Source organism: Flavobacterium zhairuonense (assembly GCF_004352915.1).
Classification (GTDB): domain Bacteria; phylum Bacteroidota; class Bacteroidia; order Flavobacteriales; family Flavobacteriaceae; genus Flavobacterium; species Flavobacterium zhairuonense.
Genome location: NZ_SJSY01000071.1, coordinates 173,015 through 288,357, shown reverse-complemented (window position 1 = coordinate 288,357; position 115,343 = coordinate 173,015). Strand labels below are relative to the sequence as shown.

The 115,343-nt window shown below is 32.9% G+C and carries 103 protein-coding genes and 2 tRNA genes (2 of these 105 running past the window's edge); 39 read left to right on the top strand and 66 right to left on the bottom strand.

What is annotated here, in order from left to right:
• The 3 genes from dapB to EYY60_RS10270 form a co-directional block, all read left to right on the top strand.
• On the top strand, positions 1 to 572 hold the 3' portion of the coding sequence (gene dapB, locus EYY60_RS10280) for a 4-hydroxy-tetrahydrodipicolinate reductase (RefSeq protein WP_132989255.1). The gene continues 127 nt to the left of window position 1, outside the view; only the last 572 of its 699 coding nucleotides appear in the window; the start codon falls outside the window, past its left edge; its stop codon occupies positions 570 to 572.
• A gap of 70 nt (positions 573 to 642) precedes the next feature.
• A complete protein-coding gene (gene lepB / locus EYY60_RS10275; RefSeq protein WP_132989254.1) occupies positions 643 to 2,199 on the top strand; it encodes a signal peptidase I in 1,557 nt (518 codons plus the stop codon).
• Between the two features lie 87 nt (positions 2,200 to 2,286).
• The gene (locus EYY60_RS10270; RefSeq protein WP_132989253.1) at positions 2,287 to 2,901 is read left to right on the top strand and encodes a WbqC family protein; all 615 of its coding nucleotides are present in this window, start codon (positions 2,287 to 2,289) and stop codon (positions 2,899 to 2,901) included.
• 50 nt (positions 2,902 to 2,951) lie between these two features.
• Here the strand turns inward: EYY60_RS10270 and EYY60_RS10265 are convergent, their stop codons facing one another.
• The 7 genes from EYY60_RS10265 to EYY60_RS10235 all read right to left on the bottom strand — a co-directional run bounded on the left by EYY60_RS10265 (position 2,952) and on the right by EYY60_RS10235 (position 9,948).
• Positions 2,952 to 3,566, bottom strand: coding sequence for a tetratricopeptide repeat protein (locus EYY60_RS10265; RefSeq protein ID WP_132989252.1), 615 nt, complete (start codon positions 3,564 to 3,566; stop codon positions 2,952 to 2,954).
• 80 nt (positions 3,567 to 3,646) lie between these two features.
• The gene (locus EYY60_RS10260; RefSeq protein ID WP_162847871.1) at positions 3,647 to 4,699 is read right to left on the bottom strand and encodes an endonuclease/exonuclease/phosphatase family protein; all 1,053 of its coding nucleotides are present in this window, start codon (positions 4,697 to 4,699) and stop codon (positions 3,647 to 3,649) included.
• Positions 4,700 to 4,716: 17 nt separating this feature from the next.
• Complete coding sequence (locus tag EYY60_RS10255; RefSeq protein ID WP_132989251.1) at positions 4,717 to 5,577, bottom strand: rhomboid family intramembrane serine protease; 861 nt, start codon at positions 5,575 to 5,577, stop codon at positions 4,717 to 4,719.
• A 46-nt stretch (positions 5,578 to 5,623) separates the two neighbouring features.
• A complete protein-coding gene (locus EYY60_RS10250) occupies positions 5,624 to 6,373 on the bottom strand; it encodes a rhomboid family intramembrane serine protease (RefSeq protein ID WP_132989250.1) in 750 nt (249 codons plus the stop codon).
• Positions 6,370 to 8,301, bottom strand: a complete 1,932-nt coding sequence (gene mutL / locus EYY60_RS10245; RefSeq protein WP_132989249.1) for a DNA mismatch repair endonuclease MutL — start codon at positions 8,299 to 8,301, stop codon at positions 6,370 to 6,372. Before mutL ends, EYY60_RS10250 begins: the two co-directional genes overlap by 4 nt.
• A gap of 209 nt (positions 8,302 to 8,510) precedes the next feature.
• Entirely contained in the window at positions 8,511 to 9,083 is a 573-nt protein-coding gene (ribH, locus tag EYY60_RS10240; protein WP_132989248.1) for a 6,7-dimethyl-8-ribityllumazine synthase, read from the bottom strand.
• 85 nt (positions 9,084 to 9,168) lie between these two features.
• Positions 9,169 to 9,948 (bottom strand): tetratricopeptide repeat protein, encoded by a 780-nt coding sequence (locus tag EYY60_RS10235; RefSeq protein WP_132989247.1) that lies wholly within the window; start codon positions 9,946 to 9,948, stop codon positions 9,169 to 9,171.
• A 242-nt stretch (positions 9,949 to 10,190) separates the two neighbouring features.
• On the opposite strand from EYY60_RS10235, the gene recF reads away from it, so the two are divergent.
• The 3 genes from recF (at position 10,191) to EYY60_RS10220 (ending at position 13,222) form a co-directional block, all read left to right on the top strand.
• On the top strand, positions 10,191 to 11,270 hold the full coding sequence (gene recF, locus EYY60_RS10230; protein ID WP_132989246.1) for a DNA replication/repair protein RecF: 1,080 nt from the start codon (positions 10,191 to 10,193) through the stop codon (positions 11,268 to 11,270).
• Positions 11,271 to 11,409: 139 nt separating this feature from the next.
• A complete protein-coding gene (locus EYY60_RS10225) occupies positions 11,410 to 12,087 on the top strand; it encodes a DUF2461 domain-containing protein (protein WP_132989245.1) in 678 nt (225 codons plus the stop codon).
• 88 nt (positions 12,088 to 12,175) lie between these two features.
• Positions 12,176 to 13,222: a glycosyltransferase gene (locus EYY60_RS10220; protein ID WP_132989244.1), complete on the top strand. Its 1,047-nt coding sequence runs from the start codon at positions 12,176 to 12,178 to the stop codon at positions 13,220 to 13,222.
• Between the two features lie 33 nt (positions 13,223 to 13,255).
• Here EYY60_RS10220 and EYY60_RS10215 read toward each other — a convergent pair whose 3' ends face one another.
• Together EYY60_RS10215 and EYY60_RS10210 are read right to left on the bottom strand one after the other, a co-directional pair.
• Positions 13,256 to 13,993: a hypothetical protein gene (locus EYY60_RS10215; protein WP_132989243.1), complete on the bottom strand. Its 738-nt coding sequence runs from the start codon at positions 13,991 to 13,993 to the stop codon at positions 13,256 to 13,258.
• Positions 13,994 to 14,041: 48 nt separating this feature from the next.
• A complete protein-coding gene (locus EYY60_RS10210) occupies positions 14,042 to 14,869 on the bottom strand; it encodes a VCBS repeat-containing protein (protein ID WP_132989242.1) in 828 nt (275 codons plus the stop codon).
• Positions 14,870 to 15,015: 146 nt separating this feature from the next.
• Between EYY60_RS10210 and murB the strand changes: the two genes are divergently transcribed.
• The 7 genes from murB (at position 15,016) to EYY60_RS10175 (ending at position 20,777) form a co-directional block, all read left to right on the top strand.
• Positions 15,016 to 16,029, top strand: a complete 1,014-nt coding sequence (murB, locus tag EYY60_RS10205; RefSeq protein ID WP_132989241.1) for a UDP-N-acetylmuramate dehydrogenase — start codon at positions 15,016 to 15,018, stop codon at positions 16,027 to 16,029.
• A gap of 124 nt (positions 16,030 to 16,153) precedes the next feature.
• Positions 16,154 to 16,768: an FMN-binding negative transcriptional regulator gene (locus tag EYY60_RS10200; protein ID WP_132989240.1), complete on the top strand. Its 615-nt coding sequence runs from the start codon at positions 16,154 to 16,156 to the stop codon at positions 16,766 to 16,768.
• 83 nt (positions 16,769 to 16,851) lie between these two features.
• A complete protein-coding gene (locus EYY60_RS10195; protein ID WP_132989239.1) occupies positions 16,852 to 17,958 on the top strand; it encodes a glycosyltransferase in 1,107 nt (368 codons plus the stop codon).
• Complete coding sequence (locus tag EYY60_RS10190; RefSeq protein ID WP_132989238.1) at positions 17,949 to 18,500, top strand: RNA polymerase sigma factor; 552 nt, start codon at positions 17,949 to 17,951, stop codon at positions 18,498 to 18,500. The genes EYY60_RS10195 and EYY60_RS10190 overlap by 10 nt, the downstream gene beginning before the upstream one ends.
• Positions 18,501 to 18,658: 158 nt before the next feature.
• Positions 18,659 to 19,483, top strand: a complete 825-nt coding sequence (locus EYY60_RS10185) for an energy transducer TonB (RefSeq protein WP_132989237.1) — start codon at positions 18,659 to 18,661, stop codon at positions 19,481 to 19,483.
• Positions 19,484 to 19,593: 110 nt separating this feature from the next.
• Complete coding sequence (locus EYY60_RS10180; protein ID WP_132989236.1) at positions 19,594 to 20,331, top strand: DUF4184 family protein; 738 nt, start codon at positions 19,594 to 19,596, stop codon at positions 20,329 to 20,331.
• A 65-nt stretch (positions 20,332 to 20,396) separates the two neighbouring features.
• Entirely contained in the window at positions 20,397 to 20,777 is a 381-nt protein-coding gene (locus tag EYY60_RS10175) for a PH domain-containing protein (RefSeq protein ID WP_026727729.1), read from the top strand.
• Between the two features lie 53 nt (positions 20,778 to 20,830).
• Here the strand turns inward: EYY60_RS10175 and EYY60_RS10170 are convergent, their stop codons facing one another.
• Both EYY60_RS10170 and EYY60_RS10165 read right to left on the bottom strand, forming a co-directional pair.
• The gene (locus EYY60_RS10170) at positions 20,831 to 21,721 is read right to left on the bottom strand and encodes a M48 family metalloprotease (protein ID WP_132989235.1); all 891 of its coding nucleotides are present in this window, start codon (positions 21,719 to 21,721) and stop codon (positions 20,831 to 20,833) included.
• Positions 21,722 to 21,923: 202 nt separating this feature from the next.
• Positions 21,924 to 22,793 carry a M48 family metalloprotease gene (locus EYY60_RS10165; RefSeq protein WP_132989234.1) on the bottom strand — a complete coding sequence of 290 codons (870 nt, stop codon included), beginning with the start codon at positions 22,791 to 22,793 and terminating at the stop codon, positions 21,924 to 21,926.
• A 299-nt stretch (positions 22,794 to 23,092) separates the two neighbouring features.
• Between EYY60_RS10165 and lipA the strand changes: the two genes are divergently transcribed.
• From lipA to EYY60_RS10150, 3 genes are all read left to right on the top strand, one after another.
• On the top strand, positions 23,093 to 23,959 hold the full coding sequence (lipA, locus tag EYY60_RS10160) for a lipoyl synthase (protein WP_132989233.1): 867 nt from the start codon (positions 23,093 to 23,095) through the stop codon (positions 23,957 to 23,959).
• 103 nt (positions 23,960 to 24,062) lie between these two features.
• Positions 24,063 to 25,061, top strand: coding sequence for a type I glyceraldehyde-3-phosphate dehydrogenase (gap, locus tag EYY60_RS10155; RefSeq protein WP_132989232.1), 999 nt, complete (start codon positions 24,063 to 24,065; stop codon positions 25,059 to 25,061).
• Between the two features lie 25 nt (positions 25,062 to 25,086).
• Positions 25,087 to 27,261: a tetratricopeptide repeat-containing hybrid sensor histidine kinase/response regulator gene (locus tag EYY60_RS10150; RefSeq protein ID WP_132989231.1), complete on the top strand. Its 2,175-nt coding sequence runs from the start codon at positions 25,087 to 25,089 to the stop codon at positions 27,259 to 27,261.
• A 48-nt stretch (positions 27,262 to 27,309) separates the two neighbouring features.
• Here the strand turns inward: EYY60_RS10150 and lpxK are convergent, their stop codons facing one another.
• The 3 genes from lpxK to EYY60_RS10135 form a co-directional block, all read right to left on the bottom strand.
• Positions 27,310 to 28,323 carry a tetraacyldisaccharide 4'-kinase gene (lpxK, locus tag EYY60_RS10145; protein WP_132989230.1) on the bottom strand — a complete coding sequence of 338 codons (1,014 nt, stop codon included), beginning with the start codon at positions 28,321 to 28,323 and terminating at the stop codon, positions 27,310 to 27,312.
• A gap of 88 nt (positions 28,324 to 28,411) precedes the next feature.
• The gene (locus EYY60_RS10140) at positions 28,412 to 28,609 is read right to left on the bottom strand and encodes a Txe/YoeB family addiction module toxin (protein WP_235832315.1); all 198 of its coding nucleotides are present in this window, start codon (positions 28,607 to 28,609) and stop codon (positions 28,412 to 28,414) included.
• A complete protein-coding gene (locus EYY60_RS10135) occupies positions 28,585 to 28,827 on the bottom strand; it encodes a DUF2683 family protein (protein ID WP_132989229.1) in 243 nt (80 codons plus the stop codon). The genes EYY60_RS10140 and EYY60_RS10135 overlap by 25 nt, the downstream gene beginning before the upstream one ends.
• A gap of 107 nt (positions 28,828 to 28,934) precedes the next feature.
• On the opposite strand from EYY60_RS10135, the gene EYY60_RS10130 reads away from it, so the two are divergent.
• The 5 genes from EYY60_RS10130 to rluF all read left to right on the top strand — a co-directional run bounded on the left by EYY60_RS10130 (position 28,935) and on the right by rluF (position 33,160).
• Positions 28,935 to 30,029 (top strand): Nif3-like dinuclear metal center hexameric protein, encoded by a 1,095-nt coding sequence (locus EYY60_RS10130; RefSeq protein ID WP_132989228.1) that lies wholly within the window; start codon positions 28,935 to 28,937, stop codon positions 30,027 to 30,029.
• Between the two features lie 3 nt (positions 30,030 to 30,032).
• On the top strand, positions 30,033 to 30,812 hold the full coding sequence (locus EYY60_RS10125; RefSeq protein ID WP_132989227.1) for a zinc ribbon domain-containing protein: 780 nt from the start codon (positions 30,033 to 30,035) through the stop codon (positions 30,810 to 30,812).
• Between the two features lie 160 nt (positions 30,813 to 30,972).
• Positions 30,973 to 31,833, top strand: coding sequence for an alpha/beta fold hydrolase (locus EYY60_RS10120; protein ID WP_132989226.1), 861 nt, complete (start codon positions 30,973 to 30,975; stop codon positions 31,831 to 31,833).
• 58 nt (positions 31,834 to 31,891) lie between these two features.
• Positions 31,892 to 32,239, top strand: coding sequence for an antibiotic biosynthesis monooxygenase family protein (locus EYY60_RS10115; RefSeq protein WP_132989225.1), 348 nt, complete (start codon positions 31,892 to 31,894; stop codon positions 32,237 to 32,239).
• A 102-nt stretch (positions 32,240 to 32,341) separates the two neighbouring features.
• Complete coding sequence (gene rluF / locus EYY60_RS10110; RefSeq protein WP_132989224.1) at positions 32,342 to 33,160, top strand: 23S rRNA pseudouridine(2604) synthase RluF; 819 nt, start codon at positions 32,342 to 32,344, stop codon at positions 33,158 to 33,160.
• A gap of 51 nt (positions 33,161 to 33,211) precedes the next feature.
• Here the strand turns inward: rluF and EYY60_RS10105 are convergent, their stop codons facing one another.
• From EYY60_RS10105 to EYY60_RS10055, 11 genes are all read right to left on the bottom strand, one after another.
• Complete coding sequence (locus EYY60_RS10105; protein ID WP_132989223.1) at positions 33,212 to 34,606, bottom strand: DUF4153 domain-containing protein; 1,395 nt, start codon at positions 34,604 to 34,606, stop codon at positions 33,212 to 33,214.
• Between the two features lie 58 nt (positions 34,607 to 34,664).
• Entirely contained in the window at positions 34,665 to 34,955 is a 291-nt protein-coding gene (locus EYY60_RS10100; protein WP_132989222.1) for a winged helix-turn-helix domain-containing protein, read from the bottom strand.
• Between the two features lie 4 nt (positions 34,956 to 34,959).
• Positions 34,960 to 35,598, bottom strand: coding sequence for a hypothetical protein (locus EYY60_RS10095; RefSeq protein WP_132989221.1), 639 nt, complete (start codon positions 35,596 to 35,598; stop codon positions 34,960 to 34,962).
• A 137-nt stretch (positions 35,599 to 35,735) separates the two neighbouring features.
• On the bottom strand, positions 35,736 to 36,662 hold the full coding sequence (locus EYY60_RS10090) for a magnesium transporter CorA family protein (protein ID WP_132989220.1): 927 nt from the start codon (positions 36,660 to 36,662) through the stop codon (positions 35,736 to 35,738).
• 94 nt (positions 36,663 to 36,756) lie between these two features.
• Entirely contained in the window at positions 36,757 to 37,641 is an 885-nt protein-coding gene (locus tag EYY60_RS10085; RefSeq protein WP_132989219.1) for a bifunctional 5,10-methylenetetrahydrofolate dehydrogenase/5,10-methenyltetrahydrofolate cyclohydrolase, read from the bottom strand.
• A gap of 145 nt (positions 37,642 to 37,786) precedes the next feature.
• The gene (gene ffh / locus EYY60_RS10080; protein ID WP_026727748.1) at positions 37,787 to 39,139 is read right to left on the bottom strand and encodes a signal recognition particle protein; all 1,353 of its coding nucleotides are present in this window, start codon (positions 39,137 to 39,139) and stop codon (positions 37,787 to 37,789) included.
• Between the two features lie 395 nt (positions 39,140 to 39,534).
• Positions 39,535 to 41,217, bottom strand: a complete 1,683-nt coding sequence (locus EYY60_RS10075) for an MBOAT family O-acyltransferase (protein WP_132989218.1) — start codon at positions 41,215 to 41,217, stop codon at positions 39,535 to 39,537.
• 1 nt (position 41,218) lies between these two features.
• On the bottom strand, positions 41,219 to 42,637 hold the full coding sequence (locus EYY60_RS10070) for a GDSL-type esterase/lipase family protein (protein ID WP_132989217.1): 1,419 nt from the start codon (positions 42,635 to 42,637) through the stop codon (positions 41,219 to 41,221).
• On the bottom strand, positions 42,630 to 44,111 hold the full coding sequence (locus tag EYY60_RS10065; RefSeq protein WP_132989216.1) for an SGNH/GDSL hydrolase family protein: 1,482 nt from the start codon (positions 44,109 to 44,111) through the stop codon (positions 42,630 to 42,632). Before EYY60_RS10065 ends, EYY60_RS10070 begins: the two co-directional genes overlap by 8 nt.
• A 275-nt stretch (positions 44,112 to 44,386) precedes the next feature.
• Entirely contained in the window at positions 44,387 to 45,466 is a 1,080-nt protein-coding gene (locus EYY60_RS10060) for an HmuY family protein (protein ID WP_132989215.1), read from the bottom strand.
• Positions 45,467 to 45,483: 17 nt separating this feature from the next.
• A complete protein-coding gene (locus EYY60_RS10055) occupies positions 45,484 to 47,589 on the bottom strand; it encodes a TonB-dependent receptor plug domain-containing protein (RefSeq protein ID WP_132989214.1) in 2,106 nt (701 codons plus the stop codon).
• A 104-nt stretch (positions 47,590 to 47,693) separates the two neighbouring features.
• Here EYY60_RS10055 and EYY60_RS10050 point away from each other — a divergent pair, with 104 nt between their 5' ends.
• Positions 47,694 to 48,599: a DUF6607 family protein gene (locus tag EYY60_RS10050; RefSeq protein ID WP_132989213.1), complete on the top strand. Its 906-nt coding sequence runs from the start codon at positions 47,694 to 47,696 to the stop codon at positions 48,597 to 48,599.
• Positions 48,600 to 48,679: 80 nt separating this feature from the next.
• Here the strand turns inward: EYY60_RS10050 and EYY60_RS10045 are convergent, their stop codons facing one another.
• From EYY60_RS10045 to argS, 5 genes are all read right to left on the bottom strand, one after another.
• Positions 48,680 to 50,152, bottom strand: coding sequence for a RagB/SusD family nutrient uptake outer membrane protein (locus EYY60_RS10045; RefSeq protein ID WP_132989212.1), 1,473 nt, complete (start codon positions 50,150 to 50,152; stop codon positions 48,680 to 48,682).
• A gap of 4 nt (positions 50,153 to 50,156) precedes the next feature.
• Positions 50,157 to 53,324: a SusC/RagA family TonB-linked outer membrane protein gene (locus EYY60_RS10040; protein WP_132989211.1), complete on the bottom strand. Its 3,168-nt coding sequence runs from the start codon at positions 53,322 to 53,324 to the stop codon at positions 50,157 to 50,159.
• A gap of 347 nt (positions 53,325 to 53,671) precedes the next feature.
• A complete protein-coding gene (locus EYY60_RS10035) occupies positions 53,672 to 55,174 on the bottom strand; it encodes a SusD/RagB family nutrient-binding outer membrane lipoprotein (RefSeq protein ID WP_132989210.1) in 1,503 nt (500 codons plus the stop codon).
• Positions 55,175 to 55,183: 9 nt separating this feature from the next.
• Complete coding sequence (locus EYY60_RS10030) at positions 55,184 to 58,387, bottom strand: SusC/RagA family TonB-linked outer membrane protein (protein ID WP_132989209.1); 3,204 nt, start codon at positions 58,385 to 58,387, stop codon at positions 55,184 to 55,186.
• 507 nt (positions 58,388 to 58,894) lie between these two features.
• Positions 58,895 to 60,673, bottom strand: a complete 1,779-nt coding sequence (argS, locus tag EYY60_RS10025) for an arginine--tRNA ligase (protein WP_132989208.1) — start codon at positions 60,671 to 60,673, stop codon at positions 58,895 to 58,897.
• Between the two features lie 322 nt (positions 60,674 to 60,995).
• On the opposite strand from argS, the gene EYY60_RS10020 reads away from it, so the two are divergent.
• Positions 60,996 to 63,413 (top strand): TonB-dependent receptor domain-containing protein, encoded by a 2,418-nt coding sequence (locus tag EYY60_RS10020; RefSeq protein WP_132989207.1) that lies wholly within the window; start codon positions 60,996 to 60,998, stop codon positions 63,411 to 63,413.
• A gap of 84 nt (positions 63,414 to 63,497) precedes the next feature.
• On the opposite strand, the gene EYY60_RS10015 is transcribed toward EYY60_RS10020, so the two are convergent.
• Positions 63,498 to 64,169: a copper homeostasis protein CutC gene (locus tag EYY60_RS10015; protein ID WP_132989206.1), complete on the bottom strand. Its 672-nt coding sequence runs from the start codon at positions 64,167 to 64,169 to the stop codon at positions 63,498 to 63,500.
• Between the two features lie 114 nt (positions 64,170 to 64,283).
• On the bottom strand, positions 64,284 to 65,291 hold the full coding sequence (locus EYY60_RS10010; protein ID WP_115889760.1) for a 3-oxoacyl-ACP synthase III family protein: 1,008 nt from the start codon (positions 65,289 to 65,291) through the stop codon (positions 64,284 to 64,286).
• A gap of 262 nt (positions 65,292 to 65,553) precedes the next feature.
• Here EYY60_RS10010 and EYY60_RS10005 point away from each other — a divergent pair, with 262 nt between their 5' ends.
• Complete coding sequence (locus tag EYY60_RS10005) at positions 65,554 to 67,965, top strand: S9 family peptidase (protein WP_132989205.1); 2,412 nt, start codon at positions 65,554 to 65,556, stop codon at positions 67,963 to 67,965.
• A gap of 125 nt (positions 67,966 to 68,090) precedes the next feature.
• On the opposite strand, the gene EYY60_RS10000 is transcribed toward EYY60_RS10005, so the two are convergent.
• From EYY60_RS10000 to EYY60_RS09990, 3 genes are all read right to left on the bottom strand, one after another.
• Complete coding sequence (locus EYY60_RS10000) at positions 68,091 to 69,041, bottom strand: ABC transporter ATP-binding protein (RefSeq protein WP_132989204.1); 951 nt, start codon at positions 69,039 to 69,041, stop codon at positions 68,091 to 68,093.
• Between the two features lie 106 nt (positions 69,042 to 69,147).
• On the bottom strand, positions 69,148 to 69,843 hold the full coding sequence (locus EYY60_RS09995) for an OmpA family protein (protein ID WP_132989203.1): 696 nt from the start codon (positions 69,841 to 69,843) through the stop codon (positions 69,148 to 69,150).
• Positions 69,844 to 69,862: 19 nt separating this feature from the next.
• Positions 69,863 to 70,372: a lipocalin family protein gene (locus EYY60_RS09990; protein ID WP_132989202.1), complete on the bottom strand. Its 510-nt coding sequence runs from the start codon at positions 70,370 to 70,372 to the stop codon at positions 69,863 to 69,865.
• A gap of 202 nt (positions 70,373 to 70,574) precedes the next feature.
• Here EYY60_RS09990 and htpG point away from each other — a divergent pair, with 202 nt between their 5' ends.
• The 3 genes from htpG to EYY60_RS09975 all read left to right on the top strand — a co-directional run bounded on the left by htpG (position 70,575) and on the right by EYY60_RS09975 (position 74,242).
• A complete protein-coding gene (gene htpG, locus EYY60_RS09985; protein WP_132989201.1) occupies positions 70,575 to 72,458 on the top strand; it encodes a molecular chaperone HtpG in 1,884 nt (627 codons plus the stop codon).
• Positions 72,459 to 72,581: 123 nt separating this feature from the next.
• Positions 72,582 to 73,388, top strand: a complete 807-nt coding sequence (locus tag EYY60_RS09980) for a hypothetical protein (protein WP_132989200.1) — start codon at positions 72,582 to 72,584, stop codon at positions 73,386 to 73,388.
• Positions 73,389 to 73,519: 131 nt separating this feature from the next.
• Complete coding sequence (locus EYY60_RS09975) at positions 73,520 to 74,242, top strand: DUF4369 domain-containing protein (protein ID WP_132989199.1); 723 nt, start codon at positions 73,520 to 73,522, stop codon at positions 74,240 to 74,242.
• 69 nt (positions 74,243 to 74,311) lie between these two features.
• On the opposite strand, the gene EYY60_RS09970 is transcribed toward EYY60_RS09975, so the two are convergent.
• The 8 genes from EYY60_RS09970 to idi form a co-directional block, all read right to left on the bottom strand.
• Positions 74,312 to 74,767: a hypothetical protein gene (locus EYY60_RS09970; RefSeq protein WP_132989198.1), complete on the bottom strand. Its 456-nt coding sequence runs from the start codon at positions 74,765 to 74,767 to the stop codon at positions 74,312 to 74,314.
• Between the two features lie 206 nt (positions 74,768 to 74,973).
• Positions 74,974 to 75,047 (bottom strand) — tRNA-Thr (locus EYY60_RS09965).
• 108 nt (positions 75,048 to 75,155) lie between these two features.
• Positions 75,156 to 75,229 (bottom strand) — tRNA-Thr (locus EYY60_RS09960).
• A gap of 76 nt (positions 75,230 to 75,305) precedes the next feature.
• On the bottom strand, positions 75,306 to 75,572 hold the full coding sequence (locus tag EYY60_RS09955) for a hypothetical protein (RefSeq protein ID WP_012022371.1): 267 nt from the start codon (positions 75,570 to 75,572) through the stop codon (positions 75,306 to 75,308).
• A 57-nt stretch (positions 75,573 to 75,629) separates the two neighbouring features.
• On the bottom strand, positions 75,630 to 76,598 hold the full coding sequence (locus EYY60_RS09950) for a type I phosphomannose isomerase catalytic subunit (protein ID WP_132989197.1): 969 nt from the start codon (positions 76,596 to 76,598) through the stop codon (positions 75,630 to 75,632).
• Between the two features lie 63 nt (positions 76,599 to 76,661).
• Entirely contained in the window at positions 76,662 to 77,120 is a 459-nt protein-coding gene (locus tag EYY60_RS09945; protein ID WP_132989196.1) for a peroxiredoxin, read from the bottom strand.
• Between the two features lie 3 nt (positions 77,121 to 77,123).
• On the bottom strand, positions 77,124 to 77,534 hold the full coding sequence (locus tag EYY60_RS09940; protein WP_132989195.1) for a 6-carboxytetrahydropterin synthase: 411 nt from the start codon (positions 77,532 to 77,534) through the stop codon (positions 77,124 to 77,126).
• Between the two features lie 22 nt (positions 77,535 to 77,556).
• Positions 77,557 to 78,084: an isopentenyl-diphosphate Delta-isomerase gene (idi, locus tag EYY60_RS09935; RefSeq protein ID WP_132989194.1), complete on the bottom strand. Its 528-nt coding sequence runs from the start codon at positions 78,082 to 78,084 to the stop codon at positions 77,557 to 77,559.
• Between the two features lie 294 nt (positions 78,085 to 78,378).
• Here idi and msrB point away from each other — a divergent pair, with 294 nt between their 5' ends.
• Positions 78,379 to 78,933 carry a peptide-methionine (R)-S-oxide reductase MsrB gene (gene msrB, locus EYY60_RS09930; protein WP_132989193.1) on the top strand — a complete coding sequence of 185 codons (555 nt, stop codon included), beginning with the start codon at positions 78,379 to 78,381 and terminating at the stop codon, positions 78,931 to 78,933.
• 8 nt (positions 78,934 to 78,941) lie between these two features.
• Positions 78,942 to 79,553 (top strand): peptide-methionine (S)-S-oxide reductase MsrA, encoded by a 612-nt coding sequence (gene msrA / locus EYY60_RS09925; protein WP_132989192.1) that lies wholly within the window; start codon positions 78,942 to 78,944, stop codon positions 79,551 to 79,553.
• 77 nt (positions 79,554 to 79,630) lie between these two features.
• Here the strand turns inward: msrA and EYY60_RS09920 are convergent, their stop codons facing one another.
• Positions 79,631 to 80,068, bottom strand: a complete 438-nt coding sequence (locus EYY60_RS09920) for an META domain-containing protein (RefSeq protein WP_132989191.1) — start codon at positions 80,066 to 80,068, stop codon at positions 79,631 to 79,633.
• 251 nt (positions 80,069 to 80,319) lie between these two features.
• Between EYY60_RS09920 and EYY60_RS09915 the strand changes: the two genes are divergently transcribed.
• The 3 genes from EYY60_RS09915 to EYY60_RS09905 all read left to right on the top strand — a co-directional run bounded on the left by EYY60_RS09915 (position 80,320) and on the right by EYY60_RS09905 (position 83,733).
• Positions 80,320 to 81,723, top strand: coding sequence for an aminopeptidase P N-terminal domain-containing protein (locus EYY60_RS09915; protein WP_132989190.1), 1,404 nt, complete (start codon positions 80,320 to 80,322; stop codon positions 81,721 to 81,723).
• A gap of 534 nt (positions 81,724 to 82,257) precedes the next feature.
• A complete protein-coding gene (locus tag EYY60_RS09910) occupies positions 82,258 to 82,635 on the top strand; it encodes a cupin domain-containing protein (RefSeq protein ID WP_132989189.1) in 378 nt (125 codons plus the stop codon).
• Positions 82,636 to 82,773: 138 nt separating this feature from the next.
• A complete protein-coding gene (locus EYY60_RS09905; protein WP_132989188.1) occupies positions 82,774 to 83,733 on the top strand; it encodes a quinone oxidoreductase family protein in 960 nt (319 codons plus the stop codon).
• 329 nt (positions 83,734 to 84,062) lie between these two features.
• Here EYY60_RS09905 and EYY60_RS09900 read toward each other — a convergent pair whose 3' ends face one another.
• Positions 84,063 to 85,622 carry an NAD(P)/FAD-dependent oxidoreductase gene (locus EYY60_RS09900; RefSeq protein WP_132989187.1) on the bottom strand — a complete coding sequence of 520 codons (1,560 nt, stop codon included), beginning with the start codon at positions 85,620 to 85,622 and terminating at the stop codon, positions 84,063 to 84,065.
• Between the two features lie 257 nt (positions 85,623 to 85,879).
• Between EYY60_RS09900 and EYY60_RS09895 the strand changes: the two genes are divergently transcribed.
• Positions 85,880 to 86,119, top strand: a complete 240-nt coding sequence (locus EYY60_RS09895; RefSeq protein WP_132989186.1) for a hypothetical protein — start codon at positions 85,880 to 85,882, stop codon at positions 86,117 to 86,119.
• 89 nt (positions 86,120 to 86,208) lie between these two features.
• On the opposite strand, the gene EYY60_RS09890 is transcribed toward EYY60_RS09895, so the two are convergent.
• The 3 genes from EYY60_RS09890 to recQ are packed head-to-tail and all read right to left on the bottom strand — an operon-like array spanning position 86,209 to position 89,595.
• Positions 86,209 to 86,631 (bottom strand): hypothetical protein, encoded by a 423-nt coding sequence (locus EYY60_RS09890; RefSeq protein ID WP_132989185.1) that lies wholly within the window; start codon positions 86,629 to 86,631, stop codon positions 86,209 to 86,211.
• A 4-nt stretch (positions 86,632 to 86,635) separates the two neighbouring features.
• On the bottom strand, positions 86,636 to 87,391 hold the full coding sequence (locus EYY60_RS09885; RefSeq protein WP_132989184.1) for a hypothetical protein: 756 nt from the start codon (positions 87,389 to 87,391) through the stop codon (positions 86,636 to 86,638).
• 8 nt (positions 87,392 to 87,399) lie between these two features.
• Entirely contained in the window at positions 87,400 to 89,595 is a 2,196-nt protein-coding gene (gene recQ / locus EYY60_RS09880; RefSeq protein WP_132989183.1) for a DNA helicase RecQ, read from the bottom strand.
• 88 nt (positions 89,596 to 89,683) lie between these two features.
• On the opposite strand from recQ, the gene EYY60_RS09875 reads away from it, so the two are divergent.
• The 4 genes from EYY60_RS09875 to lptB all read left to right on the top strand — a co-directional run bounded on the left by EYY60_RS09875 (position 89,684) and on the right by lptB (position 92,777).
• Positions 89,684 to 90,649: a KpsF/GutQ family sugar-phosphate isomerase gene (locus tag EYY60_RS09875; RefSeq protein WP_162847870.1), complete on the top strand. Its 966-nt coding sequence runs from the start codon at positions 89,684 to 89,686 to the stop codon at positions 90,647 to 90,649.
• Positions 90,649 to 91,464: a twin-arginine translocase subunit TatC gene (gene tatC / locus EYY60_RS09870; protein ID WP_132989182.1), complete on the top strand. Its 816-nt coding sequence runs from the start codon at positions 90,649 to 90,651 to the stop codon at positions 91,462 to 91,464. Before EYY60_RS09875 ends, tatC begins: the two co-directional genes overlap by 1 nt.
• Entirely contained in the window at positions 91,457 to 91,807 is a 351-nt protein-coding gene (locus EYY60_RS09865) for a carboxymuconolactone decarboxylase family protein (RefSeq protein ID WP_132989181.1), read from the top strand. The genes tatC and EYY60_RS09865 overlap by 8 nt, the downstream gene beginning before the upstream one ends.
• Positions 91,808 to 92,036: 229 nt before the next feature.
• A complete protein-coding gene (lptB, locus tag EYY60_RS09860; protein WP_012022391.1) occupies positions 92,037 to 92,777 on the top strand; it encodes an LPS export ABC transporter ATP-binding protein in 741 nt (246 codons plus the stop codon).
• A 77-nt stretch (positions 92,778 to 92,854) separates the two neighbouring features.
• Here lptB and EYY60_RS09855 read toward each other — a convergent pair whose 3' ends face one another.
• Both EYY60_RS09855 and EYY60_RS09850 read right to left on the bottom strand, forming a co-directional pair.
• Positions 92,855 to 93,709 carry a glycoside hydrolase family 25 protein gene (locus EYY60_RS09855; RefSeq protein ID WP_132989180.1) on the bottom strand — a complete coding sequence of 285 codons (855 nt, stop codon included), beginning with the start codon at positions 93,707 to 93,709 and terminating at the stop codon, positions 92,855 to 92,857.
• Positions 93,710 to 93,720: 11 nt separating this feature from the next.
• The gene (locus EYY60_RS09850; protein ID WP_132989179.1) at positions 93,721 to 94,431 is read right to left on the bottom strand and encodes a CDP-alcohol phosphatidyltransferase family protein; all 711 of its coding nucleotides are present in this window, start codon (positions 94,429 to 94,431) and stop codon (positions 93,721 to 93,723) included.
• Between the two features lie 246 nt (positions 94,432 to 94,677).
• On the opposite strand from EYY60_RS09850, the gene EYY60_RS09845 reads away from it, so the two are divergent.
• Positions 94,678 to 95,745, top strand: a complete 1,068-nt coding sequence (locus tag EYY60_RS09845) for a putative type IX sorting system protein PorV2 (protein ID WP_449404171.1) — start codon at positions 94,678 to 94,680, stop codon at positions 95,743 to 95,745.
• Positions 95,746 to 95,784: 39 nt separating this feature from the next.
• Positions 95,785 to 96,921, top strand: coding sequence for a lipoprotein N-acyltransferase Lnb domain-containing protein (locus tag EYY60_RS09840; protein ID WP_132989178.1), 1,137 nt, complete (start codon positions 95,785 to 95,787; stop codon positions 96,919 to 96,921).
• Positions 96,922 to 96,924: 3 nt separating this feature from the next.
• Here the strand turns inward: EYY60_RS09840 and EYY60_RS09835 are convergent, their stop codons facing one another.
• From EYY60_RS09835 to EYY60_RS09760, 16 genes are all read right to left on the bottom strand, one after another.
• Positions 96,925 to 98,316, bottom strand: a complete 1,392-nt coding sequence (locus EYY60_RS09835) for a sugar transferase (protein ID WP_132989177.1) — start codon at positions 98,314 to 98,316, stop codon at positions 96,925 to 96,927.
• A gap of 63 nt (positions 98,317 to 98,379) precedes the next feature.
• Entirely contained in the window at positions 98,380 to 99,726 is a 1,347-nt protein-coding gene (locus EYY60_RS09830) for an O-antigen ligase family protein (protein ID WP_132989176.1), read from the bottom strand.
• 8 nt (positions 99,727 to 99,734) lie between these two features.
• Positions 99,735 to 100,835, bottom strand: coding sequence for a glycosyltransferase (locus EYY60_RS09825; protein ID WP_132989175.1), 1,101 nt, complete (start codon positions 100,833 to 100,835; stop codon positions 99,735 to 99,737).
• 3 nt (positions 100,836 to 100,838) lie between these two features.
• Positions 100,839 to 101,960: a glycosyltransferase gene (locus EYY60_RS09820; protein WP_317128859.1), complete on the bottom strand. Its 1,122-nt coding sequence runs from the start codon at positions 101,958 to 101,960 to the stop codon at positions 100,839 to 100,841.
• Between the two features lie 2 nt (positions 101,961 to 101,962).
• Positions 101,963 to 102,967 (bottom strand): hypothetical protein, encoded by a 1,005-nt coding sequence (locus tag EYY60_RS09815; RefSeq protein ID WP_132989174.1) that lies wholly within the window; start codon positions 102,965 to 102,967, stop codon positions 101,963 to 101,965.
• A gap of 75 nt (positions 102,968 to 103,042) precedes the next feature.
• Entirely contained in the window at positions 103,043 to 104,038 is a 996-nt protein-coding gene (locus EYY60_RS09810) for a glycosyltransferase family 2 protein (RefSeq protein WP_132989173.1), read from the bottom strand.
• A 2-nt stretch (positions 104,039 to 104,040) separates the two neighbouring features.
• Positions 104,041 to 105,579: a glycosyltransferase family 2 protein gene (locus EYY60_RS09805; RefSeq protein WP_132989172.1), complete on the bottom strand. Its 1,539-nt coding sequence runs from the start codon at positions 105,577 to 105,579 to the stop codon at positions 104,041 to 104,043.
• A gap of 11 nt (positions 105,580 to 105,590) precedes the next feature.
• Positions 105,591 to 106,739: a glycosyltransferase family 4 protein gene (locus tag EYY60_RS09800; RefSeq protein ID WP_132989171.1), complete on the bottom strand. Its 1,149-nt coding sequence runs from the start codon at positions 106,737 to 106,739 to the stop codon at positions 105,591 to 105,593.
• A 3-nt stretch (positions 106,740 to 106,742) separates the two neighbouring features.
• Positions 106,743 to 107,624 carry a hypothetical protein gene (locus EYY60_RS09795; RefSeq protein WP_132989170.1) on the bottom strand — a complete coding sequence of 294 codons (882 nt, stop codon included), beginning with the start codon at positions 107,622 to 107,624 and terminating at the stop codon, positions 106,743 to 106,745.
• Positions 107,624 to 109,057, bottom strand: a complete 1,434-nt coding sequence (locus EYY60_RS09790) for an MBOAT family O-acyltransferase (protein ID WP_132989169.1) — start codon at positions 109,055 to 109,057, stop codon at positions 107,624 to 107,626. The genes EYY60_RS09795 and EYY60_RS09790 overlap by 1 nt, the downstream gene beginning before the upstream one ends.
• Positions 109,058 to 109,087: 30 nt before the next feature.
• Positions 109,088 to 110,158 carry a glycosyltransferase family 4 protein gene (locus EYY60_RS09785; protein ID WP_235832314.1) on the bottom strand — a complete coding sequence of 357 codons (1,071 nt, stop codon included), beginning with the start codon at positions 110,156 to 110,158 and terminating at the stop codon, positions 109,088 to 109,090.
• Between the two features lie 13 nt (positions 110,159 to 110,171).
• Entirely contained in the window at positions 110,172 to 111,566 is a 1,395-nt protein-coding gene (locus EYY60_RS09780) for a glycosyltransferase family protein (RefSeq protein WP_132989168.1), read from the bottom strand.
• A gap of 21 nt (positions 111,567 to 111,587) precedes the next feature.
• Positions 111,588 to 112,463: an N-acetylneuraminate synthase family protein gene (locus tag EYY60_RS09775; RefSeq protein WP_132989167.1), complete on the bottom strand. Its 876-nt coding sequence runs from the start codon at positions 112,461 to 112,463 to the stop codon at positions 111,588 to 111,590.
• A gap of 59 nt (positions 112,464 to 112,522) precedes the next feature.
• On the bottom strand, positions 112,523 to 113,677 hold the full coding sequence (locus tag EYY60_RS09770; protein ID WP_132989166.1) for an acylneuraminate cytidylyltransferase: 1,155 nt from the start codon (positions 113,675 to 113,677) through the stop codon (positions 112,523 to 112,525).
• Between the two features lie 40 nt (positions 113,678 to 113,717).
• Positions 113,718 to 114,638: a glycosyltransferase family 2 protein gene (locus EYY60_RS09765; RefSeq protein WP_132989165.1), complete on the bottom strand. Its 921-nt coding sequence runs from the start codon at positions 114,636 to 114,638 to the stop codon at positions 113,718 to 113,720.
• 188 nt (positions 114,639 to 114,826) lie between these two features.
• Positions 114,827 to 115,343 carry the 3' end of a glycosyltransferase family 1 protein gene (locus EYY60_RS09760; RefSeq protein ID WP_132989164.1) on the bottom strand. It continues 731 nt past the right edge of the window, so the window shows 517 of its 1,248 coding nt (coding positions 732-1,248); its start codon lies beyond the right edge, outside the window; its stop codon occupies positions 114,827 to 114,829.

Below are 115,343 nucleotides of genomic sequence, written 5' to 3'. Positions count from 1 at the left end.
ATGTTGCAATTGACTTCAGCGTTCCTACTGCAGCTGTTGATAATATTTCAAGTTGCTTTCACGCAAATGTTCCTGTAGTTTCTGGAACTACTGGCTGGCTAGAGCACTATGATGAAATGATTGCTCTTTGTAATGAAAAAAAGGGAGGCTTTATCTCAAGTTCAAATTTCAGTTTAGGTGTGAATATTTTCTTTGGATTAAATGAATATTTAGCCAAAATCATGAATCAATTTGATTCGTATAAAGTCACAATGGAAGAAATTCACCACATTCACAAACTTGATGCTCCAAGCGGAACTGCTATTTCATTAGCACAAGGTGTTATTCAAAACAGCAATTACGAGAAATGGACTTTAGACGAAGCGAAATCAAACGAAATTCGAATTGAAGCAAAAAGAATTGGAGAAGTTCCTGGAACACATACTGTAAACTACAATTCTCCAATTGACAGCATCGAAATAAAACATACTGCTCACAACCGCGAAGGTTTTGCTCTTGGAGCCGTTATTGCTGCTGAATGGTTAGCAGGAAAAACAGGTATTTACACAATGAAAGACGTATTAAACCTATAATAAAACTGAATTACGTTTAAGATTTTAAATCACAAAAAATCTTAAGCTTCAAACTTTAAACAAAAACATTATGACACTATATTTTTGGTTTGTCTTTTTCCTTGCGGTACAAGTGATTCATTTTATTGGAACATGGAAATTGTACCAAGCAGCAGGAAGAAAAAGCTGGGAAGCTGCTATTCCAGTTTACAATTCAATTGTTTTAATGAAAATAATCAGCCGTCCAACTTGGTGGACTTTGTTGCTTTTCATTCCAATTATCAACTTAATTATGTTTCCTGTTATTTGGGTTGAAACTTTAAGAACATTTGGAAAAAAATCAACTTTAGATACTTTTCTTGGAATTTTCAGTTTAGGATTCTATATCTATTACGTTAATTACACTCAGAAACTAGAATATCACGCCAATAGAGATTTAACACCAAAAAGCAAAACCGCAGACACGGTTAGTTCATTACTTTTTGCAATAATCGTTGCTACATTGGTACACACCTATGTTGTTCAGCCTTACACAATCCCGACATCGTCTCTTGAAAAATCTTTACTTGTAGGAGACTTTTTGTTTGTAAGCAAATTAAACTATGGTCCAAGAGTCCCAATGACAACAATTGCCCTGCCAATGGTTCATGACTCTATCCCATTAACAAAAAGCAAATCTTATTTAAAATGGCCACAATTGCCTTATTTCAGACTTCCTGCTTTTGAAACTATAAAACGAAATGATATTGTTGTTTTTAACTGGCCAGTAGATACCGTACGTTATTTTCACGAACCAGAAGGAAGACCAGGCGTTATTAAACCAATTGACAAAAAATCAAATTACGTAAAAAGATGCGTAGGTATTCCTGGAGACAGCTTGTCAATTAAAGACGGATTTGTATTCATTAACGGCAAAAAACTAATTTTACCAGAAAGAGCAAAACCACAATATTCATACACAATTGCTTTTGATGGAAAAACTCCAGTTGACTTACAATCTTTAGTTAAAGAATTAGACATCACTGATGGAGGTTATTTCAAAAATGAGAAAACTAGAGACACTCTTGTTTTAGGAGCTTTAACAGAAGCAAGTGCAGAACGTTTCAGAAGCACTCCTGGAGTTCTTTCAGTTACAAGAATAATCGACAACACAAGCGACAACAGAATATTTCCACATGTTGAGAAATGGAGTCAAGACAATTTTGGCCCTATCTATATTCCACAAGCAGGAAAAACAGTTGCTTTGACCAATACATCTTTGCCATTTTACAAAGAAATTATTACGAATTACGAAGGAAACACTTTAGAATTAAAAGGCTCTAAATTCATCATAAACGGCAAAGAAACCAACAGCTATACCTTCAAACAGAATTATTACTGGATGATGGGAGACAACCGTCATAACTCTGAAGATAGCCGTTACTGGGGCTACGTTCCAGAAAATCATATTGTTGGAAAACCTGTTTTCATCTGGTTAAGCTGGGATACTAACGGAAGCGGAATCAACAAAATTCGTTGGAGCAGAGTTTTCACCACTGTTGATGGCGAAGGACAACCTCAATCGTATTTTAAATACTTCTTAATCCTTCTTGCTCTTTATTTCGTTGGAGAATTCTTCTGGAGAAAAAGAAAAGAAAACAAAGCATAAAAAACGTTAATTCGTTAAACTGGTAAATCGTTTAATCGTTTCTCAAAAAGGGCGATTAAACGATTTACCGATTAAACTAAAATCATAATGAACTCTATACTACTTCCTACCTATTTTCCATCAATAAGCCACTTTGCCGTTATGGCTCAATCTGAGACTATTACTTTTGAAATGGAGGATAATTTTCAGAAGCAGACTAACAGAAACAGAACTTATATCTATAGTCCAAACGGAATTCAATTATTAAATATTCCGGTAAAGCATTCAAAAGCAACGCATCAAAAAACAAAAGATATTTTGATTGAAAATGAATTTGATTGGCAAAAACAGCATTTTAAATCGCTTGAAGCAGCATATAGAAGCTCGCCTTTCTTTGAGTACTTTGAAGATGATATCGTGCCAATTTTCGAAAAAAAACATGCTTTTTTAATGGATCTTAATTTCGAAGTTTTTGACATCGTTACAAAATGCCTTCGAATGAAATTAGAATTCGGAAAAACTGTTGAATATTTTCACGAAACACCAAATTTAGCCGATTTCAGATATTTAGCAAACGGCAAAAAAGATGCTAATACATTCGAAAAATACACTCAGGTTTTTGATGACAAACACGGTTTTATAAACAACTTAAGCGTTTTGGATTTGCTTTTCAACGAAGGCAAGTTTGCAATGGATTATTTAAAAAGTCAGAAATTAATTTGAGTTAATACGCCAATTTCCCAAATCTGTTTAGTAGATATGCAAAGTAGTCTTTATTTACAATACTTTTCTATAGTATCCCGACACCTTTGCCCATTTATAACCCATAGCTCGTCAGCTTTATTTAAGTCAAAACAAGCCCCATCTCTATCTCCTATTCTTAATTTAGCGATTCCTCTATTATAATAAGCTTCTGAAGCCATATCACTATGTATTTCTATTGCTTTCGTGCAATCGCTGATTGCACCTTTGTAATCTTTTAAATAATATTTAGCCAAACCTCTATCAGAATAAGCCACCCACGAAGTTGGCTGAAACGCTATAGTTTTTGTAAAATCATTTATTGCTCCTTGATAATTAGCTAAATCAATTTTGACAAGCCCTCGATGGTAATAAGAGTAGCAACTATGAGAATCTATCTCTATTGCTTTAGAAAAATCTATCATTGCTCCATTATAATCTCCTAAAATATGCTTTTCAATTCCTCTTCGACGATAAGCCTCTACAAAAGTCTTATCTAATTCTATTGCTTTAGAAAAATCTAAAAGAGCTCCTTCATGGTTTTCCAATTCACTTTTTTCTATTCCCCTATTATAATAATCCGACTCATCCATACAAGAAACAGCGGCAATAAAGACAAAAATAATGAGAACCCTTTTTAACTTCATTTTGTAGTTGTTTTATTTTCAGTTTTGTCAGTTTTTCACTTTCTGTCTTAGTTAACGACAATTTGGCGAATTACTTTCTACTAAAACTGATCTATTGAAAGTCTTGTCATTATAGGATAATGATCTGAATTTTCGAAATCCGGAAAACTTTTAAACTGTTTTACTTTCATTTTAGTGTCCGTAAAAATGTAGTCAATTCTTGCTGGATAATATTTAAACTTATAAGTTGCTCCAAAGCCTTCTCCTGCTTCTTCAAAAGCATCTTTAAGCTTTCCCTTAATATTTCGGTAAACGTATGAAAACGGACTGTTATTCATATCTCCACAAATAATAATTGGATATTTGCATTTTTTGATGTGCTCCTTAAAAATTTCAGCTTGTTCTTGCTGTTGGGTAAATCCTTTACTGATTCTTGCATAAATACGCTGTGATTTCTTCTGATTTACGCTATCAATATCATTCGAAATATCACTTACATCTGGAGATATTTTAATAGATTGCAAGTGCATATTATAAACACGAATAATATCTTTTCCGCGTTTAATATCAGCATAAACAACATTATTATCCGATTTAGGAAAAACAATATTTCCTTCATCGATAATCGGGAATTTTGAAAAAATGGCCTGGCCCGTTTTAATTTGATTTCCGTCTATGAAAATATAACGATGTGGATATACTTTCAAATCCAAATGCGCTGAATTTGAATATTCCTGAATACATAAAATATCAGGATCCTTTTCATCTATAAAGGTTTTAATATTCTCCGGAATATCATCGCGATCCAGCCATTTAAAAACATTAAAAAGACGCACATTATAACTCATAATTGAAAAGTCTCTTTCATCTTTCACATATTCTTTTGCCGAAAATTTATAAAACTTGCTGATAAAGGTAATTCCCATCAACAAAACCAATCCAGACAAAATAAGGCGTTTTTTAAACTGAATTGCCCAATACAAAAAGAAGAAACCATTTGCGACAAAAAAAGCAGGCATAAACAGCGTAAGCACCGATAAAAGCGGAAAACTTTTAGGTGCTAAAAAAGGTAAAATATAAATGCTAAACGTTAATACGGTAAGCACTATATTCAAAAAGAACATTATTTTATTAAACCACGAAAGGTTTTTCATATTATTTGCTAAAAGGATTATTTTCCAGCTCTAAATAGAAACTCTTTTTCTTCTTTTGTCAGACAATCATAACCAGATTGGCTAATCTTGTCTAAAATTTCATCAATTTGCTGCTGCGTTTTGTCTTTCGTAACAATTCTTGACGAAGTTTTTTCCGTAGGTTTTTTGTAATTCTTATGAACTTTTGTAAATGGGGTCGTTGGGGATTTTCTAAAAAGATTAGCAAAAAAGTCTAATACTTTAGAAACGATGGTACTCAAATCAGTACCATTTTGAAGCAGTTTTATATAAACAAATCCAAAAAATGCTCCAGCAAGATGCGAAATATGTCCGCCAGTATTCTCTAAACGAAGCTGCATTAAATCTAAAAGCAAAATAACTCCCGTAATATGCCAAAGCTTTACATTTCCAAATATTAGCAATCGAACATTCATTAATGGCTGATAAGTCGTTGCAGCTACCAAAATCGCCATAATTGCAGCGGAAGCTCCAACTATAGAAGCAGAAGCTCCTAAAACATAAAAACTTAATGCAAATATGATTCCTGAAAATATGGCCCCTAATATGTAGAGACCTAAATATTGCTTTTGATTAAAAAATGTCAGGAATAAATTACTGGCGAAATTCAAAACCAGCATATTAAACAACAAATGCATGAATCCAAAATGGAAAAACGCATATGTTAAAAACGTCCAAGGTTTGAACATAAAAACCTGCGGATCTGACGACAATGCAAGCCAATTAGGGAAATCAAATTGACCAATTGAAAATTTGTAGAAAACTAAAGAAATAAGAAAACAAGCAATATTCCAATAAATCACACGCATTGCGATGCCTCCCAATTTATATTGCAATTTTAAATCGTCTAGAATATTCATAAAGTCTTCGTTTCGTTTTTTAAAGTTAATAAATTAAAGTTAAAAATTAATTCCAACGATTGTTATTAAACTGATTTTTTTTCCAGTACCACATAATCATAAAACCAAAGAAAGCACCTCCAATGTGTGCATAATGCGCAATTCCTGATTCGATTCCCATTACCGAACTTCCGAAAATCCCAAAAAAACCATCGAACAAAAGCATATAAATTGGAACAAAATATTTTGCTTTTATTGGAATTGGAATAAACATAATTCCAAGTTCAGCATTAGGAAACATAAAAGTAAATGCCACAAGCAAACCGTAAATTGCACCAGACGCACCAATTACGGGTATAGAATATGCTTCAAAAAGATGTCTTAGCTGAGATACCGACAATAGTTCATTCCATCTTGTATTTATTTTGCCTTCATTAATTAATTGCAAAATTTCAGTTTTCTGAAAACCATTAGCTTGCAAAATATTTAAAGCATCTTGGTAGAAATAATAATTGACTGCAAAATTGACTAATGCCGCTCCTAAACCACATGAAATATAAAAAAACAAAAATTTCTTTCCACCCCAAAAATGTTCCAACGTCGATCCAAACGAATACAATGCAAACATATTGAAAGCAATATGAGCAAATCCGCCATGCATAAACATATGCGTAATAGGCTGCCAAAATCCAAATGATGGATTTTCAGGAAAATACAATGCCAAAAAATGCTCAGAAGCTGGCACTAACTGTGCACCAATAAAAAATATAATATTAATAATAAGCAGTTGTTTAACAACTGGAGTGATATTCATCATAAGGCAAACTTTTTATCTATATCTTCAACACGCATAGTGATAAAGGTAGGTTTTTGAAAAGGTGAAATATTAGGATCTTTACAAGCAAACAAACCATTTACGATATTATCCTGCTCTTTTTCGGTTAAATATGATCCTGTTTTAACCGCTAGACTTTTTGCCATTGATTTGGCAATTGTATCATTCTGACTGTAACTGCTCGCTGGAATTCCGTCTTGTAAATCGCTCAGCAATTGATCAATTACAATCGAAACTTCACTCTCGGTAATATTTACCGGAATTCCCGAAATCACAATATGATCTGTTTTGGCATCTTCAAAAATAAATCCTGTTGTTTCTAATGAAGGTTTTAACTCCTCAATCAATTTCATTTCGACCGTCGAATAAAATAAATCTAACGGAAAAAGCAATTGCTGGCTAGAAGCTTGATTGACAGTCATATTAAGCAAAAATTGTTCATACAAAATACGCTGATGCGCTCGTTGCTGATCCACAATAATCATTCCTGATTTAATTGGCGAAACAATATATTTTTTATGAATTTGATACGTTTTCTGACTCGCTTGCTCGATTTCGTCATCATTAAATAATGAAGAAGTTACTTCCTCGTTTTCGAATGTAAACGGCGAACTTTCTATCGCTTCTGGACTATCGGTATCCAAGCCAACATATAAACTTTCCCAGCTTACCGTTGGCTCAACTCTTTTCGAATAACCTGAATATGATGATCCCGAATACGAAGAACCAGAAGAAGATGATGAACCTGAGCTATAACCAGATCCCGAACTTCCTTTTGTATAATGCTGATTCGTTTTATCGTCCGTAAAAGGATTAAAAGTTCCATCAACTTGAATTGTTGGGGTTTCAGCTTCTAAATCTTTATAATGATATGGAGTGTCTAAATTGGCATCTCTCTCAAAATCCAAAACCGGAGCCACGTTAAATTGTCCTAAACTATGTTTGATCGATGCTCTTAAAATGGCATATAAAGCCGATTCATCGTCAAATTTAATTTCAGTTTTTGTTGGATGAATATTAATATCGATGGTATTTGGCGGCACTTGCAAGTATAAGAAATAACTTGGTTGCATTCCGTCTTTCAAAAGACCATCATAAGCCGCCATTACTGCATGATGCAAATAACCACTTTTTATAAAACGATCGTTCACAAAAAAAAACTGCTCTCCTCTACTTTTTTTTGCAAATTCAGGCTTGCATACAAACCCTTGGATATTTATAATTTCGGTATCCTCGTTTACAGGAACCAATTTTTCGTTGGTTTTGCCAGACATAATTCCTACGATTCTCTGACGATATCCTGCTGACGGAAGATTATACAATTCGCTTCCGTTATGATAAAAACTAAAATGAATATTTGGATGCGCCAGAGCTACACGCTGAAATTCATCCATAACATGACGAAATTCAACCGTATCTGACTTCAAGAAATTACGGCGTGCCGGAATATTAAAAAACAAATTTTTAACCGCAAATGATGTTCCCTTTGGCAAAACGGCCACTTCCTGCGAAACAAATTTACTTCCTTCAATCACGATATGCGTTCCCAGTTCATCCTGATCTTGCTTAGTTTTCATTTCCATATGAGCAATCGCTGCAATTGAAGCCAAAGCTTCTCCACGGAAACCTTTTGTGCCAAGCGAAAACAAATCTTCGGCCTGACGAATTTTTGAAGTAGCGTGACGCGCAAAACACAAACGGGCATCAGTAACTGTCATTCCTACTCCATTATCAATAACCTGAACTAATGATTTTCCGGCATCTTTAATAATCAATTTAATATCGGTTGCCTTCGCATCAACGGCATTTTCTAACAGTTCTTTTACGACTGAAGCTGGTCTTTGAACCACTTCTCCAGCAGCAATTTGGTTAGCAACGTGATCTGGAAGCAATTGAATAATACTCGACATTAAAAAATTTGGGTTAAAAGGTTTGTCTTTTGATTTTGATTAAAAACCTAAGATTGATATTGTTTGCGAACTCTGATTTTAAAAACCCGAGGTGTACAAATTTAATGAATTTTGGTTGTGATTTGGAATAGTCTTTGTCATAAAAAAAACAAAAAACCTATACTATTTTTACACAGTATAGGTTTTAGTATTTTTAAAACAATTGTGTTTTATTCGTTCTCGATTTTTCTTGGTGAATCTTCGATTTGAAGCGCGCCAGAAGTCAATAAAGGCTGATTGAAAGCATGAGCCATTGACGCCTGCTGACGAATATATGCCATTTTGATTGCAGCAATTGCAGCTTCAGTTCCTTTGTTGCCGTGAGCACCACCACTTCTGTCGATTGATTGCTGCATGTTATTATCTGTCAAAACACAGAAAATAACCGGAATATCCGTCTGAACATTCAAATCTTTAATTCCTTGAGTTACGCCTTCACACACAAAATCAAAATGTTTTGTTTCGCCTTGAATTACACATCCAATTACAATTACAGCATCAACATTTTGTGTCTGCAACATTTTTTTTGCGCCATAAATAAGCTCAAAACTTCCAGGGACATTCCATCTGATAATTTGCTGTGCAGGAACATCACAATCAACTAATGCATCAAAAGCACCATTATATAATCCTTCTGTTATCGTGTCGTTCCACTCAGAAACAACAATCCCAAATCGAAAGTCTTTCGCATTTGGGATTGTGTTTTTATCGTATTCTGATAAATTTTTATTTTCAGTAGCCATTTGTACTATTTTAGATTTTTGAATTTAAATTTCAGATTGCTAAAATACGAATCTAAAATCTAAAATCAGAACTCAAAAAGTATAATTATTGTGCTAATCCAATCAATACATCAACAGAAGCAGCTTCTGGCGTTGCATCAAAATTATCTTTGATATCGTTTAAATATTTTAAAGCATCTTCTTTTTGACCTAAAGCGATTGCTGTTTTAGCTGCTTTTAGCAAGAAACGAGGCGTAGTAAAATCATTTTTGTTAACCTCAGACGCTTTAATGTAATAGCTTAAAGCTTCTTTTTGATTGTTTTTTTGAGAGTAAGCATCTCCAATTGCACCAGTTGCCAAAGCTCCTAAAATTGCATCTTGAGACTTAAATTCTCCAAGATATTTGATAGCATCATCAAATTTCCCTGTATTCAAATATGCCATACCAGCATAGTAATTTGCTAAATTTCCGGCATCAGTTCCAGAATATTCATCAGCAATTTTAATGAATCCGAATTTACCTTCAGAACCGTTTAATGCCAATTTATACAATGAATCACTTGCAACACCGTCAACAGCTTTTTGAAAATTTTGCTGTGCAACAAACATTTCGTTTGCAGCTTCGTCTTGTTTTGGATTTTCAATAAATTTTTGGTAAGCTAAATAACCAATTGTAGCTACTGCAATACCAGCAACCAAACCAATAATGATTTTTTGATTTTTAGCCACCCAATCCTCAGTTCTTGAAGCTGTTTCATCTAATTTTGAGAAAACGCCAGCAGTTGTGCTGTCTTTTTCGTCAATAATTACTTGTTGTTCTTCAGTAACTTCTTTAACTTCCTTCTCTTTTGGTGTCTTATATCCTCTTTTATTGTAAGTTGCCATTTAAAAATTATTTAGTGAACGGCAAAAATAAAATTTTTCTTGAAACTGAGGCAAAAAAAATCAATTTTATCACTATTTTAAAAAAAATATTTTTCGAGTTCGCTTGTCCTTTCGCGGAAGCGTCAAAATAAATCGGCTGGAGGTTGCGCCAAAGCCAATTATATCAATAATTTTCGGTAATTTGCAGCCTCAAATTTTTACTGTCCAAAAACAGCAAATTTCATACTTGGAGTCCCTAAAAAATGCATTTAAACAAAATCTCTTTATTCAATTATAAGAACTTTTCAGAAGCAAGTTTTGATTTCGACATCAAAATCAACTGTTTTGTGGGGAAAAACGGCATTGGAAAAACCAATGTTCTCGACGCAATTTATCATTTGGCTTACGGAAAAAGTTATTTTAATCCGCTTGCAGTTCAAAACATCAAACACGGTGAAGAGTTTTTTGTAATTGATGCCGAATTAGACAAAAACGAGAGAACAGAACAAATTGTCTGCAGTTTAAAAAAAGGACAAAAAAAGATCTTAAAACGAAACGGAAAACCTTACGATAAATTTTCAGATCATATTGGATTTATTCCGCTCGTAATTATTTCGCCTGCCGATAGAGATTTAATTGTGGAAGGAAGCGAGACACGCCGCAAATTTATGGACAGCGTGATTTCGCAGCTTGATTCTGCCTATCTGCATGAATTGATAAATTATCAAAAAGTGATCACGCAGCGAAATGCGCTTTTGAAATATTTTGCGCTCAATCACACTTTTGACAACGATACCTTATCTATATATAATGAGCAGCTGAATGAATACGGGAAATCAATTTTTGAAAAACGAAAAGATTTTCTCGAGCAGTTTATACCTATATTTAACAGGCATCATCAAGCGATAACCGGATCCGAAGAAAATGTTCAGCTGGTTTACGAAAGTCATTTGTTTGAAAAAGATCTTTTGACGCTTTTGCAAGAAAACATTAACAAAGACCGAGCATTGCATTATACAACTGTCGGAATTCACAAAGACGATTTATCTTTTGAAATTGATTCGCATCCCATAAAAAAATTCGGATCGCAAGGACAGCAGAAATCCTTTCTGATTGCTTTAAAGCTGGCTCAATTTGAATTCCTAAAAAAACAAAGTGGCGTAAAACCCATTCTTTTGTTTGATGATATTTTTGACAAACTGGATGAAACTCGCGTTGCCAAAATTGTAGAAATGGTAAACAGTGAAACTTTTGGTCAGCTTTTCATATCGGATACGCATCCCGAAAGAACTGAAGCAATTGTAAAATCAACACATCAGAGTTATAAAATATTTAATTTGTAAAGTTTTTTTGCCACTAATTAAAACTTTGACAAAGTTTTGAACTTTGTCAAAGTTGATCGATATGCAATAAAAAAATTAGTGTAAATTCGTGCAATTAGTGGCGAACTAAAAAAAACAACTGCAATCAAAAACATAGAATATGCTAGCGAAAGAATCATTGCAATTTTTAGACGATTTAAAAAAGAACAACAATAGAGACTGGTTTCAGAACAATAAAAAACGTTATGAAATCTTCAAAAAAGACTATCATCAATTGGTAAGCGATTTTCTGGATGTTATGAAACCGCTAGATCCTTCTTTAGAATTATTAGAAGTTAAAAATTGCACCTTCAGAATCAATCGTGATATTCGTTTTTCTAAAGACAAATCACCTTATAAAGCACACTTAGGAATCTGGATGTCTGGCGGGACAAAAGGCTTAAACCGTGCTGGATATTATGTTCATATAGAGAAAGGTGCCAGTTTTATAGCAGGCGGATTTTATTCTCCTGAATCGGAAGATTTGAAAAAGGTTCGCAAAGAAATTGCTTTTTTCTATGATGATTTACAGGAAATCTTAAATGATAAAAACTTTAAAAAGGAATTTGGAAGTTTAGACATCAACGAAAACAATTCGCTGAAAAGCATGCCTCGCGGTTACGAAAAAGATCATCCTGCAATTGAGTTTTTGAAACTGAAAAGTTTTACAGCTACTCAAAAATACGATATCTCCGAAGTTACTCAGAAAGATTTCGTTTCAAAAATGAGCAAAAAACTGATTGCATTAAAGCCATTAAACGAATTCATAAACCGAGCTTTAGATACTGAAGAATTCTAAAAAAGATTAGATCGCCACGAATTTCACGAATTGACACGAATTAATTAGTGGAAATTTGTGAAATTCGTGGCGAAAAAACATTTTATTAATGAAAAGGAAAATACTTTTTCTTGGAGAATCTTACCGTGCTGACGCCATTACTTGGATGAAAGGTCTGAAAGAATTTGGCGACTTCGACATTATAACTTGGGAACTCCAAACCTCAAATAATCAAAGATTCAAACGTATTTTAGAGTATTTCTTTGCCCCGATTTCGATTCGAAAAATCATCAGAAAAGAAAAACCAGACATGGTGATTGCCGAAAGAACAACCAGTTATGGATTCTTAGCTGCAATATCAGGTTCAAAAACTATAGCAATCGCACAACAAGGCCGAACTGATTTATGGCCGGAAGAATCTAAATTGTATCCATTTAAAAAATTCATTCAGAAATATGCTTTCAAAAAAGCCCATTTAATTCACGCTTGGGGGCCTGTCATGGCAATTCACATGAAAGCAACTGGCGTTGATATGAACAAAGTTTTGGTTCTCCCGAAAGGAATTGACTTAGCACTTTTTACACCTTCAACAAATAATTCAAACAAAATTGAAGCTATTGTAACACGTTCACTTCAGCCAGAATATCGACATGATTCTATTTTGAAAGCTTTTGGAATTTTGAATCAAAAAGGAATTGATTTTTCATTGACGATTGTTGGCGACGGAACAAGATTGCAATCTTTGAAAGATTTAGCCAAAGAACTGCAAATTGAAAACAAAGTCATTTTTACAGGAAGAATTCCGAATACAGAACTTCCAAAATTGTTACAGCGATCAAACATTTACATCAGCATGCCAATTACCGAAGGTGTTTCGGCATCTTTGTTTGAAGCAATGGCTTGCAATTGTTATCCCGTAGTTTCTGATATTCCCGGAAACCAGAGTTGGATCACTCATCGAGAAAATGGCCAATTAATTGAAATTGACAATATTGAAATGTTAGCAGAAGAATTAATTTGGTCATTTGAAAATGCTGAATATAGAAATAACGCCATTCTTCGAAATAGAAAATTTGTAGAAGAAAATGCGAATTATGATAGTAATATGAAGGTTATTTCGGAGAAATATCATGAGTTGCTGGATTCGAGAAAATGATTTAACCGCAAGATTCACTACTAATATAAAGACTTAACTCTTCGTTTTTGGATAAGCTAAAGAAACCTTTTTCTTTATATTATCATAAACGACATAATGAAAATTGTCATTTTCTTTTAAAATAAAAACCTTACCATAAATTTCATTTTGAGTAAAAACAATTTTACAATTAGACAAATTGATTGTATTTATTTGATCTGAGCAATCTTTTATAATTTCTTCGGGCTGATTTTTATCTGTATTTTTCCAGACATAACCATATAATTTCCATTCGTTATGAAAAGATTCCATCAATTGACTATAAAGCATTTTATCTTTATCATCTTGTAAATCACCATTACTAGTAATTAATCGAATAGCATCATCACCTTCTTTATAAATATAAAAAACACCTAAATCTCTAATTATTTGGGATTTTTGTCTTCTCTCCTGCCCACAAAGAAGACCAAAAAAATTCACATCTTCTACAATCATGCGTACATGATAATCATCAAGCAATACATATGTGCCAGAAGTAAAAACAGAACAACCATCAGCGCATTCGACTGATTCATCGCTTAAAAACGTTCCATCTGAGCGAAAAGTTAAAATACGGCCATAAGGACGTTCTTTTTCCTTGACCAAAGAATAACTCCCAGAATCCCTGTATCCAATTATATCTTTTGTTTTCCATCTTCCTACGATATCAACTTGCGCATGAGAAATAACAGAAAAGAAAATATTCAAAATAAAAAAAAGAAAGCTTTTATTCTTAAAGATTGATTTCGACATAATTACGAGGCTATAATTAATTTCAAACTTACAAAAAACAAAGCCAAATTAGCAACCAACAAATATAAGAACACCAACAGGCTTAATAATTTTATTTTTATCTGCCGATTTTGACAAATAGAGTGTGAGACTCGAAACATTATAATGATTTGCCGTATCTAATATTAAATCTAATTTCCCATCACCATCAAGGTCTCCCGCAAAAACTACGCTAACCATTTGGTCATCAAAATTCTTTTTTGCCGTTAAAAGCTCTGTCATCACTTTTCCATTTCTGGAAGCTGTCAAATACAATTTATAATCAGAAACCACTAACCAATCTGAATCGGGATGTTCTTTTTTCTTTTTCCCAGTTGCAAATAATTTATATTGGGTTCCTAAAAACTGAAATTCGTAATTTTCTCCGGGGTAAACATTTTTAGGCAACTTTACAAATTCGACATTTCTGTCTGCAAAATCAGGCATTTTTTCAACCAAAATAACACAAGTATCCTTGATTTCAGTGGAAACTTCCCAACCTGTTTGCTCTGTTTCATCTTCATCTAGAACAGGATCAAAAGCATGATTTATCGAAATAGCTGTTTTAGAGAACAAATAATTATTTCCGCTTTTAAAAAGACCATACCAGATTTTCTTTTGTAAATTCGAATCAACTTCATCACCATGAAACAAACCTGTCCAAAGAATATTAGCCTTTAAAAGACTATCAACAGGATACGAATAATTATCAATTTTACTTTCTGCTGTTTCTACCTTCGCTTCTTTGGAAAGTCTAACATTTGATTTTGCAACACTTTTGACTTTAGTCTCAGATTTATTACAACTAATTTGAAAACCAATAATTAAAAAAAGCAGTATTTTATAACCTATTTTCATCTTAACAAAATAAAATTTCAGAATCAAACATACAAAAGTTAAATAGTATTAATAAATTTAAACATAACAAATAAAGATTAATTAACCGGCGAGGTTAGCAAAGTTTAAATTCATACTTTTGAACTCAGATTAAAAAAGCCTTTTATATGGAAATCCAATCCAATTTTTCTTTAAAAAACTACAATACTTTCGGCATTGAAGCCAAAGCAAAACAATTCGTTGCGGTACATTCTGTTGCTGAATTGAAAACCATTTTAGAAGAAAACAAAAACGAGAAAAAGTTTATTTTAGGTGGAGGAAGCAATATGCTTTTAACCAAAGATATTGACGCTCTTGTGATTCATATCGATTTAAAAGGAAAAGAAATAATCAAAGAAGATGATGATTTTGTTTGGGTTGAAAGTCAGGCTGGCGAAACTTGGCATGATTTCGTTCTTTGGACAATCGACAACGATTTTGGCGGATTAGAAAACATGTCTTTAATTCCTGGAAATGTCGGCACAACGCCAGTTCAGAATATTGGCGCTTATGGAACAGAGATTAAAGATACTTTTGTTTCTTGCGACGCCATAAATATCGAAACTCAGGAAACCAAAACTTTCACAAATGCCGAATGCGATTTTGGTTACCGCGAAAGCATCTTTAAAAATGAAGTAAAAGACCAATTCATTATTACTTCGGTTATATACAAATTGACAAAACACAATCATAAAATCAATACTTCTTACGGAGATATTTTGGCTGAATTGGCAAAAAACAACATTTCTGAACCAACATTAAAAGATGTCAGCAATGCTGTAATTACAATCAGACAAAGTAAATTGCCAGATCCAAAAGAATTAGGAAACAGTGGAAGCTTCTTTAAAAATCCGATTTTACTGAAATCTGATTTCGAAAAAATCCATCAAAAGTTTCCAGAAATGAAATTCTACGAAGTTTCAGATACTGAAGTTAAAGTTCCTGCTGGGTGGTTGATTGAGCATGCCGGATTAAAAGGAAAACGTTTTGGAGAAGCTGGAGTTCATAAAAATCAGGCTTTGGTTTTAGTGAATTACGGAAATGCAACAGGACAAGAGATTTTAGCAGTTTCTAAAGAAGTTCAAAAAACGGTTTTTGAAACTTTCGGAATTCAAATCGAAGCAGAAGTGAATGTGATTTAAAACACAAATTTCACCAATTGGCACAAATTTAAAATCATTGTCAGATTGAGCGAAGTAAAAGTCTTTCTGCATAAAAACCTTTGAACCTTTGCTTCTTTGAGCCTTTGAACCTAAAAAAGAAAAAATGTATACTCCAGACCTATACAAAAACGAAAATCAAGAAGAAATCAGAGCTTTTTTGAAAGAAAACAGTTTTGGAATTCTGATCAATCAAACTAACGGAAAATTATGTGCAACACATATTCCAATAGAACTTGAAGTTAACGCTGACGGAAAAGAAATTCTGCAAGGGCATATTTCTAAACTGAATCCGCAGGCAGAAGGTTTTAAAGAAAATGATCAGGTTTTAGCAGTTTTTACTGGTCCGCATAGTTATATTTCTTCGTCTTGGTACGATCATGAAAATGTGCCAACTTGGAATTATATAGCCGTACATGTTTATGGAAAAATCAAGATTGTAGATTATGAAACTTCGGTAGCACAATTAAAGAAACTGGTCGACAAATACGAAGCAAATTCTGAAAGGCCAATCCGTGTTGAAGATTTATCAGCCAAAACAATGCGTGAAGCAAGAGGAATTTACGGTTTTGAGATTGAAATCAGTGAAATTCAAGCCACTAAAAAACTCTCTCAAAATCGTGATGATTTTAATTATAAAAACATAATTTCGGAATTAGAAAAAACCGAAAACCCTCAGGCTATTGCTGTTGCAAAAGAAATGTCAAAATGCCGAAAGTAAATTGGTTTTGGACATTGAAAATTAGGAATTCATAAGTACATTTGCACTCGCAAGATTCAGAAATTAAAAGATATTAAAATCAGATGCTTACAATTTTATTTTACTTTTTTATTGCTATCGTTGTCGTACAACTTTTTTATTACTTAGGTGTATTTGGAAAGTTTGCTTTCGCTAAACAACAAGAAGTTACACAAAAAAAACTTCCAGTTTCAGTAATTGTCTGCGCTAAAAACGAAGAAGAAAACGTAAAGAAATTTATACCGCTATTAGCCGAACAAGATTATCCAGATTTTGAAATTGTTTTGATTGATGATGCTTCAAGAGATGAAACCTTGGAAGTTTTTGAAGAATTTGAACAACAATATTCAAATATTAGATTAGTTAAAGTTGAAAACAACGAAGCTTTCTGGGGAAACAAAAAATACGCGCTGACTTTAGGCATCAAAGCTTCTAAAAAAGAATACCTATTATTTACAGATGCCGACTGTTATCCAACATCAAAAAACTGGATCACATCAATGACTTCACAATTTACCATGAACAAAACTATTGTTTTGGGTTATGGTGGTTATGAAAAAATCGAGCGTTCGTTATTAAACAAAATCATTCGTTTTGAAACGGTTTTAACAGCAGTTCAATATTTGTCTTGGGCAAAAATTGGTTTGCCTTATATGGGAGTTGGAAGAAATTTAGCTTATAAAAAAGACGAATTCTTTAAGGTAAACGGTTTTATCGATCATATTCAGGTGCGTTCTGGCGATGATGATTTATTTATAAACCAAGCTGCTACTAAAGAAAACACAACAATTTCATATAATCCAGAAAGTTTTACTTATTCAAAACCAAAAGAATCTTATAAGGAATGGTTCAGCCAGAAAAGAAGACATGTTTCGACAGCGGAATATTATAAGTTTTTTGACAAAATGCAATTAGGCATTTTTTACACCTCACAATTATTCTTCTTTTTATTAGTTATACTTTTATTGTCTTTCCAATTTCAATGGATCGCTGTATTGGCAATATTGGCAACACGCTATACCGTTGCATGGACTGTAATGGGATTTTCGGCTGGAAAACTAAAAGAAAAAGATTTGAAAATCTGGTTTCCTGTTGTAGAGATAGTGCTGATATTCACACAAATTAATATCTTTATATCTAATATCTTTTCAAAACCGGTACATTGGAAATAAATTCTAAAATAGAAAAAGCAAAAAAAGGCGATCAGATCGCCTTTACTTTTTTATTAGATTTTTATTGGAATGAAGTTTACGGCTTTATGCTGAAACGCACCGAAAACGAAACCATTGCTGAGGATATTACCATAGAAACCTTCTCAAAAGCTTTTGACAAAATTGCCACGTATAATTCTGAATTCAAATTCAATACTTGGCTGATCAGCATTGCGAAAAACGTATACATTGATCTGCTTCGAAAAAAGAAATCAAGCCTTTTTATTGAAATTACCGATAGCGAAGATCAACAGGCATACAATATTGCCGACCCTACTCCATCTGCAGAAGATGCATTAATTAAAGAGCAAAATCTTTCTCGTTTGCTTTTATGCATCAAAGAATTAAAACCCCACTATCAAGAAGTTATTCAGTTGCGTTATTTTCAGGAAATGTCTTATCAGGAAATTGCAACTAAAATTGATGAGCCTTTAAGCAATGTAAAAGTAAAACTTTTGCGTGCTAAAAAATTATTGGCAGAAATCATTGAACGTAACAGATAATTTATTATCTTTAAGAAAAGAATAAAATATAATCATATTTTTTCTTAAAAAGCTAATTATCTAACATACTAAAACAACAACTTCTACGTTGTTTGCTAACAAACCCAAACCCTATTCGCGTATGATTTAAAGTTACTTAACCTTAAAATCCAAAAATCATGTCAAAATCAAGCATCTATGAAAGCAAGTGGACCGATCTTGTTTTCGAAAACAAAAACAAAGAGTATGGCGCGTATCAATTACGCCAAGAAAATTCTAAAACAACAGTTACCGCATTATTTATGGGACTGCTATTGATAGCTGCCTTGGGAAGTGCGTCGATGCTGATTAATAAATTAAAAACACATGAAATCGTCGAACATGAAATACCGCCGGGACCTTTAACACCAGTTAAAATCACGCCCGATTTGGTAAAACCTGCACCACCTGCACCTGTTGCACCTCCAACGCAAAGCGCTCCAGCTGCGCCATCGATCAATACGCAATTGGTAAATCCAGTTGTTACAGTGGCTTCTCAGGCGACGCCTGACATTGCAACAAACATTGAAAATCATGCTGTTGTAGACAATGTAGTACCTGGTGATGGATCAATTTCAAATGTAATACCGGGAAGCAACGGTGGAGAAGGAACTATTGTAGATCCTGCTCCGGTAGACAACACTCCTGTAAATTCGGCTATATTAGACAAAATGCCAGGATTCCCAGGCGGAATGGATAAATTTTACAGTTATGTTGGAAACAACTTTAGAAGACCAGAACTAGATGCCGAAATGACTCTTAAAGTTTATGTTTCTTTTGTAATTGAAAAAGACGGCTCAATAACTGACATCATGGTACAAAAAGATCCAGGTTACGGAATGGGCAAAGAAGCAATTAGAGTTTTAAAATCATTGAAAACAAAATGGACTCCAGGTATCTTAAACGGAAAACCTGTAAGAACAGCATATAATCTTCCGATTACAATTAAAACACAACCGGAATAAAATAATAATCGAAAAGTGGAAAAGCAGGACTTAGGTTCTGCTTTTTTTTTGATTTTACTTAATCAAATATTTTTATCTTTAAGTCTATTTTTACTTAAACCCAGAACCAAATGCCATTCACATTTGCTCATCCAGCAATAATTTTACCGCTAAAATATTTTCCCAAAAAATGGTTTTCTTGGACAGGATTAATTATTGGAAGTCTCGCTCCTGATTTTGAGTATTTTATTCGGATGAAAGTTCAGAGCAAATACAGTCACACATTTTCTGGAATATTTTGGTTTGATTTGCCATTAACAATTCTGCTGGCTTTTGTTTTTCATAATTTGATCCGAAACGATTTATTCTTAAATCTCCCAATTTTTTTTAAATCGAGAACAATTGCTTTTACAGAATTCAATTGGCCAAATTATTTTAGCAGAAATTTATTTATTGTTTTATTATCGGCAATCATTGGGATCGCTTCTCATCTTTTTTGGGATGCCTTCACGCATGAGAACGGTTATTTTGCAATCCATATTCCAAAGTTAAGAGACACTTTTGTTCTTTTTGGAAACAAAGTAACTTTTTGGAAGGCTGCACAACATCTAAGCACCATAATTGGAGCATTCCTCATAATAATAGTCTTTTTAAAACTTCCAAAAAAGCACTGCCATCAATCTCGATTAAATTCAAAATACTGGATTTTAATCATTGTTGCTTCAACAATTATCTTCGGATTAAGATTTCTAGTTTCTTTGAATATAAAAGCTTACGGAAACATAATTGTTTCTCTAATTTCATCATTTTTACTTTCGTTAATTATCTCTTCCTTATTAATTAAATCTGAGAGCAATCATAAAATTTAACAAATTCAATTACCTTTACGTCTCCTTAAAAGCAAAACAATTTTATTAAAATTAAAAACTAAAAAATGGGAATATTTTCTGCACTAATGGGCAACGCAGGTACTGTCAGCCAAGATGATCTATTAAAGAAATACGGTCAGCTTTTAACTGACAATGAAGAAATCGAAATGGGTTTCAAATTGATCCGTGATACTTTTATTTTCACCAATAAAAGATTAATTCTGGTTGATGTTCAAGGGATAACAGGAAGCAAAACAGAATACAAATCGATTGCTTACAAAAGCATTACTCGTTTCAGTGTTGAAACTGCAGGTACTTTCGATTTAGACGCTGAACTAAAAATTTGGGTTTCAAGCGAATTAAATCCGAGCATTGTAAAACAATTCAATAAATCTGTAAATGTTTATGATGTGCAGAAGGTTTTGGCACATCATGTTTTAGGATAATCTGTACAATAAAAAAACGGCAAATTTAAAATTTGCCGTTTTTTTTTAGAATATTATTTCTTCTTTGCCGTAGTTGTCGTTTTCTTAGTTGTTGTAGCCTTTTTTGTTGTAGTTGTTGTCTTTTTGGCTACAGGAACTGTATTGTCAATCTTCTGTTGCACATATGGCTTGTACAAACCATCTTTTTCTGCTCTTTTTTTCGCATCATCAGCTCTTTTAGCTGAATCTGGATGCGAACTCATCATTTGATCAAGAAAAGAAGCTTGGCTTCCTTCGCTCATTTTTGCCAAAATTCTAAAAGCAGATTCTTCAGCATTTACATCATAACCATGTTTTTTCATAAAATTATACGCAAACAAATCGGCTTCAGCTTCTTGTTTACGGCTAAACTTACTATCTACCATGGCGCTTCCAATTTTCCCTAACTGGCTATCCGTAACTGTGCTGATTTTTACAGATTGAGAAGATGCCCCATCAATTAAAGCTTCTTTTTGATAAGCTGCTCGCATAGCATCTCTTGTATCATTGTTTGCAACGTGCCCAATTTCATGTCCAATTACCGCAAGCAACTCATTATCATCCATAATATCCATTAAACCAGAATATACGCGAACACTTCCATCTGCTGTTGCAAATGCATTCACTTCTTTCAGTTTATAAACTTTATAATTCAGCGTATAGCCTTCACCCGAAGTATATTTTCCAAAAACCCTGTTTAATCTTAAAGTATAACCGTCGTTTGGCCCAGCAACTTCATTAGTAGAATCTAATTTACGTACTGCTTCTTTAGACAAAGCTGCCGCATCTGCATTAGTCAAGGTAAAACTAGTCACCCCTTTTTGAAGTGCGCCAATTGCTTTATCGCCCAAATTAATTTGTGCATTCATTTTAGTAAAAACCAATGCAGCAAACAATAATCCTGTTACTATAATTTTCTTTTTCATGTTTTATATGATTACAATTTAACAACAAATGTAGTACAACAAAATGCTTTTGTTTTCACACAAAGCTAGTTTTTTCAACAATTAAAGGTATAAATTTTATACGAGTTACAAGCAATATGTGTTTACATATTCATATAGAGACAAATAAAAAGCCGAGAGATTTTGATCAATCTGTCGGCTTTTTGATTTATGCAAAGAAAAATTACTTCTTTTTTGCAGTTGTTTTTTTAGAAACTGTTTTTGTTGTCGCTTTTGCGGCTACAGGTGCTGTATTGTCAATTTTCTGTTGCACATATTCTTTGTAGAGGCCATCTTTTGTCGCTCTTTTTTTTGCATCATCTGCTCTTTTTCCAGAATCAGGGTGTGAGCTCATCATTTTAGTAATAAAAGATGAATCAGCACCTTGACTTAAATTTTGAAGAATTCTAAATGCCGATTCTACTGCATTTACATCATACCCGTTTTTTTTCATGAAATTATACGAAAACAAATCTGCTTCAGATTCTTGTTTTCTGCTGTGTTTGCTATCAATCATGGCGCTTCCTAATTGTCCTAATTGAGAAGCTGTAAGAGTTTCCATTTTTCCTGATTGTGATGACGCGGCATCTAACAATGCTTCTTTTTTATAAGCCGCTTTTATTGCATCTCTTGTATCATGATTTACAACGTGCCCAATTTCATGCCCAATAACAGCAAGCAATTGATTGTCATCCATAACATCCATTAAACCTGCAAACACGCGAACACTTCCGTCTGCACAAGCAAATGCATTGATATCTTTCACCAAATAAACCTTATAATTCAAAGTAACTCCTTCACTAGAAATATGTTTCCCAAACAAACGATTTAATCGAATAGAATAACCATCTGTTGCAGGAGCTACAGGATTATTAGCATCTAATTCATCTATCGATTGTTTAGCCAAAGCCACAGCATCTGCATCGCTAAAAGTAAATCCTGAGACACCTTTACCTAAGGCTCCCATTGCTTTATCTGAAAGTATTTGCGCATTCATTTTAGTAAAACCAAAAACTGCGAATAAAACCCCTAATACAATAAATTTCTTTTTCATGTTTTTTTAAGCTATAAATTTGGCAGTAAAATTATTGTACTATTATTTTTACAATATCTTAAAAAGGCAAATTTGCATCAGAATAAGGTAAATTTTAATATTTCGAAAAAGCCAGCTTAAAAATCAACTTTTTAAGTAAAAAATTGAAAGATGAAACTAAAAACACATCTAAAGAAAAAACATTCTTATTTGAACTTGAAGCATTAAATTGAATAAACAAACATCAAAAGCAAACGAAAAGCAAATTAGCATCTTCAAATAAACTACATTCCGTATCTTTGTGTTTTGAATTTTGATATATGGAAACAGTCATTGAAAATATACCAACTGGAAAACCTAAATGGTTAAAGGTTAAACTTCCTATTGGACAAAAATATACTGAACTTCGTGGTTTAGTAGACAAATACAGCTTAAACACAATTTGTACTTCTGGAAGCTGCCCAAATATGGGAGAGTGTTGGGGTGAAGGAACTGCAACTTTTATGATTCTTGGAAATGTGTGTACACGTTCATGCGGATTTTGTGGCGTAAAAACCGGAAGACCTGAAACAGTTGATTGGGACGAACCTGAAAAAGTTGCACGTTCTATAAAAATCATGAATATTAAACATGCAGTAATCACAAGTGTTGACAGAGATGACTTGAAAGATGGAGGGTCTATTATCTGGATTGAAACGGTAAAAGCAATCCGAAGAATGAATCCTGAAACTACGCTTGAAACCTTAATTCCTGATTTTCAGGGAATCGAAAGAAATATTGACCGAATTGTTGAAGCAAATCCAGAAGTAGTTTCACACAATATGGAAACAGTTCGTCGTTTAACTCGTGAAGTTCGTATTCAAGCTAAATACGATCGCAGTCTTGAAGTTTTGCGCTATTTAAAAGAAAAAGGAATCAATAGAACCAAATCTGGTATCATGCTAGGTCTTGGTGAAACTGAAGAAGAAGTTTTTCAAACTATGAGAGATTTGCGTAATGCAAATGTTGATGTTGTTACTATTGGTCAATACCTTCAACCAAGTAAAAAACACTTGCCTGTAAAAGAATTTATTACTCCTGAGCAATTTGCGAGATATGAGAAATTCGGACTTGAATTAGGTTTCCGTCATGTTGAAAGCGGTCCTTTAGTTCGCTCTTCATACAAAGCACAAAAACATATTTTATAAATTTTAGGTTAATCGTTTAACTGGTTAATCGTTTAATCGCAAAGAGATTTAACGGTTTCAAACAAATAAACGATTTTAACGATTAAACGAATAAACCAAATAATTGAAAACAAGAATTGCTATAAATGGTTTTGGGAGAATTGGAAGAAATTTATTCCGTTTGCTTTTAAACCATCCTGAAATTGAAGTTGTTGCAATCAATGATATTGCGGACAACAAAACGATGGCACATTTAATAAAATATGACAGCATACACGGCGTTTTGCCTTATGCTGTGAGCCATAATGAAGAATCAATTATTGTGGACAACAAGCAGTATTTATTTTTTCATGAAAAAAGCATTTCTAATTTAGACTGGAAAAGCCATAATATTGATTTTGTAATAGAATCAACAGGAAAATACAAAACACACGAAGAATTAAATGCACATCTGGAAGCTGGAGCAAAAAAAGTTATTCTTTCGGCTCCTTCGGAAGTAGACACAATAAAAACTGTGGTTTTGGGTGTAAATGAAAACATTCTGGACGGAAATGAAAATATAGTTTCAAATGCAAGTTGTACGACAAACAATGCTGCTCCAATGATAAAAATCATTGACGAACTATGCGGCATCGAGCAAGCATACATTACAACTATACATTCGTACACAACTGACCAAAGCCTTCACGACCAACCACATAAGGATTTGCGCAGAGCTAGAGGCGCAAGTCAGTCAATTGTTCCAACAACTACAGGTGCAGCTAAGGCATTAACAAAAATTTTTCCTAAATTGCATCAAAAAATCGGAGGATGTGGCATTCGTGTCCCTGTTCCCGATGGTTCATTAACAGATATTACTTTCAATGTAAAGCGCGCTGTTACTATTGAAGAAATTAATAAAGCTTTTGAAAAAGCCTCAAAAACAAATTTAAAAGGAATATTAGATTACACAGAAGATCCAATCGTTTCTGTTGATATTATTGGCAATACGCATTCGTGTTTATTTGATGCTCAACTTACATCGGTTATTGATAAAATGGTAAAAGTTGTGGGTTGGTATGATAATGAAATTGGCTATTCATCAAGATTAATAGATTTGATTTTACTGATAAGAAAAACATAGATTCATTGTAAAAGCATTGCCATACATGAAATACCGAATTCTTATTCTTATTTGTTTTTTAAATTCATTTTTGTATTCTCAAACTAAAAAGAATACAGATAGCGTTTCCTATTACAATAAATTAGCCAATTCAAATCTCGATAAGCAAAAGTATAAACAAGCCGTTTTTTACACTAAAAAATCTATTGACTTTTGCCAAACCAACAATAAAACCGAAAATTTAGCCAATCAAACTTTCAAGCTGGGAAAAATTTATTACAACCAGCAAAAATATGATGAAGCACTAAAAAACTTTCACAAAAGCGTTTCCTTATTTGACAAAGTAAAGCCAACTTGCACTAAAATTTTGGCATTACATTATATTGGAGCCACAAACACTGCGCAAGGAAACTTTGAAATTGGCAATATCTATTACAAAAAAGCAGACAGTTTATTAAGAGAGCTAAAACTTGTTGATCATGCTGAAATTTTGGATTACCAAAAGGCAATGGCATTAAAAGCGGGCAAAAACTTACCACTATCAGTAAAGACTTTCCAAAAAATAGTAAACAAACCAGACAACCCAAAAATAATCAAAACCAAAGCCGATTCGTATTATCAGCTTGGATTGATCGAAACAACGCTGAAAAGAAATGATTCGGCTTTAGTTCATTTTGACAATGCATTAGATTATAGTGCCAAGAACAACAACTTGGCTCAAAAATCTAAAATCATACTTGCTATCAGTCAGTATTACAAAAAGAATCGAAACTTTGATCTTGCCTATTCTTATCTCGATGAGCATTACCAAATCGAAAACTATATTTTAAAACTGAAAAATGCAAAATTGGATTTCAATGATTTTGAAAAATTCAAAAAAACACAATCTATAAATAATACGCTGAAACGCGAAAGTGATCAAAAAATCCAGCTAAAAACCTATCGTTACTCAAAATTGGTAAGTATTTTAGCCATTGCATTAATTTCAATTTTATCGCTTTTAAGTTTGGCTTTATACAAAAACAATATTATTCGAAATCAGAATAATTTACTTTTAAGAGAAAAAAACAAAGAATTGATTCTTGCCAAAAACAAAGCAGAAAAAGCATCAAAAGCCAGATCTGAATTTTTGTCAACTGTAAGCCATGAACTCCGGACACCATTGAATGCGATCAACGGAATTACGCATTTGCTTTTAGAAGACAATCCAAAAAAGAATCAGTTAAAATACTTGGAATCTTTGAAATTTTCGGGCAATTATCTGACTACATTTATCAACGAGATTTTAGAAATCAACAAAATCGATTCTACAAAAGTCGAAGTTGAATACATCAGTTTCAATTTAAAAGAACTTTTATTCAACATCCAGAGTTCTCTTAAAGAATTGGCCGCTGCCAATAAAAACTATTTCAATCTTGAAATCGACGAAGCTATTCCTGATAATTTGATTGGGGACCCAACAAAATTATCTCAAATTATACTAAACCTAATCAATAATGCTTTAAAATTCACGCAAAACGGACATGTAAATGTGATCGCGAAATTGTACGCAATTGAAGAAGAAAATGCAACCGTTTATTTTGAAATCGTTGATACCGGAATTGGAATTCCAGAAGATAAACTGCAAACTGTTTTTGAAAGTTTTTCTCAAGGCTCTATTGAAGTAAACCGCAAATATGGCGGAACTGGCTTAGGATTAACTATTGTCAAAAAACTAATTGAGCTTCTTGGAGGAGAAATAAAACTTAAAAGTGAAGTGGGCAAAGGATCGACGTTTACCTTTAAGCTGAATTTCAATATTAATACTGAACCATTGGAAGCTGTCGAAGAAACCACCAAACTTTACAGCGACAAACAATTAGAGCACAAATCGATTTTATTGATTGAAGACAACAAAATCAATCAGATGATTACGCGCAAAATGCTGGAGAACAAAGCAATTTGTTGCGAAATAATTGATAATGGCGAAGAAGCTGTCGAACTTTTAAAAGTGAAGCGTTTTGATATGGTTTTAATGGATGTGCATTTGCCGGGCATTAACGGAACAACTGCCACAAAAATGATTCGAGAGTTTGACAAAACAACACCGATTATTGCTCTAACAGCAATTTCTCTTGACGAAAACAGAGACATGCTTTTATCTTTCGGAATGAATGACGTTATTACAAAACCTTTTGTTCCAGATGAATTTTATAGCATAATTGCTAAGTTTTTTGATTAACTAAGATGCTAAGTTACTAAGATGCTAAGACGCTAAGTTTTTAAGAAACTAAGTTTTTTTTATGTATTCTAAAATTGTCGCGTCAAAATTTTGCTGATGATTTATGAAAGTGCTTTTTATTGGCAAATAATACAATTGAGAAACCAATTTTGAATCTTTCAAACGAACATAATCTTTCTCGGTTGTTATTATTTTTCTTCCTTTTGCTTTTTCTTGAATGGATTCTAAATCTGCATCTGAAAAATGATGATGATCAGGGTAAGTCAAGCATTCATCATTTTCATTCTTTAAATAATCGAAGAATGGTTTCGGTTTAGCAATACCGGCTAAAAGTAATTTCGATTCTTGCTTGATTTTAGCAACCTCAACTTTTTCATTTTGCCCATAGATTATTTCATCATAATCTATAAAAGTAAAAAAGATTTGTTGCGAACAGCTTAATTTTAGTTTTAACCGAATTTCGGTTTGTTCTTCTTCAGATAAAATTTTAGGGCATTTTGTCACCACAATAATATTTGCTCTTGCTGCGCCACTCCTACTTTCACGCAAATTTCCTGTAGGCAACATAAAATCATCAGCATACAAATCATCATATGCACTTAGTAATATATAAAAACCGGCTTTGACTTTTCGATGCTGATAAGCATCATCGAGCAATACAATTTCAGGTTTTTCTTTCTGCGAAAGCAATTGCTGAATTCCGTTTGTACGATTAGCATCTACTGCTACCATTACATTTGGAAATTTTTGATAAAACTGAAACGGTTCATCGCCAAGAATTTCGGCATTTGAATTTTCATCCGCCAAAACAAAACCTTCCGATTTTCTTTTGTAACCACGACTTAAAGTAGCAACTTTATATTTGTCCGATAACAACCGTATTAAATATTCAATTTGAGGCGTTTTTCCAGTTCCGCCTACACTCAAGTTTCCAACCGCAATTACTGGAATATCAAATGAAGTCGATTTTAAAATTCCTTTGTCAAAAAGAAAATTGCGGATTGAAGTAATGAATCCGTATAAAATGGCAAATGGAAAAAGTAATTTTCGAAGTATGTTCATATCCTTATTTATCTGAATAATGACCTTTTGCTGAAACGACAAAAATTGTCACAGTATCATCTTCTAGATAATATATCATTCTGTCTTTTTAATTTATTCGTCTCGACCAAAAACCAGTAAGTTCATATTTTAAAGGCTCAGGATTTCCAATTCCTTCAAAAGGAGTTTCAGAAAGCTCTAAAAGAATTTTCTCAATATTTTTAATACTCTTTTTATCTCCTGATTTATAATGTTGAATAATATGTTTTTTTGCTAATTCTTTTATTTCAATCCTAAACTTCCCCATACGTCTTTAGGATTAATTTCTGTACTATTTTTACTTTTAGCTGATTTTAAAACCATATCAACAAACTCTGGATTATATGGACTTTCTTCCTCGTTCACCTGTCCATAAGAATCTGTTTCGACAATTTCAATACCCTCAACACCTTTAAAAAAAGCTTCAAACATCGCCATAAATGCTTTTCCTGCTTTAGTACGATCATTTATTTTTATTGTTGTCATGAGCTGTTACTTTAATATTACAAATGTACTAAATTTGTACTAAATATAATTTTCTTATACATTTAGTACAACTAATTGATACTAACACAAAACTCTGAATCACTCTAATGAAAATCAAAAATATAATCTCAGTCCTGGAAGAAATGTCACCTTTGGCTTACGCCGAGGATTTTGACAACGTGGGACTTTTAGTTGGCAATTCGGAAACCGAAAGTACAGGCGTTTTAGTTTGCCACGATGCCTTAGAAAATATAATTGATGAAGCAATTGCTAAAAATTGCAATTTGGTAGTTTGTTTTCATCCGATACTATTTTCTGGAATAAAAAAAATCACAGGCAAAAATTATGTTGAGCGCGCCATTTTAAAAGCAATCAAAAACGACATTGCTATTTATGCGGTTCACACAGCACTTGACAATCATTCGGCCGGCGTAAATAAAATTTTCTGCGATGCTTTGGGTTTGACAAATACCAAAGTTTTGATTCCAAAGCAAAATTTCATTCAAAAATTAGTGACTTATACCGTTCCCGAAAATGCTCAAAAGGTACGTCAAGCTTTGTTTGATGCTGGTGCAGGAACGATTGGGAATTATGAAAATTGCAGTTTTAATTCCAACGGAATTGGCACATACAAAGGAAATTCTGAAAGCAATCCTGTAATTGGAGAACGTTTTGAATTGACAGAAACGGAAGAAATCAAAATTGAAGTTACGTTTGAAAAGCATCTTCAATCCCGAATTTTAAAGGCACTTTTCGAAAATCATATTTATGAAGAAGTCGCTTATGAGATTTATAATCTTGAAAATTCACATCAGAATATAGGATTGGGAATGATTGGTGAATTTGAAAATGGAATGGATGAGAAAGATTTTCTGCATTTCGTAAAAGATAAAATGATTGCAGATGGAATTCGCCATTCCGCATTTTTAGGAAAAAAAATAAAAAAAGTTGCCGTTTTAGGCGGATCAGGAAGTTTTGCAATAAAAAATGCAATACAAGCCGGAGCCGATGCTTTTTTGACTGCCGACTTAAAATACCATCAATTTTATGAAGCCGAAAACAAGCTTCTTTTAGCCGATATTGGTCATTTTGAGAGCGAACGCTATACAAAAAACTATATTGTTGATTTTCTTCGAAAAAAAATTCTTAATTTTGCAATCATTTTATCGGAAGAAAATACAAATCCAGTTAAGTACTTATAGAATATGGCGAATACGAAAGAATTAAGTGTTGAGGACAAGTTAAGAGCAATATACGATTTACAGCTTATTGACTCTAGAATTGACGAAATCAGAAACGTTAGGGGAGAACTTCCTTTAGAAGTTGAAGATTTAGAAGATGAAGTTGCAGGTTTGAGCACTCGTTCAGAGAAACTGAAAGGTGAACTTGAGGTAATTGAGGAGCAAATCAAAGCAAAGAAAATTGCTATTGAGGAGCACAAAGAGGTTATTAAAAAATACACAAAACAACAAGAATCAGTTCGTAATAACAGAGAATTTAATTCTTTGACAAAAGAAGTTGAATTTCAAGAATTAGAAATTCAATTGGCTGAAAAGCAAATCAAAGAGATGAAAGCTTCTATCGAGCACAAAAAAGAAGTTATTTCTAATTTAAAAGAAAAACTTGATGCTAAAAGCTCTCACTTAAAACATAAAAAATCTGAATTAGACGCTATCATGGCTGAAACTCAGAAAGAAGAAGCTTTCTTAACTGAGAAATCTGCTGAATATGCTGCTCAAATCGAAGACAGATTATTAGCGGCTTACAACAGAATCAGAAGCAGTGTTCGTAACGGATTAGCTGTAGTTTCTATCGAAAGAGGAGCTTCTGCTGGATCTTTCTTTACAATTCCACCACAAACTCAGGTTGAAATTGCTTCAAGAAAGAAAATCATCACTGATGAGCACTCTGGAAGAATTTTAGTTGACACGCAACTAGCTGAAGAAGAAAAAGAAAAAATGGAACAATTGTTCGCAAAATTCTAAATATAAAGTCCCGATAAATCGGGACTTTTTTTTTGCACTTATTTTTTCGCCTCAAATTTCACTAATTATTCTTTTATCTATCATACTGAGAATAAAAAATTAGTGTTCATTTGTGCAATTCGTGGCAGACCTTTTTTTACCTTTAGAAAAAATTTAAGTTTTGGGAATTAAAAAAAACATTCGTTTCATCACATTAAAATCAGTTGGATCTTATATTAACTTTTTAAGTTATGTTCGTCCTCAAAAAGCTGTTGAACTTTCTTATGCACTCTTCAGCCAGCCTAGAATTGGCCGATTAAAAAAAGAAGAACTCCCAAAAGTTTTAAAAAATACCGAAACAGAAATTTTTCATCACAACGAGCATCATTTTCAAACTTATATTTGGAAGGGAAATGAAACCAAGATTTTATTGGTTCATGGCTGGGAAAGCAATGCTTCACGCTGGAAAAAAACCTTGCCACATCTTCAAAAATCGGGAAGCACTATAATTGCCATTGACGCGCCTGCTCACGGACAAAGCAGTGGAAAAGAATTCAACGTGCCTCTTTATGCCGAATTTATCAATAAAGCGGTCGAAAAATATCAGCCAGAAATCATTATCGGACATTCTATTGGTGGTGCAGCGTCTGTATATCATCAATATTTATTTCCGAATACGAGCATTAATAAAATGGTGATTTTAGGAGCGCCATCAGAACTGAAGACTTTGATTGACAATTATGTTTCAATGTTAAGTTTGAACAGCAAAATGTTTTCGCTTTTAGAAAGCAAATTCTTAGATCGATTCAATTTTAAACTTGAGGATTTTTCTGGGCAAAAATTTGCGTCAGAATTTAATATTCCGGGATTAATTGCGCATGATGTTTCAGATAAAATTGTTGCTTTTGAAGAAGGAAAAAAAATAGCCAGCAAGTGGAAAAACAGCAAATTTATTGAAACAACTGGCTTAGGCCACGGAATGCATGACGACGATTTATACGATCAAGTGATTGATTTTTTGTTTTCTGAAGGGACAAAGTAACAAATGGACAAAGGTTTTTCAAAAATCCAAAATTTGAATTCTAAAATCTACAATTAAAATGATAGCCGTAATTTTTGAAGTAATTCCTAATGAAGGAAAAAAAGAAGAATATCTAGATATCGCCGCGAGTCTGAAACCAGAATTAAGTCATATTGACGGATTTATTTCAATAGAACGATTTCAAAGCTTAAGTGATTCTGAAAAAATTTTGTCTTTATCTTTTTGGAGAGATGAAGCAAGTATCCAGCAATGGAGAAATCTTGAAATGCATCGTCACGCTCAAGAAAAAGGCCGAAACGGCATTTTTAAAGATTATCATTTACGAATCGCAACTGTAGTTCGTGATTATGGAATGTTTGAAAGAAATGAAACTCCAGAAGATAGTCGTGAGTTTCATCATCGATAAAGATTCTGAGATGCTAAGATTCTAAGCCTCTAAGTTTTTAAATCTAAAATCAATCCCGATAGTTATCGGGACTAAAATCATTTTTTTGCCTACTTTTGCAGTATGGAAGAGAATTTAAAACGTCTGAATAAATTCATTGGAGAAACTGGTTATTGTTCTCGTCGCGAAGCGGATAAGCTAATCGAAGAAGGACGCGTAACTTTAAATGGTGCTGTTGCCGAAATGGGAACCAAAGTTTCACCAGATGATGAAATACGCATAGACGGAAAGTTAATCGTGGAAAAGCACGAAAAAATGATTTATTTGGCATTCAACAAACCTGTTGGAATTGAGTGCACAACTAACTTAGAAGTTCGAAATAATATTGTCGATTATATCAATTATCCTAAACGTATTTTCCCGATTGGAAGATTGGATAAAGCCAGTGAAGGATTAATTTTCATGACCAATGATGGCGATATCGTAAATAAGATTCTGCGCGCAAGAAACAACCACGAAAAAGAATACACGGTTACAGTAAACAAACCTATTACAGAACGCTTTATTCAAAGAATGGGAAATGGAGTTCCGATTTTAGATACTGTTACCAAAAAATGTAAAGTGGAGCAAATCAGCAAATACACTTTTAAAATCATTTTGACACAAGGTTTAAATCGTCAAATTAGAAGAATGTCTGAATATTTAGGGTACGAAGTTACAGCATTGAAGCGTATCCGAATTATCAATATTTCATTAGACGTTCCGGTTGGTCGTTACCGCGATTTGACTGATGACGAAATAAAGGAATTAAATCAGTTGATAGAACCTTCGAGCAAAACCGAAGAAGCAAGTTTGCCAAAAGTTGAAGCTCCTGCTCCAACTCGAAGAAAAACTTTTATCTCAAAACATGATCCTAGATTTCGAAAAAGAGGTGATAATTAAACTGAATTCATAAAAAAATCCGAACTGCAAAACAGTTCGGATTTTTTATTTTTATTTTTTCTCTGTTAGAAAATCATAATATAAAGCTTTAGACAAAAATGTAGAATTTTGGTAAAAATCGACTAGTTCTTCTCGCTCCATTTCGGTTTTACCTCCATCTAAATGATTTTTTTCAAAATACGCTCTGCGTGCCTCTTCATTAAAATTCAAACTGCTTAAAAATTGCGCCGTTACTCCTTTATTTACAGAGATATTATAATTGGTAATTAGATTTCCCCAATTTACATAACTACAAATAAGAACGGTTCCGTAGAAATACCAAACCATTTGATTGACTAAATAAGCGTTTGTTTTTTGTTTTGAAATTTTCAAAAAAGTGTAAACCAAACCAATAATTGCTAAAACAAGAAAAGCATAAACTCCAAGGCGTTTGTAAGTCAAACCAAAAAACGAAACATATTCCGAATTTTTAATGATCGTACTTACAATCAAAATTCCATTTAAAAAAATCCAGATTTTAGCCAATGTTTTAAGAAGAGTTGCTTTTTTGTCAAAATTGAATCCACCTTTGAAATAAAACATAATTACGCCAACAGCCATTAAAATTGAAAGGATAACAGAATTTACTCTTTCATGCGTATCGGCACTCAATTTAGAAGCTTGCGCGGTAACTACTTCAAAAAACTGCTCATAATTATACGTTACGATAAAAACCAAAAGCATCAAATTCAGTAATCCTAAAGTAATTACACCGCTTTTTCTTTCGAAATCCAAATCCAAAAATGAAAATGTATTCTGATTTTTGACTTCGGCAATATTCTTAAATTCATTATCAAGAAGTTCATTTTTTTCATAACAAACTTCAGGAACCCAATAATTCCAAAAACTAAATGAAATATAAAAACCAGCAATACTCAACAGCAAAAACTGCGGCACATCAATATCTAATTGATAATCTGTAAAAAGAGAAGAAAAATGTTTGCTTCCAAAAGAATAGACAACGAAAAATAATCCTAAAAAAACAGCTGGAATCAAAACAAAAGCAACCAACTTTTTAGCAAAATTATTATGAATTTGCTTTTCTGGAAGCCATTGCTTGAAAATCCAAATACGTCCTAAAGAAGTTATTCCGTTTAAGATTATCAATGGAAAAATCTGAATGATTTTTAATTTATTTTCCTGCGTTTTGAATTGCAAAAATAAAATTGAAAGTGCCATTGCAAAAAAAGAAGCAGCATCTCCGTACCATCCAAAAGCAAGAGCAGACAAAACTGATGTCACTACCAAAATTAAATGTGTTCTTTCGGTAAATCGATCTTGAAAGAAATAACAAATAAAACCTGTTAAGACAAGTCCAAAAATAGACCAGTTCAGTCCTGGATCTTCTCTATAAAAAAGCAGTAAAAAAACAAAACTGCAAACGAAAATAATGTGGTGTTTTTTCATGGTTATTTAATTAAAAGTACTTTGTATTTCAAAGTTATTAGACAAAAAAATATAGTTATTAAGATTTCATTAATTTTTCAAGATAAGAAAGATGTTCTTTAAAAGCCGCACGTCCTAAAGCAGTTACTTGGTAGGAAGTTTTTGGCTTTTTGCCCACAAATTCTTTTTTAACTTCAATATATTCTGATTTTTCAAGAGCAGATGCATGACTCGCTAAATTACCGTCAGTGATATTCAAAAGGGTTTTCATCTCGGTAAAATCTACCCAGTCATTAACCATCAGAACGGACATAATTCCCAATCTGACACGGCTTTCAAAATCTTTATTTAGTTTATCAATAATTCCCATTGGGTTATTTGTATTTTTTGAACGCTACTAATCCGTATATGATATGAAGGACTCCAAATCCAATGATCCAAAATATCAATCCATATCCAATATAGAAAAGCGAAATACATCCTAAAACTAATTCCGAGAAACCTAAATATTTAATATCAGTGAAAGTATATTTTTCTGCATTTACAACTGCAAGTCCATAAAATATTAAAGTTGACGGCGCAATTAATCCATAATTTCCATGATAGATCAAAGCCAAACAAAATATCCCTCCCGCTGCAAGCGGAACAGCTAAATTAAACAACATATTTTTTGTTGCTGATGTCCAAATCGGCAAATTGTATTTTCGGCTTTTTCTAATAGTAAAAAAGGCTCCAAATACAAATGCGCAAACCAAAATTACAATTCCAATCCAAAATAGCTCTGACACCAAATCAACTGAATATGATCTGCTATAATCATTATTATAATTATTCCCAAAATCACTCCCATAATCAATACCATTTGCTTTAAATATTTGGTAAACATACAAACCGCCTATTAAAGCCGAAAGTCCTGCAAAAACTCCTGAAAGCCCGCTTAATGATATAAATCTTGAAGAACGCTCCATCATGGAACGAATATGTGCTAAATCTTCTTGGTGTTTCTGGTTCATAATAAAAGTACTTTGCAGTACAAAGTTATTATTTATTTTGAATTGGCAAATAAAAATCGAAAAATATTTTTCTCCTAAAAAATACTTGTACAGTTTTCAAAACTTATTAGGTTTTAAATTAAATCATTTTCTTCAAATTAAAACCATCGTCTTCTTTTAAAAAGAAATACGCCGATAGCCGATAAAACGATCGAAATCGAAAGAAGAATCCAGATTCCATATTTAATTTCTTCCAGGCCGTTAGGAACATTCATACCGTATAAACTGGCAATTAATGTTGGAATCATCAGAATAATAGAAATCGAAGTCATTTGCTTCATGATATTATTCATGTTATTCGAAATCACAGAAGCATATGAATCTACCATTCTTGTCAAGATATTGCTGTAAATATTTGCTGTATCTTGCGCCTGACTTAATTCAATTTCGACATCTTCTACTAAATCTATATCGTAATTTTCGGTTTGAATTTTTAGATTTTTGATCCGATGAAATAAAACATCATTTCCTTTTAATGAAGTGATAAAAAATACGAGACACTTCTCAATTTGAAGTAATCCCTGTAATTCTTCATTTTTAATCGATTTCTCCAGGTTATCTTCTGCCAGTTTAATTTTTTGATTGATTTGTTTAAGGTATTTCAAATACCAAACGCTTGACGAAAGCAAAAGTCTTAAAACGAGACAAAAATTATCGTTGATCTGAATGTGTTTTTTCTGAGAATAACGAACAAGGTCACAGATAATTTCGGTTCTGTAAAAACTGATGGTTACTTTGATATCACCTTTAAAAACAAATCCTAAAGGTATGGTGTAAAATGGTAATTTTATATCATCTCTTTTTATTGGAACGCGCAAAATTACTAATGTCCACCCATCCTCCGTTTCAATACGGGGCCTTTCGTCGATATCTTCAATGTCATTGTAAAAAGCTTCGGGAATTTGAAGTTCTTCTAATAAATATTTTTTTTCTTCTAACGTTGGTGATTCTACGTTAATCCAACAATTCGAACTCCATTCTGGAATTTCAAATAATCCGTCATTACTCTTAAAAAATGTTTTCATCTCAAACTCCGAATGTTTTTTAAATCACTTGTTGTAAAATCAAAAAGCCCATCTTTACGAGATGGACTTTCTGTATTGATTTTTATTTTTTGTATTATTTTCTTGCGCTTCTCATTTTACGAGCTAAAAGCGTATTTTTTAATAACATTGCAATTGTCATTGGCCCTACTCCACCTGGAACTGGCGTAATAAACGATGCCTTTTTGCTTACGCCATCAAAATCAACGTCACCTTTGATAACGTAACCTTTTGGATTTGATGCATCATCTACGCGAGTGATTCCAACGTCGATAACGGTAACTCCTTCTTTCACCATATCCGCTTTTAAGAATTCTGGAACCCCTAAAGCTGTGATAATGATATCTGCGTTTTTAGTAAATTCTGCTAAATCTTTAGTTCGGCTGTGTGTTAACGTAACTGTCGAGTCACCAGGATTTCCTTTACGGCTCATTAAGATACTCATTGGACGCCCTACAATGTGGCTTCTTCCAATTACAACAGTATGTTTTCCTGCAGTTTCAACTTTATAACGCTCTAACAATTCCATAATTCCAAATGGCGTCGCAGGAATAAAACTTTCCATTTCAAGAGCCATTCTACCAAAGTTAGTTGGATGAAAACCATCTACATCTTTATCTGGATCGATTGCTAATAGAATTTTTTGCTCATCGATATGCTTTGGCAAAGGCAACTGAACGATATATCCGTCGAGGTTATCATCTTCATTCAATTCTTTTATTTTTGCTAAAAGCTCGTCTTCTGTAATAGTTTCTGGCAAAGCAACTAAAGTTGAATCGAAACCAATTTCTTGGCATGACTTTACTTTACTTCCTACGTAAGTCAAACTTGCTCCGTTATTTCCCACTAAAACCGCTGCCAAATGAGGTACTTTTCCTCCAGCTGCTTTTATAGATTGAACCTCGGCTGCAATTTCGTTTTTAATGTCGTTAGATGTCTTTTTACCGTCTAGTAGTTGCATTGTGTGTTGTTTTGTTTCAGGTTTTAATTTTTGTTCAAAGTTTCATGTTTCAAGTTGAAAAACGAAACTCTTATATATTTAATTAAAAAAGTTTCAAGTTTTGGTTTCATAACTTGAAACCTGAAACTTGAAACTTTTAATTTTATTATCTCGGCATTCCTCCTGGCATTCCTTTCATGCCTCCCATCATTTTCATCAGATTTTTTCCGCCTGGACCTTGCATCATCTTCATCATTTTGCTCATTTGGTCGAATTGCTTCATCAGCTGATTTACTTGCTCGACTTTAGTTCCGGAACCTTTAGCGATTCTGGCTTTTCTTTTTACGTCGATAATGGCTGGCTTGCTTCTTTCTCCGGGTGTCATCGAATAAATGATCGCTTCGATATGTTTGAAAGCATCATCCTCAATTTCTACATCTTTCATGGCTTTTGAAGCTCCTGGTATCATTCCTACCAAGTCTTTCATGTTACCCATTTTCTTTACTTGCTGAATCTGCGTTAAGAAATCATCAAAACCGAATTCGTTTTTCGCGATTTTCTTTTGAAGTTTTCTAGCTTCTTCTTCGTCAAATTGTTCTTGAGCTCTTTCAACAAGCGACACAACGTCTCCCATTCCTAAGATACGCTCAGCCATACGTTCTGGATAGAAAACATCAATTGCTTCCATTTTCTCTCCAGTACCAACAAATTTGATTGGTTTGTTTACAATCGATTTGATCGAAAGCGCAGCTCCACCACGAGTATCACCATCTAATTTCGTTAAGATAACTCCATCAAAATTCAAGATATCGTTGAAAGCTTTTGCTGTATTTACAGCATCTTGTCCTGTCATAGAGTCTACAACGAACAAAGTTTCTTGTGGCTGAATCGCTTTGTGTACACGCGCAATTTCGTCCATCATTTCCTGATCTACTGCTAAACGTCCTGCTGTATCGACGATAACAACATTAAAACCGTTTGCTTTTGCATGTTTAATTGCGTTTTGAGCAATTTCTACAGGATTTTTATTTTCTGGTTCTGAGTAAACCTCAACACCTATTTGATCTCCCACAACATGCAACTGATTAATCGCCGCAGGACGGTAGATATCACAAGCTACAAGAAGTGGTTTCTTGTTTTTCTTAGTTTTTAAGAAGTTTGCTAATTTTCCTGAGAAAGTAGTTTTACCAGAACCTTGAAGTCCTGACATCAAAATAACAGTTGGATTTCCTGATAAGTTTACACCAGCAACATCTCCACCCATTAATTCTGTCAACTCATCTTTTACCAGTTTTACTAATAATTGTCCTGGCTGTAATGTTGTAAGTACGTCCTGACCAATTGCTTTGTCTTTTACTCTAGCTGTAAAATCTTTAGCAATTTTAAAGTTAACATCGGCATCAAGCAATGCACGACGAACTTCTTTTAAAGTATCGGCAACGTTTACTTCTGTAATTTTACCGTGTCCTTTTAATATATGGAACGCTTTATCTAACTTATCGCTTAAATTATCAAACATATTATTTTCTTTATTTGAAGTGCAAAGATAATCTAATTAGATATTTCAGGCAATTTTTATTTAGATGCATTTAACCGCAAAGTTCGCTTTAATTTAACCGCTAAGAACGCAAAGTATTACGCAAAGCACGCAACTTTTTTTTGCTCGCAATCCCGATAACTATCAGGAGCGAAGTCGCAAAGATTTTTCACGCAGATTTAAAAAGATTTAAGCAGATTTGCGCAGATCATTATTTAAAATCTAAAAAATAAATCTGCCAAAATCTGCAGAATCTGCGTGAAACAATAATCTTTCTAATCCTTTTATCCCGATAGCTATCGGGAGTGGCGATAATAAAAAAGCGCAAAGAATAAAACCTTTGCGCCTTTGTAACTATGTCACTTTGTAACTTTATTTTAGAATTGAAAGTATATAAACGGCTGTGAACCAGCAACAGCTGTTGCGTAAACAATCCAGTAAACAAAACCTAGAATGATAGCTTTTACCAAAATCGGTGTTTTATCAAAAACAGATTTCATTCCGTTTGTGAACGTTTCTGGCAAGAAATGCCAAACGTAACCGAATAACATTAATCCGAATACATTTTTGTAGCCAATGACAATTGTTTTCCAAAGTTCTGGTTCGAATGTTAATTGGCCGATATTATTGATGACTTGTAATGCCGTTTCGAAATCTCTGGCGCGGAAAAAGATCCAACAGAAAACCACAAAATGGAATGTGATTACTATTGAAAAGAATCTCCACAAGAAATTCGGTTTTTTATCTTTTTTGGATGGGAAAAGCTCCACGAAAATTTTATGAATGGCCAAAGCTAATCCGTGTAAGGCTCCCCAAACAATAAACTGTGCTCCTGCTCCGTGCCATAGTCCGCCCAAAAGCATTGTAGTAAACAAATTCAGATTCGTTACGAGAGTTTGTTTCTTTTTGCTTGAAAGCAGAAAAGATAAACAGAAAAGTAAAATGGAAACTCCTGCAACGATTAACGGAATTATACTCGTATTGTAACTAGTAATTCCCCAAACCAATAATCCGAAGAAGAATAAACTCGGAAATAAATATCCGGCGAAAGAACCTTCACGGTTTCCTCCCATCGAAATGTATAAGAAATCTTTTAGCCAAGTGGAAAGCGAAATATGCCATCTTCTCCAGAAATCGGTAATTGAAGTTGATTTATAAGGCGTTCTAAAGTTGACCGGCAATTTGAATCCGAGCAATAATGCAATTCCGATTGCCATATCTGAATATCCTGAGAAATCACAATAAATTTGAATTGCATAACCGTACGAAGCCATTAAATTTTCAAACGAAGTATAGCTCAATGGCGTATCAAAAACACGATCAACAAAGTTTACCGATATGTAATTTGAAATTACTGTTTTCTTAATCAATCCTCCAATAATCAAAAACAAGGCATTGTTCACATCTTGTCTTGAAAGATTTAATTTTTGATAAATCTGCGGAAGGAAATCTTTTGCACGCACGATCGGTCCGGCAACTAATTGTGGGAAAAACGAAACGAAAAATAAATACTCGATATAATTTTTTGTCGGTTTAATTTCTTCTCGGTAAATTTCAATGATATAACTCATCGACTGGAAAGTATAAAACGAAATTCCGACAGGAAGAAAAATATCATGAAGTGCATAATTACCATGAAACATATCATTGAAAGTCACAATCATGAAATTCATGTACTTGAAATAACCAAGCAATCCTAAATTTAAGATTACACTAATTATCAAATATATTTTCTTAGAACTTTCTTTTGTGGCTCTAAAAATAATTTGGCTCAAACCATAGTCAACAACAGATGAAAGCAACAAAAGCAAAAAGTAAACCCCGCTTGATTTATAGTAAAAGAAAAGCGAGAAGAGAATAACATAGGTTAATCTCAAATAAAATGTTTTGCGTAAAAAAGCATACACAAAATAAAAAACCAGAAATAATCCTAAGAATAAACCTGTATTAAATAATAGTTTTTCGTCTGGATTATAAATAAACCAGCTTTTAACTTGTTCTATTGTAATTGCACCAAAATTTTGGATGAACCAATCATTAATGCTATCTATTGTTATCAATTTAATTCTTTGATTTAAAATTATCGTATGCTTTTAACACTGCCTGCGCAAACAAATCACCTTGTTTTTCATATCCTTTTTTAGAATAATGAACCCAGTCTGGACCAATTAATTTCTGCGTTTTTAATTTTCGTATTCCGTCCATTCCTCCAAATTCATCGTATAAATCCCAAACGGCAAAACCATCTTTTTGTGCGATTTCCAAAATTTCTTTGGCGTAATCTCTTATATAAGTATTCGGCTTTCTTCTCAACAAAGATGGCGGTGGCGTCATCACGATTATTGGAACATTTATATTTTGAGATTTTATATTGCTAATAAATTCTCTTAAATGCTTGATATAACCTTCAACTTCTAGATGGTCATAACTTTCATTTGTTCCAAGCGAAAAAACAAGCAAATCTGGATGTACGGCTTTCAGCTGTTCAAAAAACAAAGGATATTTATTGTAATCTGAATATTTGGCACCATTTACTCCAATGCCGCTGTAAAGTATTCCTGGCGCATCTTTTTCTAATACAATTCCGTTCAATTCATATTTTGATGCTTCTTTATTCGGAACTAAATAAATTTTTTCTAAAGCTTTATCGGAATTATAATAATGGCAAAAAGAATCAGATTCTAGATTCAACGGGACAAATTCTGAACTTTTAATTGTTTTTTCTTTGGTTTCGTTTGTTGGAATTTTTAAAGTTCGACCTGCACGAATATTGTTTGATTTTAATCCGTTTGCTTTTTTAATCTCCGCAACCGATATGTTGTATTTGTCGGCAATAGTTGATATTGCTTCTCCTTTTTTAATTTTATGTGTAATTACTTTTTTCTCAGAAGATCGAATCAAATTGATTTGAGATGAAGTTGCCAAATCAAACATCGGCTGGTTTTGCGGTGTAATAATTTTAATCGTATTAAATTTATAGGCCAAATCCTTCACACGCAATTCAACAGCAAATCCGCCGTTGTCACGCCAAAGCCCAATCCCACTTAAACCAATTGGAGCATTTTTTGTTGGAAGAATATTTCGATAACTTTCCCAAGCTCGGTTCGAATAAAAACGCTCGTTATAAGATCCGTTTGTTTTTGCAAGCTGATACGGAAAAACCAAACCTCGACCTGCGTTTCCAAATTGCTGTTGCAGTTTTTTACGCACTTCATTAGTCATTAAATCGCCCTGAATATGCGAATCACCAACATGAACAATATTTATTTTCTGATTGTTATAGCTTTCATTTTCCTTCAATTTTTCAAAAAAATCTTTTAAAACTTTCGCATTATAAATTTGATCATCAGAAACTGGATCAGCCACTATTGAATCGACTTTGTGAATCATGTTTTTTGTTGTTGGAAGTGAATCTGTTTTTTGTGTCTTTTCATTTACAGAGAAAAAAAGGCAACAGAAAAAAATAATCAGTTTATTCATTTACACTATCATTTTTGACAGAAGTAGAATCTGCTTTGGTTTTTCGAGCTGCTCTTTGCTGATTCGCGACAGCTTCACGTTTTTCACGCAATATTTTATATTCTTCGTAACCTTTATTCAATTGAGTATATAATAAATTTCCGATTGCTTTTGCACCACGCTGATTAAAGTGCGTATAATCTTTATTGGCTTTAGCCGGAGTTTCGTCAACCCATTTCACCATCGATCCGTCGCCTCCCATCAAAGTATATAAATTCACAAAACCAGATTCTGTATCCAATGCATATCTTTTTTGAGATCTCATCAAAGGCACAACAGCTGAATCGGTCTTCATTTCTAAATCGTATTTAGTTGATTTATCAGCCGTAGAAACAATTAAAATCGAAACTCCCGGAAAAGATTCTTTTATTTTATTTACGGTTTTTGTCATTCCTCTTTCGTACCAATTATAATTTTTTGTTCCGTAGTTCAACACGTTTGTTCCGTAATGCAAAATAATCAAATCGTATTTCAGATTATTATTAAAACCTTGCATTACATTGGCATTAAACATTGAAATTGGCAAACCAGAATTTCCTCGTTGAGAGAAATTATCCACGTGAACACCAGCTCCATTGTCAAAATTGAATCCATAAATTGGAATAGAATCTGCACTTATGAAATTAGCTTTGAAGGCTTTTAGATGTCCTGAACTTACTTTTAAAGTGTTAACCAAATTATTCGGATTTAGATTTTTCTTCAAAGTATCTTTTCCTATAATGAAATTCACTTTTCCGTTTTTAGAAGCTCTTCCGTAAAATAAAGTCGGATTATCTAAAGTTGTAGAATATTTATTCGTTCCAGCTTCATATTGTACCCAAGTCGGGTTGGTTTTATCATTGGCAAAAAACACATGTCCGTTTACTCCAAAAGGGCTTGAAGGTTTTTTCACATTCAAATACGATTGTGTTTTCCAATTTTTAGAATAAGTAGATTTTACCGACCCGCGCGACGCTGCCGATTCTGAAGTTATTGGAACAAAACCAACACCGTTTCCTCCAAAACGTTCCTGATAATTCATTCTAACGTCTTGAACAATTAAATCACCATCAGTCATTGAATCACCATAATAAGCAATTCTAACATTTGATTCCGGATGCTTCTCTAATTGATATAATTTTTCGTAAAACGAAATCAGATATTGATAACCTTTGTAATTATCAAAAGTTTCAGATGGAAATTCAATTCCTTCTACATTTTCATAAACGATTTCTTCTTTTGCTTCGGCATCTTCGATTGCATCAAGACTATCGTTTGTACCTAAAGAATCTTTGGCAACAGCCTCTAAAAGCAAACTGTCGATCAATACATTTTTTGAATTCATTTTGCTTTCAGAAAAAATCTTATCTGGCAAAATTTGTTTGAATCCAATAAAAGCGACTAGTGCTAATGCAACAATGGCAAAAGACTGAAAAAAATATGATTTTGTATTCACTTGAAAATTTAAATTTTAAAGGATTATTCTCAAAAACTAATTTGAACGAAATTTCCTCTAATTTATTATGAAAAAATATGTGCAAAGATAAGATTAAAGCTTAATTAATAATTGTTTTTATAAACAAAGTAAAAAACAAAAAAAGAGGCCAGACGAATCTAACCTCTTTATCAAAAAAAATAAAAAAAACAAAGCTATTGATTAACTAAATATTGATATCGAATCATCATAAGTTAAAATGAAATGATCTTTTTAGATTTTTTCATTTTTAAGAATTATTTTAAGATTGCGTACTCTAAAGTAGTATTTCCTCTTAAACCTGCATCATTTGTCATAGCAAGGAATTTCACTTTGTAATAATTTCCAGCTGCATCTTTTACAACATAAAAACGATCTGTTCTAATGCTTGGCAATGAAGTTGGCCCACCACCATTTCTCCAGTTAGCTCCAATTACTCTTTGATCTGTTGCAGAAACAGTAAAGTTTGTTTCAACTACATCTGCTTTTGTAAAAGCCTCATAAGTTTTAACAGAGGTTAATACTTGGTAAGCTTGTGTTCCTCCTTTTGAATTTGTAGTAATAAAATCAGCATATCCGTATGTTACCTCACCACTTCCCATATTTAAGTAATTTGTAAAAGTTGTAAAATTCAAATCCCACTTTGTTTTTGCTGGTTCTACTGAAACACTATTACCTGAAACTAAACTAAAAAATGAAAAATTAAAGTCAGCATCTTTTGAGATTGTTTTTTCAGTAAAAGTCGTAGAAGTTAAGTCAGCATATTGAATTTTATATCCATTTCCACTTCTTAAGATTCTAACTTTTTTCCATCCTCTAGCTTCTCCATCAACACTTACTGAACCAACACCTGGTGTAGTAGTAGAAATTGCAAATCCTAGATTTACTAAATATACTTTATTGTCAGCATCTGTAGCAGAAATTTCAGCGATTGCTGTTCCGATACCTGCTCCTGCTCCTGCTAAAACTCCAGTTGGATTATCAACATATCCATTAGATGCAAGAGTTTCACCTGCCCCAACTGAAACATTTGCATCAGCCACCTGAGACAAAGTAATATCTGAAGTAGCTAATTTTTTCACTGCCATTTTAAGAGAACCATTGATGATTACTCTAAAATCTGAACCAGAAGAAAATCCTAAATCCCAAGATGCTCTGTTTACAGATTTAGTTTCTGCAGCACTTAAATCAAGATAAAGTTGATTTGGTTGGTTTGGCCCACCAACAGAAGTCTTTAAGGTTTCTCCCACTGTTGGGATCTCCACTTTATTATCGTCATCATTTGAGCATGATGCTAGTGACAGTAACGCGATTGATAAAAATAATAACTTTTTCATTGTATTCTATATTTATATTAAAGATTAAGGTTATATGCTAATTTTAAAAAGTAAGAACGCCCGTATGCAAGCATTACATCTGAGCCTGAAGCATGAGCTCCTGTATTGGCATTCGTTCTGTTTACATTAACTATGTTAAAAATATTTCTAGCGCCAAGGGTAACTTCTAAATGATTTTTGAAGAAATTTTGTCTAATTGAAGCATCAAGCCAGTTACTTGGATCAACTTCAGACAAAACAAAACCAGAACTTCCTTCGGTAAATTGCTGTGCTTTTCCGTTGTATTTATAATATCCCGAAACAACTGTTTTCCATTTTGGAAACATATAAGAAACACTCGCGTTTAAATTTAAAGTGTATAAAAATTCATCACTCATACCGTTATCTCCACTATCCATATTTTGAGAAACTCCAGCTAAAGTAGCGCCAATATTAAAAGTCAGATTGTCCAGCCTAAACTGATTGGTCGAAGAGAAGTTCCACATTCTGTATTTACTAATATTGATAAATTGATACATTGGACTTCCTGTATCTATATTATCTCCAACATATGCCTGATCGATTTTATCTTTTAAATCCAAATAACTCCCAGCAAATGTATTTGCCATTTGCAATCCAGATGAAAAAGCCGTTATTTTTTTGACACTCACTTCATAAGAAGTACTTTTTTCAGGAACTAAATTTTCATTTCCCACAAAAAAGTGGCCATCGAAAATTTGTTTTGAATATAATTCGTTAAAATTTGGTGTTCTATATCCAGTGCCAAAAGAACCTCTTAACTCTAAGCCTTTATCAAATAAATATCTCAAAGCAATTGAGGAAGCGTATTGATTGTCAAATTTTGACTGAGCAGAAAAACGTATTCCTGGTTTTATAGAAAATCGTTCTGTCGCTAAAATTTCTGCAGAAGCGAAAAAATCATAGTTTTCCAATGTTTTTTGAATCGGAACATAAACTTTGTTTGCCTCTTGAACTAGAGAAAAACCTTGATTGTTTACAAATTCGTATCCTAACTGAAAATCTAATGTTTTACTTTCAAAAAAGTTATTGAATGTTCCCATCGAAGAAAGCACTTCCATCGATTGGTCTTTTACCCTCAAATTAAGGGATTCGTCTCTGGTATATAAATTATATCTAAAATCCTCAATATCTCGTTCTTGCTTTTGATGTGTAACGGTAATATTATAATTTACTTGTGAAAACATTTTACCAATAGCATTCAAATTATTAAAATATCGATTTGTAAAATATCTGCTATCTTCAGCGTAACGATAAGGGGCAGTATTAAAACCAGATTGAACGGTACTATTATAATAATCTACATCTTCGTCTAAAAATTCAAATCGGTAAAAAAAACGGAAATTGCCTTTTTGATACGAAATCAAAGCCATACCATTTAATTGCTCTTTTGGCAACCAGCTGTATCCTCTAGTACCATCATTTTCTATATAATTTTTGCCGTTCTTATCTCCTAAATAACCCTGAAAATCATTTCTATTAATTCCAGCACTTACATACCAATTTTCATTAAAAGTATGTCCAATGCGCAAATTCTGAATATGCCTTCCTTCATCAAAAAGAGAATATTCATTGCCAACCGTTTCCTCTTGAGCGGCAACATTAATATCCCATTTATACTTCGAATATTTTTTTGTAATAATATTAAGAACACCGCTTACTGCATTTGCACCATAAACAACTCCCATTGCACCTTCTACAATCTCGATGCGTTCTACATCATTAAGGTTAATTTGCGAAAGGTCAGTGTTGTTTCCTAAACCACCCTCGTTAACCAATGGAACATTATCAACCAAAATTTTAAAATATTGAGCATCCAATCCAAATAATGAAACGGTCGAACGACCACTTGTCCCGCTTGGTGTAACTGTAATATTTAAATATTGATTTAACACATCTGATAAATTATTCGCTGCTAAATTTTTGATATCCTTATTAGAAATAACTCGAACATTGTATACAGATTTTTTTATAGATTGAGGCTCGATTTGACCAGTCACAACAACCTCAGAAAGTTTTTCCTGAGAGACAATGCTATCTTTTTGCTGAGCAAAAGAATATGTACAAAATAGAAGTCCAGCAAAAAGGGTAATTTTAATTTTCATTATTTTTATTCAGTCTTAATAATGGCGCAAATATATAAACTATTTTTATTTGTTCTAAATAAATTATATATATTTGCAAAAATTTAAAAACAAAATAATAAGTTATGATTACAAAAAGCCTCTATTTAACGGCCGTAATGGCTTTGACTTGTGGTCTTGGTTTCGCTCAGGACAAAAAACAACAAGACATTAAATCAATAAAATCAATGTGTGGTTGTTATGAAGTAAAATTCAATTTCACTGAAACATTTTCATATCCTAAAGATTCTCTTACTTATAAACCATCTGAAACTAAACACGAATCGGCTTTAGAATGGGTTCAATTATTAGATGATACTCCTAATAAAATTGTAATGCAGCATTTATTGATTGTGAGCGATGATATGATCATCAAACACTGGAGACAAGACTGGCTTTATGAAAACACAGACTTATATTCTTTTGACAAAGGAACTTCTTGGAAATATAAAAAATTAGATAAAAAAGCAGTTAAAGGGCAATGGACTCAAAAAGTATATCAAGTAGATGACAGTCCACGTTATGAAGGATCATCAACTTGGGTTCATGTTGACGGACAAGATTACTGGTCAAATGTTGCTGATGCGCCGCTACCAAGAAGAGAGCAAACAAAACGTAATGATTATAATGTTTTAAAAAGAAGAAACATTCATGAAATTACTGCTACAGGATGGAATCATGAGCAAGATAACGACAAATTAGTTAGAGATGACAGCGGAAAAGATGTTTTGTTAGCTCAAGAAAAAGGATTTGATGTTTACACTAAAGTTCCAGATTCTAAATGTGCTGCTGCTCAAAAATGGTGGGCAACTAATAAAGATCTTTGGAAAAATGTTCGTGACAAATGGCAAACTCTTTTTGACAGAAAACAAGACTTAAACTTAGAAGCAAAAGTTGATCGTAAAGCTTTATATTCTCTTTTATTTGACTTAAAACCAGATGCAACAAAAGCAGAGTCTGATGCTATTATCGACAAGTTCGTTAAGAAATAAAACTGTTTATTTTAGTAGTGAAAAAGCCGGAAGTATTGAAACTTCCGGCTTTTTTTTAAAACTATTTTTTATGCAAACAATTACAATTCATTTTGTTTAACTAAAGGATTTGCATCGATTTCAACTTTTGGAATCAACCATTGCCATCTTTTATCTGAAGGAGCGACAATTAAAACTCCATTTGTAATGCCTACATCATGATTTGCACCAGTTCTATCAAGAGAAGAATTAGTACGTTTTAAATCATAGAATCTAAATCCTTCTCCCCATAATTCAATTCTTCTCTGAAGTAAAATTTCATCAACTAATGCTTGTCCTGAATTTGTTGATAATGTATATGAAGGATTTCTTGTTTTTTCAAATTCGAAAAGTACTGCTGCAGCATCTCCGTTTCCAAGTCTTGCTTTTGCTTCCGCTTCTATTAAATACATTTCAGCAACACGCATATATGGAACATCACATCTACTATCTCCTGTACTTATGGCTAAAAATTTCTGGCTAGTATACGGAAATTTAGCAAAATTTGAAGGAAGTCCCAAAGCGGTATGATTTCCTGTTTTATCAAATATTGTAGAACGAACATCAGTTGTTGGAATCATGCTATAAAGCTTGCTGTTGATTGCTTTTGGACAAGAACGGATTACCGTTGAACTAAAATTTCTAGACATATAAGCTCCGAAATTTGCAAAATATGCCGTTTGCACTTCATTAATATGGCTTCCCCACATCCATTCTCTATTATTGTAATCGTTAAAACCTAAAGCATATTCTGTCATTTGCATTAAAATCATTCCTGCTCTGGCTTTATTAGCATAATCTGCTGCAATTGACCAATTTCCTTGAGTCAAAGCTACTCTAGCTTTCAAACCTTGAGCAACCTTCAAATCTAAATGTGAATTATTTGGTTTTGCGTAACCAATTAATAAAACATTCGCATCATCTAAGTCTTTGTTTATTTGAGCATAAACTTCTTCCACCGTTGAACGAGGGAATTTATCGTTTCCTACAGTCAGGATAAGCGGGATACCAAGTTGAGAATTTATTTCACCATTCACATATCTTTTGGCAAATAACTGTACCAATTGATAGTGACAAAATGCCCTGTAAAGCAAAGCTTGTCCTTTTACAATTTTCTTATCAGCATCAGAGCCGATTGCAGCATCTGTTGCATTTATTATTGTATTTGCATTTCGAATAATTCTATAATACGTTCTATAAGCAAAACGAAGTTCTGAAGAGTTTTCATTATTCATTGCACTCCAATTATAAATTGTCAAGAACCAGCCATTTGTAATTGGAAAAACCACATCATCACCGGCAATATCAATTTGTTCCATCAAACCACCTAAACCACCTTGACTCTGATCCTCATAACTTATGTATAAAGATCTATGAATGCCATTCAAAAGCGTCATTAAATTCTCAGTTGTTTTTGTTGCTCCTTCGTAATCAACAAATTCAGTTGGTTTTTTATCCAAAAAATCGTCAGAACATGCCCCTAAAAAGGTTAATGCTATAAATGCGAGTACTATTTTTATATATTTTGATTTCATAATGTTAAAAATTTAAATTCAATCCTAATGATATTACTCTTGATGGTATATATCTATTTTGAGTTGTTCCATTAAAAGTTTGAGTTGGATCCATTCCTTGGCGCTTTGTAAACAGCATTAAATTTTCTCCGTTAATATATACTGAAGCATTATCAATTTCGAATTTTGATATAAATTCTGAAGGTACTTTATATGATAAATTGACTTGTCTCAATGACAAATAATCAGAACCTATTAACCATCTATCAGAAGCTGCACTTGCTGGAGTATTTCTGTTAACATCCAATCGAGGCACATCAGTTATATCTCCAGGTTTCTGCCATCTTCTAAAAGTGTCTGTGCTTAAAGCTGATCCATAATTATTACCGGTATGCATTAAAACAGCATAATTTGTATCATACATTTGCCCACCTATCTGATATGTGCATATTACATCTAATTGAAATCCTTTATACTTAAATGTATTTCCAAAGCTTCCAAACAAATCTGGAATAGCCGAGCCAGCATAATGATAAAGCGCTTTATTTTGGTCAGTTGTTACATTTACTCCGTTTACAACTCGGAGTGAAGCATCTCCCGAACCAACAAATTTTGGATCTGCTACAAATAATGCGTAACCATCTGAAGGATCTACACCGTACCAATCTCTCAACCAATAATCATAAATTGAATGACCAACTGAAAGTTTTTTAGTTCCATCAATAATTTCTCCTTGAGGAAGTTTTGTAATTTTATTATTAATCGTTGAGGCATTAATATTTAAATTCCAAGAAAAATCATTAGTTTTAACAATAACACCATCCAAAGCCAATTCAAATCCTTTGTTAACCATAGAACCAATATTTTCTACTCTGTTGTCCAAACCAGAAGACAATGGGTTTGGTACAGAAAAAATTAATCCATCAGTGTTTCTATTATAATACTCTATACTTCCTTTTAATCTGTTTTTAAACAAACCAAATTCTAAAGCAAGATCTTTTTGAGTATTTACCTCCCATTTTAAATCTGGCGCTGCCGCGGCATAAGTTACAATACCTCCCTCGCTTCCATTATCATAACCTAAACTATAAGTAGGCTGGCTCACATAATAATTTAAACCATTAATTTTTGTACCTGCATCATTTCTGTCTCCAATTGTATGAGAATCATTACCAACTTGTCCTATTGAACCTCTTAATTTCAAATCATTGATCCAAGAATTTTCCTTAAGAAAATTTTCTTTAGAAAGTACCCACGCACCACCTAAAGACCAGAAATTACCCCAACGATTATTTTCAGCAAATTTTGATGATCCATCTCTTCTTAATGATGCTGAAAAAATATACTTGCTCATATAATCATAGCCAGCTCTCGAAAAGTATGACTCTGTTGCATAATTTCTTGTATAAGAAGTCAAGCCGGTGGTTGTTGCATAATTAACAAATTCAATGATATCTGGGGCTACTTGACCTGTTTTACTGCTACTTGTCCAGTTTGTTTCGTAATCGAAACTTTCATGTCCTAACAATACATTGAATGAATGCTCTCCGATTTTCTTCGAATAATTCAATAACTGATTGTATGTAATTCCTGTTAGAATTTTATCTTCTTTCGCCATCAAGCCAGTTGGCGCTCCATCTCCAATTTCAGTATTATAGGAATAAGTTCTATTTCTATATGTTTTATCAATAGAAGCATTTGTCGTGAATTTTAAATCTTTAGTAAATGAAATTTCAAAGAAAGTTCTAGCTGAAAGTGCCAATCCTTTTACCACATCAGTATCATTTAAAGTTTCATAAACAACGTTTCGTCCATTAGAAGCCCCTGATCCTCTAACTGTTGAATAAACGCGGTCACCATTTTCATCAAGTACATAATCGCCATTTGCTGTATGATCAAAAACTGGGTAAATTGGCCCCATTGTTCTTATTGTTCTAAATGGATTTTTGAATGAACTAGTATTTTCCACTCCATCTGTTCCTAATTTCGAATTGGTTAAAGTTCCTGAAATATTTACACCTGTTTTAAACCACTCTTTTAAACTTGTATTTAAATTCAATCTTCCTGTTGTTCTTTCGAAACCAGATTTTTGAATATATCCCTCTTCATCTAAATATCCTAAAGAAGCAAAATAATTTGATTTTTCTGATTTCCCCTGATAAGAAAAATCTACATTTTTTCGAACTCCTGCTCTTTCTAATTGTTTAGCCCAATCAAGGTCTTGCGGATATAACAATTTAGCATCAGGATTTAATTTTCCATCAGTGCCAACAATACTTCCGTTAGGAACGTTAAAAGGATTAGTTACCAATACAACAGGAACTCTTGCAGATGCATAAGCATTTGCTGCGTCAATTTGTGCTTGATTACCCATTGGGCGACTATTACGAATCGCTTCCCATTCTAAAGGATAATAATCAAGTGCATTTACTCTCGAATAATCTTTAATGGAACGTGAAGTCATCCCAGTACTTAAGTTTAATGAAAACTTATCTTTTTGTGATTTTCCAGATTTTGTTGTAATAATAATTACACCATTTGCCGCTTTTGAACCATAAAGTGATGTAGAAGAAGCATCTTTTAAAACGCTTAAACTTTCAATATCACTAGAATTCAAATTACTAATATCTCCCGCATATGGAACTCCATCGACAATATATAAAGGTGTATTTGATCCATTAATCGAACTAAAACCGCGAATCCTAACTTCTGGCGCTGCACCTGGCTGACCAGCTGAACTCTGAATTTGAACTCCTGATGTTGAACCTTCTAAAACGGAAAGTGCATTTGTCAAAGGTCTATTTTCAAGTTGGTCTGACTTTATTTGAGTAGCGGACCCAACATAAGAAGTCTTTTTAGCAGTACCATACGCTACTACAACAACTTCTTCAAGTTCCTTTCCATCTGCTTGCATTTTCACATTAATTACAGATCCTGAACCTATTGTTACAATATTATTTTTCATACCCATGTACGAAAAAACCAAAATATCACCAGTTTTAGCTTTGATAGAATATTTACCATCAAAATCAGACTGAACGCCAATGTTTGTCCCTTGCACCATAACATTTGCACCTGGAATTGGACCTGAACTGTCAGATATTATTCCGGAAACAGTTTTTTGTTGTGCAAAAATTAATTGCACTCCTGCTATAAAAAACAACAATACAATTCTTGTAATTTTTTGTTTCATTATTTTATTTTTTTTGAGTTATTGGGTGCAACTTAAAAATTTAAAATAATTTTAACAAGAATTAACGGTTTTTTTAACATAAAAAAGTAATCTTTTAACTACAATTTAGAAATGCAAAATTAATTTTTTTATGCTAATTAGTAAGAATTTTATTCTGTATTTAAAAAAGGCCAAGCTTAATAAACAAGAATTTACATAAATACATGAATTTTCATGAAAAATGTAAGAAGAAGTTTATGCAATCAGAAATGACAGTTATTAAAACAAAAACCGCCTGAAAAATTGATTCAGGCGGTCTTAGATCTCTACTAGAGATTTTCAAAAAACAATTAAAAATATTTTTTAAATCAATCTTTATCCCAAAATAATTTTGTGTCTAATTTATCACCGCCAATAGCATTTGCTGCGGCGTTATAATTTGTAGCATTTAAAGTCTGCTCTCTTATTGGATAAGCCATTCGGGATGGAATTTTTCCATTTGCAGCTGCATCAGCATTTGATGGAGGCACTAGTGCAGGGAAATTTAGTCGTCCTGTAAAAGTCCAACCTTCAAATCCTCTATTAAACATTGCATACCATGCCTGCTCGCCAATTTTCTGTTGCCAAGTTCCGATCGCTGTTGCATAAGCAACTAATGGTTGTGATAAATAGGCATTAGCTTCTGTCGAGGATACTCCCCAATCTTCCATAGAAGCTTTAATTGCATTATTATAATGTGATTCTGCGCTTCCATCAATAGCAATTCCCCTCTCAACAGCTTCCGCTAATAAAAACTCAACTTCAGCATAATCCAAATAAGTTCCTTTAAAATCTGGTGCTTGAATCTTATCACTTATATGAGTAAATTTTCCAAAACTATTTTTAACTCCAATTACACCTCCTTTATATGGTAAAGGATTTCCGTTTTCATCCTGTAAATTTTGTGCAAAGTATACCTTTGTTCTAGGGTCATTTTTAGCCACCAATGCATCCACAAATGGTTTAGCAGGCACGAAATCATGTCTTCCTCCAAAAACTAAGTCAACATAAAGCGGATTAGTATTAGGCACATTCGTTTCATACGATATTTTTGCATTATCAGCATTTGATGAAAATACGTTTTTTGAAGCAGAAAGAATCGCAACATCAGCAATCGAACTTTCCAAACCAGAAGCTTTGAGATTTATTCCTAGTTTCAATTTAACACTATTTGCAAATTTGATCCAAGAAGCCATATTGTCCCTGTAAATAACATCGGCATTACCAAAGGCAGGATATCCAATTTGAATGTTTTTAATGTTTTCATCTAATCGAACAATCAAATCTTTGTAAATATCTACTGCTTTATCATATTTTGGAAGATAATTCCCAGAACCTTTAAAAGCTTCTGAATAAGGAATATCGCCAAAAGTATCAACCAAAATTTGATACGAGTAAACCGTTAAAATATCGATTAAAGCAAGCTGATTTTTTTTAGTAGCAGTCTTCGCTTCAAACTCAGGATCAGAATCTAAAATCACTTCTTTTTCTATAAATGATTTCGCCATTACTAAGTCATACAAAGACCCATCATTATTTGTCGTACCTGCAAAATAAGCATTCCAGTGATTCCCTGAAATATTCCTTGTTGTCCATTGATAAACTGATTCATCAATATAAGTGGTTTCTGTCCATTGCTGATTTACAAGTCTAAATATATTTTTGTTAACGCTAGTATTTACAACTTGTTCAGCAATACCTTTTTCTGCACTAGTAAAAAGGGAAGAAGCCGGAACTTCTGAAGGATTTTTTTCATCCACATTTAAGTCGGTCAAGTCACTACACGAACTTGTAAGTGCTAAAACACTTAAAAAATAAACTATTTTTCTCATGATGTTGTTTTAAAATTTAAATGTTAAATTGAATCCTATATCCCTTGTTGTTGGCAATGAACCAACAGAATATCCTCTAGAATTATTTCCAGAAGACAATCCGCTTTCAGGATCAGCATAAGGCAAATGTTTGCTAATGATCCACAAATTAGACCCTAATAAACTAAAGGTTGCCGAATTAACAAATGTCCCTTCAAACATGCTTTTAGGAAAATTATACGAAATTGAAACCTCTCTTAATTTCACATAAGAAGCATCATACACAAATGCTTTTGCAGGCTCAGCTAAATAACCATAATTATTAGAATAGGTTCCAGGATTTTGTGACATTACTTTATTTGGCGAACCATCTGGGGCAACTCCCGGATTTAAGACACCTTTTTCGCGAATATCTCCTACGGCAGTTTCTTTATACAATCCAGTAGCTAAACCATAATACATATCCAAAGAAAAAATATCTCCTCCTTGTTGAGTATCAATTAAAAAACTAAACGAAACATTTTTATAAGTAAGACGATTTCTTAATCCGCCAATCCAATCTGGAGTAATATTTCCTATTGTATTGTCAGATGTTGTAGTAATCATATACTTACCTGTTGTTTGATCTACCGTTGGCTGGCCATTGGTGTAAACATAATCGGTTCCTTTTATACTTCCATATGCTTCATTAAGTGTTGCGTTGGTTGTAACCCCACCTTGAAAACTAGCTAACTGTAAATTTTCAATTCCTCCTGGCAATGAAATAACTTTACTTCTGTTATTAGACCAGTTTGCTGTAATATCCCAACTAAAATCTTTTGTTTTAACAGGTGTCCCTGTAATTTGAATTTCCAAACCTTTATTCTCAATATTTCCACCATTTACTACTGCATTTGTGTAACCAGATACAGAGGAAACTGCAGCAGAAACAATTTGATCCACAGAATTTGTTTTGTAATAAGTCACATCAAATCCTAAGCGTCTGTCAAGCATACTAGTTTCAAGTCCTACCTCAAAAGATTTAGTTCTTTCTGGTTTTAAATTTGGATTTTTATTTATGTTTGGTAAAGTGTACATCGATTGATTATCAAAATTAGAGCTTCTCACATAAGTGTTTCTAAGCTGCAAAGCATCTGCATCATTTCCTACTTCTGCATAATTCATTCTAAATTTTCCCAAATTCAACCATTCTTGTTTCATTAAATTCGAAAACAAAACAGATCCTGATACAGCAGGATATACATATGAATTATTTCCATTTGGAAGCGTTGAAGACACATCACGTCTTAAGGAAGCGTCTAAAAAGTAAGTATCTTTATATCCTAAAGATGCTTGAGCATAAATTCCGTTTACTTGTTTGGTGTATTTTGCTTCTTGCGGGAAAGGCAAGGCATATCTTGAATTTGATAATGCATATATTCCCGGAGTTACTAATCCTCCAATTGTTGATGAAAGAACACTCTCCTTATCATCTCTTCTTACATTCGCACCTAATATTCCCGTCAAACTAATATCTTCCCCAAATTTTTTATTAAAGTTCAACATGAAATCATAATTAACTTCTTGAAAATTATTATCGTTTCTTTGATAACCTGAATTTTCATCAACTGGAGACAATCCGAAACCTGACGCTATAGATCCTACAGCTCTTCTTTCTTCTTGAAGTTCTTTATAAGTATCTAATGACACACGACCTAACGCACTTAACCAATCTGTTATTTTATAATTAAGAGACGCATAACTGAACAAGCGTGTTCTACTGTCTGAAGAATAATTTTGATAACGAGTAAAATACGGATTGTCCCAATAAGCAGGTACTAATCCTTCAGGCGAGGTAGGGTCAGCCCAGTTCCAAGTAATGTTTTTACCTCCTGAAGCATTGTAAACATTTTGCAATTCTTTTAAATCAGTATTCGTTTGCCACCATTGTCTGAAATTACCAAGAATATTATCATTGTATCCTGTCGAGTTTCTACCAATAGTGTTTTGCAAAGTCACTGCAGCGTATGCATTTGCTGTTAGTTTATCTGTAATATTCTGGCTAAATCTAGCACTTAATTGATTCTTTTTCAATTCACTATTTGGTAAAATACCTGATTGAAGCGTATTTACATAGGACAGTGAAAGACTTGATTTTTCAGTAGCTTTTTCAAGAGACAAACTATTGGTATTTGTTTGCGCTGTTTTAAAAAAGGCAATAGGTCCATTTTCAGCAGCTTGCCAAGGTGTGGCTTTGTTATAATTTTTTGAATAAGGAGTAAAAGCATCCCATTGATATACTGGTTGTCCTGTAAAAGCATCTCCGTATGAAGCATCATTAGATGTATCTACTGTAGGAATTTTGCTTTCTGGGTCTAAAAACGAACTTCCAATTCCGTAACCTGACCCGTATTTATCCTGATATTTAGGAAATGTAGATTTATCAACCGTTCCAACTGTAAAATTGCTCGAAAAAGTAAAACCAACCTTTTTATCCTCTTTTTTCCCTTTTTTGGTAGTTACCATTACAACTCCATTTGCTGCTCTTGAACCATATAGAGCTGTTGCTGCGGCACCTTTAAGAATGTTAATACTCTCAATATCTTCTTGATTTATATCAGATACACTGTTTCCATAATCATAGCCTCCACGACCACTTGTTTGAGTAGTCGTATTATTATTTGTGTTATCTATTGGTACGCCATCAATTACCCAAAGCGCTTGATTATTTCCTGTAAGAGATTTATTTCCTCGAATCACAACATTTGTAGATCCTCCAAAATTTGTATTTCTCGAAACTTCAACCCCAGCTGCTTTTCCAGATAAAAGATTGGAAACATTCGTATTTCCTGCACCTCCGTCCAAATCTTTCCCTGAAATTTGTTGCGTTGCATAACCTAAGGATTTCTTTTCTCTTTTAACTCCCATTGCAGTAGTTACTACGACACCCTCAAGTTCTACAGAAGAATCAGTCAATTTTACATTAATAACCGAAGAACTCGCTGCAATTTCTTGTGTTCTCATTCCGATGTAAGTAAATACCAAGATTTGACTTGGAGAGACTTTAATTACATACTTTCCGTCAAAATCAGTTTGTGCTCCTAATTTTGTGCCTTTAACTAAAATGCTTACTCCCGGTAAAGGTATTCCGGCATTGTCCGTAACTATTCCTGTAATTTTTTTTTCTTGAGCAAATGATAATTGCATCATTAGAATAAAAAACAGAATAATCAATCTTGTAAATTTTTGTTCCATTATTATATTTTATTTGAATTTGAATGCAACTTATAAAATTTAAACAATTTTAACAAGAATTTTATTTTAATTAACATTAATAAATATAATACTATTACTACAATTATAATTAAAAGGTGAATTTTTAAAGGATATAACTTTTAAAAAGTGATTATGGATATTATGAAATCAAAAAGATTTGTAAGAATTCAAAAAACATTTACGTCAACAAAAAAAGAGATCCTTTTAGCTTCTATAAACATGAATGAAATAAGTGAATCAATGAAACCAAAAAACCGCCTAGATCATGTCTAGACGGTTTAATTCTCTTAGTTTTTATACTAAAAGCGTACTAATTCAAAATAGATAAAAATGACTAAGAGAGTTTTTATAAATGTTTTAATATTTTTATTGAAGCAAACTTAAATAAGAATTAAACTACAAAAACCCTCTTTAAGCCAAAAAAACAATAAAAAAAGCCAATAGTTAAAAAACTATTGGCTTTCCAAATTTTATAGTATCAATATACTACATTCTCTCAGGAACTTCAATCCCTAATAAACTGAATGCCGATTTAATAACTTCGGCTACTTTCTGAGAAAGCTGCACTCTGAAAATCTTTTTTGTCAAATCAACTTCACCCAAAATATGAACGGATTGATAGAACGAATTATATTCTTTTACCAAATCATAGGTATAATTTGCAATTAACGCCGGACTATGATTTTGTGCAGCGTTTTGAATAATTTCTGGGAAAAGTTCGATTTGTTTTACCAATTCTTTTTCTTTTTCATGAAGTTCTTCAATTGTTGTTTTTGCAGAAAAATCAAAATCGGCTTTGCGGATTATTGACTGAATTCTGGCATAAGTATATTGAATAAACGGACCTGTATTTCCTGCAAAATCAACAGATTCTTCTGGATTGAACAAAATACGTTTTTTAGGATCGATCTTCAAAATGTAATATTTCAAAGCTCCTAAACCAATTGTTTTATACAATTTAGCTTTTTCCTCAGCAGAATAACTGTCCAGTTTCCCTAAATCTTCAGAAATTTGTTTTGCTGTATCTGTCATATCCTGCATTAAATCATCTGCATCTACAACAGTTCCTTCACGGCTTTTCATTTTTCCAGAAGGTAAATCTACCATTCCGTATGACAAATGATATAAAGTTGAAGACCAATCGAAACCTAATTTTTTCAAGATTAAGAATAAAACTTTGAAGTGATGATCTTGCTCGTTTCCAACTGTGTAAACCATTCCTCCAACATCCGGCATATCTTTTATACGCTGAATTGCTGTTCCAATATCTTGCGTCATATAAACTGCAGTTCCATCAGAACGTAAAACAATTTTACGATCTAAACCTTCGTCAGTCAAATCAATCCAAACAGAACCATCAGGATCTTTTTCGAAAACACCTTTATCTAAACCTACCTGAACAACATCTTTACCTAATAAGTAAGTATTGCTTTCGTAGTAATATTTATCAAAATTAACTCCAAGATTATTGTAAGTTGTTGCAAAACCTTCATAAACCCATTCGTTCATTTTTTTCCACAGCGAAATCACTTTTTCGTCGCCAGCCTCCCATTTTTTAAGCATTTCCTGCGCTTCAATAATAATTGGAGCTTGTTTTTTAGCTTCTTCTTCTGTTTTTCCAGCTTCAATTAATTGGTTAATTTCTGCTTTGTAAGCTTTATCAAACTCTACATAATATTTTCCAACTAATTTATCCCCTTTTAAATTTGAGCTTTCTGGAGTTTCTCCGTTTCCGAATTTCTCCCAAGCCAACATCGATTTACAAATATGAATTCCGCGATCGTTGATGATCTGCGTTTTATAAACTTTTTTTCCAGAAGCTTTTAAAATTTCAGCAACAGAATATCCTAATAAATTGTTACGAACGTGACCTAAGTGTAAAGGCTTATTTGTGTTTGGCGATGAATACTCGACCATAATTGCCTTATCTTCTGGATTTGGAGTTACGTAACCAAATTTTGCATTGTCTTTTATTTCATTGAAGAAATTCAGATAATAACTGTCTGAAATAACAATATTCAAAAATCCTGATACTACATTAAAGCGCGCTACTTCAGAAACGTTTTCAACCAGGTAATTTCCAATTTTATTCCCTAATTCAGCAGGATTACTTTTAATTACTTTCAGTAATGGAAAAATTACCATAGTAATATCGCCTTCAAACTCTTTTCTGGTAGTTTGAAATTCGATTTTATCAACTGAAACATCAAATAATGCTTGAATTGCTTTTTGTATAGAAGGTGTAAGAATTTGTGATAATGACATGTAACTTATTTTAAAGTGAGCAAAGATACAGCTTATTCATCAATTACAGAAAATGAAAAACATATAAAATCGCACAAAACGTTCAGAATTTCTTAAAAAAGTCTTTTGGATGAATGTTAAAATTATCAAAAAATTAAAACGCTAATCTCCTACAAAACAACAAGTCACAAATTAAATTAAAAAATAATTAGCTTTTTCTTGTAACATATTAGATGTAAAAGAGTCTTAATAGTGACTTTGAATTTATTTAAAGCCAAAAAAAATCTAACAAAAACAAAAAAACAATCATCATCAATCAAATCAAAATAATCAATTACTTATTATGAAATTAAAATTCTTTCTGTTCGCATTATTCAGTTTAATTGCAACAGCACAGGCCCAGAATTCCGGGACAGTCTCGGGAAAAATTATCGAAAAATCGAATAACGCACCAATTTCTTATGCAACTGTTTCTATCAAAGAAAACGGAAAAGTGGTATCTGGTGTCAATACAGATGACAATGGTGATTTTACAATCAAAAATTTAGCTTTAAAAAGCTACACTATCGAAATTCAATATATTGGTTTCAAAAAATATGTTGGTTCATTAATTTTAAGCGAAAACAGAAAAACGGCTACAGTAAATGTTTCTCTTGAAGAAGAAGCAACACAGTTAAAAGGTGTAAATATTGTTGCTGAACGTTCGACAATTGAGCAAAAAATTGACCGTAAAGTAATCACTGTTGGTAAAGATTTGACTACTGCTGGAGCTTCTGCGTCTGATATTATGAGCAATATCCCATCAGTAAACGTTGATCAGGATGGAAAACTTTCGCTTCGTGGAAATGACAATGTTCGTGTATTAATCGACGGACGCCCATCTAATATTGACCCAGCTCAATTATTAAAACAAATTCCTTCAACTTCAATCAAAAAAATTGAGTTGATTACAAATCCAAGTGCTAAATACAATCCAGAAGGAATGTCTGGAATCATCAATATTGTATTGCATAAAAGTGCTAACACTGGTTTCAACGGAAGCTACAGTGGAGGTATAACTTTTGGAGAAACTGCAAAATACAATCAGTCACTTGACTTGAACTACAAAACTGGAAAAGTAAATTTCTTTGGAAACGGAGGTCAAAACTTTGGTACATATTACAACAAAGGAAGAATCCAAAGATTGGATCAAGATGTGGAACAAAATTTGAAAATTTCTAACGAAAACGACAATTATTTGTACAAACTAGGAATGGATTATTTGATTGATGACAAAAACACTTTGTCATTTTATACCAATCAAAACAAATCAACTGGAAATGGAAACGTAATTACTGATATTGATTACAATAACGCTGATCCAAATATTTTTAATATCTACCAAGATTCACATTATAAAGGACCAACAAAAACGGGAACTTATAATTTAGCGTACAAACATATTTTCAAAAAAGAAGGACATACTTTAGATTTTGAAGGTAACTACAGCGATACTAAAGCAGATCAAAATGCAAGCTTTAATACAACAACAACAAGACCTGATAACACTTCAAATAGTGTAATTTACAGCGATCAAATTGGTGATCAAAGAAAATTGAGCACAATAAATGTTGACTATGTAAATCCGTTGAACGATAAAACTACGCTTGAAGCTGGTGCTGAAGCTAGAATCACAAGAACAAACAACGATTACAACACTGGTAATCCATTAGTCCCTGTTGACGAAAGAATTTCAAACTATACTTACGACACTGATATTTACTCAGCTTATGTGACTTTTGGCCAAAAATTCAAAAAATTCAGTTACCAAGTAGGAACTCGTTTTGAAAGCTATAAAGTTCAAGCTAATTTAAATCACGGTCAGGACAAATTCAATGATGACTATATTACATTGTATCCATCAGCTTATTTGACGTATAATTTGAATGAGAAAAATGTTCTTCAATTTAGCTACAGCCGTCGTGTTGACCGTCCGAGTATTGAGCAGACAAAACCTATTCGTGAGTTTTCAACTCCGTTAGTAACTTCATATGGAAATCCTGAATTAAGACCTCAATTTACAAACTCAGTTGAAGTAAATTACACTAAAACTCTTGATAAAGGAAGCATTACAGCTGGTGTTTTCGTAAGAAGCATCAATGATCAAATCAGCAGAACTTTGAGCCCGGATCCAAATGATCCATCTGGATACAAACAAATTTTGAGCTATACAAACTACGATCACAATAGCGCTTATGGTTTTGATGTTTCGTTGAATTATAAGCTAACAAAATGGTGGGATATTCAACCATCGATTGATTTCTCAAGCATCAAACAGCAAGGTGTTGTATTTGAATTTGATCCTGCAACAAACACAAGTGCACCTCTTGAGCGTAGTGTAACAACTACAGCATTCAATGCTCGTATGAACTCAAACTTTAAACCGACAAAACGTTTAAGCTTCTTGTTATTTGGTTTTTACAGAGGACCAGTTGAAGATGTGCAGCAAAACAGACACGAAATGTACAAAATGGATATTGGTTCACGTTATACATTGTTAGACAACAAAATGAACATTAGCGTACGTTTTAATGATGTTTTCAAAACCATGAAATATGCTTTTGATGGAATTTACCCTTATCCACAAACAGGTCAGTTTTCTTGGGAAAGCAGAACAGTTTATTTAGGTTTGACTTATAACTTTGGTGGTGGAAAAATCAAAAACTTACAACGTAAACAAAGAGAAGATAACACTAATAAAGGTGGAGGCGGAATGTTTTAATCCCACTTTGATTAGTAGATTTTAATAGTTCTTGTAGAAAAGAAAAGCCTGGAGTATGCTAACTCCAGGCTTTTTTATTTTAGATTATAAAAAATTTCGCAATTCTTTTATTTCTTCGGGATTTGCAATTTCGGACTTATCTGTAATGGCTGATGAATGATAAAAAGTTGGAGTCAACTTATCTTGCAGTAATTTTATGTTTGAAGATCTTAAGCCTCCTCCCGGCATGATTTCGATTCGGTCTTTGGCTAATTTTTGAATTTGTTCTAAATCAAAAATTCCTTCTTCAACATTTTTTGCTTTTCCTGAAGTCAAAATAGTTTGAAAACCACATTCAATTACATCTTCAAGTCCTTTTTCAATAGAATCTACAACATCAAAAGCCCGATGGAAAGTACATGATAAAGGATGTGCCAAATGTACCAATTCTTTATTTTGACGCTTATTTACTTTTCCGTTTGGTTTCAAAATTCCGAAAACAAAACCATCAACTCCAAGTTTTTTATACTGCTTGATATCTTGTTTCATTTCTGTAAGTTCTTCATCAGAATAAACAAAATCACCGCCACGAGGCCTTATAATGACATGCATTTTTATTTTTACGCTTTCGCGGACTTTCACTACTAAAATCGAATTGGGCGTTGTACCCCCGAGTTTCATGTTTTCACATAGTTCAATTCTGTCCGCACCGCTTTCTTGAGCAATCAATGCCGATTCATAATTGAAACACGCTATTTCGAGCTGATTTTTTTTCATTTGATTCTTTTTTTGTCATTTCGTATGAAATCACAAGATTTGGGATATCAAAAATAAAAAAACCTGCTCCAAAAATGAAGCAGGTTTCAAAAAATATAATGTAAGATGATTATTTTACCATTTAATAATAGCACTTGCCCAAGTGAATCCGCTTCCAAAAGCAGCTAAAACCACAGTATCACCAGATTTTATTTTTCCTTGTTCCCAAGCTTCAGTCAAAGCAATTGGAATAGATGCTGCAGTAGTATTACCGTATTTCTGAATATTATTATGAACCTGATCATCTGACAATTTGAATTTATTCTGAATGAACTGCGAAATTCTCAAATTCGCCTGATGAGGAATCAGCATATCGATATCTGAAACCTGAAGACCATTTGCCTCTAAACCTTCGTTGATAACTTCAGCAAAACGAACCACTGCATTTTTAAACACAAATTGTCCGTTCATATAAGGATAATAACTTTCGTCATTTGGATCATTATCCGCAATAATATCCGTTACCCAACGCGCTCCCATTCCTGGTGCTTGCAACGCTAATTCTTCAGCATGTTGTCCCTCAGAATGTAAATGTGTTGATAAAATTCCTTTTGTCAAATCTTCTTCACGGCTCAAAACTGCCGCTCCAGCTCCATCTCCAAAAATCACCGATACACCACGTCCGCGTGTTGTCATATCCAATCCTGTAGAGTGAACCTCAGAACCAATAACCAAAATATTTTTATACATTCCGGTTTTAATATATTGATCAGCAACAGAAATTGCATAAACAAAACCAGAACATTGGTTTCTAACATCTAAAGCTCCAACAGTTCTCAATCCCAAATCTCTCTGAACCAAAACGCCAGGTCCTGGAAAATAGTAATCTGGACTCAATGTAGCAAAAACTACAAAATCAATATCTTCTTTAGCTACGCCAGAACGTTCTATTGCAATTTTAGCTGCTTTTACTCCCATTGAAGTTGTAGTGTCTTCTCCACGAATGATATGTCTGCGCTCCTGAATTCCAGTTCTTTCCTGGATCCATTCGTCGTTAGTATCCATAATCTTAGACAAATCATCGTTGGTTACAACATTTGAAGGAACATAATATCCTAAGCCCGCTATTTTTGAATGATACATATTCTTTTATTGTTTGTTAAAAATTGGATTGCAAATTTACGTATAGTTTAAAACATAAGCGTCCAAATTACTATTTTTTTCGTTATTAGCAATTTAATATATTTTAATTCTAAAGATCGTTAAAACTATTTCTTTTGAAAAAAATCATCTTTTTGCCAAAAACAATGAAAAATCTTTAAATTATGCTTTAAAATGTAACAAGATTAAAGTACTTTAGTCAAACATTACGAATACCATTTTTCAAACCCCTAAAATTCAAATTATGAAATTAAAGGTTACGCTGCTCTTATTTCTAAGCTTTGGCTTTTTTGCTTCTGCCCAAGAAAATTTAACCTACCAAAAACCATCCAAATCTATTTTAGATTTAGCCGATTACGAACGAGCTCCGACAGTATCAATGGATACTAAAAAGGAATATATGTTGCTAATGTACCGACCAACTTACAAAACATTAGATGACTTAAATCAGGAAGAATTACGTTTGGGAGGACTAAGAATCAATCCAATTACTAATATTTCAAGTTCTGTAACGTATTTAAACAATTTAAAAGTACGTAAAATCAACGGCAAAGATGAAGTACAAATTACAGGTTTGCCAAGCAATCCAAAAATCAGCAATATTTTATGGTCGCCAAATGACAAAAAAATAGTATTCTCGAATACTGTTGCAACAGGAGTTGAACTTTGGGTTATTGATGTTGCAACAGCAAGTGCTACAAAACTCACTGACGCTATTGTAAACGCAAATCTTGGAAATCCGTTTAGCTGGTTTTCAGACAATGAAACGATTTTAGTGAAAATGCTTCCTAAAAACAGACCAGCCTTATTAGATGCTAAAAAAGATTTGCCAACTGGCCCAATTATCTCAAATACTTCTGGAGAAAAATCTCAAAACAGAACCTATCCAGATATGTTGAAAAACAAAAATGATGAAATAAATTTTGAAAACATCATTACTTCTGAATTATACAAAGTAAATCTTAATGGAAATGCGACATTGTTTAAAGAAGCTGCAATGTTTGCTGGCGAAAAAATTTCGCCAGATGGAAATTACATTATGCTTACTACAATTCAAAAGCCATTTTCATATGTAGTGCCTTTGTATAGATTTCCTTCGAGAACAATCGTTTATGATTCAAGAGGAAAAGAAATCAAAACGGTAAATGAGGTGCCTTTGAGCGAAATTATGCCAAAAGGTTTTATGGCGGTGAGAAAAGGAAAACGCGAAATGACATGGAGAAACGACAAACCAGCAACATTAGCATTTGTAACAGCTTTAGACGAAGGTGATCCTGCAAAAAAAGTAGAATTTAGAGATGAAATTTTTCTTTGGGAAGCACCTTTTACAAACAATCCAACTTCATTAGCGAAAACACCGCAACGTTTTAGCGATGTTATTTGGGGGAATGACAATATTGCTGTAATCTCTGATGAATGGTACGACACAAGAAATACAAAAACGTATTTAATCAATCCTTCAAATCCAAGCGAGCAACCAAAATTAATCACAGACAGAAATTCACAAGATGTTTATTCTGATCCTGGAACATTTGAGACTAAGAAAAACGAATACAACAAATATGTATTAGCAATCGAAAATGATAATGCTTTCAGAATTGGAGACGGATTTACAAAAGCCGGCCAATTTCCTTTTATCGACGAATTCAATTTGAAAACTTTAAAATCGAAGCGTCTCTACACTTCTTCATATAAAGACAAAAAAGAAGACTTATTGGAAATTGAAGATTTTAAATCAGGTAAAGTTTTAGTTCAGATTCAATCTAAAAGCGAATATCCGAATTATTATTTCAGAAACATTAAAAAACAAAATAGTCTGACTCCAATTACTGCTTTTAAAAATCCTTTCGAAAGCATTAAAGATGTTAGCAAAGAAGTAATCAAATACAAACGTAAAGATGGCGTTGAACTTTCAGGAACTTTATATTTGCCTGCTGGTTATGACAAAGTTAAAAAAGAAAAATTGCCTTTATTAATTTGGGCTTATCCTGCAGAATACAAAGACAAAAACAGTGCTGGACAAGTGACTCAAAACTCAAATGAATTTACAGTTCCTTATTACGGATCGTTTGTTTATTGGGTCACAAAAGGATATGCCGTTTTAGATGATGCTGCTTTCCCAATTATTGGAGAAGGAACAACAGAACCTAATGACAATTTTATTACACAATTAGTTGATAATGCCGAGGCTGCAATCAACGCTGTAGATGCTTTAGGCTACATCAATCGTAAAAAAGTAGCAGTTGGCGGACACTCTTATGGTGCGTTTATGACAGCAAATTTATTGACACATTCAAATCTTTTTGCATGCGGAATTGCTCGAAGTGGTGCATACAACAGAACTTTGACCCCATTTGGATTCCAAACTGAACAACGCAACTATTGGGAAGTTCCTGAAGTTTATAATACCATGTCTCCATTTATGAATGCCGACAAAATGAAAACTCCAATTTTATTGGTTCATGGCGAAGCCGATAATAATCCCGGAACTTTTACTTTGCAAACAGAGCGTTATTTCCAAGCATTAAAAGGTTTAGGTGCCAATGCAAGAATGGTAATTCTGCCAAAAGAAGCGCATAGTTATGTAGCCAAAGAGAATATTTTCCACCTTCTGTGGGAACAAGATCAGTTTTTAGAGAAATACTTGAAAAATTAAATCCCTAATTTAATTCCAAAATTAAACCCGACAGGTTTTAAAAACCTGTCGGGTTTCTTATTTTAAAAATTATCTAATTTCCTAATTATCAAATTGACACATTTCCTAATTGACACATTTTCTAATTAAAGATAATTTAAGCCAAGAAATATTTCCTGTTCAAGAGGCAAGTCAATTTCGCTTTCAAAAAATATCAATTGTCTTTTAAAAACGGTTTCAATCAAATAATGATTTCCTCTAAAATAAGTCCTTCTGATTTTTACCGGAAGCTTTGATTCTGCAACCATTTTAAATTGATGCGGATAAACTAATGTTTTATGACTTTCATCTTCATAATCCAGTAATAAATGTGTTGAAACTTCATTAACTTCACCAAATAACGAAGCCACATATTTAGTTTGAGGATCTTCATAAATTTTTGTTGGGTCGCCTTTAGTGATCAATTCACCATTTCGCATTACAATTGCTTCATCGGCAAATGACAAAGCATCTGTGCTGTCATGAGTTGCAATGATACAGGTAATACCTTTTTGCTTTAAGTATCGAAACAAATTTCGACGTAAAGCATTTTTTCTAAAAGCATCAATCTGGCTGAAAGGCTCATCCAACAAAATCACTTCTGGCTCAAGTGCCAAAACTCGCACTAGAGCGACTCTTTGTTGTTGGCCTCCACTCAAAAATTTCGTTTTTACATTAGCAAAATTTTCCATTTCGACCATTTCCAATAATTCCTGAACACGGAGTTTTTTCATATTGGCAAATCCATTCGACAAGAACTTCCCAACATTCTCGGCAACAGTTTCATATGGAGACAAATCAAAATCTTGAGCTAAATATTTCATATACGGCATTCCGGGAATCAAATTGTATTTTGGTCCCAAAACTGGTTTTTCATCATAAAAGATCTTGCCTTCGTCTAAATCATACAAACCGTAGATAAGTTTAAGCAATGTACTTTTGCCACAGCCGCTTTCGCCTATGATAGCGATATTTTCTCCTTTATTTACAGTAAAAGAAACATTGTTTATAACAGGTTTATCGGTGTACGAAAAAGAAATATTTTGAATGTCGAGCATGAGTTGAATTTGAGAGTTCAAATTTACAATGTTTAATTTCTAAAGTCAAAAAAAAAGCTGCTTCAATTAAGAAACAGCTTTTAATAAATTTTATTGTCTTTTAAAACTATTTTCCAGCTTCGGCTTTAGCGTCATTTACCATTTTGTCATTTGCAGTAATAGCAAACTCTACACGACGGTTTTGGCTTCTTCCTTCTGGCGTATCATTTGTTGCAATTGGATCAGCAATTCCTAAACCTGAAGTTTTGAAGCGGCTAGATTTTAATCCTTTTGAAACTAAATAAGCTTGAACAGAAGCTGCTCTTTGTCCTGAAAGAGTCAAATTGTAATCTGGCTTACCTGTATTATCGGTATAACCAAAGATTTCGATATTAGTATCTCCGTAGTCGTTAAATACAGGAACTAACTTATCTAAATTTGCTTTTGCAGTAGCCGTCAAAGTTGATTTATTTGTATCAAAACGGACAGCATTTTCATTCAAAGTCAAGTGAATTCCTTCACCAACTCTTTCAACATCTGCACCTGGAAGCGCCTGATCGATTTCACGAGCTTGCTTATCCATTTTGTTTCCAATAAGAGCTCCAGTTCCCCCACCTACAGCAGCTCCAATAGCAGCTCCTAAGGCAGCATTACCACCGTGCCCTAAATTATTTCCTAAAATACCTCCAATTACCCCACCAGCAACTGCACCAATTCCGGCTCCTTTTTGTGTATTGTTTGCATTTTGCACAGATTCACAGCTAGTAAAAAAACTAGCTACAACCATTAAACAGCTTAGACCTAAAACAGTTATCTTTTTCATTTTCTATATTTTTTTAATATTAATTAGCTCTTTGAAATTGGTATACCACATCTTTAGTCTGACCACCAACATTAATGTTGTCGATTAACTGAAAAGAACTTTCAGTTACTCCCGCAACTTTAAGCAAATAACCATCTCTTACTTTCTTAGCTTTTTCACCTGCATTAAGAATTTTAAGAATAAACATTCCCTGATTATTGATACTCCAAACGATTGGCGAATTAAATGCTGTACAGCTAGGAGAATTCAAAGCCATTGTTCCTTTGTTGTTATTAGAAATAAAACTCCAAGTACTGCCTACAAAACATTTTGAATCGGCAAGATCAAATGAATTTACTTTGATATAATCAGAACCTGGATACGACACATTAGTTAATACCCAATTTCCTTTAAGTGCTACTTGAGTTGATTTGTCAAGTTTAGTTGAAAGTGTTGGCGCTTGCGCTTCAGTTGAAGCAGTTGTAGACGAAGCTGATTTACACGCAAAAAACATCGTGGCGATCATGCAAATGAAAATTATTTTCTTCATTTTGTACATTATTTAAGTTAATACTTACACGTTTAACAATTATTATACCACAAATATACGATTCGTTAGGATAATTTCTCTTCCAAAATCTATTTATTTTCTTTCAAAATTAACACTTCCGACATTTTGTCACCCAGAAAATAATTGGTATTCTATTTGAATAAATGAAAATCATCACATTAAACTCAAAAATTAAAAAAATATGACAACAGGTAAAATTAATGTTTCAGTAGAAAACATCTTTCCCTTAATCAAAAAGTTCTTATACAGTGACCACGAAATCTTTTTGCGCGAGCTGGTTTCAAACGGAACTGACGCTACTTTAAAATTAAAACACCTTATCAGCATTGGCGAAGCTAAAGTTGAATATGGAAATCCAATCATCGAAATCAAAATCGATAAAGAGGGCAAAAAAATCCATATTATCGATCAAGGTTTGGGTATGACTGCCGATGAAGTAGAAAAATACATCAACCAAGTTGCTTTTTCTGGAGCCGAAGAATTCTTGGATAAATACAAAGATTCTGCTAAAGATTCTGGAATTATCGGACACTTTGGTCTTGGTTTTTACTCAGCATTTATGGTTGCAGAAAAAGTTGAAATCATTACGAAATCATACAAAGACGAGCCTGCAGCACACTGGACATGTGACGGAAGCCCAGAATTTACTTTAGAGCCTGCTGACAAAACTTCACGCGGAACAGAAATTATTTTGCATATCGCTGAAGATTCTTTAGAATTCTTAGAAGATTCTAAAATCAGTGGATTATTGAGCAAATACAACAAGTTCATGCCTATTCCAATCAAATTTGGAACAAGAACAGAAACTCTTCCAAAACCTGAAGATGCGCCTGAAGATTATGTTAACGAAACTATAGAAGTTGACAACATCATCAACAACCCAACTCCTGCTTGGACAAAACAGCCTTCTGAATTATCTGACGAAGACTACAAAAACTTCTACAGAGAATTGTATCCAATGCAATTTGAAGAGCCATTATTCAATATTCATTTAAATGTAGATTACCCTTTCAACTTGACTGGTATTTTGTATTTCCCAAAGTTGGGTACAGACATGCAGATCCAAAAGGACAAAATTCAGTTGTACCAAAACCAAGTTTACGTTACAGATAACGTAGAAGGAATTGTTCCTGAATTCTTGACGATGTTAAAAGGTGTAATCGACTCTCCAGATATTCCATTGAACGTTTCTCGTTCTGGTTTACAAGCAGACGGTGCAGTTAAGAAAATCTCAAACTACATCACACGTAAAGTTGCAGATAAATTAAAATCATTATTCAACGAAAACCGTGCTGATTTTGAAGCAAAATGGAACGACATTAAAATCGTTTTGGAGTACGGAATGCTTTCTGAAGACAAATTCTACGAAAAAGCTGGAGCATTTGTTTTGTATCCAACTGTAGATGATACTTATTTCACTTTAGAAGAGTTAAAAGAAAAACTAAAAGAAAACCAAACTGATAAAGACGGCAAATTAGTTGTTCTTTATGCAGGAAACAAAGATGCTCAACACTCATATATTGAGGCAGCAAAAGAAAAAGGTTACGAAGTATTGCTTTTAGATTCTCCTATTATTTCGCATTTGATTCAAAAAATTGAAAACGACAATAGCAACTTGACATTTGTTCGTGTTGACTCTGATCACATTGACAACTTAATCAAAAAAGAAGAAAATGCAATTTCTAAATTATCTGATGACGAAAAAGCAGCTTTAAAAACTTCTTTAGAAGCATATATTCCAAAAGCATATAGCGTTCAGTTAGAAGCTATGGATTCGCAAGCAGCTCCATTCATTATCACGCAGCCAGAATTTATGCGAAGAATGAAAGAAATGAGCCAAACTGGTGGTGGCGGAATGTTCGGAATGGGAAATATGCCAGAAATGTACAATTTGGTTGTAAATACAAATTCTGATTTGGCTTCAAGCATTTTGAACACCGAAGACAAGACACATCAAGAACATTTGGTAAAACAAGCTTTAGACCTAGCTAAATTATCGCAAAACCTTTTAAAAGGTGAAGCCCTGACTGCTTTTGTAAAAAGAAGTTTCGAGATGATCAAATAAGATTTTCATCCTAAAATAACCTCAAAAATCCTGTAAGTTTTGCTTACAGGATTTTTTTATTGCAATTCATTTTTTTTGTTACATTTGAAGACCTTTAAAATCTAATCTTAAACAAAAACTACTATGAAAAAAATTGCCCTTTTAATCACAACTGTTTGTGTAACAGCACTTACTTACATTTCATGTTCAGGCGGTGATGACATTGCCAACCAAACAGACACTACGGCTGTTGGCGCATCAATTTCTATTGACGCTGCTAACGAAATGGACGTCAACACAGGATTATCTGTAACTAACAGCTCTGGAACATCAAAACCTGCAGGTGCTGTTTGTGCAACAATTACGGTTTCTGGAACATCTTACCCTAAAGTGTACACCGTAGATTACGGAACTACGGGTTGTATCGACAATCAGCTTACAAGAAAAGGAAAATTAAAACTTACACTTACTGGACCAGTAACTACTACAGGAAGCAAATTGACAATTGAAAGAATTGATTATTCGATTAATGGAATTAAGCTTGAAGGAACAATTGAATACACAAACACTACAACAGTTGCTACTGTACCACAATTTACCAGAAAAGTTACAAATGGAAAATTTACTGATTTATTAGGCAGAGTGTACACAAACTCAGGAACCTATACCGTAAAACAAACTGCTGGTGTTGACACTCCATTTGTTCTTGAAGACAACGTTTACGAAATGACTGAAGGAACTCACACTGTAACTACAGACAAAGGAGCGACTTTGACATTGACAGTTCAAGAATCTTTGATAAAAAAATATTCTTGCCAATACATTTCAAAAGGAAAATTGAAAATCGAAGGCGGATTCCTAAAAGGTGTTATCGACTACGGAAACAATGACTGCGACAGCAAATTCACTTACACACACGAGAGTGGCGTGAGCTACAATTTGCAAATGTAAAAGTCTCATTTTTATAAAAATACAGCAATCCCAATTTAGAAATAGATTGGGATTTATTTTTTATTAAAATTTTAATCACACCTACTACATTCAAACTATTTTCTTTATTTTGCACCAAAATCTAAAAACCAATGAAAAAATCGATTATTGCCTTTGCCGCAATTGCCCTACTAGCATCATGCAGCAAAAAAGAAACACCTACTGACCACCTACACCTTACAGGAAACATTAAAGGATTAAAAGAAGGAACTTTATATATTCAAAGAATTGTTGACACATCACTTGTGGCAATCGACAGTGTTAAAATTGACGGAAGCTCGGCTTTTGAAAGAGACATCAAATTAGAATCTCCAGAAATGCTTTATTTGTTTTTAGACAGAGGAGTTAGCAACTCGATGGACAATAATATTTTATTTTTTGCAGAGCCTGGAAACATTAACATCGACACCAACTTAGACAACTTTATTTATAGCGCCAAAATCACGGGATCAAAAAATCAAGAATTATACGAAGAGTATAAAAAAATAAACAACCGTTTTAATGACGAAAGTTTAGCATTAGTTGAGCCAAGATTTAAAGCGATGAAAAGAAATGATCAAAAAGCTGTAGACAGCATTAATGCAAAAGACGACTCTAATACGAAAAGAAAATACTTATTCGCTACAAACTTCGCTCTTAACAATAAAGATCACGAAATCGCACCTTATATTGCTTTAGCAGAGATTTATGACATCAACATCAAATTTTTAGATACAATTCAAAAGTCGATGACTCCAAAAGTTGCTCAATCGCTTTACGGAAAGAAATTAACCAAATATGTTGCTGACATCAAAAAACAGGAACAAAAACAATAAAACCCAAAACAAAAAAAACGTCCAGAAGGACGTTTTTTTTTATGCTTATATAAATCTTATTTCTAGAAATTACCTTCCTAATATACCTCCAAGCATTGCAAGCACAAATATAAGCGCATAAAGCGATAATATGGTAACCATCAAGATACCGATAAATTTATAATGCGATTTCAAATACCCTAAAGAAGATGTCAATGCTTCAGAATCATTTTCTCTAAATGCTCTTTTTGCGTTAGAACCAAATCTGAACAAATAATACACCGGGAAGAAATAAAGAGCAGCAAAAGCTAAATAAACAAAACTCATAAATGCTCCTAGAGAACCTGCGAAAAGGCCTGCTCCCATTGTGTTACCAAGAGACGCAAAAATCGCTCCTGCGAAAATCGCAAAAACAACAAAAAGCCCAACACCTATAAATCCAAGAATAGACAAAAAGTAAGCCCACTTTGCGGTTTCTTTTAAAAAATCTTTTGCAGATTGATCGAGCTGCATCTCGAAATTTTCAAACACTGAAGTTTCTTCCATTATTAGTATGTTTTTGGTTAAAAAACAAACATAAGAAATTTATTGTTTAAAAAAACCAAAAAGACACATTCTAAAATTAAATAAATTCAAGATTTAAATTCCAAAAAAAATCCAAATTCCAACTTGAACCTGAAACTTGAAACATCAAAACTTAACCTTTCAATTTTGAGCAAAAAAAAACCACCACATTTCTGTGATGGTTTTTGAGCCGATAGAGGGACTCGAACCCACGACCTGCTGATTACAAATCAGCTGCTCTAGCCAGCTGAGCTACATCGGCCTATTTTGCGAGTGCAAAGATATAAATGTTTTTTAATATTCCAAAAAAAATTTCACACCTCTCTCTATAATTAAAAAAACCACCACATTTCTGTGATGGTTTCCGTTGAGCCGATAGAGGGACTCGAACCCACGACCTGCTGATTACAAATCAGCTGCTCTAGCCAGCTGAGCTACATCGGCCTCATTACGGGTGCAAATATAAAGCGGTTTTTCAATTTCCCAAAATAAATTTGCACTTTTTTACACTTTTTTTTGCTTATAATGCGTTGATTTTTTCAATCAATTGATTAGCAGTTTGTTCTAATTCAACATTGATTTGTTTGAAGTGTGCTTTTTTATTTTCAACGTTCTTAGCGTTCACTTTTGTAATCAAAGTATCGAATGCAGCGATAGCTTCATCGATTAAAGCATTCGTTTCTGGAGTTGGATTTCCTGTTGTAGACATCTCAAACAAGTAAACTGCCTCAATAATATCTCCTAATACGAAATTGATGTCTTTCTTTAAATTTTTAACGTTTGCCATTTTTATTATAATTTTAATTTGCGTCTGCAAAAATACACATATTCTTTATATTAAGCGCTATGAAATGTAAATTTCTAAAATTGAAGCTTTTCCGCTCAAGACAAATGCATTTATCGCAGCTGGAACCAAAACCGTATCTCCTTTTATGTATGTATGTTTAAAACCATCAAATTCAATTTCAAAACTTCCTTCAACACACATATATACTGTAAATGTTTCTCCGGATTTAGAAACTTCGACTTTATTTTCTAACGGAATTAAATTTGTTGTAAAATAAGGACAATCGACAACCGTATTCGAAACGTTTTCTTTTGTTTCGTATTTTTTTTGAGTATCAACTTTATTGTAATTGATTGCGTCAAGCGCTAAATCTACGTGCAATTCTCTTTTATTTCCTTGTGCATCTACACGATCAAAATCATACAAACGATAAGTAATATCTGAAGTTTGTTGAATTTCGGCAACAACTAATCCTGCTCCAATCGCATGAACTGTTCCTGTTTCTAAAAAGAAAACATCGCCAGATTTTGCTTTTACACCATCTAAAATCGAAACCAATGTATTATCATTCAAATGCTTTAAATATTCCTCTTTGCTTGAGTTTTCTTTAAATCCCACAATAATTCTTGCATCAGCATCGGCTTGCATTACATACCACATTTCCGTTTTCCCGAAAGAATTATGACGTTCTTTTGCCAATTTATCATTTGGATGAACCTGAATTGAAAGATCTTCGCGAGCGTCAAGATATTTAAAAAGCAACGGAAATTGCTTTCCAAAACGCTCATAAACCTTTGTTCCAAGAATTTCATTTGGAGTTTCATCAATTAACTGCATTAATGATTTTCCTTTTAAAGCGCCATTTGAAACTACGCTAACATCGCCTTCTACTGTAGAAAGTTCCCAGCTTTCGCCAGTAATTTTAGAAGTAATTGGTTTATTCAATAAAGTTTTAAGTTTTTCTCCTCCCCAGATTCTTTCTTTTAAAATAGGCTCAAATTGTAATGGATAAAATTGCATGTTTATTATTGTTTTGTTTTAGCTAATATCTTTATTATTTCAATATTGAAATAATACTATTCCCTTAATTTATAATACTAATTCTTTAATCGTTTCCAATGCTTTCGGAATGTGTTTTGCCGCATTCATGCTATCAAAAATCAAAATTACGACACCATTGCGATCTACGATATAAGTTACTCTTCCTGGCAAAAGTCCAAAAAGGTTATTTCGCACCCCAAACAATTGCCTCAATCTTTTATCTTGATCTGACAACAAAATAAAAGGCAGCTTGTGCTTATTGGCAAATTTGTGATGTGATTTGACACTATCACTGCTGATACCAATAACTTCAGCGCCTAAATCTTTAAAATCTTCATATTGATCGCGAAAACTACAGGCTTCGGTAGTACAACCCGGCGTGTTATCTTTCGGATAAAAATAAATTACGAGTGGCTTTATCCCTAAAAAGCTTTTGCTTTCAAAAAGTTCCCCATGACTATCTTTTGCAGTAAAATTCGGAACTATATCTCCTATTTTTAATGACATTTATTATTCTCCTTTATAAGTTACAAAATTGCGGTCTGTTTCATAAAGCACGATTTCTAGATCAAAATCGGGCTGAATTCTTTTTTTAATTTTATTCCATATCACAACAGCAATATTTTCGGCTGTTGGATTCAAATCCTGAAATTCTGGAACATCCAGATTTAGGTTTTTGTGATCAAACGGAATCTCCACTTCTTCAAGTATGATATCCGCTAATACTTTCACATCTAAAACAAAACCAGTTTCCGGGTCAATTTTTCCTGTAACACTAACCGTCAAACCATAATTGTGACCATGAAAGTTGGGATTATTACATTTTCCAAAAACAGCATTGTTTTTTTCGTCTGTCCAATCTTTCCTGTGTAATCGATGCGCAGCATTAAAATGTGCTTTTCTTGATATGGTTACTCTCATTTAGGTTTTTTGGTTGCTTTGGTTATAATTTATGGTCTTCCAAATAATGATCAAATTCATCAAAAATTATCTTAAACCATACGGTATAAATTTCGGGTTGTTTTTCAATATCCTTTTTTACATCTTCAATGCTCATCCATTTCCAAGCTTCGACCTCATCTAGATTTATGTTTGGTTCATCATTATAATAACCAATCATAACATGGTCAAGTTCGTGCTCCGTTAAACCATTGTCAAAAGGCGCTTTATAAATAAAATGAAAAAGCTCTTTCAATTCGGCTTTAAATCCCATTTCTTCAAATAATCTTCGGCTTCCCGCTTCAATGTTGGTTTCTCCTTCTCTTTGATGACTGCAACAAGTGTTTGTCCAAAGCAAAGGCGAATGGTATTTATGATGAGCACGTTGCTGCAACATTATTTCGTTTTTACTATTTAAAATAAAAACTGAAAAGGCACGGTGCAAAAGCGCTTTTTCATGTGCTTCTAATTTTGGCATTAAGCCAATTTGTTCATCGTTTTGATTAACTAATATTACGTTTTCTTCTGTCATAAGGCTTCTTAAGCAAACAAAAATACGAAAAAAGAAATGGCTTAAAAATGCTAATTAAGTTAGTTAAAATCTAAGCTCAAAACCCATTTTCTATTTTATTGATTTACAGCATTATATTTTATATTAAAAATTAAAAGCTGTTAAAATTAAGACATAAAAACTACATTGCATTATTTTACGTAACTAATAAAAAGTTAAAACACACTTAAAAAAATCTCAATAATAACTCCAGCTGTAATTTGAAGCTAAATCTCGACGTATCTTTGAAATACAGATTAAAGCACCAAAAAATTTATGAAATCTAAAAATCTAATTTTAAGTCTTTGTTTTTTACTACCGCTTTTTATTCTACAAGCCTGCGGTCAAAACACAAAAAAACAGCCTGCTAAAACCGTTGCTATGGAAAACAAAATCAGCAAACCTGGAAACCCATATTATTCGAATACTGATACAACCAAATTAAACGTAAGCGATGCCGAATGGAAAAAGGTTCTTCCAGAAGATGTTTTTGCAGTAATGCGTAAAGCGGATACCGAAAGACCTTTTACAGGAAAATATTGGAATACTGATGAAAAAGGAACCTATTATTGCGCTTCTTGTGGCAACAAACTTTTTAGATCGACCGCTAAATTTTCAAGCAGTTGTGGTTGGCCAAGTTTTTTTGAACAAGAAAATAAAACCAGCATAATTTTCAAAAATGATGATTCATATGGAATGGACCGAATCGAGGCGCTTTGCGGGCGTTGCGGTGGACATTTAGGGCATTTATTTGACGACGGCCCAGAACCAACTGGAAAACGTTATTGCATGAACTCAATTGCTTTAGATTTTATTCCCGATTCTAAATAATTTATGCTATGAAAAATATATTCTTAATTTGCTTGTCTGTTTTGTCATTGAACGGATTTTCTCAAAACAAAAAACCTTCAAATCTTGAAACTATTACGCTCGGTGGCGGATGTTACTGGTGTGTTGAAGCAGTTTATGAAAATTTAGACGGAGTAAAATCTGTGGTTTCTGGATTTTCTGGAGGAAATGTCCCTAATCCTACTTACGAAGAAGTTTGCACCGGAGAAACCGGTCATGCCGAAGTTGTTCAAATTACATACGATAAAAACGTAACTGATATTAATGAAATCTTCAAAGTCTTTTTTACAGTTCACGATCCTACAACTTTAAATCGTCAAGGCGCAGATGTTGGAACACAATACCGTTCTGTGATTTTTTATAAAAACGAAGAACAAAAAAAGGCCGCACAAAGTATTATTGCCGAACTTAACAAAGCAAAAGTTTATAATAATCCGATTGTAACTAAAGTTGAACCTTTCAAAGTTTTTTACAAAGCCGAAGATTATCATCAAAATTATTATGCCAACAATAAAAATCAGCCGTATTGCAAAATGGTCATTCAGCCGAAAATAGAAAAATTCGAGAAAGTCTTTAAAGACAAACTAAAAAAGAAATCATAAAAGAAAAGGGGAAATGAATTGATTCATTTCCCCTTTTCTTTTTAGCTTCAACTTTGACAAAGTTCAAAAAGCTTAAATTATTTTTTAGCTACTTTTTTGAATCGCATCATTGCTACATCGCCTTCATTCAAAATCAATTTCCCATCTTTATCAATAGAATAGCTTGTGATTTTTTTCATTTGTTGCAAAAATTGCTGTTCTCCTCCTCCATCACAAAACATTAATGTAGATGGTCCTGGCTCCCCAAAAGTCAAAGAATTCCCTTTTAATGTATAAGGCGCACTATATCCGTTGCATCCATTATTTCCAAAAACTTTTGTCTCTTTTTGATCAAAAGTAATTTCAGGTTTTTTATTTGGATACAAACCTTCAAAAGCAATTCTCGGTCCAGAAATATATTCCAATTCCCAAGTTGAGCCAAAAAGATCTCCTCCATTATTAGCGCCTTTCGATGCCATACACGAATAAAGCAACAAAGTTAAAACTGAAACAATAGCAAGCGTATATTTTTTCATAAAATGCATTTTTAAAGATTAATAAAATTTGTTTTTTGAAGATTAAAATTCTGTTATAAACGTTCCATTCTCAAGATTCATGCCTTTTTAAGCTTAAATTTCACTGCAAATCGAAATTTTCTGATCTCTAAGTTACATCATTTTGCTTAAAATAATATTAATCAAACATTTAAATTACAATTTGTGATTCTATTTTTTTTGTAATTTGCACTAATCAAAAAACCAAAAATCATCAATAAAAAGCCAAAAAAATGAAGCAATTACTATTTTTCTTTGCCGTTTTGTTTTCCTTCTCACAAATTCAGGCGCAAGAAAACCTCCCAACAGATTATCTTTCAAAAGAATTTCACAAAGGTCGTCGTGAAGCCTTCAGAGCTTTGATGCCTGCCAATTCTGTCGCTGTAATTTTCTCATATCCGGAAAGAGTTTTCTCAAAAGACGTTAATTACAATTATCACGCAAACCCAGATATGTATTATTTATCAGGCTACAAAGAAGCTGATGGTGTTTTATTGATTTTTAAAGAACCACAGGGAGATGAAAAATACAATGAAATCCTTTTTGTGAGAGAAAGAAACGCTAATCGTGAAATGTGGACAGGAAGACGTTTAGGTGTTGAAGGCGCTAAATCGAAACTAGGATTTTCAACCGCTTACAACGGAAAAGATTTTAATGCTTTTAAAATTGATTTTCAAAAATTTGACAAGATAATTTACGATAAAATCCCAACAGATCTAACCAACGACAAAAGCGGATTCGATCTTTTTGGATTAATTCAGATTTTTAAATCCAAAGCTTCAATTACGCAAGAAAACGAATCTTCTACAGATTTATTTACCAACATTACCAATTCTCTTCGCGAAATAAAAACTCCCGAAGAACTTGATTTAATGCGCAAAACCGTAAAACTTTCATGCATTGCGCACAATGAAGTTATGAAAGCTGTTGGCCCAGACATGAGCGAAAATGAAGCAGATGGAATTCACATGTATGTTCACAGACATTATGGCGCCGAAGATGAAGGCTATCCTCCAATTGTTGGTGTTGGAGCAAATGGTTGTATTTTACATTACGGAGAAAACAATGCTTCAAAAATGGAAAATCAATTGTTATTAATGGACGTTGGTTCCGAATATCATGGATATTCGGCAGACGTTACCAGAACAGTTCCTGCAAACGGAAAATTTACTGAAGAACAAAAAGCCATTTACCAAATAGTTTATGAAGCTCAAGAAGAAGTTTTTAAACTTTGCAAAGAAGGAACTCCAATTCAGAATTTAAACAAAAGATCCAGAGAAGTAGTCGCAGCAGGCCTCATTAAATTAGGAATTATAACAGACCCTAAAGATGCACGAATTTATTATCCTCACGGATGTTCGCATTTTCTTGGCTTGGATGTTCACGACAAAGGAAATTACATGGGAACTTTAAAAGAAAACATGATTCTTACTGTTGAACCAGGAATCTATATTCCAGCAGGCAGTAAATGCGATAAAAAGTGGTGGAATATTGGCGTTCGTATCGAAGATGATATTTTAATGAAAAAAGATTCATACGAAAATCTTTCAGCCGAATCTCCAAGAAAATGGCAGGATGTCGAGGCAATGGCTAAACAAAAAAGCACTTTTAATGAAATGAAATTCCCTAAAATATAAAACCGAAAAGCTTTCAAAAGCAACCTAACAACAAAGCCATTGTAAATAAAAAGTATTTACAATGGCTTTGTTGTTGTATAATTTCACGAATATTCGGATTAAAACAAATACAAATAACTAAAAACAAATACACTACAGGCAAGAGTAAGACTAATAATTTGATTTTAAGAACATTCCACATCTCATTTTTTTGTAAATTAGTAGTCCCAAAATAGACACTATTTATCGCACTTCAATTTCCCAAACCAGTGAAGATAAGCCGAAAAAAAATGACGGATTCAAACAAGCGACGTGGAGATCTGCATTACCCAAATCCGAAGATCCCACATCTGCGAAATGAAATCCAATTTTTCTAGCTGAATATCCTAACCGTAATTTTTCGAATCAGGAAAAATCTGCCTCTTCGCATTAATTAAAAAAAATGCACTGCAAGAGAACTTTGTCTTTTTCACAAAATGCAACCATGACAAAGTTTTCAAAAAGAACACGTAATAAACAATTCTGGGAAAATTTAACCAATAAAAAAGAAATGAAATGAAAACAATTAAAAAGAATTTAATGCCTCTGTTCCTACTATTACTTTTTATATTAAGTGTGAATATCTATGCACAAGACCCATTAAAAGTAGCGCCTAATGCATATAAAAAGGTACTTCTTGAGAATGAAAGAGTAAGAATATTGCAAGTTGAGATTAATCCTGGAGAAACAATTCCATGGCATCATCATCCTGATCACACCATCTATGCATTGGCTGATGGAAAAATTGAAATAACCGATAAAGGCAAAGCTCCCATTGTTATGGATATTAAAGCCGGAGATGCCATGTACATACCAGCTGTTACACATATGGCAAAAAATTTAGGAGATACAACTGTTAATTTGATTGTAACAGAAATAAAAACTAAAAAATAAACCATAACCGATATCCCAACCTTTTTAATTTAACTCAAAGTAACAACCTGAATTCAAGTTGTTACTTTTTTTTTAAAGATTATCTTTAAAATGGAGCCAATATATTTTTCGTTCTTTGTAAACTTAAAAATTTAAAATATGAAAGCACTTACCTTCTCTAAATTCGGAGATTCAGATGTTTTAGAATATATCGAAATTCCAAATCCTCAATTAAAATCTGATGAAATTTTAGTCGAAATGAAAGCCATCGGATTAAACTTTGCCGATGTTTACAGACGAAAAGGAAATTATCATTTAAAAGGAAATCCGCCTTTTATTGCCGGTTATGAAGGCGCCGGAATTGTTGTTGATGCTAATAATCACCCAGAATATAAAGTTGGAGACCGTGTAGCTTTCGCCGATGTTCCCTTTGCAAATGCAGAGTTGGTCGCTGTAAACACAAATCATGTTTTGCCTTTGCCCGAAGCAGTTTCTTTCGAAACGGCTGCTTCAGTTTTATTGCAAGGTCTAACCGCACATTATTTAGCAACCGACAGTCATAAAACTGCAAAAGGAGAAACCGTATTAATTCATGCTGTTGCTGGCGGCGTTGGGCAAATTCTGACTCAAATTAGCAAGCTTTTTGGTGCAAATGTAATTGGATTAACCTCTTCTTCAGAAAAAGCAAAAGTTGGTTTTGAGCAAGGTGCTGATCATGTTTTACTTTATAATGACGATTGGAAATCACAGGTTTTCGAAATTTCTTCAAAAGGTGTCGATGTTGTTTACGACAGTATCGGAAGCACTTTAGCAGAAAGTTTCGAAGTCACAAAAGAATGTGGACAAGTAGTTTTCTTTGGAATGGCCGGAGGAGATCCTGCGCCTGTAGATCCAAGGATGCTTATGGACGGTTCAAAAACCTTAACCGGAGGCGATTTGTGGAGCTATTTAAATTCTAAAGAAGAACGCATCAAACGCGCAACACAATTATTCAGCTGGATTGCCGAAGGAAAAATCAAACTTTCTGAACCAACATCTTTCAAATTATCTGAAGGAAAGCTGGCGCATGATTTTCTGGAAAGCAGAAAAAGTACTGGAAAAATAATTTTAATTCCGTAATTAATAATCTGGGCGTGCCACCAATAAAAAAAGGAGCCAACTATGCAAAACGCTTAGTCGGCTCCTTTTTTTATTGGTGTCGGGCTTTCGCTGCTACTTCGGTAGCTTAGCTCTATCCCTCACGCGAAAAACACTTTGCTCGCAATATATAGTCCCTACGGGACATTCTCAACTTTTCTAAATATCTTTTTGCTACCAACATTTAATTCCTACCGGAATTTAATCCAAAAAAAACATCCTTAAATAATAGAGATTTAATATTGGTAGAAAAAATAAATTACACATTTAAATTCTGTCCCGTAGGGACTATATGTCAAAATGCCAACTTATCACCTCAAAGCCTCAGCAATCATCAAAGCACATTTTTCTCCATCAATTGCTGCAGAAATAATTCCGCCAGCATAACCTGCACCTTCTCCACACGGATACAATCCTTTTATTTGCAAATGCTCTAAAGTCATAGGATCTCTCGGAATTCTTACTGGTGATGAAGTTCGGCTTTCTGGCGCATGCAAAATAGCTTCATTGGTTAAATAACCTCGCATTGATTTTCCAAATTCCTGAAATCCCTGACGCATAATCTGCGTTAAAAATCCTGGAAAAACTTGACCTAATTCAACCGAGGTGGTTCCTGGAACATATGAAGTTTTCGGAATATCTGCCGAAACTTTGCTTTTTGTAAAATCGATCATTCGCTGCGCTGGAGCTTTTTGAGTTTGTCCAGCTAAATGCCAAGCTTTTTGTTCGATGCTTTTTTGAAATTCCATTCCGGCCAAAGCACCAAATTTTGCAAATGGTTTAAAGTCTTCCAATTTCAACTCAACCACAATTCCAGAATTAGCCGTTGACTGATCACGTTTCGATGGCGACCAACCATTTGTAACCACTTCACCCGGACTTGTAGCACAAGGCGCAATTACACCACCCGGACACATACAGAACGAATACATCCCACGACCGTTTACTTGTTTTACAATTGAATAAGGCGCTGGAGGCAAATGCTCTCCACGGAAATCACAGCTGTATTGGATACTGTCAATTAATTCTTGTGAATGTTCTGCACGAACTCCTAAAGCAAAAGGCTTTGCTTCTATAAAAATTTTCTTTTTATCTAATAATTCAAAAATATCACGCGCTGAATGTCCTGTTGCCAGAATCAATTTGTTGGCAAGAATCTTATCTCCGTTTTGAGTTACAATTCCCTCAACTTCATTATTCTTTACCAAAATATCGCTTACACGAGTTTCAAACAAAACCTGACCGCCAAATTCTCTAATTTTGTTACGGATATCTTCAATAATTTTTGGCAATTTATTGGTTCCAATGTGCGGATGCGCTTCAACTAAAATATCTTCAGAAGCACCAAAAGCTACTAAAAGTTCTAAAATTCTAGTAACATCGCCACGCTTTTTAGAACGTGTATATAATTTCCCATCAGAATAAGTTCCAGCTCCACCTTCGCCAAAACAATAATTTGAATCTTCGTTTACAATATGCTCGCGATTTATTGCTTTAAGGTCGCGTCGGCGTCCACGAACGTCTTTTCCACGTTCAAGCACAATCGGCTTTAAGCCCAATTCAATTAATTGCAAAGCCGCAAAAAGTCCGGCCGGACCTGCTCCAACTACAATGACTTCCTGCGCATTGGAAACATCTTTATATATAGGAAGTTCAATTTTAGTTTCCTGAAAAGGTTCGCCTTTCAGATAAATAATAACTTTCAAGTTGATTTTAATCGCTTTTTGACGCGCGTCAATAGAGCGTTTTAAAATCGAAACGTGCTGAATTTCCTGAACAGAAACTTTAATCTGCTTAGACAAATAGTCTTTTAGCAAAGATTCGTTTGCAGCAATTTCTGGTGTAACTTGAAGTAAAAGTTCTCTTGGCATTGTATTTTATTTATTAGCTTTTCTTTCTATGAAAAGAAGATGCAAAAATAACATTTTTAAATGAGATTATCTCTACCGTAAAATTTGCACAGAGATTTGCACAGATCTAAACAGATTTTATCACAAAGAGTATCGTAGAGACGCACTGCAGTACGCCTCTACAGAAAAAACTCAGCACCTTAGTATCTCAGAATCTTAGAACCTTTAAAAAAGACTTTGTACCTTTGTCACTCTGTCACTTTGAACCTTTAAAAAAAATGTCTAGAAAAATAAAACTAATCTGGGATTTCCGCGGGCCTGCTTCTGCAAAAACAGCAGAACATCACGAAATTCATCTTAAAGAATACATTGTTATTGAAAAGCTTCCAATAAATATTACGGGTTTTACAATCCTAAACGATATGCATGCGACCGCTTTTATGGTTGTAACCGATGAAAATATGATTCAGGTACGAGATGCTTTAAAACCGCATCGTGGAGAACTATTTGAAGGATAATCAATGCTTTAAATTCCAATTAAAAAATCCAAATTCCAACTGTATAATAGCTTTGGAATTTGGATTTTTTTATGAGAGTCTTTATCTGTTTATTTCAAATCAAGTTTATAATCGCTAAATGTATAGGTATCATTATTTTTTCCTAATAATTTGACACTTTTAAATTGAACTTCTTCTTCATTTTTGACTTCATATTTATAAATGTCAATGTCTTTACTACTTTCCGAAGCTTCATAAAACTTGCCGTCTTCAGTCCACCACTTTCCTTTTTCTGTAAAAGTTTCTATTTCACAGTTTTCTTTTGCAGTAAACATTATCATATAGGTACCGTCAGCAAATCTTTGTTGTATCCAGTGTTTTTCGACACCATCAATTTGCGCATCTTTCTCAAAGCCTTTCCAAATACCGACTAATTTCGAATCTTGTTCTTTTTTATCAAATGAGAAACTAAAAATTAAAACTGATAATAGCGCTAAAACAACTATTTTAAATGCCGACGAGTTTTTTTTCATAAAATTATTTAGTTGGAATTTCTATTGTTTTTATATAATCATTAAAAAAAGCAAACATAAAAGAATCGATTTGTTTTCCAACCTTAAATTCAGCTTCTTTTTTCTTTAGAGATTCATTTTCTCTTCCAGTTCCAGGATTTACTATTAAAAATGAACTGTTCGAATATTCTGGACTAAATCCCATTTCTTTAAATTCATTAAATCTGATTTTATATTCTTCTGTACTTTTAAAATATCTAAAATAATCTTTCCTGAATTTCTGAAATTCTTCAGCTGTAAACTTTTTCGATTTTACATTAACGCCATCTTTTATTTCGATAAGATCATAGTTTTCATACAATGAACTATATCCCATATGAACGTACTGCAACATTTTCCCAGAAGGGCAAATCAGCAATCCAGAATAAAAATTGCATTCAAAATTTTTCTGCTTGCCAAAAATCTCCTTATAAATAGAAACCAAAGAAAAACTCGAGTTGCCATTTTCTTTCTCGACATAGTCTTCTTTATAGATATTCTCTACAACTAATTTTCCGTTCAAAAATTTAAAATAGGCAATATAACCTCTCCAATTAGCACTAGAAACACTTGTTATTAAATTTTCCGGAATTGGATGGTCCTTAAGATATCCTTCTAATGGGTTCGATTGAATCCTTAAAGTATCTTTACCAACAATCAAATAATCAGGAACCTGAGCTGTCGCAAAAGATTTAAACGATAACAATAAAAATGAAACAAAAAGCAGTTTATAAAACTTCATGCTGAGAATTAATTAGCAACTTCGCTGATAAACTTAATACGCATTAAACGCAATTCATCAATATCATAATCACCATCAAATTCTTTAAGTGCGTCTTCAATTTTATCTGATTCTGATTCCATGAAGTAATCGTGAATTTCTTCTTGTTGATCATCATCTAGCATATCATCCAACCAATATTTGATATTTAATTTGGTTCCAGAATAAACAATCTGCTCCATTTCTTTAATCAGAGCATCCATAGAAAGTCCTTTCGCAGAAGCGATATCACTTAAAGGCAATTTTCTATCAATATTCTGAATGATGTAAAGTTTATTTGCAGAATTTACTCCCGTAGATTTTACAACCAAATCGTCCGGACGGATAATATCATTATCTTCGACATAACGGCTAATTAAAGCAACAAACTCGCTTCCGTATTTTTTGGCTTTTCCTTCACCAACACCATGAATATTATACAATTCCTGTATGGTTATCGGATATTTTAAAGCCATATCTTCAAGAGAAGGATCCTGGAAAACTACAAATGGAGGAACTCCCAGTTTTTTGGCTACTTTTTTACGAAGCTCACGAAGCATTCCGGTTAAAACTTCATCAGCAGTACCTGAAGCTTTTCCTCCTGTTACAATCGTTTCATCATCTGCCTCAGTGTATTCGTGATCCTCAGACATCATAAACGAAACCGGTTTTTTGATAAAATCTAAACCTTCTTTTGTAATTTTTATAACGCCGTAAGTTTCAATATCTTTTGACAAATAACCTGAAACCAAAACTTGTCTCAGCAATGCCATCCAATATTTCTCATCATGATCAGAACCTGATCCAAAAAAGGATTGCGTATCAGTTTTATGTGCTTTAATCACAGCATTTATGCGTCCAATTAAAGTAAACACAATTTCTTTTGACTTATAAATATGTTTGGTATCGCGAACAATTTCAAGCAATTTGACCACTTGATCTTTGGCTTCCACTTTATGTTTAGGATTTCGAACGTTGTCATCCATATCTGCACCTTCGCCCGTTTCGCTGTCAAATTCTTCTCCGAAATAATGAAGAAGGAATTTTCTCCGCGACATTGAGGTTTCGGCGTAAGCCACAACTTCTTGCAAAAGCGCAAAACCAATTTCCTGTTCAGCAACTGGTTTCCCAGACATAAATTTCTCTAGCTTTTCTACATCTTTATAAGAGTAATAAGCAAGGCAATGTCCTTCGCCCCCATCACGGCCAGCGCGACCTGTTTCTTGATAATAACTTTCAAGCGATTTTGGAATATCATGGTGAATTACAAAACGAACGTCTGGCTTGTCAATCCCCATTCCGAAAGCGATTGTTGCTACAACAACATCTACATCTTCCATCAAAAACATATCTTGATGTTTTGCACGTGTTTTTGCATCTAAACCTGCGTGATAAGGAACGGCACTAATTCCGTTCACTTGTAAAACTTCGGCAATCGATTCTACTTTTTTACGGCTCAAGCAATAAATAATTCCAGATTTGCCTTTATGTTGTTTGATAAATCGAATAATATCCGATTCAATATTTTTCGTTTTTGTGCGAACTTCATAAAATAAGTTCGGTCTGTTGAATGATGCTTTAAAAGTATTAGCATCAGACATATCAAGGTTTTTCAGAATATCTTCCTGAACTTTTGGGGTTGCAGTTGCGGTAAGCCCAATAATTGGCACTTTACCTAGTTGTTTTATAATATTTCTTAAATTCCTGTATTCCGGCCTAAAATCATGTCCCCATTCTGAAATACAGTGTGCTTCGTCAATTGCAACAAAAGAAATTGGCACACTTTGCAGGAACGCCACATACTCTTCTTTAGTCAATGATTCGGGAGCAACATATAAAAGCTTGGTTAAACCAGAGCTGATATCTTTTTTAACTTGGGCAATTTCTGTTTTTGTTAGAGAAGAATTGAGTACATGCGCAATTCCGTTTTCTGAAGAAAGGCTTCGAATCGCATCGACCTGATTTTTCATCAAAGCAATTAAGGGTGAAACAACAATAGCTGTTCCGTCCTGAATTAAAGCGGGTAATTGATAACAAAGAGACTTTCCACCGCCCGTAGGCATAATTACGAAAGTATTCTTCTTACCTAAAATACTCGTAATGACTTGCTCCTGCAAGCCCTTAAATTGGCTAAAGCCGAAATACTTCTTTAATTCCTTGTGTATTTCAATTTCGTTTGAATTCATTCTTTATTTTAATGGATATTTTTGTATAAATTTGCAACACATAAAGATACAACTTTCTTTTATACATACAAATTTTAAATATTCTGTTTTGATCACAAAAGAAAATATATTGGCGATTGCCAAAAAAACAATACTATCTGAAAGTGAGGCAATTACAAAATTAATTGATTTTCTTGACGAAAATTTCTACCAAGCGGTTCAGCGTATTTATGAATGCAAAGGCCGTTTGATCGTTACAGGAATCGGAAAAAGCGCTATTATCGCTCAGAAAATGGTCGCAACTTTTAATTCAACAGGAACTCCATCGATGTTTTTACATGCCTCAGAAGCTATTCATGGCGACTTAGGAATGATACAAAATGAAGACATCATTATTTGTATTTCAAAAAGCGGAAACAGTCCAGAAATTAAAGTTCTGGTTCCATTATTAAAACGTTTCGGAAATACTTTAATTGGAATGACAGGAAATATTACTTCATTTTTAGCCAAAGGTTCAGACTATGTTTTGAACACTACTGTCGAAATTGAAGCTTGCCCAATAAATCTCGCACCAACAAACAGTACAACAGCGCAACTTGTCATGGGTGACGCGCTTGCGGTTTGTTTAATGGAAATGCGTGATTTTAAACCTGAAGATTTTGCAATTTATCATCCTGGTGGTGCTTTAGGCAAAAAATTGTTGCTTCGAGTTAAAGATATGATTGAGCACTCGTTGAAACCAATGGTTACACCAGAAACTTCAATCAAAAAAGCAATTTTCGAAATTTCCGAAAAAAGACTGGGCGTAACTGCCGTAATTGAAGACAATAAAATTGTCGGAATTATTACCGACGGAGATATTAGACGAATGCTGAATGACAGAGATTCAATCGCTGACCTGACTGCAAAAGACATAATGTCGAAAAACCCAAAATTAGTTTCATCAGAAACAATGGCTGTTGATGCTTTGAATATCTTAGAAGATTTCTCTATCACACAGCTAATCGTTGCCGACAATGGCGAATATAAAGGAGTATTACATTTACATGACATTTTAAAAGAAGGAATCGTATAATGGCAAAGAAAAATCTTGGCGAAATGTCATTTTTAGACCATCTTGAAGAACTTAGATGGTTATTAGTTAGAAGTACAATTGCAATATGCATTATGGCATTTGTGACTTATTTTGTGAGTGATTATTTATTTGATCAAATTATTTTAGGTCCAATTCGACCAACATTTTTTACTTATGTTTGGTTTTGCGACTTATCACATTCATTAGGATTTGCAGACAGCATTTGTATAACGGAATTGAATTTCATTATTCAGAATACTGAAATGGAAGGCCAGGTAAACATTTTTGTTTGGATGTGTCTTTTAGCTGGATTCATTTTGAGTTTCCCTTATATTTTATGGGAAATCTGGAAATTTATCAGTCCTGCACTGTATGAAAAGGAAAGAAAAAATGCTAAAGTGTTTATTTTCGTTTCCTCTTTACTTTTCTTTTTAGGAGTATTGTTTGGGTATTATGTGGTAATCCCAATGTCAGTGAATTTCGTTGCTACTTTCTCGGTAAGTGATATTGTAAAAAATCAATTTACGCTTGAATCTTATATGGGAATGGTCAAAACGAGTATTCTCGGAAGCGCAATCTTTTTTGAGTTGCCAATCGCTATTTATTTCTTAACCAAGTTAGGATTAGTAACCCCTACTTTCTTAAGAAAATATTGGAAATATGCTGTAGTAATCATTTTGATTATTGCCGCAATCGTAACACCACCGGATGTAGTAAGCCAAACTATTGTGGCTATTCCGATGTTGATTATCTATGAAGTAAGTATCCTTATTTCGAAGATTGTTTATAGAAATAAAATGAAAGAAAATGTCTGATATCGTACAAGAATTTAACGACTATCGTTCTAAAATGAACGAAAAATTACTAGCTGACAACAACAAAATTGTAAAGCGAATTTTCAACCTTGACACTAATGCTTATGCAGAAGGCGCTCTTGATGTAAAAACAAAAGAACTTTTAGGTTTAGTTGCATCTACAGTTTTAAGATGTGACGACTGCGTAAAATACCATTTAGAAACAAGTTATAAAGAAGGCGTTTCTAAAGAAGAAATGATGGAGGCAATGGGAATCGCAACTCTTGTTGGCGGAACAATCGTTATTCCTCATTTAAGAAGAGCTTACGAATTTTGGGAAGCACTTGAAGAGCAAGGCAAATAATTAGAAAATGTGCCAATTTGATAATTAGATAATTTCTCTTGAAATATGCTAATTATTTAATTTTGAAATACAAATTCTAAGTTTTGAAAACGCAATAATTTGTTAATTGATTTACCAAATCGATTATTTTAAATTTATTTTGCCTTTCAAATCAAATTATAAAATTGATTATGATTTAGTTTTTTTTAATTATCTCATTTTCACATTATCTAATTTTCACATTAAACAAATGAAGCTAAGAGCCGATAATTTAATCAAAACATACAAAGGCCGAAGTGTTGTAAAAGGAATTTCTGTTGAAGTAAATCAAGGAGAAATTGTGGGGCTTTTGGGTCCGAATGGTGCTGGAAAAACAACTTCTTTTTATATGATCGTTGGATTGGTAAAACCAAATCAAGGAAACATTTATCTTGATGATTTGAATATTACCGATTATCCGATGTACAAACGTGCTCAGCAAGGAATTGGTTATTTAGCACAAGAAGCTTCGGTTTTTAGAAAATTGAGTATTGAAGACAACATTTTAAGCGTACTGCAATTGACAAAACTTTCTAAAGAAGCCCAAATCGCTAAAATGGAAAGTTTAATTGAAGAATTCAGCTTGGAACATATTCGCACGAACCGAGGCGATTTACTTTCTGGAGGAGAGCGTCGTCGTACAGAGATTGCTCGTGCATTGGCTACAGATCCAAAATTCATTTTACTGGATGAGCCTTTCGCGGGAGTTGACCCGGTTGCGGTTGAAGATATTCAAAGAATTGTAGCGCAGTTAAAAAACAAAAATATTGGAATTCTAATTACAGATCACAACGTTCAGGAAACCTTGGCAATTACCGATAAAACATACTTGATGTTTGAAGGAGGAATCTTGAAAGCAGGAGTTCCAGAAGAACTTGTTGAAGACGAAATGGTTCGCCGTGTTTATCTTGGTCAAAACTTCGAACTTCGTAAAAAGAAACTTGAATTTTAAAAAAAGTATTCAGTCGCAGTCGCAGTTTACAGTCTCAATAGAACTGAAAACTGAGACTGAAAACTGAGACTGAAAAACTACTCTACAGCAATAAACTGCAATTGCTCTAAATCGCCGTTGTAAATATTCACATCAACACGATGTTTAATTCCCGGCAGAGAAGCTTTTTCTGTAAACTGCCAAAACAACCAGTCATCCTCAATTTTTTCTCTGTAGAAATTGTAATTGGCAATCCAAAATAAGTATTCGCTAAATTCTTCTTTTAAAAAATCTGAATAATATCGTTCTCCAGAATAAATTATTGGGCGAACCTGATAATGTTTTTCGACTTTGGTCAACCAACGTTTCAAGCCTTTTTTCAAACTGTCTAAAGGCTGATTTTTTGGCAATTTTTCAATATCCAAAACTGGAGGAAGATCGCCTTTCTGCAATTTTACGGTTTTAATAAAAAGATCAGCCTGCTCAATAGAATTTTCATTCGGACGATAATAATGATAAGCGCCTCTCATGATTTTATTTTCCTTCGCTCCTTCCCAATTTCGTTTGAACTGACCATCTACACGGTCGTTTCCTGCTGTTGCTCTAATAAAAACGAATTGCACTGGATATTTTTCGTCTAAGATTTCAACCTCTTCCCAATCAACTTTTCCTTGAAATTCAGAAACATCAATTCCGATTACTTTTCCCTTATGATTTTCGAGAACGCGAATATTTCTCACGTCAGAAAGATGTTTATCAACCTCATCTTCCTCTAAAACCTTTTCCGATTTAAATCCTAAGTAATAAGCTAGTCCTTTACGATAATGATAAATTGCAAAAACGAAAATAACAGCCAGAAAGGAGAATACGAGAAAGCGGATAACTTTACTGAAGAAAGATCTTCCAGCTGGTTTTCTTGAATATGTTTTACGGTAAGTTGTTTTTCTTGCCATTACAATAGGAACTACTTCTTCAAAAACAAATTATTGATAATAGATAATAAAACGTAAAATATAATGATTACCGGAATAGCTCCAAAATGGAGTAAAAAAAGCAATGCAAGAGAAATTGCTAAAAACACGATCTGCAATGCGTTATCTTTCAAATTAAATTTCTTAAATTTTAAAGAAAATAACGGAATTTCAGCATTCATAACATAAGCACTACATAATGTAATTACCAATAAAACCCATTGATTTGTCAGGATTTCAAGCAATATCAATGAATCTGAAAATTGCAAAACCAAAGGCAAACTTAAAATAAACAATGAATTTGCAGGAGTTGGCAAACCAATAAATGAATCTGTTTGGCGTGTATCGATATTAAAATTTGCCAATCGATAGCACGAACCCAAAGTCACAATAAATCCAAGAAACGGAATCGCTGGATTTGTTCCCAATTCATGTGCACTTTCCGAAAAAAGGCTGTACATCACATAACCAGGCGCAACACCACTTGTCACCATATCAGCCAAAGAATCCAATTGCAGACCAAGCGGACTTGAGACCTTGAATAATCTGGCGAAAAAACCATCAAAAAAGTCAAAGAAAATTCCCAAACAAACCATATAAAAAGCCATTTCATAATCAGCTTTGGAAATAAAAACAATGGCTACACAGCCACAGAAAAGATTTATTAAGGTAATTAAATTAGGAATGTGTTTTTTGATATTCATCTTTTTAAATTTTGATAATGGTGAGAGCAAATTTCGTATAAAATAACATGCCATTTTTACATTTATTAATAAATTATTTAAACAATTTATATGAATTCACATATTAGTTAGAAAACGAGTACATTAAAAAGAAGTTTCAAATTACAACTTTGTCGATATTTATCGAAAGGACGAAAATTAGATGACTAAAAAATTATATTTTTGGTAAAAATTTTAAACAGGCCTCAGTCTGCAAATAAACATCAGTTGAAAAAACTTTTTGCGCTTTTATTATTTTGGAGTTTTACTGCACAATATGCACAAACCGTTCGAAAATATTCGAATGAGTTTATGAATATTGGTGTTGATGCCGCTGCATTAGGAATGTCGAGCGCTGTTGTGGCTTCTACTAATGATGTCAACGCCGTTTACTGGAATCCAGCAGGTTTGATCAATCTGGAAGATCATCAAATTTCACTAATGCATGCGAATTATTTCGCCAATATTGCACAATACGATTATATTGGTTACGCAAGCCCAATTGATGACAGAAGTGCTTGGGGGATTTCGATGATTCGTTTTGGTGTTGATGACATTATGGATACTACTCAATTAATCGACAGTCAAGGAAATATCGATTATAACCGAATCAGCTTGTTCTCTACTGCCGATTATGGTTTTACATTTTCATATGCAAGAAAATTGCCTGTCGAAGGTTTTCAATATGGAGTAAACGCAAAAGTGATTCGAAGAATTATTGGAAAATTTGCCAATTCATGGGGCTTTGGTTTTGATGTTGGTCTGCAATTTGAGCGAAATGACTGGAAATTCGGATTAATGCTTCGCGATATTACAACTACTTATAACATTTGGAATGTTGATGAAGAAGAATATGCCAAAATCGCCAATGCAATTCCGGGAGAAAACAACGAATTGCCGGAAAGTACCGAGATAACTTTGCCAAAAGCACAATTAGGAGTTTCACGAAAATTTGATTTTCACAATGATTACAGCCTTATGACTGCTGTAAATTTGAATATGCGATTCGAGCAAACAAATGATATTATTTCTTCAAAAGCCGTAAGTATTGATCCTGCAATTGGTTTTGAGTTTGGCTATACTGACCTTGTTTTTTTAAGAGCTGGCGCAGGAAATTTTCAGAATGTAATGCAATTGGACAATACCGAAAAAATAAATTTTCAACCCAATATTGGCCTTGGCTTTAAATACAAAGGCATTCAAGTCGATTATGCTTTGACTGATTTAGGAAATCAAAGTGCAGCATTGTATTCAAATATTTTTTCCCTAAAAGTAGATTTAGGTATCTTTAGATAATTTTTACAACTCAATAAAACTTCTTAAAAATTTTAAATTATGAAAAATGTCCTTTTCAAAAAAACACTTTTTGGTTTACTATTCTTAATGAGTTTCATTGGCTACAGCCAAAATTTGCCTTTATCTAAAGATGCTAAAATAAGTGTTCTGACCTGCGGACTTGGAAACGAAACTTATTCTTATTTCGGTCATACTGCAATTCGCGTTGCTGATCCTGTAAACAATATTGATTACGTTTATAATTATGGCGCATTTGATTTCAGAACGCCAAATTTTGTTGCCAAATTTGCAAAAGGAGATCTTCAATATTTTGTGATTGTGCATCCCTTTATTGATTTTATGAATGAATACAATTATGAGAAACGAAGCGTTTTTGAACAAGAATTACTAATCTCACAAGATTTCAAACAAAAGCTTTTTGACAACTTAAATGCTACTTTGCTCTCGGAAGATCGTTATTACACTTATAAATTTATTGATAAAAACTGTACTTCGATGGTTGTGGATATTATCAATAAGACTTTAAATGGCAAAATAATCACAAAAAAAGGTGATACTGACAAAACCTATCGTTCGATATTATTTCCCTATTTTGACGGACATTTTTATGATAAACTAGGAACCAGCATTATTTTTGGAACTAAAGTAGATCAATTAGGAACCAAAATATTCTTGCCTTTTGAACTAAAAAACAGTTTAGAGAAAACTATTTTTGATGGACATCCCTTAGCTAGAAAAAGCCAGACGCTTTTGAGTTTTGAGAAAGAAACACCCTCATCGTGGTGGAATAATGTCTATACTTATCTTGTTGTATTGGCTTTTATAATCTTGGCAAAAAACAAAGTGGTCGACAAAATCTATCTTTTGATTTTGTCGTTAATGGGACTCTTTTTTGTTACCGTTGGATTCTATTCTTTTCACCACGAATTGGCGATGAATTACAATGTTCTTTTGTTTAGTCCGTTATTGTTGATTTTGCTTGTTTTCTCACTTCTGAAAAACAAAAGATGGACGTATAGATTTGCCGTTTTGCATGTACTTTTTTTACTTGCATACACTTTATTCCTAATTAACAAAGCACACTTTTTCATTGTTTTGCCAATGATTATTACCAGCGGATTTGTTTTAATAAGAGTAGCGATCAGAAATAAAAAACGTATTCCGATTATTATCTAAAATTTATTGTCCGCGATAAAACAAAACCGTCGTAATGGTTTTGAATGTAATGCTTAAATCTAGAAAAATACTTCGGTGCTTAATATAATACAAGTCATATTGCAGTTTTACTAAACTCTCGTCAATAGATTCTCCATAAGAATAATTTACCTGAGCCCACCCTGTTAATCCAGGTTTGATTACGTGTCTTGTTTCATAAAAAGGCATTATTTTGGCAATTTCGGTAACAAAATAAGGACGTTCAGGACGAGGTCCAATTACACCCATATCACCAATCAAAACATTGAAAAACTGTGGAAGTTCATCTAATCTCGATTTGCGCATAAATCTTCCAAATGGTGTAACTCTTTTATCATTTGATTGTGCAAAAGGACCGTTCACATCACTATTTTCAATCATGGTTCTAAACTTATAGATCTTAAAGACAACACCATTTTTACCCACTCTTTCTTGTGTATAAAACAAGCTCCCTTTATTCGCTATAAGATTTCCAATAAAAATAAACGGAATAAAAGCAACGCAAAATACCAGACCTACAAAAGAGAGAACAAACTCTATCAACCGAATTAAAACCAAATATAATTTATTACTATTGCTTCGACTGAACGGGAAAAAGCGATAAAAATCGCGCTCGATATAATGCACAGGAATACGCTGCGTTTTGCTTTCATAGACATGTGTGTACTCTTTTATAATATTTCCAGATTCTAACAAATGAAGCAACTGTTGATAAAGATCTGCAGTAATTCCATCTGTTTTTTGAGCTGCAATAACTATTTCAGAAATATTATTTTTGTGTACAAAATCCTCTAAGTCTAGTTTGTTAATCCCTTTAACGTAATTAAAATTGCTATCTTCATTAGATTCAGAGTCAGAATTCACAAACCCAATTATATTATAATGCGGATCAACATTTTCAAGATCTGATACCAATCCTTCGACTTGATCTTTGTCGCATACTAAAACAACATTTTGTGAGAAACGATGCGAGGCCAAAAAAATAGCATAAAAAAATCGCCATAGTAATAATGCGCCAAGCACTGTAAAATAAAAAACCAGAATTACCAAACGTTTCTTTGGAAGTTCTGGTGATAAAATAGGTGTAAATAAATACACAATAATGGAAGCGGAAACAGTTAGAACAACGCTTCGAAGTATTTGAAATTGATTGCTTGAAACTTGGAGATTATACATTTCGAAGATTACTCCGAAAATAAAAATATAAGCAATGAGGATAATTGGTCTATAAAAATAATTCCAATCTAAAATATAATAGCGATTATCAAACAAAAAATGCAATACATACAAGCCTGTTAAAATAAAAGCAGCATCAAAAAAGCGCAATAATATTTTCCTTTCCGAAATCTCGAAATGCATTTTTTTTTGTGCCATAATAAGTTGTAAGTTTTAAAGTTGGGGACTTTTTCTTCAACGCAAATGTATTATAAAAATTATAATTTAACCTTCTGATTTTTCAGCTTTTTCAGGGAAAGTAATACGCACAGAAAGTAGCGACAAGGCATAAATAAATGCCGGCGCGGCAATACGCATTGCAGCATGATTTATAGTTAAGAGCCAAAAAAGATAAAAAGACAGACAATAGAGATGTTGTCTATTATTCAGAAAATGAATAAGTGGGGTTATAAACAATATCATCAAGCCAAAAACACCAAATATTCCATGCTCTGCTAGCATTCTGGTTATTTCATTGTGAGAGGCGATTACGGTTCCAGATTCTTTTCGTATTTCTTTACCCATTCCAGCACCTACACCTAAAATCGGATTATCTAAAAAAAGCTTAATTTCTGAGTCCATAATTTCTTCACGACCGCTTAATTTACTTTTTTTATCTCTTCCTAGGGCATCTTTGTTTGCATAACGTTTCTCTATAAGCCCACTGGTTTGAATAGAACTATAGGTCCAAATTCCAATTCCCATTAATGCTGTTAAAACAGCCACCACAACAAATTTCCTCTTCCCTTTTGCATTAGAAAATCGATACACCAAAAACAAAAAGCAAATAATCATTACAATTCCAGTTATCACTCCTCCTCTTGAAAAAGTCACAATTCCACGATAACTTATAAATATTAATAGAAACGTATTTAAAGCTATTTCTTTGATGGATTTTGAAAACAACACCAATTGTGTAAAAAAAATAAAAATTCCTAAACCTAAAATTGTCGAAACCTGATTCGGCCCAAATCCCCCGGAAGTTTCAAAATTAGACTCTGTTCCTGTAACTACATCTCTCACACTCGGGTTATAAAGAAACAGATAAACTGTCGTGGTTAAAATTGGCAATCCCATCACAGAAAGAATCTTCTGGAAACTCGAGAAATGAATCCGTCTACTAAAAGTATATATGGAACAAATACCCAAACAAACTGGTCCAGAAAGATTAAAAAACAATAATTTCTTTACATCAAAATTATAACCTTCTGCAGTCGACGTCACTAGAATACATGGAATAAGCAAAATTAAGAAAGACCAGTAAACAAATGAATTTGGAGAGAAACCTTTATAAATCATGCCAAGAAACATGAAAAAAACAAGATTAAACTTGACATATTCATTGTTAAAGTTTCCGCCTGTCATTCTTAAAAAAACTTCTGCTCCAACCAAATATGCACAAACCAGCAAAACTTCATTATTATTGTTTTTTGTTGTTAAGACGATAAAAAAACCTATTATAGGAATTAGTAAAGCATAAACCTTAGAAAGAATTGGCATTATAAAAATTGTCACTGCAATAAATGCATGAATTATGACAAGAAAAAAATATGAAAGTTTGGTATTTTTCATCAAAACAATTAAATTGAAATTTTGGGAGCAAAATTAGTCAAAGAATTCAACCATATTAAGTACTTCCCAATAATTGATTTTTGAGAATATTCTGACTCAATAACATTATACAAATTCAATCCCATTTCTGCTCTTTCCTCGCCATTTTTGATCAGTCTAATGATTGATTCTGAAAATTGTTTTATATCATTAGATTCAACAAGTAACCCTTTCTTTTCTGAAGTTATTATTTTTGAAATTTGGCCAACATTTGTCGCTATCACTGCTTTTTTATACAATCCATATTCTAAAATTGCCAAAGGAAGACCTTCTGATAACGAGGGCAAGACCGCAATATCACATTGTTTCAACACAAAACCAACATTATTGACGGTACCATAGAGAAAAATAGATTGCTCTAATTTCAAATCATCAATTAATTTATTGATTTTTTCAGAATGATCATCTTCAAAATCTTTTCCAAAGAAATGAAAAGTCCATTCAGGGTATCTTTTTTTGATTAAATACGCGACGTTAATTAATAATTCATGATTTTTTTGCGGACGAAGATTGGCTACACAGACAATTCTTTTACCATCATTTCCTTTTAAAATTGGAATTTCATTTGAATAGATAACGTCTTCAATAAAATTTGGAAGAAAAACAACATTTTTACACCATAAATAAGACTCTGCCCATTTTTTCAATGACGAATTAACCGCAATAGAACCTGTAAAAAAAAGTGATCCTATTTTCAAACCAAGATTTTTTCTCATCTCTAAATCCTGCGAAATTCCGTAGTGATCATGCCAGATTATTTTAACTCTTGGTACAAGACATTTAACGAGCATAGCTAAAAAAAACGAAGAGCTATGTGCATGTATAAGATCAATTTTATGCTTTTTAATATAGGAACTTGTTTTGAATAAAGCTTTTAAATCAATTAATTTCTTTTTATTTAAAAACTCATAAGCAACATTTTTATCGAGCTGGTTCTTTAATAACCCTTCTCTTCTAGTAGCGATCAAACCTGAAAATTCGATTTTTCTTGACAATGCATTAGCATAATTAACTGCCATACGCTCAGCTCCACCAGCTTCCAAAGAATCAATCAGTTGTACAATTCTCATGATTTAAAGCAAATTTTTTATTTCTTTTTCAAAAAAATCAGTTGTATAGGTTTGAGACCACTCTTGTGCAAGCTTACTTTTCATTATAAAAATTTCATGATTTTTAAGAAGTGTATTTATTTGTGTAAAATCTTTTTCCAAATCCATTTCGAGCATAACACCTCTAGCCCCATAATCAAGCATAAATGGCACGCACGAAACTTTAGTGGCAAGAGGAACACAACCCCAAAACATTCCTTCAGCAATTGCTTTTGGCCAACCTTCGCTTTTTGACGGTAATATTACAAAGTGGCTTTTTTGATACGCTTTTTTTACAATTTCTTTATTTTGATTTCCATGTAAAATAATATGTCCTTCTAGTTTATTTTCTTTAATATAAATTTCCAAATTACTCTTTTCAATGCCATCTCCATATAAATTCAATGTAGCATTTAATCCTTTTCCAATCAAATCTTTAATTAACATTATAGCGTAAAGAGGATTTTTTCCTGAAACCAAACTGCCAACAAAAATAAATTCTGCTTTAATATTTAAATTGCTTTTTGATATATTTTCTTTCTCATTTTCAGAATATGTTGCCGTAAAAAATGATTTAATATTTTTAGTTTGGTTCTTCCAGTCTCCGTAAACTAAAACCTGCATATTTTTAGTTAAAAAAGTATTATTCAAAATATACTTTTGTAATTTATAGGTCCAGGGTTGTTTGCTTCCCGGAGCCCAATTACCAGCATATTTTGCCGTTTTAATTTTACTTGGAAATAAAATTTGAATAAAACATCCAACTAGTCCCATATTACCTGGACAGCGTAAATGAATATGATTAGCATCATACATTGCCCAAAAGATTCGCCAAATAATCAAAGGAAGCTTCAGAAGTGATTCTAAATTACTTTTAAAACTAATAAAACTAAAATCTGCTACTTCTCTAAAATCGACATTATGATGTTTGTAAGCAATATCAATTTCTGTTACTTTCGATTTTGTAATGGGAGCCACAATAATAACCTTATCAACATACTTAATCCAAATGTTCATTTCTCTGACATACGGTGCATAACCAAAATATTCATCTGATTTTTGAACATGGCTAACGTGTGTTATAATGGCAAATTTAATGGTTTTCAATTCTAACTGTTATTTTCGATGACCAACAAAATTCTTTTAATATAATTTTTAGGATGCAAATATATATCACTCCACAATAAATTATTTTCGCCCATTACTAAATACTTTTTTTCTTCAAGAAGGTTATCGATTTTTTCGGGCAATTCCAAATATGAATTTCGCGTACTTAATTTTTCATAATTTGTATATTCATTAAAATCGTCAATTTCAACATTTAATGGAGTAGTTACAACAGCTTTTCCATACAACAAATATTCACCTATTTTCCATCCTGGCGTATTTTTTAATCCATCATCAGCGATACATATATCATAATTATGTAAGGTTTGAAGATAATTTTTTTTGTCTGAATGCTTTGGATCTAACAATAAATCTGGCGCTAATACACGTGATAAATTATCTGCCAGCAAACCAGCCGAAGCATTTTTATATGTTTTTTTTAATAAACGGCATGCATTAATTCTAAATTCATTTTGATATCTTCTACGTTCTTTTTCTTCTTTATTCTCATTATTATCTGGATTCCATAATCTTGTATGAAAAATTATTTTCCCACCATTATCATTTGTTTTTATCGGATATCTTCTAATATCTAAAACAGAATGAGAAGAATTTGTAAACAATGCAAATTTATCTAGAGCTCTTGTAACTTCTGTCCTATTAGATCTGTTTAACAAAAAATCAGATTTTAAATTCATCAACAGCCAATAAGCTTTGTACGTCATTGGAACATTGAAATTCAGAGGATAAACATTTTTATTTCGATCACCAGCACGAAGTGATCTTTTAAAGTAACAATCATATTTTTCAGGAACATCAATAAAATCAGGATCGTCTTGATAATCAAAAAAAGCAGTTTTTTGATTTACATATAATATTGCCCCAGTATGCTTTACATTTTTATTCCAAATAATATCAACTTTTATTTTCTCTTCTTTACAAAAATAAAAATAAGCATAGATAATGTGATTTAGATGATGTGTCCATACAGATAATTCTAATTTCATATTTATATTAATATTTTTGTTGCATTTTAAACGCAATGAATTTTTAAACTTATCTTGCCTATAAATTAAAAATATTTAATTTTTTGGTTTGTTGAATAATAAACTCCACCAACCTATTGTTCTTCCAATTGCTTCTGTAAAAGCTTCTATTTTCTTGCTCCCTTTACATGCATTGCTAAATCTTATTATCGTCAGCAAAATAGTTATTGCATTCCATTTGAAACGATCGCCAAAACTTGGATTTGGATTTTTTACTTTCCATACGTACCAGCCGTTTCTAACGACCATTTTTCCATATTTATATTGGTTTGGTCGTCCCGAGGGAGCATGAAAATGATCTAATTTTGCAGCTGTATTTAAATATAAATCCCCGATTTTTGAAACTCTTATTGTAAAATCTGAATCTTCGTACAAACCATAGCCGTCAAAATAAATTGAAAAAGAAAGCTTCTCAAAAACAGATTTCTTAAATGATGAGACACCTCCCATTAATTGCTCAACCTTATATATTTTATTGCTAGGAGGTAAAAAGCCAACACTTCGTCCGTGTGAAAAATTTGGCAAAAAACCTGGTGGACAATTACTGTCTAAATTAAGTTTTTTTCGAAGAACAAATCGGCTTCCATCTTTTCGTTTCCATCCATCATAGTAAAATTCATTAATCTTCGGAATATAATGCTCTGAAGTTTTCTCCCATTTTACTTCATTACAAATATAACCTCCTACTCCCAGAGCATCGGGAAATATTTTATAAGTTTCTATTATTTTCTCAAAATAATCTATTTCTAAAACGGTGTCATCATCTAAAAAACAAACAATTTCGCTACTCTGATTTACATTCTTAATTCCAAAATTTCGTTGTTTTGTCAGACCTCGATTTACATCATCAACTAAAAAATATTTCAAACCTTTGAATTGGTTTTTCTCTAAAATAGTTTTAGTTTCATCGTTTAACGATCCATCAACAATTAAAATTTCATCGGGATAAAAAATTTGATTTTGAATCGATTGCAATAATTTCAGCAAGGGTTCCGGACGCATATAAGTACAAATAATTAAGGAAAATTTCATATCTATTTATGTCTGATCCCTAATTTATTTAATCTTTTAGCATAAAAAAGAGACTTCTTAAACTGAAGATTTTTATATGGAATTCGTAAAAAACGGTATAAAAAACCTTTTTTCGATCCCTTAAAAAGATATAAAAAAAAGTACTTGTACTTATATTCTAATACTTGTTGTGCACTAAAATGCTTAACAATACCATACATAATTGTAGGACTTGGAACAGGTTGAATAAACTTTACAGGGATATCTAATTCCCATGGCTGTGTTTTTCTTTTCTTTCCTAAAATTTTGGCTTGACTACCCCAAAATCGATATCCTCCTACTGGTGGCTTTAAGTGCAAATTAGCTGAAAAAGGATTATGAAGAACAATTTGCCCTAACTTGAATAATGACAATCCAAAATCACTGTCCTCTCCGTAGCCTCCATCAAAATTGATATCATTACCCACTAACATTTTAACATATTCTGTTTTTACACATGAATTAGCATTGCTAAAAATACCACTTGCTCCTACTTTCCATCTATTTTCATTTATCCTTTCCAACTTATCATGCAAGTCTTTCAAATTTTGCTGCTGATTATCGGCTCGAACATCCAAACCGTTGCAGGCTCCGGCTTTATATGTCTGTAATGTTTTTATATGATTTTCAATAAAATCTGGAAATACTCGAACATCATCATCACCAAAAACTATGTAATCACCTGTGCATAAGCCTATAGCTTCATTTCGAGCTCTGCAGCTTCCTTTTGTTTCCTGCCATTTTACAATTAATTCAAAAGGAAAATCATGTGCATGATATAACTTTTCATCTCTTGCATTTTCAGGAGTAGCATCAACAACAACAACTTGAGAAAGCGGATAGGTTTGAGACGCTAAATCCTTTAATAGTTGTAAAGTAAAATCCTGGCGCATCATTGTAGGAATAATATAACTCACAGTAGGTTGCCCTTCAATTGGCAATAATTCACGAGGTTCAAGCACAGGTTTTTTAGCTGATAATCTAAAATTTTTCTTTGCATAAAAGAAAGCATTCCATTCTTTTCTTTTCCAAAATCCTTCTCTGTACAACATAAAAACAGAGTGATCTATTTTGAAATTTTTTCGAAAAAAAACATATCTGTCTTTTGCCGTTATATTAATTTTTTCGTGGAAATTTTCTAGAAAAAGCCCTTTTATATAAAGTGGAACCGCCGCAGAATTACGCAATGCATTGTAACCAAAATCTAGCGCCTTCAGTTGAACATTTTGATATTCTTCATCAAAACCTTTTAATTGTTCCCATACAGATTTCCGAACTGCAAATTGATTCGGATTGATTCTCCAACTTACACATTCATCAAGATTGTCAAAATCATTAATAAACATAAAAAAAACAGCAGTCTGATATACTAGTTCTGGAAAAGCATTTTTATATCCTTGCTCAAACGAACTATGCCAAATATCTCCTGCACCTGAGGCTAAAACTTCTAGTTTAGCAAAATCTGGCTGACCATTATAAAGTATAATTTCTTCGGTACTTGTTATAAATTCCTTTAAATGCATTTTTATTTCAATTATACTTTTATCTTTTTATAAAACTCAATATTTTTCTTAACCAGAATTTCTATATCAAAAAATTCTTCAACTTTTTTTCTTGCTTCTTTTCCTGCTTTTAAACATAAATTATCATCTTCCAAAAACTCAATTATTCGTTCTGCGTATAAACTATGTTTTTTGGGATTCACTAAAAAGCCACTTTTGCCATCATCAATCATTTCACTTGCCCAACCAATATTTGATGCAACTATTGGTTTTTCTAACGCCATAGCTTCTAGCCAAGAAACCGGAAAGGCCTCAGCAAAAGACGGAAAAATGCATATCTTTGATTGCTGAATTTTTTGTTTTATTTCATTATGAGGAATACTACCTAGATATTCTACATTTTTTAAAGCCTGATTTGAAAGAAGCTCTTGCATCATTTTCCATGTTGATGAATTTCCGGAAATAATATCTGACACATCTTTCCCAATAAGGATTAATTTAGCATCAGGCTTTTTTTCAACAACTTTATTAAATATAAAAGGCAATTCTAAAAGCCCCTTTTTTCTAATAAGACTTCCAAAATACAAGATAGTTTGTTCTGATTCATTATTTATAACATTTTTATTATCAAATAATTGAGAATCAATTAAATTTGGAACAATCTCAAATTTCTTAGTTATGCCAAAAACAAAATTCGTTTTATCAGCTGTAAACTGGCTTACGGACAATAATGCATCAGCATTTTGTAAAGCTCTTTTTTCATGAAACTTATTTTTCCATTTTACAGAGCGATTATCCAAATGACAAAAATAGGTATCTGAGCCATGCAACCGTATTATTATTGGGCATTTATTTGGCTTAATAAACGAAGTTATTCCTGTCCAATCTGGCGCTTCTAATAAATCAATTTCTTTATTAGAATATAATTCATTGATAATTCGCTCCAATTTCTTTCTAGTAAACCACCAAGACAATCCTTTGATTTTCACGTTCTTAACTTGCTGAATTAAAACACCACTATCATCAAAAGAAGCATCTTTTTCTTGACCATAAACAAGTACTCGCACTGGAATACCATGTGCTACAAGCCCAATGGCTAAATTTTTGATACTAGTTCCGATACCTCCTGAACTGCCTGTTTTAGTATGCGGATATTCTGGAGTTAAAAAAGCTATTGTCATAATTTATTTATCAAAAAAGTCTTTTAAAATGCGAGCTGTGAAAAGTTTTGCTCCCTCATCTGTCATATGTCCACAGGATGAAAAATATTTATCTTCAACAACTACATTTTCGTAATTATGAATTTCAGGATAAGCTTTTTCTACCTTTTCAAAATAATTCATTCCAACTACATTTTCGCACATTGGAGTCATTACCGCAATAAAATTGATATTATTCGCCTTGCAGATATTCTTTATTTCTTCATAATATTTATTGTGAGGAAGCGGATTTAAATTGACAATATTATTTTTCATATTACCATTTTTATGTTTCTCTAGTGGGTAATATCCTAAATTGTCTAATATTCTGGTCTTTTTATGAATTGCAGTAAAAAATGTTTCTCTAAATCCTATTTTAGAATCATATTTTATATACCTATAAAAAGGAATATAGTATAGCTCGTTAAAATTTGGTTGCGTCGAAAAATGGTCTTTAATTAGAGTTGAATTATGGATATAAGGCAAAAACATCGCAGAAATACCATCGGCCATATGATCATTAGCTAAATTTAAATCGGCCTCCAGGATCACATTTTTAATTGAATATTTTCGTTCTATCATTAATTTCAACATCAATGACGCTTCAAACAAATGCCCTCCGCTCATTCCATAATTGAAGGCCTTTAATCCTTTATCTTCAAACATCTGTGCAACAAAATGATTGTTTGCTCTTGAAGACCCCAAGATTACCACATCATATTTTTGAGCTGTTGAATTGACAACAGTTTCGATCTTTCCTCTATTTCGCGATTGCAGAAAAATATAAGTATAAAGTCCGTCAAGCGCAATAGCAACTAGGATAATGATTGCTACAAATTTTGCTGTATAAATTAAAAACTTCTTCATTAAAACTGAAAATAAATGAATTCTTTGTAATCGGAATACGTTCCGAAAGCCATAATTGCAGTGATAGCTAATGCTACTTTTAACAAGCTTCTTTTTCCTGAAATTGGCTCCGCTTTTGTACGATTAAACCATTCTACTAAAACAAAAATTCCAATTAATAGCAATAGTTCATAACTATATCTTTCATTATCTAAATACTGAAAACCAAAATCTCGATTAGTCACAATTCGTTTTAAATATAAAACAGCATCTGTAATTGTTTTTGCTCTAAAAAACACCCAGGCAATACAAGTCAATCCAAACGTATAGAGAATACTAAGTAGAATTTTTGCTGAATCAAAATTAAATTTGAGCTGAAAAACATCCATATTGTTCCGATTGCTATTTGATAACAGCAAAGGCAAAAAATAAACCGCATTAATAAGTCCCCAAATCACATACGTCCAATTAGCACCGTGCCAAAAACCGCTCACAAGAAAAATAATAAAAGTATTTCTAATTTTCATCCAAAGCCCACCTTTGCTACCACCTAATGGAATGTATAGATAATCTCGAAACCAAGAGGAAAGCGAAATATGCCAGCGACGCCAAAACTCGGCAATATCTCTCGAAAAATAAGGATAATTGAAGTTTCGTAATAAATCTAATCCAAACAATTTTGAAACCCCTAATGCAATATCTGAATAACCCGAAAAGTCTCCATAGATTTGAAATGCAAAATAAATTGCCCCCATAATTAATGAAAATGAATTCATTGAAGTATAATGGTCAAATATAGCATTTGCATAAGTTGCGCAGGTATCGGCAATAACTACTTTTTTTACCAGACCCCAAATAATTTGATAAATTCCATCTTTTGCTATTTGAAAATCGAATTCTCGTTTTATTTTTACTTGAGGCAATAAATGTGTTGCTCGTTCAATTGGACCAGCAACCAAAAGCGGAAAATAACTTACAAAAAGAGAATAGTCTACAAAATTATATTCGGCTTTAATTCTTTTGTAATATATATCGATTACATATGAAAGTCCGTGGAAAGTGTAAAATGAAATTCCGACAGGGAGAATAACTTTCAATAAAATAGGACTTGCCCTGACTCCGACAGCGTTTAATAAATCGGCAAAGGAGGTAGCGAAAAAATTATAGTATTTAAAAATCCCTAAAAAACCCAGATTAACTATGATACTTAGCCAAAACCAAAATTTGCGACTGTTTTCAGATTTTCCTTTTTCAATTTGAATTCCGGTGTAATAATCTAAGAAAGTAGAAAAAACAAGCAAAAACAAAAACCTCCAATCCCAACAGGAATAAAAATAATAACTCGCGACAATTAATAAAGCATTTTGGGTGCTTTTTGTTTTATTAAAAACAAACCAATAGAGGATAAAAACGATTGGCAAAAAAATAGCAAATGCTAATGAGTTAAAAAACATTTATGTATTTATAAAATTGTAAACTTATTGTTATTTAAGCACTTCAAAATGGTCATTTACCATTTTCGGCAAAGAAAAGGAATTGCAAATTAATTCTCTCGTATTAATTGATATCTTTTTGTTTCCTAAATAAATATCTTCAATAATTTTAGTTAAGGCTTTGACATTTTTTGCTTCAAAAATATATCCATTTTCTTCAGTTGTAATTACCTCAGAATTCCCACCTACATCTGTTGTAACAACAGGTACATTTGCTGCGAGACTTTCTAAAATAGATAAGCTAAAACACTCCATGTGTGTTGGTTGCAACATATAATCGTAGCAAAAAAAAATCTCATTCAAGTTTGGCCTACTACCTTTAAAACAGAAGCAATTATGAAGTGAATATTCTTCAATTTTCTTTATTAATTGATTTTCAAAAGGTCCATCGCCATAAATATCAATTTTAATTTCTTTCTGTATTTCATTAGGAAGAAACGAAACAGATTGAATCAAATCTTGTATTCCTTTCGATTCCCTCAAGTGCGAGGCTACTAAAAAAGTGGGTTTAGAAACATTTCTGTTCTCTCGAACTAAAATTTTATCGATAATTACTCCATTATAAATCACTTTAGTTTTAGATTTCAAATGTGATCCAAAATCTTTTAAAATCTCTTTTTTTGTATAATCAGACACACCTATAAACAGATTTATATATTTTGAAAAAAGCAACCCTTTGAGTCTTTTATTCATTCTTTTCTTAAATGAATATCCGTTCAAGGGTCTTGGGTTATGATCGATGGCAATAATTTCTGCCACTGAAAATTGTTTTACTTTTTTAAAAAAAGGCGTACACAATTCTACAAAATGAGTTATAATGTGAGAATACTGCGGTTGGTTTTCTTCAAGAAATTTTAGAAAACCATTTTCGACATTCGTTGCGGAACTGTAAATCTTCAATTCTGAATATTTCCCGTGATTTGAGTAATTTGGAAAAAACCAATCAACTTCAATATCATTTTCCCTACATTTTTCATCAAAGTCCCAGAAAAAATAATCCATACCTCCAACTCGTTCAGGAAGCAATTCATAATTGCAGATAATCGCTATTCTTTTAAGCATAATTAAATGTAAGTTATGGAAGCATTTGATTAAAAACTTCCCACATTTTTTTTGAAGCCAGTGCAGGTACTTCTCCAGCCACCGTAGTAAACCATTTTTTACATTCTGCTACATTAGAAACTTCATTACTAATAACTTTTTTAACTTGTTCTTTTAGTTGTTTTTTACCAGTACAAAAAACAGCCGCTTCCTTGCTCGGCATGGATCTGAAATGCACATAATCATAATTTTGTCCTATATCTCGGATTCCCTTTTTTAATTGTGGCTGTTCATAATTCAAGTAAATACAAGGCTTATTATGCATAACAAAATCAAAAATGGTAGTCGAACAAATATTTACAACCATTTCACTATGCTCACAAATATTATACAGCAATTGTGCATCTTCTGGAAGAGGCATTAAATCGCCAACACCATTAATTTTTTCCCATAAAGGGTCAATTACGTTTACTACATCTTTATTTTGCTCTAAAACGAGATTATATCTATCAGAACTGTCAAAAGGGCATCTTCTATAAATAACTCCTAGATTTTCTCCTTCCTGATTTAAACTTCTTACTGCATTAATTAAATCTTCCAAATAATACTGATCTAATGGAGAGGTGGTGAAATCATCTCCAGAATAACAAACGTATTTTTTAGTCAAATCCAAACTATGCTCCTTAAAAAAAGCTTCTCTAGATAAAGCTAAACTTTCATCGAAATGAGGCTCAAATTGGGGAGTTCCTGTTACAAAAACCTGATTCCCTTCTATTATTGGATAATACTTTAGCAATTCATTTTTCATCAAATCGCTCCAAACCATATAATAATCAGCCTCATAAACATTCATAGCCTTAGGAACATTATCCCAGGATTGTATAAAACAAACTGTTTTTATTCCTAAATCTCTTGCTGCCAAAATTGCACTAATTGCTTGTGAATTTCTTTGGTTAGAGCAAAATACAATTTCTGGCTTATTTTCCAACAATTGTTTCTTGTAAGACTCATAACGAGAATTTTTTCGTTCTTGATTATTAATTTTTTTTATTAATCGAGTCAACCCTTTTCGCGAAGCATAAAGTTGAATTAATAGAAGTATAAAAAGACTTGTAAGTGATTTTTTTACTCCTTTAAAACTGAAAGGAAATTTGTATTTATCATAAACTGAGTCATTAAATTCTTTTTTCCAAAGGTTTAATTCAATATGTTTTTTTGCTCTTAAAAAAAGAGGTGTTAGTGGTCGAACCTTTCCACTCTGAATTTTCAACTCTTTAAATCCTAAATTTTCTTGAATCGGGAAATTACTTGCATTCCAATATATTATCTCAAAGCCCGATTCATCACCTATACCCTTAAATGAAGAGTAGGCAAAATTTCTTAATCCTCCTCCATCAGGAAAGAAAACCATTATTTTTTTTGAAGACATGTAAAATCTTTAACTCTGAATTTAAACTTTTTGGTTTTTTAATTTTTCCCTTTGTACTTGTTCAATAGGTAAAACATCTTGTCTTTTAAAGGTCAAGGCTTTATTAACCGCTTTCAAGTCGCGAACAAGTTTACGCAAACCTTCTGGTTCTAGTGAAGCTGCGTGATCGGTACCTTTCCATGTTCGATCTAGGGTGTAATGTCTTTCAATGATATTCGCTCCTAAAGTGTATGCGGCTACATCTACTGCAATTCCTAAATGATGTCCAGAAAAACCAATATGCTTTACATTTTCTTCATATTTTGCCTTTAGTAAATTAATATCCAACAAACATACATCTTCGAATGGAACAGGATAGCCTGAAGTACAGTTATACAGAACTAGATCTTGATTACGATTTTTCTCAACAAAAAAGTTTACTAAATCGTCCGTTTCAGATTTTGTTGTCATTCCTGTTGAAATATGAATTTCGCCGCGGTAGTTTTCACACAACCAAGACAACATATCGTAATTATTATTACATGCCGACGGAATTTTAATAAAATCTGGCTGTAAAGAGGCTATTTCCTTTGCAGAAGTCAAATCCCATACGGAAGTAGAATATGTAATTTCTAAAGATTCACAATATTCTTTCAACTCAGCATGTTGCTCGAGATTAAATTCTAAATATTCGCGGTGTTCTCCATAAGTTTGTCCGTATGAATTTGCTGGATTAGGATGTGGTGCATTGTATTGTGCTTCAGTTAACAATTCAACATTATTTCGCTTCTGAAATTTTACTGCATCAGCTTGACAATAAATTTTTGCCATGCGTATTAATTCTTTTGCAATCTTTAAATCTCCTTTATGGTTACATCCAATTTCTGCAATTACATATGGGGCTTTGTAATTTTTCATTTCTTTATTTTATTTTAATTTTTAATTTTTAATTTTTAATTTTCAAATGAGAAAATTAATCAATACCTGACATTGTATTTCATAATCCATTCGCATACTTCTCGAATTGCTCCTGCACCTGAAATATTGGTTAATACTAAATCAGCGTTTTGTTTTATGGCATCAACGGCATTAGCAGGAGCAAATGACCATCCCACGCTACACATATTAGCCATATCATTTACATCATCACCCACATAGGCTAGTGCGCCTCTTGGAATTTCTCCCATCTGCAAATAATGCTGTAAAAAACTATATTTATCTTTTACTCCTAAAAATGTGTCTTCAATTTGTAACTTTCTCATACGTTGTGCCACTAATTCAGAATTTTCTGAAGTCAAAACGATTACTTTAACATTATTTTGACGAAGTATTTCTAATCCCATACCATCTCGCATGTCAAACACCTTAAAGTCTTCACCATTTTTATCGTAAGCTACACGTCCATCAGTAAATACGCCATCAACATCCAAAACTAAATAGTTAATACGTTTTTGTTGTTTCTCGCGTTTCAAGCGTTGCACTAGTAAATTTTCAACAATAAACCAATCTGTCATTGAGTCTATTTCAGTTAAACTATCTTCAGACATCTCCACAAGGCCAATACTGCCGCTCACTCGATTTTTTGTTTCTAAAAAAGCTTTTTTGGTCGTCGCATAAATAGCGCCATTTTCTATTAACAATCCTTCAAAATCCTGACGTCTTGGTCGTTCAAAGACATTGTAGTTTTGAGGTGTTCCATTTGCATTCCAAGTAAATCGATGTGTATTCACTACTGTTAAAGCTGAGTCTCGGCCAGCAATCACTTCTTTCAAAACAGCATTGATATCCGTAGAACGAGTAAAAGGAGATGTTGCTTGCAATAAACATAGAATTTCAAAATCAGTTGTTAGATTTTCTACAAACTCAATCATCCCACTTTCTGTAGAAGCAGTATCATTTGCATTTTTTTCCGAACGTAAAACTGTTTTTACTTTTGAACTCCAAGCGTATTCCCGATTGACATAGTTAATAATTTCGACATCATCAGTAAATACAAAAACCTCATCTAAATTGGAAAAAATAGCCTCAGAAAGCACCCAAGAAAATAAAGGGCGCCCAACTAATTTCTTTTTATTTTTTCCTGGTATTCCCTTTGATCCTTTACGAAGCGGAATGATGGCAATTTTTTTCATTGGCAAATTCTATATGTTTTTTCAAAAGCAAAATTAAACTTTAATTGCATATTTTTTCATGTTCAGGCCTCCAATACAATTTTGTATCAGATAATTTCATAAATTGATCAAATTCTGCTCTAGTTAGTCTATTACTCTGCTTAGCTAATCTTACCAAATTATAAATCAAATCTAACAATGCTCTTAAAATAGCATACAAAGCTTTAAAATCGCCTTTAAATACTTTTGTTTTAAACTGTATCCATAAAGTATATAAAAAACGTTTGGGAATTTCATTTAGAGGATAAAATAAAAAATATAAATACCAACCTGCTCGCAGAGATCTTCTCAAACGGATGCTGTAATCTTTATTTTTTTTCCTCCCTTTCACATCAACTCTATGATTAATCAACACTTCTGGAAGATAATAAACTTCCCATTTTTTTTTAAACATTTGATATGACGCAAAATCTTCTTCTCCATAAAATACAAACCAAGAAGGATAATTAGGTATATCTTTCCAAGCGTCCATGCGCCAAACGTGCCCACAGCCAACAAAACTTTTCACTCGATACGAAAACTCATTTGAATAAATTATTTCAGGTTCACGTAAATCCCAAAAAATCCTAAAACTAAGCAAAGCTACTTTTGGGTTATTATTAAAAGCATTCTCAATAATTTCTAGAGGATCCTTAGTAATAAAATGAGCATCGTCATCAAGAGAAATTGCATATTGTGTGGTCACCAAATTCAGCAGTCTATTTCGACTATAAATCAACCCTTTACTTTCTGAATTTTTAATCAATTGAATATCAGGAAAGTTACTTTGCACATATTTTGATGTTCCGTCTGCAGAACCATCATCACAAATCATAACATGAACATCACCTCTTGTAAGTAAAAATTTTAATTTTTCTAAAGTGACTTTCAAATCTTCCAATCGATTTTTAGTTGTGATAACAATTGTAAATTTATATTGCATTTTCTAAATCGTATTTGACATTTACTTAATAAATAACCGATAGTTACATATTTTATCAAAATTAATTGTTCTTATTATTTGACCTCAATTCTATTTTACAATAATTAGAAGCTAGAAAGGCTTTGAAATTTTAATAAAGTCTTCTTTTCTTTCTTTATTTCAACAAAAAAAGAATCTATTTAAAAAAGCTAATTTGGAAATACTTTTTCTAGATAATCAGCTGACAAATATTCTATCAAATCTGCTCTATTCAAGTTTAAATTATCCGGATTTTGTTTCCATAATTGATATAGATTTTCAATGATTTCTGCAATCTTTTCTACATGATCAGTTTCTGCCCAATAAGGATAATTATCGCCCAATAGTCGTCTTGTCTCACTGTAATAAGGGGCTAGAGAAAGTATGACTTTGTTGGCTTCTACGCAATGCGGAAATTTCCCAGGAAGAAATGGACTAATCTCTGATTTTGATTCCAAAATAATATTTACAGAAACCTGTTGTTGAAGCTGATATACAACGTCAAAAGATACATTTCCATTAGAGACATAGAGTTCTGGAATATTTGCTTTATATTTTTCAAGCATCTCTTCAAAATATGAAGCGTGCCCTAGCAACAGTAGTCTTGATAATTCTCGAGCTTTTGGATTTTTATGCAAAAACAATTTAAATCCTTCAATCAAACCTTCAGGAGAACGTTGTTTCATT

Coding starts and splice junctions, on each gene's coding strand:
- EYY60_RS09920 (WP_132989191.1), bottom strand. CDS start 80,068: ATGAAAAAATATACGCTTGCTATTGTTTCAGTTTTAACTTTGTTGCTT.
- EYY60_RS10185 (WP_132989237.1), top strand. CDS start 18,659: ATGTCAAAATCAAGCATCTATGAAAGCAAGTGGACCGATCTTGTTTTC.
- EYY60_RS09855 (WP_132989180.1), bottom strand. CDS start 93,709: ATGGCAAGAAAAACAACTTACCGTAAAACATATTCAAGAAAACCAGCT.
- EYY60_RS09830 (WP_132989176.1), bottom strand. CDS start 99,726: ATGAAAAATACCAAACTTTCATATTTTTTTCTTGTCATAATTCATGCA.
- EYY60_RS10200 (WP_132989240.1), top strand. CDS start 16,154: ATGTATACTCCAGACCTATACAAAAACGAAAATCAAGAAGAAATCAGA.
- EYY60_RS10000 (WP_132989204.1), bottom strand. CDS start 69,041: ATGCTCGACATTCAAAATATTTCTTTTTCGTACACCGATAAACCTGTT.
- EYY60_RS09815 (WP_132989174.1), bottom strand. CDS start 102,967: ATGAAATTAGAATTATCTGTATGGACACATCATCTAAATCACATTATC.
- EYY60_RS09945 (WP_132989196.1), bottom strand. CDS start 77,120: ATGTCATTAAAAATAGGAGATATAGTTCCGAATTTTACTGCAAAAGAT.
- EYY60_RS10165 (WP_132989234.1), bottom strand. CDS start 22,793: ATGAAAAAGAAATTTATTGTATTAGGGGTTTTATTCGCAGTTTTTGGT.
- tatC (WP_132989182.1), top strand. CDS start 90,649: ATGGCAAAGAAAAATCTTGGCGAAATGTCATTTTTAGACCATCTTGAA.
- EYY60_RS10115 (WP_132989225.1), top strand. CDS start 31,892: ATGATAGCCGTAATTTTTGAAGTAATTCCTAATGAAGGAAAAAAAGAA.
- EYY60_RS09995 (WP_132989203.1), bottom strand. CDS start 69,843: ATGAAAAAGATAACTGTTTTAGGTCTAAGCTGTTTAATGGTTGTAGCT.
- recQ (WP_132989183.1), bottom strand. CDS start 89,595: ATGAATTCAAACGAAATTGAAATACACAAGGAATTAAAGAAGTATTTC.
- EYY60_RS09990 (WP_132989202.1), bottom strand. CDS start 70,372: ATGAAGAAAATAATTTTCATTTGCATGATCGCCACGATGTTTTTTGCG.
- EYY60_RS09810 (WP_132989173.1), bottom strand. CDS start 104,038: ATGAAATTTTCCTTAATTATTTGTACTTATATGCGTCCGGAACCCTTG.
- EYY60_RS10180 (WP_132989236.1), top strand. CDS start 19,594: ATGCCATTCACATTTGCTCATCCAGCAATAATTTTACCGCTAAAATAT.
- idi (WP_132989194.1), bottom strand. CDS start 78,084: ATGACAGAAGAAAACGTAATATTAGTTAATCAAAACGATGAACAAATT.
- EYY60_RS09955 (WP_012022371.1), bottom strand. CDS start 75,572: ATGGCAAACGTTAAAAATTTAAAGAAAGACATCAATTTCGTATTAGGA.
- EYY60_RS10105 (WP_132989223.1), bottom strand. CDS start 34,606: ATGAAAAAACACCACATTATTTTCGTTTGCAGTTTTGTTTTTTTACTG.
- EYY60_RS09800 (WP_132989171.1), bottom strand. CDS start 106,739: ATGACAATAGCTTTTTTAACTCCAGAATATCCGCATACTAAAACAGGC.
- EYY60_RS10035 (WP_132989210.1), bottom strand. CDS start 55,174: ATGAGAAAAATAGTTTATTTTTTAAGTGTTTTAGCACTTACAAGTTCG.
- EYY60_RS09850 (WP_132989179.1), bottom strand. CDS start 94,431: ATGAATATCAAAAAACACATTCCTAATTTAATTACCTTAATAAATCTT.
- msrA (WP_132989192.1), top strand. CDS start 78,942: ATGAAAAATATATTCTTAATTTGCTTGTCTGTTTTGTCATTGAACGGA.
- EYY60_RS10135 (WP_132989229.1), bottom strand. CDS start 28,827: ATGACAACAATAAAAATAAATGATCGTACTAAAGCAGGAAAAGCATTT.
- EYY60_RS10215 (WP_132989243.1), bottom strand. CDS start 13,993: ATGTCGAAATCAATCTTTAAGAATAAAAGCTTTCTTTTTTTTATTTTG.
- EYY60_RS10045 (WP_132989212.1), bottom strand. CDS start 50,152: ATGAAATCAAAATATATAAAAATAGTACTCGCATTTATAGCATTAACC.
- EYY60_RS10095 (WP_132989221.1), bottom strand. CDS start 35,598: ATGAACCAGAAACACCAAGAAGATTTAGCACATATTCGTTCCATGATG.
- EYY60_RS09865 (WP_132989181.1), top strand. CDS start 91,457: ATGTCTGATATCGTACAAGAATTTAACGACTATCGTTCTAAAATGAAC.
- EYY60_RS09900 (WP_132989187.1), bottom strand. CDS start 85,622: ATGCCAAGAGAACTTTTACTTCAAGTTACACCAGAAATTGCTGCAAAC.
- mutL (WP_132989249.1), bottom strand. CDS start 8,301: ATGTCGAGTATTATTCAATTGCTTCCAGATCACGTTGCTAACCAAATT.
- EYY60_RS10005 (WP_132989205.1), top strand. CDS start 65,554: ATGAAATTAAAGGTTACGCTGCTCTTATTTCTAAGCTTTGGCTTTTTT.
- EYY60_RS10140 (WP_235832315.1), bottom strand. CDS start 28,609: ATGGGGAAGTTTAGGATTGAAATAAAAGAATTAGCAAAAAAACATATT.
- EYY60_RS10020 (WP_132989207.1), top strand. CDS start 60,996: ATGAAATTAAAATTCTTTCTGTTCGCATTATTCAGTTTAATTGCAACA.
- EYY60_RS10175 (WP_026727729.1), top strand. CDS start 20,397: ATGGGAATATTTTCTGCACTAATGGGCAACGCAGGTACTGTCAGCCAA.
- EYY60_RS09915 (WP_132989190.1), top strand. CDS start 80,320: ATGAAGCAATTACTATTTTTCTTTGCCGTTTTGTTTTCCTTCTCACAA.
- lipA (WP_132989233.1), top strand. CDS start 23,093: ATGGAAACAGTCATTGAAAATATACCAACTGGAAAACCTAAATGGTTA.
- htpG (WP_132989201.1), top strand. CDS start 70,575: ATGACAACAGGTAAAATTAATGTTTCAGTAGAAAACATCTTTCCCTTA.
- EYY60_RS09975 (WP_132989199.1), top strand. CDS start 73,520: ATGAAAAAATCGATTATTGCCTTTGCCGCAATTGCCCTACTAGCATCA.
- EYY60_RS10265 (WP_132989252.1), bottom strand. CDS start 3,566: ATGAAGTTAAAAAGGGTTCTCATTATTTTTGTCTTTATTGCCGCTGTT.
- recF (WP_132989246.1), top strand. CDS start 10,191: ATGCATTTAAACAAAATCTCTTTATTCAATTATAAGAACTTTTCAGAA.
- EYY60_RS09890 (WP_132989185.1), bottom strand. CDS start 86,631: ATGAAAAAAAACTCGTCGGCATTTAAAATAGTTGTTTTAGCGCTATTA.
- EYY60_RS10085 (WP_132989219.1), bottom strand. CDS start 37,641: ATGCAACTACTAGACGGTAAAAAGACATCTAACGACATTAAAAACGAA.
- EYY60_RS09885 (WP_132989184.1), bottom strand. CDS start 87,391: ATGAAGTTTTATAAACTGCTTTTTGTTTCATTTTTATTGTTATCGTTT.
- EYY60_RS10055 (WP_132989214.1), bottom strand. CDS start 47,589: ATGAAAATTAAAATTACCCTTTTTGCTGGACTTCTATTTTGTACATAT.
- EYY60_RS10225 (WP_132989245.1), top strand. CDS start 11,410: ATGCTAGCGAAAGAATCATTGCAATTTTTAGACGATTTAAAAAAGAAC.
- EYY60_RS10070 (WP_132989217.1), bottom strand. CDS start 42,637: ATGAATAAACTGATTATTTTTTTCTGTTGCCTTTTTTTCTCTGTAAAT.
- EYY60_RS10030 (WP_132989209.1), bottom strand. CDS start 58,387: ATGGAACAAAAATTTACAAGATTGATTATTCTGTTTTTTATTCTAATG.
- EYY60_RS09840 (WP_132989178.1), top strand. CDS start 95,785: ATGAAAAATGTCCTTTTCAAAAAAACACTTTTTGGTTTACTATTCTTA.
- ribH (WP_132989248.1), bottom strand. CDS start 9,083: ATGGCTACTGAAAATAAAAATTTATCAGAATACGATAAAAACACAATC.
- argS (WP_132989208.1), bottom strand. CDS start 60,673: ATGTCATTATCACAAATTCTTACACCTTCTATACAAAAAGCAATTCAA.
- murB (WP_132989241.1), top strand. CDS start 15,016: ATGGAAATCCAATCCAATTTTTCTTTAAAAAACTACAATACTTTCGGC.
- lptB (WP_012022391.1), top strand. CDS start 92,037: ATGAAGCTAAGAGCCGATAATTTAATCAAAACATACAAAGGCCGAAGT.
- EYY60_RS10260 (WP_162847871.1), bottom strand. CDS start 4,699: ATGAAAAACCTTTCGTGGTTTAATAAAATAATGTTCTTTTTGAATATA.
- msrB (WP_132989193.1), top strand. CDS start 78,379: ATGAAATCTAAAAATCTAATTTTAAGTCTTTGTTTTTTACTACCGCTT.
- EYY60_RS09895 (WP_132989186.1), top strand. CDS start 85,880: ATGTCTAGAAAAATAAAACTAATCTGGGATTTCCGCGGGCCTGCTTCT.
- EYY60_RS10010 (WP_115889760.1), bottom strand. CDS start 65,291: ATGTATCATTCAAAAATAGCGGGCTTAGGATATTATGTTCCTTCAAAT.
- EYY60_RS09910 (WP_132989189.1), top strand. CDS start 82,258: ATGAAAACAATTAAAAAGAATTTAATGCCTCTGTTCCTACTATTACTT.
- EYY60_RS10220 (WP_132989244.1), top strand. CDS start 12,176: ATGAAAAGGAAAATACTTTTTCTTGGAGAATCTTACCGTGCTGACGCC.
- EYY60_RS10015 (WP_132989206.1), bottom strand. CDS start 64,169: ATGAAAAAAAATCAGCTCGAAATAGCGTGTTTCAATTATGAATCGGCA.
- ffh (WP_026727748.1), bottom strand. CDS start 39,139: ATGTTTGATAATTTAAGCGATAAGTTAGATAAAGCGTTCCATATATTA.
- EYY60_RS10255 (WP_132989251.1), bottom strand. CDS start 5,577: ATGAATATTCTAGACGATTTAAAATTGCAATATAAATTGGGAGGCATC.
- EYY60_RS10235 (WP_132989247.1), bottom strand. CDS start 9,948: ATGGCAACTTACAATAAAAGAGGATATAAGACACCAAAAGAGAAGGAA.
- lepB (WP_132989254.1), top strand. CDS start 643: ATGACACTATATTTTTGGTTTGTCTTTTTCCTTGCGGTACAAGTGATT.
- EYY60_RS09825 (WP_132989175.1), bottom strand. CDS start 100,835: ATGAGAATTGTACAACTGATTGATTCTTTGGAAGCTGGTGGAGCTGAG.
- EYY60_RS10250 (WP_132989250.1), bottom strand. CDS start 6,373: ATGATGAATATCACTCCAGTTGTTAAACAACTGCTTATTATTAATATT.
- EYY60_RS10270 (WP_132989253.1), top strand. CDS start 2,287: ATGAACTCTATACTACTTCCTACCTATTTTCCATCAATAAGCCACTTT.
- rluF (WP_132989224.1), top strand. CDS start 32,342: ATGGAAGAGAATTTAAAACGTCTGAATAAATTCATTGGAGAAACTGGT.
- EYY60_RS09980 (WP_132989200.1), top strand. CDS start 72,582: ATGAAAAAAATTGCCCTTTTAATCACAACTGTTTGTGTAACAGCACTT.
- EYY60_RS09785 (WP_235832314.1), bottom strand. CDS start 110,158: ATGCTTAAAAGAATAGCGATTATCTGCAATTATGAATTGCTTCCTGAA.
- EYY60_RS09970 (WP_132989198.1), bottom strand. CDS start 74,767: ATGGAAGAAACTTCAGTGTTTGAAAATTTCGAGATGCAGCTCGATCAA.
- EYY60_RS09775 (WP_132989167.1), bottom strand. CDS start 112,463: ATGAAAAATTACAAAGCCCCATATGTAATTGCAGAAATTGGATGTAAC.
- EYY60_RS10125 (WP_132989227.1), top strand. CDS start 30,033: ATGGCGAATACGAAAGAATTAAGTGTTGAGGACAAGTTAAGAGCAATA.
- EYY60_RS09940 (WP_132989195.1), bottom strand. CDS start 77,534: ATGAGAGTAACCATATCAAGAAAAGCACATTTTAATGCTGCGCATCGA.
- lpxK (WP_132989230.1), bottom strand. CDS start 28,323: ATGAACATACTTCGAAAATTACTTTTTCCATTTGCCATTTTATACGGA.
- EYY60_RS09765 (WP_132989165.1), bottom strand. CDS start 114,638: ATGCAATATAAATTTACAATTGTTATCACAACTAAAAATCGATTGGAA.
- EYY60_RS10050 (WP_132989213.1), top strand. CDS start 47,694: ATGATTACAAAAAGCCTCTATTTAACGGCCGTAATGGCTTTGACTTGT.
- EYY60_RS10130 (WP_132989228.1), top strand. CDS start 28,935: ATGAAAATCAAAAATATAATCTCAGTCCTGGAAGAAATGTCACCTTTG.
- EYY60_RS09805 (WP_132989172.1), bottom strand. CDS start 105,579: ATGCATTTAAAGGAATTTATAACAAGTACCGAAGAAATTATACTTTAT.
- EYY60_RS10210 (WP_132989242.1), bottom strand. CDS start 14,869: ATGAAAATAGGTTATAAAATACTGCTTTTTTTAATTATTGGTTTTCAA.
- EYY60_RS10195 (WP_132989239.1), top strand. CDS start 16,852: ATGCTTACAATTTTATTTTACTTTTTTATTGCTATCGTTGTCGTACAA.
- EYY60_RS09790 (WP_132989169.1), bottom strand. CDS start 109,057: ATGTTTTTTAACTCATTAGCATTTGCTATTTTTTTGCCAATCGTTTTT.
- EYY60_RS10060 (WP_132989215.1), bottom strand. CDS start 45,466: ATGAAAAAGTTATTATTTTTATCAATCGCGTTACTGTCACTAGCATCA.
- EYY60_RS10150 (WP_132989231.1), top strand. CDS start 25,087: ATGAAATACCGAATTCTTATTCTTATTTGTTTTTTAAATTCATTTTTG.
- EYY60_RS09780 (WP_132989168.1), bottom strand. CDS start 111,566: ATGTCTTCAAAAAAAATAATGGTTTTCTTTCCTGATGGAGGAGGATTA.
- EYY60_RS10170 (WP_132989235.1), bottom strand. CDS start 21,721: ATGAAAAAGAAAATTATAGTAACAGGATTATTGTTTGCTGCATTGGTT.
- EYY60_RS09795 (WP_132989170.1), bottom strand. CDS start 107,624: ATGAAGAAGTTTTTAATTTATACAGCAAAATTTGTAGCAATCATTATC.
- EYY60_RS09770 (WP_132989166.1), bottom strand. CDS start 113,677: ATGAAAAAAATTGCCATCATTCCGCTTCGTAAAGGATCAAAGGGAATA.
- EYY60_RS09905 (WP_132989188.1), top strand. CDS start 82,774: ATGAAAGCACTTACCTTCTCTAAATTCGGAGATTCAGATGTTTTAGAA.
- EYY60_RS10040 (WP_132989211.1), bottom strand. CDS start 53,324: ATGAAACAAAAAATTACAAGAATTGTATTGTTGTTTTTTATAGCAGGA.
- EYY60_RS10100 (WP_132989222.1), bottom strand. CDS start 34,955: ATGGGAATTATTGATAAACTAAATAAAGATTTTGAAAGCCGTGTCAGA.
- EYY60_RS10090 (WP_132989220.1), bottom strand. CDS start 36,662: ATGAAAACATTTTTTAAGAGTAATGACGGATTATTTGAAATTCCAGAA.